This window comes from Pseudomonas sp. TMW22090 (assembly GCF_022496665.1).
GTDB lineage: Bacteria > Pseudomonadota > Gammaproteobacteria > Pseudomonadales > Pseudomonadaceae > Aquipseudomonas > Aquipseudomonas gregormendelii.
On record NZ_SCFH01000004.1, the window covers coordinates 110,531 to 224,013 of the forward strand.

Here is a 113,483-nt window from a genome sequence, read left to right on the forward strand (position 1 = left end):
CCCGGATTCGCGCTTCGTCGGGTTCGATTACCACGCCCCCTCCGTCAGCGTCGCCACCCAGCGCGCCGAGGAAGGTGGCGTGGCCGGGCGTGCGCGGTTCTTCCAGGGCACCGCCAAGAGTTATCCGGGCGATGATTATGACCTGGTCTGCTACTTCGACTGCCTGCATGACATGGGCGACCCGGTCGGCGCGGCGCGGCACGCGTACCAATCGCTGAAACCCGACGGCACGGTGCTGCTGGTGGAGCCTTTCGCCAACGATGACCTGGACGACAACGTGACCCCGGTGGGCCGCCTGTTCTATGCCGCATCCACTTTCATTTGCACCCCCAATTCGCTGTCCCAGGAAGTCGGCCTGGGGCTCGGCGCCCAGGCCGGCGAGGCTCGGTTGCGCAAGGTGTTCACGGAGGCGGGCTTCACGACATTCTGCCGAGCCACGCAGACGCCGTTCAACCTGATACTGGAGGCGCGTAAATAACACACCAGGTGGGGGGCAGCTTCTACACTGTGCAGATCCCTGGAGTGTTGAACATGCTAGATGGCCGAATCCGCGAACAACTCGATCAGCTCCGACACCTGATGGCCGAACAACCCTTCGTGGTGCTGACCGGAGCCGGTATCAGCACGCCCTCAGGCATCCCCGATTACCGGGACAACCAGGGCGTGCGCCGTGGTCGGCAGCCGATGATGTACCAGGAGTTCCTCTCGGCTGCCGAGTCCCGCCGCCGCTACTGGGCGCGGGCGATGCTGGGCTGGCCGCGCGTGCGCCTGGCCCAGCCAAACGTGGCGCACGAGGCGTTGGCCGGTTTGCAAAGCAGCCAGCGAATCAGCGCGCTGATCACTCAGAATGTCGACTCCCTGCACGATCACGCCGGCAGCCATGACGTTATCGAACTGCATGGCAGCTTGCAGCGGGTACTGTGCCTGGATTGCGGGGAGCGCAGCGAGCGCGACTCGATCCAGCACCAGATGGAACAGCACAATCCTTACCTGGCAGGTGTGGATGCAGTGCAGGCGCCGGATGGCGACACCCTGCTCGACCCTGCTTTCGAAGCGCGCTTCCAGGTGCCGCGTTGCCCCCATTGTGCGGGTGAGCGGATGAAACCGGACGTGGTGTTCTTTGGCGAGAACGTCGCACAGGGAACGGCCGCCAGGGCCATGGCGACAGTTGAGAAAGCCGCTGGATTACTGGTGGTGGGGTCTTCGTTGATGGCGTATTCGGCGTTTCGCTTGTGCCGGGCCGTGGTGGATCAGGGCAAACCGTTGATTGCGATCAATCTGGGCAAGACGCGGGCCGATGAGCTGCTAGACCTGAAGATCGAAGCGTCGTGCGAACAGCTGCTGCCGTTGCTGGCGCAACACCTGTCCACCTGATTTTCCAGGCGCCGGTGGGAGCGCGCTTGCTCGCGAAGGCGTCTGCGGATTCGCTATTGATGTGGCAGGGAGATTGCCATCGCGGGCAAGCCCCGCTCCCACAGGGTAGTGGTGGTGGACGCAGCATTTATGTACGGCGCAGACCACTGTGGGAGCCAGCCTGCTGGCGATGGCGTCTGCGGATTCGCAATTGATGTGGCAGGGAGATTGCCATCGCGGGCAAGCCCCGCTCCCACAGGGTAGTGGTGGTGGACGCAGCATTTATGTACGGCGCAGACCACTGTGGGAGCCAGCCTGCTGGCGATGGCGTCTGCGGATTCGCAATTGATGTGGCAGGGAGATTGCCATCGCGGGCAAGCCTTGCTCCCACAGGGTAGTGGTGGTGGACGCAGCATTTATGTACGGCGCAGACCACTGTGGGAGCCAGCCTGCTGGCGATGGCGTCTGCAGATTCGCAATTGATGTGGCAGGGAAATTGCCATCGCGGGCAAGCCCGCTCCCACAGTGTAATGGTGGTGGGCGCAGCATTCATGTACGGCGCAGACCACTGTGGGAGCCAGCCTGCTGGCGATGGCGTCTGCACATTCGACATTGATGTGGCAGGGAGATTGCCATCGCGGGCAAGCCCGCTCCCACAGTGGAATGGTGGTGGGCGCGGCATTTATGTACGACGCAGATCACTGTGGGAGCCGGGCTTGCCCGCGATGGCGTCTGCACATTCGATATTGATGTGGCAGGGAGATTGCCATCGCGGGCAAGCCCCGCTCCCACAGGGTAGTGGGGGTGGACGCAGCATTTATGTACGGCGCAGACCACTGTGGGAGCCGGGCTTGCCCGCGATGGCGTCTGCACATTCGACATTGATGTGGCAGGGGGAAGACAGTTGCTCCCACCCTGGACGCTCTTCAGCTCATGAGCATCGTTGACTCGCGTTTTCTTCTTTCAGCACATCAAACAACGCCTGCGCCGCCGCTGACAACTCCACCCCAGGCTTGGTCAACACCCCGATCGCCCGCTCGATCACCGGGTCATGCAGGGTCAGGCAATGCGCACCCAGTTCGCGCATCTGCCCGGCGCACAATGCCGGGACCGCGCTGACGCCCAGCCCGCTGGCAACCATACGCCCCACCGTTGCCAGCTGATGGCTTTCAAACTCCACCGGCAATTTCATTCCACGCGCCTGCAGATGCTCCTCGAGCATCACCCGTACCGTGGACGGGCGCTGCAGGGTGATGAACGGTTCCTGCAGCAGGGTCTCCCAGGTAATATCGTCAAGCCGGGCCAGCGGTGAATCCAGGGGCACCACCGCGACGAAGCGATCCATGTACAGCGGTGTGAAGGCCAGCGACGAGCTGGTGGTCGGCTCAAACGCCACACCCAGCTCGACCTGTCGATCCCGCACCATTTCCAGCACCTGCTCGTTGATCACGTCATTTACCGTGACATTGACCTTGGGGTAACGCGCACGAAATGTCTTGAGGATCGGTGGCAACAGGTTGCCGGCAAACGAGGGCATCGCGGCCAGCGTGACTCGCCCGCGCTGCAGGGTGAAGCGCTGGCGCAACTCATCTTCGGCGTTGTCCCAGTCGGCGATCAGGCGCCGCGCCAGGGGCACCAGTGCCTCACCTTCGGCCGTCAGTGCGACGTTGCGGGTGTTGCGCGAAAACAAGCGCCCGCCCAGGCCTTCTTCCAGCGCCTTGATGGTCAGGCTCAGCGCTGATTGCGACAAGTGCAGGCGCTCGCAGGCTACGGCGAAACTCAGACTCTGGGCGACGGCGAGGAAGGCGCGGATCTGTTTGACGGTCATGTCGCTTGGCTCCTGGAATCTCGAGACTTGAGCTGCAAGCTTGTGAGTGCATGGCCTGCGTGCAATGGCGCCCCCGGAATGGCTATCGCGAGCAAGCTTTACTCCCACAGTGCAGAGTGGCCTTGGCAAATGGAAACCTATTAGTGAGTTTTATCTATTAATACTTGCTAAAAATCAACTTAACAAATCAATCTTGCGGCGAGACACTTCAGTCATTCGGCTAGCCAGCCGCCCATAAAGAATAAAAGAGGTGCATATGGCAGGTTTCGACAAGCGTGTGAATTCCTACGAGGAAGCGCTGGCAGGTCTCGAAGACGGCATGACCGTCATCGCCGGCGGCTTCGGTCTGTGCGGGATTCCGGAAAACCTGATCGCCGAGATCAAGCGCAAAGGCACACGCGACCTCACTGTGGTGTCCAACAACTGTGGCGTCGACGGCTTTGGCCTGGGCGTGCTGCTGGAAGACCGGCAGATCAGCAAGGTAGTAGCCTCCTATGTCGGCGAGAACAAACTGTTCGAAGACCAACTGCTCAAAGGCGAAATCGAAGTCGTCCTGACGCCCCAGGGTACCCTCGCGGAAAAAATGCGCGCTGGCGGCGCTGGCATTCCAGCCTTTTTTACCGCCACCGGCGTCGGCACACCGGTCGCCGACGGCAAGGAAGTGCGCGAATTCCACGGTCGCCAGTACCTGATGGAAGAGTCCATCACCGGTGACTTCGCCATCGTCAAAGGCTGGAAAGCCGACCACTTCGGCAATGTGATCTATCGCCACACCGCGCAGAACTTCAACCCGCTGGCGGCCACTGCCGGCAAGATCACCGTGGTCGAAGTCGAAGAAATCGTCGAGCCCGGCGAGCTGGATCCGGCGCAGATCCATACCCCTGGCATCTACGTCGACCGGGTCATTTGCGGCACGTTCGAGAAGCGCATCGAACAGCGCACCGTGCGTAAGTGATCACCTGCCCCCGGCCCGAATTGAAGGAATAACAACAATGGCACTTTCCCGCGAACAAATGGCTCAACGCGTCGCCCGCGAAATGCAGGACGGCTTCTACGTGAACCTGGGCATCGGCATCCCGACCCTGGTCGCCAACTACATCCCCGAAGGCATGGAAGTCATGCTGCAGTCGGAAAACGGCCTGCTCGGCATGGGTCCGTTCCCGACCGAAGAAACCATCGATGCCGACATGATCAACGCCGGCAAGCAAACCGTGACCGCGCGCATCGGTGCGTCGATCTTTTCCTCGGCCGAGTCCTTCGCGATGATTCGCGGCGGGCATGTCGACCTGACCGTGCTGGGCGCCTTCGAAGTCGACGTGCAAGGCAACATCGCCTCGTGGATGATTCCCGGCAAGCTGGTCAAGGGCATGGGCGGCGCCATGGATCTGGTGGCCGGTGCAGACAACATCATCGTCATCATGACCCACGCCTCGAAGGACGGTGAGTCCAAGCTCCTGGCGAAATGCAGCCTGCCGTTGACCGGTGCCGGTTGCATCAAGCGCGTGCTGACCGACCTGGCTTATCTTGAAATCGAAAACGGTGCGTTCATTCTCAAGGAGCGCGCACCGGGTGTCAGCGTCGAGGAAATCGTCGCCAAGACCGCGGGTAAACTGATCGTGCCCGATCACGTTCCGGAAATGCAGTTCGCTGCGCAGTGAGGAATAATTCCATGCAAGACGTCGTAATTGTAGCCGCCACCCGTACCGCCATTGGCAGCTTCCAGGGTGCGTTGGCCAGTGTGTCCGCCGTGGACCTGGGCGCCGCAGTGATCCGTCAGTTGCTGGCGCAGACCGGGCTCGACCCGGCGCAAGTGGATGAAGTGATCATGGGCCAGGTGTTGACCGCCGGCGCCGGGCAGAACCCCGCGCGCCAGTCCGCCATCAAGGCCGGCCTGCCGTTCACCGTGCCAGCCATGACCCTGAACAAGGTCTGCGGTTCGGGCCTCAAGGCCTTGCACCTGGCCACCCAGGCGATTCGCTGCGGCGACGCCGAGGTGATGATCGCCGGCGGCCAGGAGAACATGAGCCTGTCCAACTACGTCATGCCCGGCGCCCGTACCGGCCTGCGCATGGGCCACGCGCAAATCGTCGACACCATGATCAGCGACGGCCTGTGGGACGCGTTCAACGACTACCACATGGGCATCACCGCCGAGAACCTGGTTGAGCAGTACAACCTGACCCGCGAGCAACAGGACGCCTTCGCCGCGGCCTCGCAACAGAAAGCCTCGGCCGCCATTGAAGGCGGACGTTTTGTCGATGAAATCACGCCGATCCTGATTCCCCAGCGCAAGGGTGAACCGCTGTCGTTCGCCACCGATGAGCAGCCGCGAGCCGACACCAGCGCCGCCACCCTGGGCAAACTGCGCCCGGCGTTCAAAAAAGACGGTTCGGTGACCGCCGGTAATGCTTCGTCGCTCAACGATGGCGCCGCGGCCGTAATGCTTATGAGCGCGGCAAAAGCCAAAGCCCTGGGGCTGCCCGTGCTGGCAAAAATTGCTGCCTATGCCAATGCGGGCGTTGATCCGGCGATCATGGGCATCGGCCCGGTCTCGGCCACTCGCCGCTGCCTGGACAAGGCCGGCTGGTCGATCGGTCAGCTGGACCTGATCGAAGCCAACGAAGCCTTCGCCGCGCAATCCCTGGCGGTGGCCAAGGACCTGGGCTGGGACATGAACAAGGTCAACGTCAATGGCGGCGCCATCGCCCTCGGCCACCCGATTGGCGCATCGGGATGCCGGGTGCTGGTGACTTTGCTGCATGAAATGATCAAGCGTGACGCCAAGAAAGGCCTCGCCACCTTGTGCATCGGTGGCGGCCAGGGCGTGGCGCTGGCCATCGAGCGGGCGTAAAGCGTTCAACAGGCGGCGCGGGGACCCACGAAGAACCGCGCAGCCTGGCAACACACCCGGTGTGACAGCTGTCGCACCGGGCTCCACGCATCAACGGTCCCCTGCTCCACATCAACAAAACGATCCCTGAGCTCTACACATCAATCAAACATCTCCCTGTAGGAGCTGCCGCAGGCTCGGGCCGCGATCGGACGATCTTTTGATCCTGTCTGTGCTGGGAGCGCTTGCAAGCAAGATCAAAAGATCGCAGCCTGCGGCAGCTCCTACGGGGATCTTGTCTGTGTTGGGAGCGCTTGCAAGCAAAATTGAAAAATCGTCCGATCGCGGCCCGAGCCTGCGGCAGCGCCTACCGGGATTTGGCTACTCCCATCAATTGCTCGCGCAACTGCGGATTGCGTGTTCGCGGGTCCAGCCAGATATCAAAAAACGCCCGGGCGAATGCCGGGTCGTTCACCTCGTGCTGCAAGCGCTGCCCGACGTAAAACCGCGCCCCCTGCCCCGGCAGATACACCCCGGTGATCCGCGTTCCGGCCTGCACATCGACAAATGCCTGTTGCATCTGCCCCTGCCATGCCTCCAGTTGCGCGGCACTCACCGACTCGCCTGACAGGCGCCTGATTTCATCCACGCTGGCCTGAACCAGGTCATCCCGGGAAATCTTGCGCTGGTAAATGAGTTCAAGGGCAAACGGCTGGTCGCTCGCCAAAGGCTTGGCTGCACTCCACAGGCGGGCGTTGTAGACATCAAAGCCAAACCACCGAAATTCGCCGGCACCGATGATCCGCGCCCCAGGCAACGACTCCTGCCAGTTGGCCAGCGCATGACCGGCCAACAAGGCCAGCAGCCACAAACTATGACGCAGAATGGATCGGGAGCGATTCATGATGGGCTCGATTCAGCGCAGAGGATGCCCAAAATTTATACGCCAAAACCCAAACTGTACAAGCTTTGAATGTTGTATACAAAAAACGCAAAGCTATACAACAATCCGTCTGGCGCATGCTAACGTGGCAGTCTCACACAGGATGGAGACGCGTGCGTGCTATTGCTCAAACTGCTGGTCATTCCCGGATTTCTGCTACTCATCTCCCTGGCGGGCAAACGCTGGGGCCCCAGCGTAGCCGGGTGGCTGTCAGGACTGCCAGTGGTGGTCGGGCCGATTCTGTTCTTCCTGGCCATCGAACAAGGCGAAGCATTTGCCGCCCGCTCGGCCACCGCCGCGTTATCGGCCATGTTCGCGATGATCGCCTTTTGCGTCACCTATGCCCAGGTCGCACAGCGCAGCAACTGGCCGACCGCGCTGAGTCTCTCGTTAGCCGTGTGGGCCATGTTGGCGGTGGTGTTATCGTCGATCCCCGCGTCCCTGGTGTTTTCCACAATCGCCGCTGCAAGCGCGTTGCTGGCGGCGCCTTATCTGTTTCCGTCGGTGCAGCCCGTGATCTCAGGCACCGCCCCCAAGTCTGACAGACTGCTATGGCGCATGGTCGCCGGTGCCCTGCTGACGCTGGCGGTCACCTTGTTGGCAAGTACCGTGGGCGAGCGCTGGAGCGGTCTGCTCGCGGTATTCCCGGTGCTCGGCAGCGTAATGGCGGTGTTCTCCCAGCAAACCCGTGGGCCGGCTTTCACGGCTGCGTTGCTGCGCGCCACGGCGACTGGCATGTATTCGTTTGCCGCCTTTTGCCTGGTCCTGGCCATGGCCTTGCCGACAATGGGCCTCAGCGCATTTGCCCTCGGCGTCGCAGTCTCGGTGGCCATGCTCGGTGTGACCCGGCGCCTGCTGGCAAAACCTGCGGTCAGCGTGCGCGCCCAGGCTTGCGACGAGTGACTGGCCGAGCACCGGTACTGGAGTGACTTGCACGCGGCATGGGATGATCGCGTCTGAACCGTTCGCGGCTGACGCGCGACAATCCCTGGAGATTCCGAATGTCATTGTTGAGCAACAAAGCCGTTGTCCTGTTGCTGGCCGTCGCTGCCAGCCTGGGGGCCCTGAATGCTCAGGCGGCCAAGGCCACCAGCAGTTCCGCATCGTCGCAGAAGGTGTCGATGCTGGGCGGCAAGTTCATCTTTACCCTGCCCAAAGGCTTCGTCGCCACGCCATTGCCGGCCAGCTCTTCGGGGGCCAGCGGGACCATGTACGCCAACGAAACCACCAAGACCGTGGTGATCGCCGCAGAAAACACCCTGCCCGAGGGTCTCAAGGTCAAGGACAATGACGGCGCCTTTCTCGACGGCACTGCGGCGGACTTTGACGCGGCGCAGCGCACGGCCCTTCCCGACTACAACAAGTTGAGCGAGAAAAGCCTGACCCTCAAAAGCACCGGCCTGGGTGTGCGCCAGGTCGACAGCACGGCCACCCAGGGGGGTGGGCAAACCCTCAACACCACGCTGATGGCGGCCTCTGGCAGCCACATGGCGGTGGTCCGGGTGATTTCCCGGCCCGGCGACATGGCGGCGCATGAAACCCTGATCAAGCGGATGCTCAGCGGTAAGTAAACCTAAGGGTTGAGGCTTTGTAGCCAGGCGTTCAAGTCCTGCATTTCGGCGGCGCTGATGCTGTGACCCACCCCAGGGTAGGCATGAAATTGGGGCTTGAGCGACAGGCTTTGCAGAAGGCTGTTGGCGTCTGTGCCATCGACGTAAGGCAAGCGTTTGTCTGCGGTGCCATGGCCGATGAAGATCGCCAGCTGCTGGCGTTTTTCATCGGGTTTGAGCTCGGTCTTGAGCTCGGTCTTGAGCACCGGCAGGATACGCCCGCTCAGCGCTGCGATGCCTCCCAGCGCCTGCGGATGACGCAGCGCCACCTCGTAGGACATGATCGCACCCTGGCTGAAGCCCACGAGGAACACCTTGTTCGGTGCGGTCCGATATTTGCTGGCGGCCTGGGTGATGAAGTCCAGCAAAACCTGGCTGCTGTTCTTCAGGTCATCGGTTTCGCCGTTGTAGGCACCCTGGCCTTTTTGGCGGAACCACTGGTACCTGCCTTCCTCCATCACCATCGGCGCGCGTACCGACAGGTAGTTGTACTGCTCGGGCAATTGATCCTTGATGCCGAACAGGTCCTCTTCGTTACTGCCATAGCCGTGGAGGAAAATCACCAGGGGCAGGTTGCGCGAATCGGCGTGGGTTTGCTCCAGGTATTTGAGCGGCAGATCGGCTTGCAGCGGGGTTTGCGCGTGGACGGCGGCGGACGCCAGGAGTGTCAGCAGAGCGAAAAACTTCAACATAAACCTTCCTTCACAGGTGCAGGATTGGATTGAAGCCTAACACTGTGAGGTATTCGATGTTGTTCAAGCCGCCCTCGCGAGCCCGCTCGCGAAGCGGACTTGCACCCACCGCAGAACCTGGCTATCAGTCGTTGATCAGCTTCCCGATCCGAATCGGCTCGCGCCCCGCCACCTTCGCCTGCCATGTTCCCGGCTGGGTGTACCGCCCGCGATCAATGGCGAACAATACGCCACTGGTCCCGGCACACACCGTGGTAGCCCGATCATTCAACGGGTCCACCACTTCGAACAAAGGATCGCCCTTTTCAACCCACTCGCCCGCTTCGCGCAAAAAACTCACCACGCCATGATGAGGCGCAAACAGATACTCGGTGCCCTCGAACGGCATGCCTTCACAGCATGTGTCCGGTGCTGCCGGCCATTGGCCCTTGATCACACCCTGCTCGCCGAGAAAGCCCAGTATCGCCTCGCAATTGGCCTGTGCCTGATCGACCCGGGTGTCGCCCATGCTCCCCAGTTCCAGGGTGGTGGCCAGGTTGGCAGGTGGAATAGCCGCTTCAGGGAACGCCCGTGCCAGGCGCAACCAGGGCGACGAACAGGACTCGTCGAACGAGCTGCCACCGGAATCTTCGCAGAGCAGCGCCACACCAGCCTGCAATCGAGCCGCGAGGGACTGCCACTGCGGCCAGTGTTGCGGCAAGGCATACAGGTGAATCGCCGCCTCGAAATCGCAATGCAGGTCGAGGGTAATGTCGGCATCGCAGGCATGGCGCAGCAGCAGGCGATGCATGGCTTCGAGTTGCGACATGGGGGCCGGCAAGCCGTCCAGCACCTGGACCATGGCCTGGCGAATCAGGGCGATATTGGCGCCGGCATCGGTGCCCAACCGCTCACCGATCAACTGCCCGACCGGTGCACTCAGTTCGACGAACGAACGGTTGAAGTTCTTGCCGCTGCCCAGTTCAAAGCGGCCCATATGACTGCCTTGCACATGCTGATCGAGGCCAATAGGGTTGGCCACCGGCACCAGTTCGATCACCCCTTGCAGCTGCCCCCGGGCCTCGAGTTCGCCCAGGCGCTTCTTCAATTCCCAGGCGGTACGCATGCCCGGCAATTCATCGGCATGCAGGCTGGCCTGGATGTACACCTTGCGCGTGCCCTCGCCGTAACGAAATACACTGAGGGTGCGTTCGGTGCCCAGGTGGCTCCAGGGCAGTGAATGGTCGATGCGTTGCATGTTGAAGCTCCGTGTCTCTGGATCTGCGCACGTGACAAAAAAAATGGCAACCGCGCTAACGGTTGCCACTTTTTTAAACGGTTTGATTAATGACCGTAAACGTCAAAATTGAAATACTTGTCCTGCACTTGCTTGTACTTGCCGTTGGCGCGAATCTCGGTGATGGCGGTGTTGAATTTTTCCGCCAGTTGCGTATCGCCCTTGCGCACTGCAATACCTGCGCCGCCGCCGAAATACTTGGCGTCTTCGTAGGTGGGGCCGACAAACGCGAAGCCCTTGCCTGCGTCGGTTTTCAGGAAACCGTCGTCCAGGTTGACCGAGTCGGCCAGCATCGCGTCGAGGCGACCGGACACCATGTCCAGGTTGGCTTCCTGCTGCGAACCGTAGCGCACCAGGATGATGCCGGCAGGCTGCAGCACTTCAGTGGCGAAGCGGTCATGTGTACTGGCGCGCAGCACACCGACTTTCTTGCCCTTGAGTTCGGTCAGCGGATCCTTGACCTCGCTGCCCTCCTTCATCACGAAGCGTGCCGGGGTGTGGTAGTACTTGATGGTGAAATCGACGTTCTTCTTGCGGTCGTCGGTGATGGTCATGGACGACAGGATGGCGTCGATTTTCTTGACCTTCAGCGCCGGGATCAGGCCATCGAACTCCTGCTCGACCCAGGTGCACTTGACCTTCATCTGCTCGCACAATGCGTCGCCGATATCCACGTCAAAACCGGTGAGTTTGCCGTCAGGGGTTTTCATGGAAAATGGCGGGTAGCCGGCTTCAATACCGATACGGATCGGCTTGGCGTCATCAGCCACGGCGCCGAGGGACAGCATCGACAGTGCCAGGGCACCGAACATCACTAGCTTCTTCATTCACAACTCCTGTGTGCGGAGGTTTTTATTGGCAGCGTTCGATTGGTCGCTTTCGGTTGGAAAAAACCGAAGTGGCCGGCAGTCTAGAGCGGCTACAAGCCGTTAAATTACGTCCAGGCGACAAATATTTACAAGAACACTGCAAGAATGATCAGCGTGATGATCCAGTGTGGAAGATCCGCGCCAACTGGCCAAATGGCCGGTGGCGCGGTGCACTTATCGGGTTGCTGGCGGGCTCAACATTCGCAGCCAATGCCCGGGGTGACGACGCGCGGCACGGCAACATTCAGGGCAAATCCCTCATCCAGCCATCCGGTCACCCCGCCGATCATCTCCTTGACCGGGTAATCCAGCGCGGCCAGCTTCACGGCAGCCTTGTTCGCGCCATTGCAATGCGGGCCGGCGCAATAGACCACAAACAGGCTGGTTTTGGGGTAGTGCGCCAGGCTTTGAGCCGTCAGCAATCGCCCCGGGATATTGATCGCCCCCGGCACATGACCGCGCTCGAACGCCCGAGGCCCGCGGACGTCGACCAGGATGAAATCCACTTCACCGGCCGCCTGGCTGCCGTAGACGTCGGAGCAATCGGTCTCGAAGGTCAGGCGATTGCTGAAATGCATGAGGGCGACGGCCGAGGGTGCAGCGGGGATTTCACGAACGAGGCTGGTCATGGGCAGTACTCCTGGGTGTTGAGGGGTGTGGGATGACTTTATCGACAGCTCGCTTCGGGCTACAGTGGCGCACAAGACACTTACCGGGAAGTTTCCGCCAAATGCATTCCGCCCCTGGATCGGTCGCGATCCTGGCCTACGATGGCCTGTGCACATTCGAGTTCGGCATTGCCGTGGAGATCTTCGGCCTTGCCCGGCCGGAGTTCGATTTCCCCTGGTACTCCCACTGCATTGTCGCCGTGGACCCGGGCCCGATGCGCGCCACGGGCGGTTTCCGGGTGCTGGCCGATGGCGGCATGGAACTGCTGCAAGAGGCCCGCACCATCATCATCCCTGGCTGGCGCGACCGCAGTGCCCCGGTACCCGAGGCGCTGTTGACGGCCCTGCGCCAGGCCCATGCACGGGGCGCACGGTTGTTGTCGATCTGCTCGGGGGTGTTCGTGCTGGCGGCCACCGGCTTGCTCAATGGCCACAGCGCCACCACCCATTGGCGCTACAGCAGCGAACTGGCTGAGCGCTTTCCCGAGATTCTGGTGGACCCGCAGGTGCTGTACGTCGATGCAGGCCAACTGATCACCTCGGCCGGGAGTGCGGCCGGTATCGATGCCTGCCTGCACCTGGTGGCCCGGGACTTCGGTACCCAGGTCGCCAACTCGGTGGCGCGGCGCCTGGTGATGTCGCCGCAACGCACCGGCGGCCAGGCGCAATTCATTCCGGCGCCGGTCAGTGTGGCGGCGCGCAGTGATCTTTCGCGAGTGATGCAATGGGCCCGCGAGCGCGTGCACCAGCCGCTGGAGGTGCGCGACCTGGCCAGTGAAGCGGCCATGAGCGAGCGCACCTTCCTGCGCCGCTTCACCGAAGCCACCGGCCTGTCGCCCAAGGCCTGGCTGCAACATGAACGGGTGGGTCGGGCGCGGGAGTTGCTGGAAGGCACCCGGGAGAATACCGAGCAGATTGCCGAGCGCTGCGGTTACCGCTCGGTAGAAAGCTTCAGGGTGGCGTTTCGCAGTGTCGTGGGGGTGCCGCCATCGGTGTATCGGGAGCGGTTTGGGCGTGGGCTTGCTCGCGAAGGGGCCGGCATGGACGGCGCCTGATTCAAGGCTTGCGCAACAGGTAGGTATCCATAATCCACCCATTGGCCAACCGAGCCGCCTTGCGCACCCGCTCGATTTCCTGCGCGACGTCCTCGAGCTTGCCGTGGATCAGCAGCTCATCCGGTGTCCCCAGATAAGCGCCCCAGTAAATCTCGGTCTGCGGATCTGCCACCTGGTGGTAGGCATCCTGGGCGTCGAGCATCACCACCAGGCTGTCGGCATCGCTCACCTGCCCCGCCGCCAGACGACGCCCGGTGGTGATTTCGATGGACTGGCCAATGCGATTGAGTGGCACCTTATGCCGGGCGCACAGGGCCTGGACGCTGGTGATCCCGGGGATGACTTCAAATTCGAACTCACAGCGGCCAGAATCGAGGATCGCCTGGAGGATCCTGATGGTGCTGTCGTACAACGCCGGATCGCCCCACACCAGGAAACCCGCGCACTCGTCGTCGGCCATCTGCTCATGGATCAGCCGCTCAAAGGTCGACTGCCTGGCCAGGTTCAGGTCTTCCACGCTGGCCCTGTAGTCCACCTCTCCCCGCTCCCGCTCGGGACTTGGGGCCTCGACGAAACGATAGGCCTTGTGGGTAATGTAGCGCTCGCAGATGTCGCGCCGCAGGTCGATGAGTTTGTCCTTGCTCTGACCCTTGTCCATGAGGAAAAACACATCGGCGCTATTCAGCGCCTTGACCGCCTGCAGGGTGATGTAGTCAGGGTTGCCGGCACCGATGCCAATCACCAGGAGTTTTTTCATGGCTGCGATTCCTCATGCCCATCGCCTGTTAAACGAAAACGCCAGCGCCCGTTGAACCGCAGCTCGACGATCGACAGCGGTTCAACATCAATCTGGTTAAACGCCGAGCTTTTCAGGGCCCAGGTCAACGCCGCACGAATCACGAATGGATGGGTGACCGCCACTATGTGCCCGGGTGTCGCCTCAAGCGCGGTCAGCCAGGCCGCCACCCGGCGAGTGAGCGCGGCGACCGATTCGCCGCCATGGGGCGCCGAATCAGCATCCTGGAGCCAGGCCTGCAGCGCCTGGGGTTCGGCCTCGTGCACGTCATCAATCTGCGCGCCGCACCACCGACCGAAGTCGCAGTCGCGCAGCGCCTCCACAGTCTCCACTTCACGGCCGAATAAACCAGCGGTTTGCCGGGCGCGCAACTCCGGGGCAGACAGGAGTCTTGACGACGTTTTGAATTGGCGACTGCGGGAACCCTGTGCCGATTGCCAATCCATTTCCAACGGCTCATTTGTAGGAAACCGCGCCAACTTTTGTGCGACGGTTCTCGCATGGCAGATCAAGGTCAAACGGGTCGCCCGCAATTGGGAATGCTCGCTGCAAAAAGTCAGGAAACGGTAACACGCCGCGGTTAGTCTGCAGGCGTTTTCTTGGGTGCAACACGGCAGTGTCTGACACACGGATTGGCAAGTGGCCTACACGAACTACGACCATGTCTGTAGGCCTTTACTGACAGGCCTCACGCCGTGTCCGAGGGAAGCAAAAAGCCCTGAAAAAATCACTAGACAGCCACGGCGCGTTGCATAAATACTGGATTCATCAACTGTGAATTAAACGAAAAAACATCCAGCAGGAGCCCGGATGCCCCCTCTGAATCTTTAGAATAATGATCTCCTTCACCCCGTGACCTTTGTGGCATAGCGCTGCCGGCCTGAGCGCGTTTAACGACTCGCCGCGACCCTGCCAGCGTCGTGAAAACTGAAAAACATGAAGAGTGGCGCCTGATAACGATCAGGTGAGCCGCCCCTGCAATGCGTGGAAACCGACAGTGATAGTCAGGCCGGGTGCTTGTCACCCGACCCTTTGATACAGGAGTGCATCCATGCTGGTCTTGCGTCCAGTCGAATTGAGCGATCTGCCCCAGCTGCAACGACTTGCCCGTGACAGCCTGCCGGGCGTCACGTCTTTGCCCGACGACACCGGACGCCTGCGCGAGCGGATTATCGGATCCTGCGATTCATTTGAAAAAGACGCCGCCGTGCAAGGACCGCAGAACTACTTCTTCGTGCTGGAAGACATCGATACCCAACGCCTGATGGGCTGTTCGGAAATTCTCGCCACGGCGGGTTTTGAAACGCCCTTCTACAGCCTGCGTCACCGGGATTACACCGCCGCCTCGCGGGAACTCAACGTCGAACATGCCGTACCCGCCTTGTCACTGTGTCACGACCTGAGCGGGCACACCTTGCTGCGCGGCTTTCATGTCGAGGCGACCCTGGTCGGGAGCCGGTTCAGCGAATTGCTGTCACGGGCTCGCCTGATGTTCATCGGCGCTCACCGCCATCGTTTTGCCGACTCGGTGATTACCGAGATAGTCGGGTTCAGCGATGATGAAGGCCATTCACCGTTCTGGGACGCGGTGGGTAAACACTTTTTCGACCTGCCCTACACCGAGGCCGAGCGCCTGTGTGGCCTGCAAAGCCGGACCTTCCTGGCGGAGCTCATGCCGCATTACCCGATCTATGTGCCGATGCTGCCCGAGGCTGCGCAGGCGTGCATCGGCCGCATCCATCCCGATGGCCAGGAAGCCTTCGATATTCTCGAACGCGAGGGCTTCAAGACCAATCATTATGTCGATCTGTTCGACGGTGGGCCGACCCTGCATGCGCCTCTTTGCGCCACCCGGTCGGTGGCCCGGGGATTCACTGCCAGCGTCAGACCGGTTGCCGCCATCGATGCGCGCGGCCGATATCTGGTCAGCAATGATTCGCTGAGGGACTTCCGCGCGATCGTTGCCGACCTGGACGTGCGTGCCGGGCAACCTGTGGCCTTGCCCCCGCAGCTGTGCGCCGCGTTGAATGTGCACGCCGGCAGCCTGATCCGCGTGGTCGCGCTGTGAACAGCCTTCGACGAATCGCCCCAGGACAGACTTCGGGAGCGGCGCAATGATCGTGCGCCCGGTCAGCGCCACCGACTTGCCTGCCCTGCTGGCGCTGGTCCGCCAGGCCGGTCCCGGGTTTACCAGCCTTGCGGCCAACGAAGATCGGCTGGCGCACCGGGTGCGCTGGGCCCGGCGCACCTTTGCCGAGCAGGTCGAACGCGCTGATGCCGATTACCTGTTCGTGCTCGAGGACGACGAGCAGCAAATCGTCGGCGTGAGCGCCTTGAAGGGCGCCGTAGGCCTGCGCGAGCCCTGGTACAACTATCGGGTCGCAATGACACACAGCTCGTCGCCAGACTTGGGGATCGAGCGTCAGATCCCGACACTGGTCATGAATAACGAGATGACCGGGCAATCGGAACTCTGCTCGCTGTTCCTGCATCCCGACCTGCGTTCGGGCAGCAACGGCAGGTTGCTGTCACTGGGACGCTTGTTGTTTGTGGCCGAGTTCACCCATCTGTTCGGCGACAGGCTGATTGCCGAACTGCGGGGGCATGCCGACCTCGATGGCTGCTCGCCCTTCTGGGACAGCCTGGGCCGGCACTTTTTCAGAAAGGATTTCCACCATGCCGACCAGTTGTCCGGCATGGGCAGCAAGTCCTTCATCGCCGAACTGATGCCCCGCCAGCCCCTCTACACCTGCCTGTTGACCGAGCAGGCCCGGGCGGTGATCGGCAAGGCCCACCCGAACACCGAACCGGCGCTGAGGATCCTCACCGCCGAAGGATTTACCCATCAGGGTTACATCGACATCTTTGACGCCGGGCCGGTCATCGAGGCCCCGGTGTCCGACATCCGCACGGTACGCGACAGCCAGGCGCTGACGCTGGCCATCGGCAGCCTGGACGAGCAGGCGCCGCTCTGGCTGATCCACAATCGCCGCCTGGAAAACTGCCGGATTACTGCGGCCCATGGGCAGCAGGTGGACGGCAGCCTGGTGGTCGATCGTCTCACTGCCAAGCGCCTGCAACTGCAACCCGGCGACTCGGTACGCGCCGTGCCACTGGTCGACCCGCTGCGAGAGGCGGCCGCCGCCTGATCGGCCCTGGCAAGGGCTTTGCCAGGGCATCCGGTAAATTCGTCATCATTCTTCCTGCGCTCGCGTGATAGCCTTTTGTTTCTTCGGCGTTGACACTTTTGCTCAAGCCCGTCCATTTCAATGGTGGAACTCATATGTCCAGGCTCTCTCATCAAGATTTACGGCGTAACTTCCGCGAGCTGTTCGCCTCCAATGCCTGCTACCACACCGCTTCGGTGTTCGACCCGATGTCGGCGCGCATTGCCGCAGACCTGGGTTTCGAAGTGGGCATTCTCGGCGGCTCGGTCGCATCGCTGCAGGTCCTGGGCGCCCCCGACTTTGCCTTGATCACCCTTAGCGAGTTCGCGGAACAGGCCACGCGCATTGGCCGCGTCGCCCAACTGCCGGTGATTGCCGACGCCGACCATGGCTATGGCAACGCGCTGAATGTGATGCGCACCATCGTTGAACTGGAGCGCGCGGGAATCTCCGCCCTGACCATTGAAGATACGCTGCTGCCGGCGCAATTCGGCCGCAAATCCACTGACCTGATCACGGTCGCCGAGGGCGTCGGCAAGATCCGCGCGGCGCTGGAAGCCCGGGTTGATTCGGAGATGGCGATTATTGCCAGGACCAACGCCGGCATTCTGCCTGTCCAGGAAATCATCAGCCGCACTCAGCAATATCAACGTGCCGGGGCGGACGGGATTTGCATGGTGGGTGTGCGTGATTTTGATCACCTTGAGCAGTTGGCCGAGCACCTGACTGTGCCGTTGATGCTGGTGACTTATGGCAACCCGCTGTTGCGTGATGACAAGCGCCTGGCCGAGTTGGGTGTGCGGGTGACGATTGATGGGCATGGGGCGTATTTTGCGGCGATCAAGGCGACCTATGACAGTCTGCGTGAGCAGCGGCAGATTTTCACTCAGGCATCGGATTTGAGTGCTACCGAGTTGACCCATACCTATACCCAGCCTGAGGAATATATTCGTTGGGCTGAGGAGTTCATGAGCGTCAAGGAGTGACCGAGGCGGGGTTTGCGGCCTCCGGTGCTGCGTAGGAGCCGTGTAGGAGCCGTGTAGGAGCTGTGTAGGAGCTGTCGAGTGCAACGAGGCTGCGATCTTTTGGCGCTATCCCTGACGGAGCAAAGCTTGCTCGCGATGCGGTTACAGCACCACGCATCCGAAGTCGCTATACCGAATCCAGCAATTCCCACTCAGACTGGCTGTCATTGCTGCAGATAACCCGATTGCGCCCCGTGGTCTTGGCTTCATACAGCGCCTGGTCCGCATCATTGAGCCACAAGGTGGCGTCCGTGTGAGCCGGGTTCAATGCTGCCAGGCCAATGCTCAGGCTGACCCTCAGCGCCGGGTCCTGTTCATGGCCCAATTTCGCAAAACGGTCGCGCAGTACATCCATGGCCGCCGCCGCGCTGCTCAGGGGCAGGTCCGGGAGGATCACGCAGAATTCGTCACCGCCGTAACGCCCGGCCAGGTCAGTTACCCGCAGGTTCTGCCGGAGCATTTTGCTCAGCTGGCGCAGGACGATGTCGCCGGCCACATGCCCATAAGTGTCGTTGATCGCCTTGAAGTGGTCGATGTCGATCAACGCGATCGCCCCGCCCTTGCCCTGCCGGCGGCACCGTTGAAACTCCAGTTCCAGCTGGTCTTTCCAGGCGCCATGGTTGAGCAGGCCGGTGAGGCTGTCGGTGCGACTCAACGCCAGCAGCTCACGTTTGTGCTGGCCAAGTGTGTGGGCCTGGCGGAAACAGATCCAGCCCAGCGCCAAGGGATAAAGGCATAGCAGGGGCAAGCAGGCGTACAACTGCAGTTGGCTGGTTTCAGGCACGAAGGCCGGGGCGAAGATCAGCAGGCCGACGCCCAGGCCCAGGATCTGCGCCCCGGTACCGGCCAGCAGGAAACGCAGCCCGCCAATTGCGACGTTGTTCATGGCCATCATGGAAATGGTCGCGGCGCTGGGCAGCGGATTGAAGTGCATGGCGGCGACCCAGAATCCGCCGAGAAAGGCATCCACCAGGAGGTTACGCTGTTCGGCGTGGTAAGGAATTTTCCTGCGTCGGGCCCATTGATAAGCCACGTGTGGCCAGACCAGGCCATTGAATAGCATCAGCGCCCAGACCCAATGCGGCGGATCGAGCGGGTACATGGCTGCGGCCACGCACAACAGGCCCAGGGCCAGGCCTAACGTTCGCGAGGTGTAGAGCCTGCGTGCCAGTGAAAGTCCTTTGACTCCCGATTTTTCCATGGGGCCTCTGTGCCACTGAACAGAACCTGCTGACACCTGGGTTGCGTGTGTGCTGAAGTCTAACAGGGCAACGTTAAATAGCCATCACCGGCTGGCGGCCTGAATATCCCGACATTGATGGCCGGCGTGGGCCGAATGTTTGGCTATACATGAAGGGGCTCGCCATCAAAAAAGGAAGTCCATGCAAACCTTTCAAGTGCTGATCATCGGCAGCGGATTCGGCGGCCAGTGCGCGGCGATCAATTTGCTCAAGGCCGGTATCGAAGATTTCCGCCTGCTGGAACGGCGGGATTTCTTTGGCGGGACCTGGTGCCAGAATACCTACCCCGGCGCTGCGGTGGACGTGCCCTCGCCGCTCTATTCCTTGTCCTTTGCGCCGTACCGCTGGACGCAGATGTTCGCCGAACAGGCCGAACTGCAACGCTACACCGAGTACGTGATCGAGCATTTCGGCTTGCGGGACAAGGTCGAACTGCAAACCAATGTCGAGCGCATCGAATGGGACGATGACAACCGGCGCTGGGTGGTGCACACCTCGCGGGGGATGTTCCAGGCGCAGTTCCTGATCAATGCCACCGGGCCGCTGAGCCAGCCGGTGGTGCCCCGCTTCGAAGGCCAGGAACGTTTCAAGGGCAAGACGTTTCACACCAACCAGTGGGACCACGCCTACGACTACCGCAACAAACGCGTGGCCATTGTCGGCAGCGGCGCCAGTGCGGCCCAGGTGATCCCGGCGATCGCGCCGCACGTTCAGCAGCTGCATGTGTTCCAGCGCACGCCACACTGGGTGCTGCCCCGGGCAGATCGCCGGTTTGGCCGGTTCCAGCGCTGGCTCCTGGGGCTCAAGCCGGCCTACAAACTGCTACGCTGGATGATCTACTGGCAATTTGAAACCCGGGTGATTGCGTTCAAGTACTCCCGGCCGGCGATCCGCCTGGTCCAGCAACAGGCGCTGGGTTTTCTCAAGCGCCAGGTGGCCGATCCCGAACTGCGGCGCAAGCTGACCCCGGATTACGCCATCGGCTGCAAACGGGTGATTGTTTCCAGCACCTTGTACCCGGCGCTCGGGCGCAGCAATGTGACACTGCACAGCCGCGAACAAGGGATTGCCCGTATTGACGAGAACGGCATCGTGACCAGCGATGGCCAGCACCTCGATCTGGACCTGATCGTCTGGTCCACCGGTTACGACGCCACCGACGGGGTGATTTCCTACCCGGTCTACGGAAAGAACGCGACGCGCCTGCAAGATGTCTGGGCCCAGTACCCCCGGGCCTACCTCGGCACCAGCCTGCCGGGCTTTCCCAACCTGTTTATCGTCACCGGGCCCAACACCGGAATTGGCCACACCTCGGCACTGTTCATCATCGAATCGCAGATGAACTACATTCTCGATTGTATCGGCACGTTAAAAAAACAGGGTTTACGCAGCATCGAGGTGCGCCCCGAGGCGGAACGTACCTACACTGAAATGATCCACAGAGAAATGGAGCGCACGGTATGGAAGTCTGGCGGTTGCCACAGCTGGTATCACAGCAAGAGCGGTCATGTAATCGCCATGTTTCCGGGGTTCAGTTTCAGCTATCACCGGCTCACCCGGGCACTGAAACCCGCCGATCACCTGCTCTCCTGATTCGTTAGATAGAAGGAAGACGCTGATGCTTTTATTGGTTGTCGCTATCGCTGTTTTCGTGGCCTGGAGCTGGTTGAGCTACCCCGCTATCGGTTACCTGCTGTATGACTTGAGCACCGCCATCGAAGCCAAGCTGTACCGGCTGCACAAGATCGTCGTGCCGATCCCCGAAATGACGGTCTCGACCTGGCAAGGTGGGCCATACGAGGCCACCAGCAGCGTACTGATGCTGCATGGCTACAGCGCCGACAAGAACCTGTGGCTGCGCTTCGCCCGGCATTTTGTCGGCCAGTACCGGGTGATCATCCCGGATATTGCCGGCCATGGAGAAACCGGGTTCAAGGCCGGCGGCGGCTACGACATCCCGCTCCAGGCCAAGCGCATGATCCAGCTGCTCGACGTCTGCGGCGTGGAAAAAGTGCATGTGATCGGCAACTCCATGGGAGGTTACATGGCTGCCTGGCTTGCCGCCCACTACCCGGACCGCATCGCGTCGGTTGCGCTGATCGACCCGGCCGGCGTCACTGCACCGGAGATCAGTGATCTGGAGCGGCAGCTGGGCAAGGGGCATAACCCGTTCCTGATTCATTCCCGGGAGGAATTCCGCCAGTTCTATGCCATGACCATGGCCAATCCGCCCTGGGTGCCGGGGGTGGTGCTGGATGCCTTCGCCCAACGCTATCAACAGTCTCGCGATGAGCTGGAGGAAATCTTCAGGGACTTTCGCGCCAGCCCGCCGATGGAGCCAAGACTGGCCGATATCAAGTGCCCGGCCCTGCTGGTGTGGGGGCGCAAGGACCGGCTGATCGATGTCAGCAGTGTGGCGGTCTGGAGCAAGGGCATTGCCGACCTGCGGGTGGAGATCGGCGAAGGCGTCGGGCATATGCCGATGGTCGAACAGCCCGCACACACGGCGCGACTGTATGGAGAATTTTTGGCATCCCAACGCTCGCACTTGCCCGTCTGACCCCTGTTTGCAGTCCGTGACAGAATGAAGTTCGGAAGATTCTTCGTTTGTCGGGGACGCTGAAGGCTGCGATCTTTTGCCCATCCTTCACGCCAGCGCCAGGAAAACCTTCCATGAGCCATCCGAGCTTCGTCAGCCCCGACCTGATCCGCCAACGCTTCTCCAAAGCGATGTCCGACATGTACCGCGAAGAGGTCCCGCTGTACGGCGCGCTGATGCAACTGGTGGAGCAAACCAACCGTCACGTGCTGCAAAGCGATCCACAAGTGGCCCGGCAACTGGACAGTACCGGCGAAATACAGCGCCTGGACCTGGAGCGCCATGGCGCAATTCGCGTCGGTACGGCTGATGAACTGGCCACTCTGGCCCGCCTGTTTGCGGTCATGGGCATGCAGCCCGTTGGCTACTACGACCTGACCCCGGCGGGGGTGCCGGTGCATTCGACCGCGTTTCGCGCGGTGCACGAAGCCGCATTGCAAGTCAGCCCGTTTCGGGTGTTCACCTCATTGCTACGCCTTGAGCTGATCGAAGATCAGGCACTGCGCACCTTCGCCCAGGCGGTACTGGATAATCGCAGGATCTTCACCCCGGCGGCGCTGCACCTTATCGAGTGCGCCGAACGCGAGGGCGGCCTCGGCGAAGCGCAGGCGCAACAGTTCGTCGAGCAGGCGCTGGAAACCTTCCGCTGGCACCACAGCGCCACCGTCACCGCCGAGCAGTATCAAAAACTCAGCGCGCAACATCGCCTGATCGCCGACGTGGTGGCGTTCAAGGGCCCCCACATCAACCACTTGACGCCGCGCACCCTGGACATCGATATCGTACAGGCACAAATGCCCGACCACGGCATCACCCCCAAGGCGGTGGTCGAAGGCCCACCCCGTCGCCAGTGTCCGATTTTGCTGCGCCAGACCAGTTTCAAGGCGCTGGATGAGCCGATCGCCTTTACTGATCAAGCCGACAGTCGCGGCAGCCATAGCGCCCGCTTTGGCGAAATCGAACAACGGGGCGCCGCGCTGACCCCCAAAGGTCGCGCACTGTATGACCGCCTGCTCAACGCGGCCCGGGATGAACTCGGCGAATTTCCCAACGAAAGCAACGCCGCACGCTACAACACGCTGATGGAGCGGCATTTCAGCGAGTTTCCTGACACGCTCGAGGGCATGCGCCAGCAAGAATTGGCGTATTTTCGCTACTTCGTGACGGACAAGGGCCGGGCTGCGGGAGCGCTGCAAACCATGGCGCTGGAGGACCTTTTACGCGATGGCTATCTGCGGGTGGAACCGCTGGTTTACGAGGATTTCCTGCCGGTCAGTGCGGCGGGGATTTTTCAGTCCAACCTTGGGGACGCTGCGCAAAGCCACTACGGTGAGCATTCGAACCGCCACGCCTTCGAGCAGGCCCTGGGACGCTCGACCATTGATGAACTGGCGCTGTACGCCGAAACGCAGCGCCGTTCAATCGAGCAGTGTTTCGCCTGACTTCAGGCCGTGCACCGTAGCTCTTTGGCGAAGGGTTAGCGCAGCTTCGCCAATAGTGCCTCGGCCACCGCCTCGGAAGACGCCGGGTTCTGCCCCGTCAGCAGCAACCCGTCAGTCACCACGTAACTGGCCCAGTCGTCGCCCTTGGAGTAGAGGCCACCGTTGGCCTTGAGCACGTCCTCAACCAGGAACGGTACGACATCGGTCAGTTGCACCGCCTCCTCCTCGGAGTTGGTAAAGCCCGTCACCCGCTTGCCCTTGACCAGCGGCTGGCCGTCCGCGCCCCTGACGTGACGCAACACACCCGGCGCATGGCAGACGGCCGCGACCGGTTTTCCAGCCTGGTAGAACGCTTCGATCAGTGCGATCGACACCTTGTCTTCGGCAAGGTCCCACAGCGGGCCGTGGCCGCCGGGGTAAAAAACCGCATCGTAGTCCTCGGCCCTGGCGCTGCTCAGCAACGCGGTTGAAGCCAAGGCGGATTGCGCCGCAGGATCCTTGCGAAAGCGCTCGGTGGCGGCGGTCTGCGCATCCGGCTCGTCGCTTTTGGGGTCCAGCGGCGGCTGACCGCCCTTCGGTGACACCAGGGTCAACTGGGCACCGGCATCCTTGAAGGCAAAATACGGTGCAGCGAATTCTTCCAGCCAGAAACCGGTTTTCTTGCCGGTGTCACCCAACTGGTCGTGGGACGTCAGAACCATCAGGATTTTCATGTTGTAGCCGCTCCGGGTCGATGTGCCTGTTTCATTGACCATCAGCCCGGTCGGTTCGTTTCAGTCCCAACGGTGCAATTTTCAATTGTGCAAACCAGGCAATCTACAAGTAGAGATGACACTCGGAATTTAACGACAAAAAAGAGCGACCCTGTGAACGCCGCATAACCTGGCAATGACTGATGAAGAGGGGTTCGCCCAGTGCAATGGCCTTGGCAATCCATGCACTGGTAAAGAGCCATGACACTGGGCGAACGAACTCTATTTTAATATAGGTTTGAAGATAAATCGCCGAAACCAACATGAAATTTATCGACATTATATTTAACAGGATGTCACTTTAAATATCATGCAACCCAATTCTCGAATTCACCGTCCGACCAATAAACTTACTGTCAGAACTGTGTGAAAGTTATGTTTGAATAATCATCAGGAATTGTCAGCCGTCTCCTGCGCCGTCGATTCCCCGCTGGCGGTGCCTTTGCCTTGTTCCTTGCGGCGATTGGGGTCGGTGGGCCGCAACGCATCATTGTCGCGCTCGACTTCCCCGGGTGGCCGGGGCTCGTCAGGGTGTTCCGTCTCGGTTAGCGGTTTCATTGCTGGCCTCCTCAGGCTCAGGATCGTCGACTGTCCCGGCCACGCTCACCGCAGTCATCAAAATGCGGCGTTCCCGGCAGGGGTTCGTACGGTAGAGAGTTGCAGGTGGGCTGGAGTTCCAAGCCGTTTGCGCGGCTAATACCCGGTCATTTCCAGGTAACCCTGGCCGCCATGGCTGCCGCTCAGGTGCACCGGTCCTTCCCAGTAGGGAATGCGCAAATCCATCCAGGCATTCGGGTTCAGCGCACGGAGGCGGATGTCGAGTTGCTTGCCCGGAATCCTGATCGACCAGCTGACGGGCATGGTGCGACCGGCCACCTTCGCGGTGCCCTCGGGCGCCAGGCTGATCTCGCTGGCGTGCAACGCCTGGGTGCGGCCCTGGGCATCGATCCAGGTACCGGTCAGGTAAGGCTCGCCGTCCTTTTGCCGCATGCGATAAAGCATTACCTGCTCACCACTGTCCAGGTGCAGGGAGAACCAGTCCCAGCCCGTCTGGTTGGCGGTCAGAGGCTGGCTGCTCCATTCGCGATCGAGCCACGCCGGGCCGCTGACCTGATAGCGGGTGCCATCGATCACCAGCTCGCCGCTGGCCTGGAAAAACGGCTGGCTGTAGTAGTACGACGCCTGGCCCTGTTCCGATTTCTGGCTAAAGCCCTGATTACCCTGCAATACCAACGGGCGTGTGGACGTCAGGCGCAGGTTGTAGCTGAAGTGCTTGTCCCGGGCGCTGAGTTGCAGGTCGGCCAGCGCATCGCGCCCCTGGCTGCTGAAGTGCCAGTCATCGATCCATGCATTGAACGGCGCCAGTGCGACGCCCGCCTGCGCCACCCCACCCCGGGCATAACGCTCGGCGGCGTGGTGCGCGGTGGCCGAGGTCACTGCCGCGTGCCCCAGCCAGATCACCTGGCTGGCCCAGCCCGCCGCTGTCGGCCCGGCCTGCAGGGCGCTGCGGAACAAGGTCCATTGCACGCCGAACTCGCGGCCCTGGGCGTCCTTGAGGTTGGCGGTCACGTACCACCATTCGATGCGAAAACCATCATGAGGGCCGTGATCAGCCGGAAAGCTGAACACCCGCCCTGGAACGACCGGGGTAAATGACGACGCCGTGCTGCCCAGACCGGCAAACCCTTTTTCGACCGGCGCCGGCTGATCACAGCCACTGAGCAGGATCAGCAGCAGTACTGCGAGCTTAATCCTCATGAGCAAAGGTCCTCAGCAGATCCGCCGGTTGCGTGCGATACAACGAGTACAGCGGCCAGGCCGACGCCAGCAGTGTCGCCAGCAGGGCCAACCCCATCAATTGCAACAGCTGCCACGCAAACACCCGCAGCGGCAGGCGCCAGCCGAACGCCTGGACATTGATCACGGCGTCCAGGCACCAGGCCAGGGCGATGCCCAGCGGCAATGCCAGGACCAACGTCAGCACCGCCAGCAGCCAGGTCTGCCCCAGGTTCAGCAACATCAATTGGCGCCGCGTCACGCCCAGCGCCCACAGCGGTGCCAGTTGCCCCAGACGACTCTGGCTCTGGGTCAGCAGGCTGATGAACAAAGCGACCCCCGCGACCGCCAGGGTCAGGCTGTTCAGCGCGGCGGTTGCGGCAAAGGTGCGCTCGAACACCTGTGAGGACCAGTCCTTGAGCCGCGCCTGATCGACGATCCGATTGTCATCCAGGGCGAAGCGCGCCTGCAGCGTGGTGAGGAAAGACGGAATCGAGGCCGGATCAATTCGCAGGTTGAATCGATTGGGCGTCAGCTGTGGCCAATGGCGCAGCAGGTGTCGCTCATTGACCAGTACGTGGCCTTTGGGATTGCCGTAGTCGGCATAGATGCCGATGATTTGCGGCGACCAGGTTCCACCGGGCGTGGTCATTGGCAGCGAATCCCCCAGCCGGACCTTCAACCGGCGGGCCAGCTGTTCGCTGAGCATCACGCTGTCGTCGCTCGCCAGGCGCTTCCATGGATCGTCACCCTGGGCCTCCAGCAGCGGCCAGTGCTGGCGATAGGTTGGGTGGTCGATCACGCCAAAGACGTCCGTGGGCCAACCCTGCAATTGCGTCGACACCTGCCAGTTGGGCAGCACCGCCTCGACCTGCGGCTGCTGTTTGAGCCAGGCGTACAACTCGACCGACTGCGCCGGGTTCTGTGGGTTGAGGTACAGCTCGGCGCTCAAGCGTTGTTCCAGCCAGTGACTGAAGGTCTCGCGAAAACCGCCGGTCATGCTCCCGGCGCCGATGTTTGCGGCCAGCGCCAGCAACAGCGCCATCAATGCCAGGCTCAACGCCGGCAACTGCTGGCGGCAATCAGCGACGAACCATTGGCCGAGCACCGAGCGACTGCGCTGCAGCACTGCGTTCAACACCAGATTGAGCACCACCGGGAGCGCCAGCGCGGCACCGAGCAACAACGCAGCCAGCAGCACAAAGCCGCTGGCCAGGCTATCGCCCAGGAACAATGCCAACAGCGCGATCACCGCTGCCAGCGCTGCGACCCAGCCCTGGCGGCGCAGCCAGCGCGAGTGGGCCTGGTGCCAGGCCTGGGGATCGGCCAGGGCCAGCAAGGGCAGGCGCGCCGCCCGCAACAGACTATTGGTTCCGGCCAGCAACGCCCCGAGCAGGCTCAAGCCGATGCCACTCAACCACCACCACGGGCTCAGGTTCAGTTGCCCGGCGACTTCGGCGCCATACAGGCCCCGCAAGCTGGCGGCGACATCCGGCAACAGCACACTCGCCAACAGATAGCCGCTGGTGACCCCGGCCACTCCGCCGACCAGCGCCAAAGCGCCCAGCTCGACGACCAGGCAAGCGATCAACATCCGCGCGCTGACGCCGCAGGCACGCAAGGTCCGCAGCAGACCACGGCGTTGCTCCAGGGCCAGGCCAATGGCCGCATGGACGATGAACAGGCCGACCACGAATGAAAGAAAACCCAAGGCATCGAGGTTCAGGTGAAAGCTTTCGGTCAGGCGCGCCAGATTGTTTTCTTCACCACTGCGCGTGAGTTGCAGCACAGCGCTGAACCCGTCCGGCAGCGGCGCGCTGAAATCCTTGGGCAACAGCAGGCGCGACACTTGACCGGGCTGGTCGAGAATCTGCTGGGCAAAGCCGATGTCCACCAGCAGTACGCCAGGCGCCATGTCGGCCTGGGCATGCAGTGGTGGCAAGATCTGGCCGTTGGCACTGACCGGCCGTTCGCCCTCATGCAGCCCCATGGCCCGCAACGTTTGCGGTGCGACCCAGGTGCTGCCCGGGGGCGTGAAAAACTCGACGATCTGCTCGATCGCCAGCGCCCGCCCGGCCACCGCAGAACCCGCCGGCAGCGACACCGGTTCAATGCCCATCAGTTGCAGTCGCTGTTGTTCCAGTCCCTTGAGCGTCACCCGTCCCTGCAGCACCGGCGAAACCGGCCAACCAGCACGCCGCAGGTCTACAAACAGTTGCTGGGAAAATGTTCCCCCGCCCGGGGCACTGAGACTGGCCTGGGGTTCGCCACCAATCAGCTCGCTGGCCCGGGCGTAACTGTCCCGCGCCTGGCTGTTCAAGGCCTGTACGCCCGTGAGCAGGCTGGTGGCGAGCCACAGCCCGGTCAGCACGCTGAAAAATTGCACCGGGTGCTGCCGCCAGTGGCTCAGCAGCGCGCGTAATGCCTGGTAGAAAACCCGCACCTCAGCGCCCGTCCGCGCCAGCCAGGCGACCACGGTGCAACACCACTTTGTCGGCGAGGCGCGCGGCGACCCGAGGGCTGTGGGTGACCATCAGCAAGGTCGTGGGGCTGTCGTCGAGCAGTTCCAGCAGCAGCTTCAATACTTCATCGCTGGTGCCCTCATCGAGACTGCCGGTGGGCTCATCGGCGAGCAGCAATTTGGGTCTGGACGCCAGCGCGCGCCCCAAAGCAACCCGTTGCTGTTGTCCTCCGGAAAGTTGTTCCGGGTAGCGGCGCAACAGATCTGCCAACCCCAGGCGCTGCACCAGGTGCGCTTGCCACTGCGGATCATGGCGCCCGGCCAGGCGCGCCTGGAACGCCAGGTTATCCTCCACGCGCAGGCTGCCGATCAGGTTGAACTGCTGGAACACCAGGCCGATTTCACTGCGGCGCCAGTTGGCCAGCTGTCGTTCGTTCATCTGCTCCAGCCGATACTCGCCGCTGGTGATGGTGCCTTGATCCACCTTGTCCAGCCCGGCGATCAGGTGCAGCAAAGTACTCTTGCCGCTGCCCGATTCGCCCATCAAGGCCAGGCTGCTGCCAGGTTTCAACATCAGGTCGACGCCTTGCAGCACCGGCAAGGGCCCTTGCGGCGTTGCGTAGCTTTTGAACACTGCGTGGACTTCAAGCATGGGTCGACCCGTTCGGTGAGCGTCGGCCAAGGATAGCGGCCTGGCAGGACTTTTGTCCGATCACGATTGCCCGGGTGCCGGGCACCTGCGGCGACTGACGGCGATTTGCGTCCAGCCAATTCCCAGCTACAAATGACATGTGGGTTTAACTGTCCAAAATCTTGACTGTGGTTGTCATGGGTCGGACTTGGCTGGATGGCGAAAGCTTTAGGGATGGTCAGGCGCATGGCTGAAGGCAAATACCGCTCGGACATCGATGGTCTGCGAGCTGTAGCGGTGATCGCGGTATTGCTGCACCACCTCAATACCAGCCTGCTGCCAGGCGGTTTTGTGGGCGTGGATATTTTCTTCGTGATCTCCGGTTTCCTGATCACCTCCCAGGTGTATTCCGAGGTCAGGCGCAACGCGTTCTCGCTCAAGGGCTTCTATCAGCGACGCATCAATCGTATCGTCCCGGCGCTGGCGACGGTGTTGCTGGCGACGGTGATCGTTGGCGCTTTTATCCTGTCCCCGGCCGACCTGATCCGGCTCAACGTCAGCGCCCTGCTCTCCCTGCTAGGCGTTTCCAACATCTATATCTGGATCAAGTACGGCAACTACTTCGCCGCCGATGCCGGCGAGGCACCTCTTCTGCATACCTGGTCGCTGGGCATCGAAGAGCAGTTCTACGTCATCTGGCCGCTGTTCATCGTGCTGGTTTATCGCCTGGCACCGCGTTACGTTCTGCCGATCCTGGGGATCGGCGTGGTGCTCGCAGTGGCCGTTTCCGAGTACGCGACGGGCGTCTTCGCCACGGCCGCCTACTACCTGCTGCCGACGCGTTTTTTCGAGCTGATGCTGGGCGGGGTGTTGGGCATCTATCTGCAGCAGCCCCGTGTCATGGGCAAGCTGACCACCCATGCCCTCGCGCTGGCGGGCTACCTGCTGATCGGTTTCGCGCTGTTTGCCTTGAACGCGAAATCGACCTTTCCCGGACTTAACGCCCTGATCCCTTGCCTGGGTGCAGCGCTGTTGATTCTCGCGGGCAGCGGCGACAGGCACTCGCGATTGCTGACCTGCCGGCCAATGGTGTTTATCGGGCTGATTTCCTATTCGCTGTATCTGTGGCACTGGCCACTGATTGCCTACCTCAATTATCTGGAAATCCCTGTCGACATACCCGTCGGTGCGCTGCTGATCGCGGTATCGATCGGGCTGTCGTGGCTGTCCTGGCGTTATGTCGAGGTACCCTTCCGGCGCGCCGGCGCGAGCTGGCATTTCTCCCGGGTGTTCGTTCGCCGATTTGCGCTCCCGGCCTTGGGACTGGCTGCCATTGCCGTGCTGAGCGTTGTTTTCAACGGTTTCCCGCAGCGTTTTGGTCCCCAGGTTTCAGCGCTGGAAGCGATGACACAGAGCAGGCCGAACGAAATTCGTCGCGGCTGTCATGTCACCAATGCGTTGTACAGCACCGGTCCTGATGACTCATGCCGCCTGGGCACGAAAAAAGCGGTGTTGGACGGCATCATGATCGGCGACTCGTTTGCCAATCACTTCACGGGAATGGTCGATCTGCTGGCCAGACCCGACAATCTATCGATCATGGATTACACCATGGACTCGTGCCCGCCGATCCCCGGCTACGACGCCGATATGTCGCCGGTGTACGCCGCCCACTGCGCGAAACGCAACGAGCGGGTGTTCAGCCTGATCGAGCAGAACAAATACCCTTATGTGGTGATGGCGGCGGTCTGGCCCAAGGAAGCCGATGCGGGGGATATCGTTGAGGCGAGCATTCGGCGGGTGGTGGAGAGCAGCGGCCAGGTCATCGTGATCCTGAGCAACCAGCACATCGAAAAGGCCGCCAGTTGCCCGATCAGGCGTTTGATGTTTGGCTCCGAGCGCGATTGTTCGGTAGCCCAGAGCGCGCTCGCACCGTATTGGGCGGACGTGCGGGCGAAATTTCCCCAGGTGCGCTTTATCGACCCCAATCAGGTGATATGCCCGGCGGGGGTTTGCAGCCCGATCATTCAGGGGCAGCTGTTGTATCTGGATGATTCGCACCTGAATGAGGGTGGTTCGCGATTAATCGGCCGCACGTTGCTGGAGCGCGGATATTCGCTGCTGCATGATCCAGTGCGCACTGCACGCACGGAGATGCTCAAAGGGTCGTCCGCAGTGATGAACTGAAGCGTTGCTCGCTACCAAACGCGCCTTGGCGTGAGGGTAGATGCTGTATCCGCGCTGTGATCGTTCGCGCGAATCACCTCGAATAATCGCAAGCTTTCTCCCCGAAGAGTTGCCGCCCGGCAATGCATTTTGCCAATAGTTTGTCGGCTATTTCTTGGCGCTGGCACATAGCCATTTTGCGCAAGAAATGTCGGACTTTTTTACAAAGCGTCAAAAAAATGTTGACTCAAATCTGACACACCTGAAGCGTATAAACCCTCCCCAGAATCGCCCAACGACCGTCTATCGTTTTCTTTGAACACCCCTCAAACCCCTCAAAACCGGGGCAAACGCAGCTGCGACAAGCACTTGATGGCATATCGCCCCCAACCTTGGGGTTTGTCTTGCCGATGCAACACGTCATTTTGCTGACACGGATTTCCACGGCTGGTCTATACCCATTTTGACAGTCTAATTCTGATCCTCTCCACCGTCTTACGAGGCACGCCAAAATGGACGTGAGCGTATTTGGTACGGGCTACGTTGGCCTGATACAAGCAGCGGCACTGGCCGATGTCGGACATCGCGTCCTGTGCGTCGACATTGATCCGAACAAGATCAAGCAGCTGCAACAAGCGGTACCGCCGATCAGTGAACCGGGACTCTCCGGCACGCTGGAAGAGAACATCAAGGCCGGTCGTTTGCTGTTCACCACCCAGGCCAGCGATGCAGTGGAACACGCCGAGCTCATCTTCATCGCCGTGGGCACGCCCGCCGATGAGGACGGTTCCGCCGACCTCAGCCACGTGCTCAACGTGGCCCGTCAGATCGCCAGTTTCATGGAGGCCGATCGCACGTTGATCATCAAGTCCACCGTACCGGTCGGCACGGCGGATCAGGTGGTCGCCGCGGCCAGCGAAGAATTGCGACGCCGGGAAAGGACAATGTTTAAGGTACGGGTGGTGTCCAACCCGGAGTTTCTCAAGGAGGGCAGCGCGTTGGCCGACTGCATGCGCCCGGACCGAATCATCGTCGGCACCGACGACGAGCAGGCCCGCGAGCAGCTGAGCGAGCTCTACGCCCCCTTCTGTCGTAACCATGAAAAAATCATGTTCATGGACAATCGCAGTGCCGAGCTGACCAAATACGCGGCCAATGCGATGCTCGCCACTCGCATCAGCTTCATGAACGAACTGGCCAATCTCACCGAACTGCTGGGCGCCGACATCGAAGCGGTGCGCAAGGGCATTGGCTCGGACCCGCGCATTGGTTATCACTTTATCTACCCGGGCTGCGGCTTCGGTGGCTCATGCTTTCCCAAGGACCTGCGCGCCCTGCTGCACACCGCCGAACACAACGGCATGCCATTGCGCCTGCTGCGCAGCGTGACCGACGTCAACGACAGCCAGCGTCACATCCTCTTCGGCAAACTCAAAGCGCGATTCCCCGAAGGCCTGGCCGGCAAGTCCATTGCGATCTGGGGCCTGGCGTTCAAACCCAATACCGACGACATGCGCGAAGCCCCCAGCCGCTATCTGATGGAAGCCTTGTGGGCCGAGGGCGCCAGCGTGCAGGCGTACGACCCGGAAGCCATGTCCGAATGCCGTCGCCTCTACGGCTATCGCAACGACCTGCACCTGTGCGCCACTCGCGATGACACCCTGGAAGACGCCGACGCCCTGGTGATCTGCACCGAGTGGAAGAATTTTCGCGTGGTCGACTTCGAGCTGCTGGCCAGCAAGTTGCGTTCGCGGGTGATCGTCGACGGGCGCAACCTCTATAACCCCGAGCACGTGGCGGCCGCCGGCCTGCACTACAGCGGCATCGGCTTGCGTCACATCGTGCCCGAGGCGCTGCGTCCATGAAGATTCTCGTGACCGGAGCCGCCGGCTTCATTGGTGCCCATTGTGTGTTGCGGCTACTGCGCGACGGGCATCAAGTGTGCGGGCTGGATAACTTCAACGACTACTACGAGCCGCAACTCAAACACGATCGAGTGTCCTGGGTGCAGGAGCAGGTCGGCCGTTTCCAGCTCGAAAGAGTCGACCTGGCCGATGCCGCGGCCATCGAGGCGCTGTTCGCCCGTGAACAACCCCAAGTGGTGATTCACCTGGCCGCCCAGGCCGGCGTGCGTTACTCACTGGAAAATCCGCGGGCCTACCTGGACAGCAACCTCAGTGGTTTCCTGAACATACTCGAAAGCTGCCGGCGCCACCCGGTTCAGCACCTGATCTACGCCTCGTCCAGTTCAGTGTATGGCGCCAACCAGCACACGCCCTACTCGGTCCGGGACGGCGTCAATCACCCGCTGTCGCTGTACGCCGCGACCAAGAAAGCCAACGAGCTGATGGCCCACAGTTACAGCCATCTGTTCGGCATCCCCTGCACCGGGCTGCGCTTTTTTACCGTGTACGGTCCATGGGGCCGCCCGGACATGTCGCCGATCCAGTTCGCCCGGGCGATTGCCCAAGGCCAGCCGTTGAAGCTGTTCAACTACGGCGAGCACCAGCGTGATTTCACCTACATCGACGACATCATCGAAAGCATCACCCGCCTGATTGAGCGGCCACCGCAGGCCAACCCTGAATGGGACCGGGAAACCCCGGACCCGGCCAGCAGCATGGCGCCGTGGCGAATTTTCAATATTGGCGGGCAACACCCGGTCGAGCTCAAGGCTTACCTGGCGCTGCTGGAAAAACACCTTGGACAAACAGCCGTGGTCGAGTTGCTGCCCCTGCAACCCGGCGATGTGCTCAATACCTGTGCCGATGCCAGCGACTTGGCCCAGGCCACCGGTTTCCAGCCACGGATCGCGCTGGATGAGGGACTTGGGCGCTTCGTTGCCTGGTTTCGCGACTACTACCCACTGCCTATCGCCCACGCGCCGTTCGCGGCTGAACTTCAGCGGAGGATGCCATGACTGGACATGAAAAAGGTGTACCCCTCAAACAATTGAGGCGGGACAAGCGGCTGGACCCCGAACACCGCATCCGCATGGATGCCGCCATCCACATGCAGGGCCGTGGCTGGATCACTGGTCGCGATGGTGGTCGCCCCTGGACGTTATCGCGCACCAACCGGGTACTGGCTTGCCTGGGGGCGTTGATCATCCTGGTGCTGATCTCGCCGTTGCTGCTGGGCCTGGCGCTGGTGATCAAGTTCAGCAGCCCGGGGCCGGTGATGTTCGTGCAAAAACGCACCGGCTACCGCGGTCGCACGTTCGGCATGTACAAGTTCCGCACCATGGTTGCCAACGCCGAGGAGCTCAAGGAATCCCTGCGTCACCTCAACAAACACGGCGCCGATGCGATCGATTTCAAGATCGACAAGGACCCCCGCATCACCAGCATCGGTGGCTTCCTGCGGCGCAGCAGCCTCGACGAATTGCCCAACCTGTTCAACGTGGTGGCCGGCGACATGCGCCTGGTGGGCCCTCGGCCCACCTCGTTCAATGCCTACCGCTACAAAGACAATCATCTTGCGCGCCTGAGCATTTACCCCGGCATGACCGGCCTGTGGCAGATCTCCGGGCGCAGCAATATCGACTTCGACCAGCGCGTTGAGTTGGACCTCAGCTATATCGCCGAGCAGAGCCTGCTGCTTGATCTGAAGATCCTGTTGAAAACCCCCTTCAAAGTATTCAGCGGCCACGGAGCGAGTTAAATGGACGGTTCAACTGCAAAAAGCCTGACAATCGCGAACCCGAGCGAGTCCAACCTGACTTCGACTGTGCTCGATCAAGATCTGCGGATCCTCTTCCTGACCGCCGCCAACCCCGGCGCGGGCACGACCACCAGCGCCCTGGTGCTGGCCAGTCAACTGGCCCAGATGAGCAGCGGCCAGGTGTTGCTGGTCGACGCCAGCCAGTCCACCAGCAACCTCACCCAACAGCTTGGGTTGACCAAGGAGCGCGGCTTTCGCGACCTGTTGTTCAACACCCAGAGCCCGCCCTTGCTGCAGGACTGTGTGGTGGACGTCTCCAGCCTGCCCTTCCACGTGCTGCCCAATGGGCGTTATGCCCGGGGCGACGAACACCTGACCCCTGAAACCCTGAGCCCGTTGCTCGACCAGTTGGGCAGCCGCTACCGCTTTGTCGTGATCGACGGCGACGCGGTGTACTCGGCCGCCGACACCCTGGTCATCAGCACCCAGGTGGACGGCGTGATCATGGTTGTGCGCGCCGAAGACACCCGCTGGGAAGTGGCCCAGGCCGCTGTCCAGCGACTGACCCAGGCCGGGGCAAAACTGGTGGGCAGTGTGTTTAATCGACGCAAGTACTACATGCCTAAATGGCTCTACAAAAACCTGTGAGCGAACGCCAAAGGATGACGACATGAACGCCAGAATGCTTGTCCTGCTGTTGCTGCCGCTTGCAGGTTGCTCCAGCACCTCCCAAGAAACCCAGTCGATGCCGGTGCAGATTCTTACCGCTGCACCGACCAATGCCCAGGCCACTGACGTGCCCCAGGTCGAGCAGACCCTGCGGCCCCAGGATGTCCTGGACGTGATCTTCCACGTCAGCACCAGTGGCTCTGACGCCTACCGCGTGCAATCGGGCGACATGGTTGCGCTGAATTTCACCGCGGCCAGCCAGCTCAACGGTAACCAGCTGGTACTGCCCGACGGCACCATCGAGCTTCCGGGGGCCAACACTTCGGTGAAAGTCGAAGGCCTGACCCGCGAACAGGCCCGCGTGGAAATCCAGCGTGCGTATGAGCGCAAGCAGCTGTTCCAGCCCAATCGCAACACACTGTCGCTCAATGTGGTCAGCCCGCTGACCAACGAGCAGAACCTCAAGTCGACACTCAACCACCCCAATACCGGCATGAGCCGCGAGATCATCGTCGGCACCGACGGCTACGCCAGCTTTCCGGAAATCGGCGCCGTACCGCTGCAGGGCATGACGGTCAACCAGCTGGAAACCTTCCTCAATAAACGCTACGCCACCCTGCCGGGCCGCATGACCGTGGACGTGCTGCTCAAGTCCACCGCCGGCAACGAGATCTACGTACTGGGCGAAGTCGGCCAGCCGGGCTCCTACCCGATTCGCCGTCCGGTGTCGGTGCTCGAAGCCCTGACCATGGCCCGCGGTTCCAACGTCAAGGCGCGCCTGGACTCGGTAATGATCATGCGGCGCAACGGCAACCAGGTGACTGCCCATCGTTATGACGTGGAGAAGGCCCTGTCCGGCGATGCCACGCAGATCGCCTACCTGCAGCCTGACGACATGCTGTACGTGCCCAAGACCAAACTGGCCAGCGCCGGCGAACTCGCCCGGCAACTGGCGGACGTGGTGCTGTTCCAGGGCGTGGGCATGAGCTTCAGCTACCGCGTCGACAACAAAGGCAGCGACAACTAACTCTCAGGTGACCGTCATGAATCCAAAAGAAAACTACCTGCACGAGTTCTTCAGGATCTTTTTCGCCAACAAGCAGTTGGTGAAACGAGTTTTCCTGATCTTTGCAGTGATCGCACTGATCTTGCCGCTGATGCTCAAGCAGAGCTTCGATATCACCGCCCAGGTGATCGTGCAGTCCAAAAAACTCTCCCAGGGAGATGCCACCACCTCTCTCAACCAGGAGAACGCTTCGTTCATTCCGCCATCGCTGGCAGACATGGAAACCGAGAGCAATATCCTGCGTTCGCCGGGACTGATTCGCGAAACGCTCAGCCAGATGCGCGAGAACAGCGAGTACACGCCGCCGGTGAGCCCGTTCACCAAACTGGTAGCGCAGCCATTCAAGGACTACGTCACCACACCCATTCGCGAACACCTGATCAATCCTGTGCGCAATGCACTGGGCCTGGAAACCGACCCGGTACGGGACACCGAACTGGATGCCCTGACGCAGCAAGCCATGAGCGACCTGAAGGTCGAGACCCTGCCCGGTTCCAACGTGATCTCGATCGTCTACAGCTTTCCCGACCCGGCCCAGGGCACCAAGTTCGTTGCCGCCCTGCTGCAGAACTACCTGGTCAGCCGTCAGGCTCTGCAATCGATCGACCTGCCGCAGAGCTTTTACGAAACCAAGAAAATGCAGTACCAGGTGCGTCTCGACGGCCTGGAAGGTAACCGCCTCGCCCTGCTTGAAGGCGTCGGCTCGGCGGATCCTCGGGAGGAAATCACTTTCCGCCTGAACGCCATCAACACCGAGGAGCAGGCACTCAACCTCTACCAGGATCGCCTGCTGCAAAGCAAACGCTGGCTCGACTACCTGAAAACCAGCCTGGCTGCGGCCAAGGACGCCAAACTCAACGACTACTCCTTCCCGTACACCTTTACCACCACCACCGACAACGTGGCGTTCGAGGATCGCGAGGTCAAGCAACTCGGCGAATTGCTGATCAGCCAGGTCAGCCGTTACATGAATGACCTGTCGGTGTTCCAGCCTGGCAGCGAACCCATGTTGCTGCAGCGCGAACAGATCACCCGGACTCGCGGGCAGTTCCTCAAAGTGGTGAACAACCGCATTCAGGAACGCACCGCCGACCTGGCCGTGATCGGCTCGGTGATCGACCAGAAAACCGCGCGCATTGCCCAGTTCAAGAACCGCATTCACCAGTTGCAGGAAACCCAGAGCAAGCTGCGCCAGATGGACACCGAGATCGAGGCATTGCACGCCGCGTTCTCCACCTACGCCCAGCGTTTTGCTGAAAGCAGCACCGCCCGCTCGCTGGACAACGACCTGTCCAACGCACGGATTCTCAGCCCACCGTTCGAGCCGACGGAAGCCGCATTTCCCAAACCGATGGTGATCATCCCATTGGGACTGCTCACCGGTTTGCTGCTGGCGATCGCCTTCGTTTACGTACGTGAGTTCTTCGATCACCGCTTCAAGCATCCAGCGCAAATCTCCCACGAACTGGGCTTGCCAGTGCTGCTGGTGATCAACGATCAGAACGTCGAGCCGATCAACCCGCACAAGAACTGGACCGTGCCGCGCTTCGCGCATTGGGTGCGCAATTGAACGCGCCGCTCAGCCAGACTGCACCTGCAAGCACCCTGCCGATCATTCATTTGCTCAGCAGCGGCGGCTTCTATGGGGCTGAGCGGATGTTGCTCGATCACTGCCTGGCAACACCCGGGCAGCACCAGGTGCTGTTTCTGGATGCGCCGCCAGAGCTGATCGCGCGGTTTCGCGAAGCCGGCGTCGACTGCCGCAGTTGCGCGGGGCCGGGCGCCTTGCTCAGGCACCTGCGCCGGCGCCGCAGCGAGCGGCCGCTGATCAACACCCATAACTTCAAGGGCCTGTTGTTCGGCTGGGTTGGCGCGACGCTGTTGCGCCTGCCGCTGGTGATTACTCAGCACGGCTTCACCCCGCGCAGTCGCAAGCAGAAGTTCTACACCTGGCTCAGCCTGCAATTGTGCCGCACGGCTTCGGTGGATCGCGTGGTCTGCGTCGCCGAAAGCATCGCCGTATTGCACCGTCAAGCCAGGGTCGAGGGGCAGAAGCTGCAGGTGATTCCCAACGGTTTGCCAGCCGCCACCGGGCAATTGCCCCCCAGTACCGACCGGCAGCGCTTTCTCGCCGGTTACGTTGGGCGGCTAAGCAGTGAAAAAGGCCCGGACCTGTTTCTGGATGCGCTGATACCGCTGTGTCAGCAGTACCCGCACCTGGACGCCGTGATGCTTGGCGACGGCCCGGAACGCGAGGAACTGCTGGCACGCATCGACGCAGCGGGCTTGCAGGAGCGCATCCGCTTGCCCGGTTACCAGACCGACATGGGCCAGTGGTGGCGACAACTTGATGCGCTGGTGATCAGCTCGCGCACCGAGGGCACGCCGATGATTCTGCTGGAGGCGATGCAGGCCGGGGTGCCGGTGGTAGCGTTCGCGGTCGGCGGGATTCCAGACGTACTGCAGGACCGACACAACGGCTTGCTGGCAACGCCGGCCGACAGCAGCGCCCTCGCCCGCCAGATCGGTACGTTGCTGGCCGAGCCGGCACTGACCGGCGAACTGATCGACAACGCAAAACGTACGCAACAGGATCGCTATGACCTCAAGGCCCTGGCCGAACGCTGGTCGCAGCTTTATATCCGTACTGCACGGGAGGCACGCGCGTGATTGTTCCGCTCTCGATCGTCAGTTTGCTCGCCCTGGTCTGCCTTGGTTTGCTGGCCAGCCCTTTTCCTTTCCTGGCGCCGGGGGTGGTCCTGGGCCTGGTCGGCGTCGCGGTCCTGTACCGCAAGCCGACCTGGGGCCTGTTGGGCATCGCCGCCATCCTGCCGTTCGAGGGCCTGTTCAAGGACAGCGCCTTTCCCGGTTCGAAAATCCTGGGTGCCTCGCTGGTGCTGATCCTGATGTTGCAACTGGCGATGCACCAGCTGCCGGCAGAACGCTTGCGCAGCAATATCTGGCGCTTTCTGCTCAGCTTCATGGCGCTGTACCTGCTGAGCCTGCTGAACAGCGACAACATGAGCGTATCGCTTGGGCATCTGCGTGACCTGAGTGTCGGCCTGGTGCTGTTTATCATCACCTTGCTGATTGGTCGCGAACTGAATCTGAACACCTTCGCCAAACTGGTCACCCTCAGCGTCGCGGTGACCTGCGCCATGACGCTGTTCTCCGTTAAATACCAGGACGCCGGGCGTGCTGCCGGCTTGTTGAAAGACCCGAACAATTTCGCCCTGATGATCGCCTTTGCCGTGCCCCTGGCGCTGTTTCTGGTCATGCGTAGCTCGAACATGCTGCACCGGCTGTTCTGGGGTGGGTGCACCCTCCTGCTGTTGGTCGGCATTACCAAGACCGAATCCCGCTCGGGCCTGGTGGTGCTGTTTATCAGCCTGTTGATCGGCGCCTGGCACTACCGGGCATTGCTGCCCCGCATCCGTCCGCGGCATCTGGGGTTTGCCATGCTGGGTCTGGCGATCGTGATTCCGCTTGCGCTGTACGCGATGCCGGCCAGCTACATCAAACGCATCGAGTCCTTGAGCATCCTGAGCTCCGGCGCCAGGAGCCAGGACGCGTCCCTGGGCCGCCGCGCGTCCTACATCGTGGTCGGCAGCGGGATGATTGCCGAGAACCCGTTGATCGGCACCGGTCCCGGTACCTTCCCGCTGCACTACGCAGCCACCGGTTATTCGAAGGCCTTCGCCTTCAACAGCAACCCCGAGGAACTGTACCGGCACGCGCACAACACCTACCTGGAGATTTTCAGTGAGCTGGGGATTCCTGCCGGGCTGATGTTTGTCGGCATGCTCGGCCTGGCCATGTACAACCTGACGCGGGCGCGTCGCGCCTGGAGGCTGCGCGGCAATAGCGAGCAGGTCGACATGCTGACGCACCTGAGCATGAGCTTTGTCTCGCTGACGCTGTTCCTGATGTTCCTCAGTGCGCCGAACCACAAGTACCTGTGGATCATGCTCGCGCTGACCAGCGTGCTGCGTATCAAAGCTGAAGAAAGCGCTCCCTTCGAGGCTCGGACATGAACAGCATCAGCATCGTCATCCCGATGTTCAACGAGGCGCGGCATATTGGGCGCACGCTGCTCGCTGCGCAGAAGGCCGCGCATGCCGCCGACCTGCAATGCGAGCTGATCGTGGTCGACAATGGCTCCACTGATCGGGGCCCGCAGATTGCCCGGCAGTTCGGCGCCCAGGTGCTGGTGATGCCTGGCCTGGCGATCGGCGCCTTGCGCAATCGCGGTGCCGCCATCGCCAGCGGTCACTGGCTGGCGTTTATCGACGCCGACATCGAGATGCCCGAGGACTGGCTGACCCGGCTGATCGAACTCGACGCCGCCGGCCAGGCCGATGTATTTGGCCTGGACCTGCACACCCCCGCCGAAGCGCCCTGGTACGCCACCGCCTGGCAGCGCCGTACGCTGCGCCCCAGCGCCCATACCGTGCAGACGGTGGACTGGCTGCCCAGTGCCAACCTGCTGATGCAGCGCAGCTGGTTCGACAAGGTCGGCGGTTTCGACGAAAACCTGCGCACCGGGGAAGACAAGGAGTTCACCCTGCGCCTGGGCAAGCACGGCGCGCGCCTGCTCACCGCCAACCAAAGCGTGGCCCTGCACTGGGGTTACGAAGGCAGCTGGCGGGAATGGATGGGCAAGGAAATATGGCGTCAGGGCAGTCATCTGCAATTGCTGCGCACCCACGGCATGAGCCTGCGACTGCTACGCTTTCCGTTGTTGTCGATCATGGCCTGGGTAGTGGATTTCCTCGCCATTTCAGCACTGCTCAACGGCTACCCGCATCACGCGCTGCTGATGGTTGTGCTGACACTGTTGCCGGCGCTGATGCTGAGCTTGCGCCAGAGTGCCAAGCACCGCAGCGTCGGCCTGACGGTGCAACTCTGGGGCTTGCACTGGGTGCGTCTGCACCTGGCCGGCGCCGCGTTCATTCTCAGCCTTTGCCAATGGAATGCCAGGAGGCCCGCCCGTGGCTGAATTCATTTTCTGGATGTGCCTGCTGCTGCCGGTGTACGCCTATCTGGGTTATCCCATGCTGCTGACGTTGCTCGCACCGCTGTACCCGGCGCGCCGTCCAGCGCCGGCGCCACCGATGAACGTGAGCATCGTGATTGCCGCCCACAACGAGGCGCGGCACATCGAGGAAAAACTGCGCACGCTGCTGGCCCAGGATTACCAGCCACGCTCGCTGCAAATCATCCTGGCCAGCGACGGCTCTACCGACGCCACCGTGGCCTGTGCGCACAAGGTTGTCGACCCGCGCATCACGGTGCTCGACCTGCCCCGCGGGGGTAAGGCCGCGACCCTCAACGCCGGGGTAGCACTGAGCAGCGGTGACATCCTGGTGTTTACCGACGCCGACAATCAATGGGCCACCGACACCCTCGGCCACCTGCTCGCGCCGCTGACAGACCCTGCGGTCGGCGCCTGCGCCGGGCACATGGTGATCCCGGTGACCGGCAAAGGCCTGAGCATCGGCGACAGCCTGTATCGACATTACGAAGGCTGGTTGCGCCGGGTGGAGAATCGCACCGGCTGCATGGTCTCCGCCGATGGCGCGCTACTGGCGTTGCGACGCGAGTTGTTCCAGACGGTGCCGGCTGAGGTCAACGATGATTTTTTTATCAGCACCTGCGCACCTGTGGCGTTCAAACGCATCGTTTACGTGCCCCAGGCCCAAGTGATCGACCAGGGTGTCGACGAGGCAGACAAACAATTCCGCCGGCGCCAGCGCGTGACCGTCGGCGGTCTGCAAAGCCTGGCCCAGCGCCGCGAACTGCTCAACCCGTTCAAGCACGGGCTGTACGCCATCGCGCTGATCAGCCACAAGCTGATCCGCCGCCTGGCCCCCATCCTGTTGCTGCCGTTGTTGCTGAGCAATTTCTGGCTGTGGCAGGAGCATGCTTTCTACCAGGTGTTCCTGGTCGCGCAACTGCTCGGATATGCGATCGCCATCGCCGGTCTTCTGGACTCGCAACACCGCCTGCCCAAACCCTTCCGCCTCGCCGCCTTCCTGCTGGTCACCCTTGCCGGGATGAGCATCGGGCTGTGGCAGTTCCTGCGCGGCCAACGCTATGCACGATGGAACCCCGAACAAAATCGCTGAGAGGATGGAACCATGGGGATTATGCAATTGTTCAAACAGACCAGCGGATGGCTGTACCTGAACTCGTCAGTGGGGCGCAATCAACTGCAAGGCGCCGGGGTGATCCTGATGCTGCATCGGGTGCTGCCCGATGACAACGCCGCCGACCTCCCCCATCGCAACGAACTGTGCATCGGAACCCAGGCGTTCGACCACTTTCTGGGCTGGCTGAGCAGGCACTTCGACTGCGTGCCGCTGATGGACATCCTGCAACCCACCCAAAGCCCGACGAAGCGGCCAAGAGTGAGCCTGACATTTGACGACGGCTGGCGCGACAACGCCCTGCATGCCTTCCCGGTATTGCTCAAGCATCAAGTGCCGGCGAGTATTTTTCTCTCCAGCGATTTCATCGGCAGCCGCCAGCGGTTCTGGTGGGAAAGCCTTGGCGAAACGCTCTGGGGCACTCATGGCGAGGAAGCGCGGATACACCTGATCGAATCCCTGCAACAGGCCGGCCGGCCACTGCCGGCGCTGCTGCACGATGCCAACGAGCAACGCCGCAGCCTGGCGCTGCTGCGCTTTCTGCAGAGCCTGAAAACCCTGCCGCCCCAGGCGCTCAGCCGCCTCACCGACGAGTGTCCGGCCGAATCCATGCCCCAGGCACTGGACTGGCAGCAGGTGCGTGAGATGGAAAATTCCGGGCTGGTGCGTTTCGGTCCGCACGGTGCCAGCCATGCGATCCTCACGGGGCTCGACGATCGTACCCTGGCGGAGGAAATCCGCCGTAGCCGCGATGCGCTGCACAACGGCTGCCAACGGCCGTTGCCAGTCTACTGCTACCCCAATGGTGACAACGATGCGCGGGTGCGGCGTCAGGTCGCCGACCATGATTTCCCGTTTGCCCTGGGCACCGCTACCGGGATTTACCGTGGCCACTCGGATCCGCTGGCACTGCCCAGGTTCGGCGTCAGCCAACGGGTGGCGCGCAATCCGCAGTTGTTGTCCTGGCGCATCTGCCGCGGAGCCCGCGCATGAGTCGCAACACGTACCTGAAAAACCTGGCCGTGAGCATGGGCACCAAGCTGGCGATGATCGCCGTGCGCCTGCTGCGCAACGTCTTGCTGGCGCGGATTCTGGGGCCAAGCGAGCGTGGTCTGTTTGCCCTGCTCAGTACCCTGCCCGAACTGATCAGCGCCGCCACCAGTGGCGGGCTCAATTCGGCCGTCGGCTTCCAGGCAGCGCAGCATCGGCCCATGGGTCTGTTGCTGAGTCAGGTATTGGTGTACGGCTGCTTGCTCGCCGGGTTGCTGACGGTGGTGGTAGTGGCGCTGACGCGGGAGTTTGGCAGCGAACTGGACATCACCCTGCAACTGGGTTTGCTCGCCTGGTTATTGTTGTTGGCGGTGCCGCTGACGGTACTCAAGAGTGGCCTGTTGACGCTGCACAACGCCTCGGGCAACGTGATGGCGTTCAACGTCTTGCGCCTGATCGAATCGGTGGCGCCGCTGCTGCTGTTTCTCGCCCTGTTCTGGATGTGGAAAAACGCGGCACTGGAAGCCGCGTTGATCAGTTGGTTGGCCGGGCTCAGCATGGTGGTGCTGACCGGCTGGATGTGGCTCAAGCGAGCCCAGCCGGTGATCTTGCAGTGGGATCGGGCCAGCCAGAAAGAACTGCTGCGCTACAGCGCCCGCAGCCATCCCGACCTGTTATTCCAGCAGGTGATCCTGCGCTCCGACTATCTGTTCATCGGCGCCATGTTGGGTACCACGGCCCTGGGCCATTACGCGATGGCCAGCGCGGCTGCCGAATTGCTGCTGATCGTTCCCGAAGCCGTGACCACTCCGCTGATGAAGAACCTGCTACAGCAGGAAAAGGGCATTGAGAAACTCACGCCCCTGGCATTGCGCCTCACCGCCACGGTGATGATCGGTGCGTGCCTGTCCATGGCGCTGATCGGTGAATGGCTGATCATTACCCTGTTCGGGGTTGCCTATCAACCGGCCTACCCGGCCCTCCTGGCACTGCTGCCGGGCCTGCTGGGCCTGTGTTACATGAGCATCCTGCGCCTGGACCTGCTGGGCAAGAACCGTCCCGGCGCGATTTCCCTGCTGATGGGTTTCAGCGCCCTGCTCAGCCTGCCGCTGAACCTCATACTGATCCCCGCCTATGGCATCGTCGGTGCGGCAGCGGCTTCTTCAATTGCCTACCTGGCGGTGACTGTGGCACTGCTGCTGCTGTACTGCCACTTGAGCCGGGTGCCTGTCTGGCAAACCCTGATCATCCTGCCCAGCGACGTGGCGCCCATGCTGCAAATGCTGCAACGGAAGTCAGCATGAAGTGGCTGTTACTGCTCACCAGTTTGTGTCTGAGCGTCGAAGCCGCCCCTATGCGCTGGGCGCAAATTCGCGACGGCAGCCTGTACCTGCAACCCGATAGCCCCGACACGCTGACCGTGCGCTGGACGCCGGCCTGGCAGGCACAAGCCAATGAAGAACAGCTGTACCTGATCGATGGCCAGGGCAAATTGCAGGCCGAACGCAAGATAGCCGCGAGTGAAACCAGTGGCAGACAAAGCTGGCCGCTGGCACCGAGCGCGGCCAGTTACCGCCTGGAAATTCCAGGCTACAGCTTCCGCCGGTACACGGTGGAGCACGACGAGCGCACGGTCGCGCTGTTTGCCCCGGCCAAGGTGCATTTCAGCGCCGAACCCGGGGACAACGAGGAGTTGTACTTCAAGGTCGCGGCCGGCGAGCACGCAGTACTGGCCGGCAAGTTCCACGGCGGCGTGGAGGCCTTGCAGGCGCAACGGCTGGATGACGGCAAGCAGCTGTCGCTGGCCCTCAAGCCCTACCCGGCGTATTGGCAGTTCGACAAGATCGAGTTGCCGGTGGCCGCCGCTGACCAGGTCTGGCGCCTGCGTTTGCGCGGCAGTGGCAAAGTGGCGTTCTGGCTCGATGGCACGGCCAACCTGTTTGCCCAGACCCCACAGCAACTCAAACCCGTGCGCGAAGACTTCGGCAAGACCCGCCTGAACCTGCACCCGGGAGTGATCGGCAAGACCCCGAACCTGGGCATCGCCATGCCCTACGCGTTGCCACCGCCATCGACTTTTGCCTTGTTCGATGCGCTCAAGGCCACGGCCGCGACCCATTACAGCCTGGTCGATATCATGGCGACCCGGCCGCATTACGAAGACAAATTCCGTCGCCTGTTCCAGGAGCGCTTCGGCATCACGCAGAACCTGACCCTGCTGGCCGGGCGGTACCGAGTGGCCGACCTGCGCCTCGATGCCAACAGCACCGCCGGGCTCGATGCCTGGCTGGCCGCCACTCGCGCCCTCGGCGGCAAAGGCACGCACTACATCGGCTTCGCCGACGAGCCAAACCTCAACTACCGCGACTACGCGAGCTATCAGGCGATCTTCACCAGCATGGCCCGCCAGGTACGCAGCGACCCGGCCAATGCCAAGGCCGGGGTGCGCATTGTGATGCCAGCGAGCTCGCGGTTCATCAACGGTCCGTTCATCGAAAACGCCGAAGACCGGCGTGGCATCGACTGGGCCCGGCGCCTGCTCGCCGAATCCGGGGACAGCATCGACGCGCTGGCCTGGCACGAATGGATGGTGCGCGACCTGCTGGCGACCCGGGTCTATCGCGACAGCGTGCGGCGCGCTGCCGAACTGGTCGGCCTCGATGCCCAAGGTCGCCCACGCAAGGCCTTGCTGCTGGACCAAACCAACATGTCCAGCGGGAGCAGCCTCAGCCCGTACGACCAGGAGACCCATTACGCTTCACTGTGGTGGGCCTCGGTAGCGATCAATTCATCCCAGGATGGCTTGCTCGACATGCTCGGCTGGTTCCAGGCCGCCGACGAATCTGACCATCGCAAAGGCATGCTGCGCATGCTCGACGAAGAGCACTACGAGCTCAAACCGGTGGGGTATGCCCAGCAGTTCATGCAGCAGCACTGGCTGCACGACGTGATGCGCCTGGAGAACGACGCCTTCGAAGTGGATGTGCTGGCCATGGCCAGCGACCATCAACGCAGTCTGTTCGGGGTCAACAAAGGCGCGCGCATCCAGCTGGTCAGCCTGGAGGGCACGGCCTGCCCGCTGAACAACGGCACATTGCATTACTTCGGCGCGGACAATCGCAGCCGCGAAGCACCTTTCAAATGCCAGGGCGGCCGCATCAGCTTCGAGCTGCCTGGGGAAACCTTGTTCGCCCTGCGCTGGAGCGCCTCATGAACGCCACGGACCGACCTGAACCTATGACAGCACGATTTGAATGGCGTACTTCGCTGTGTACACCCGACTTCCCCGCAGCGGCTTATGAAGCGTTGCGCCTGCGGGTCGCGGAGCACACTCCGTTCAACACGCTGGCCTGGATGTGCGCGTCGGAACAGGCCCTGGCCGTCGGATGCCAGGTGCATGTGCTGCTGGCCTGGCGAGGCGATGAGCTGCAGTTGTGCCTGCCCTTGGTGGCATCGGTGGAGCGTTTCGGCGGGTTGCCTTTCCGGGTGCTGCACCACCTGGGCTACCCCCTGGCCGATCGCCTGGCGCTGCTTGCCCGCCTGGACGCCGGGGACGTGCGCCAGGCATTGGCGCAGGTTCGCCGCAAACTGCCCCACGCCTTGCTGCAATTGAACGAGTTTTGCGCTGCCGCCGGCGAGGAAAGCGCCCTGACCCACTGGATGGCGCGCAGCTCTACCGGTGAACGGCGCCTGAGTTGTCGCGTGCCCGTGCACCAGATCAGCGAGGCCGACCACCAGGAAATTTCCGGCGACCCGCGCTACAAACTGCGCCGCGCACGCAAACGCATCGCTGCCTGTGGTGCACAAGTGCGGCGCATCACCCCGGATGCGTCGACCATGGGTCCGTTGCTGCAGGCCATCAGTGAAGTCGAGGCGGTAAGCTGGAAAGGTGACGAAGGGGTGGGGATTTTTGCCGATGAGCGCCACCGCCAATGGATGAATCAAGCCTTCACCGCCCTCGCCGCCCAGGGGCTGGTGCGGGTAGTAATCCTTGAGTTGGACGGGCGCTGCATCAGTTACCGCCTCGGGCTGCTCGAACAGGGTCGGCTGTACGATTACAACCTGGCATTCCTGCCGCAATACGCCGACCTGGGCAGCGGCCGCGTCTTGCTCGAAGAGTGGATTCGCTGGGGCCTGGACGACAACTGGCGCTGGATCGATGCCTCGCGCGTCAGCCTGGAAAATTCCAGTCATCAACTGCACGAGCGCATGACCGGGCAACTGGAGCACTGGCGCTGGAGCTTCTATTCCTGGCGACCCAGCGGTATCGCCCTGGGGCTGGCGTTGCGGGTATGGCAGGCGCTCAAGCCGCGGTTGCAACAATGGAAAGCGCGGCGTGCGGCCAAGGCCGTAAAACCGGCAGCGGGGCAACCAGTGGAAGCCGCCGTGGCCACGCCTGCCCCCGCTGCCAAGCAGGGCAAAACCAGGAACACCGCCATACTGGAGGGCAAACATGCCACGTCAAGTCATAGTCAACGCTGATGATTTCGGGCTCAGCCCAAACGAAAACGCCGTGATTTTCGGTGCATTCCAGGCGGGCGTGATCAGCTCCGCCACGGCCATGGCCAACATGCCGGCCTTCGAAGCCGCATGCGTCATGGCCCGGCATCCGCTGCTGACCGGGCGCATCGGCCTGCACTTCAACCTCACCTACGGCCAGCCGTTGAGCCTGGGCATTCTTTCGCGCCCACACTTCTGCGACAACGCCGGGGTATTCGACCTCAACCTGCCCCGCCATCGCCTCTGGCTCAGCCGCGAAGATCGCCAAGCGGTTCTGGAGGAGCTTGAAGCGCAATGGCAACGCTGCCTGGACAACGACGTGCGACCCAGCCATCTGGATTCCCATCAACACGTGCACAACATCTGGCCGATCGGCGAAATCGTCGCACGCTTCGCCGCCCGCCAGGGCGTGCCGGTGCGTCTGGCGCGCAACCTGGGGGAAAACCTCAACCTGCCCAAGCGCGTATTCAAGCGCTTGCTCAACGCCCGTCTCCAGCAATTGGCCGGCGCTACTGCCGATTATGTGTGCACGCCTGTGGACCTGCGTAACGCAGCCATGCCGACCGACGGAGTATTGGAAATCGTCGCCCACCCGAACCAGATCGGCGCGGATTTCGGCGACGCTTACCTGAATCCCGAGGAGTCGCTCACGCGGTTGCTGGAGCAGCGGATGCGAGGTGTGCCGCGGGTGTCCTATGGGGCGGTGACCAGCGTCGGGCTACCGGGCGGGGCGGTGGTCGTGAAACCGTAAGGCAGCGCATTTTGCAGGCGCTCGTTTGCCGGCGATGGCGATCTCAGGGGCGTCATTGCCGGCAAGCCAGGCTCCCACAGGCCAGGTAATTCTTATAGGCTTGGCAGATTCCCGGAATAAAAAGAGGAACCTCCCATGCTCGACACTTCCCTGCAAGACTGCGCCGCGCCAGAAGGCGTCTGCTATGGCTGTGGCGGCAAGAATCCCCATGGTTTGCATATCAAGAGCTTCTGGCACGAAGACGGCATCCATGTCATGGCCGAGCACCTGCCCGATGCCCGTTACTGCGGTTGGCCCGACCTGGTTTACGGCGGACTGATCGCCATGCTGGTGGACTGCCATTCGAACTGGACCGCCATGGCCTATCACTACCGCGCCGAAACCCGCACAGCCGATAGCCTGCCGCGCATCGACTGCGTCACCGGCAACCTGGGCATCAAATTCATCAAGCCGACGCCCATGGGTGTGCCGCTGACCCTGCGCGCCAAAGTCGAAGGTGACGTTGGCCGCAAGACCCGGGTGATCTGCGAGGTGTATGCCGATGGCGTGCTGACAGCGGTGGGCGATTCGGTGTTCGTGCGGGTCGATACCGGACAGCTGGCCGCCGCTGCGCATGGCCGCGAGGGTTGAGGCTTCGGTACTTTTTTTGCCGGCGGCGCGCCCACTCTGGTGCAAAATAGGCACTCGACCGATAAGCTCAGGCCCTGTCGCGAATGCAGTGCAACGAGAGTCATATGAATATCCAAGTTGAGAAGTGTGATGCCCCCCGGACCCAGCGTATTGGTTCACCCCAGCACATCATTCAAACAATGTCGGGGGTAACCGCATGATCGAGGTCACTGAGGTTTCCATTGCGCAGCTGCGGGCGGCGCTCGAGTCGGGCCAGACCACCGCCGTTGAACTGGTCCAGGCTTATCTCGCCAGGGTCGATGCCTACGACGGGCGCGACACGCCGACAGCGCTGAACGCAGTGGTGGTGCGCAACCCTGAAGCCCTCGCCGAAGCGCAGGCATCCGATGAGCGCCGCGCCAAGGGCCAGACCCTCGGCCCGCTCGATGGCATTCCCTACACCGCCAAGGACAGTTATCTGGTCAAGGGGCTGACGGCCGCCTCCGGCAGCCCGGCCTTCGTCGACCTGGTGGCTTACCGTGATGCGTTCACCATCGAGCGCCTGCGTGGTGCGGGTGCGATCTGCCTGGGCAAGACGAATATGCCGCCCATGGCCAATGGCGGTATGCAACGCGGGGTTTATGGCCGTGCGGAGAGCCCGTACAACGCCGATTACCTCACTGCGCCCTTTGCTTCCGGTTCGTCCAATGGCGCGGGTACGGCAACGGCGGCCAGTTTCGCCGCGTTCGGGCTGGCGGAAGAAACCTGGTCGAGTGGCCGTGGGCCGGCATCGAACAACGGTTTGTGTGCCTATACGCCTTCGCGCGGGGTGATTTCGGTGCGCGGCAACTGGCCCCTGACGCCGACCATGGACGTGGTCGTGCCCTTCGCCCGGACCATGGCGGATCTGCTCGAAGTGCTCGATGTGGTGGTCGCGGAAGATCCCGACACCCGCGGCGACCTGTGGCGCATGCAGCCCTGGGTACCGATTCCGAGCGTGGCCTCGGTGCGTCCGGCGAGCTACCCAGCGCTGGCCGCGAAGGCTGAGGCCCTGGCCGGGAAACGCCTGGGCGTACCGCGCATGTATATCAATGCCGACCCCGAGGCTGGCACGGCAGAAGCGCCGGGCATTGGCGGGCCGACAGGCCAGCGCATCATCACCCGGGATTCGGTGATCGGGCTTTGGCAACAGGCGCGTCAGGCGCTGGAAGCAGCGGGCGCGCAAGTGATCGAAGTGGATTTCCCGCTGGTGTCCAATTGCGAGGGTGATCGCCCCGGAGCACCGACGGTCTTCACTCGGGGCCTGGTGTCGAAGGCGTTTCTGCACCACGAACTCTGGGACCTGACGGCCTGGGCGTTCGATGATTTCCTGCAGGCCAACGGGGATCCAAAGCTCAACCGGCTGGTCGACGTCGACGGCCCGCTGATCTTTCCCCACGACCCAGGCACCCTGCCCAACCGCGAAGGCGACCTGGTTGCGGGCATGGACGAGTATGTGCGCATGGCCGAACGCGGCATCACGCCGTGGGACCAGATCCCCACGGTGCCTGACGGCCTGCGCGGACTGGAACAGACCCGGCGCATCGATCTCGAAGACTGGATGGATCGCCTGGGCCTGGACGCGGTGCTGTTTCCGACAGTTGCCGACGTGGCACCAGCGAATGCCGATGTCGATCCCCGTTCTGCGGACATCGCCTGGAGCAACGGCGTCTGGGTCGCCAATGGCAACCTCGCCATCCGCCACTTGGGCGTCCCTACGGTGACGGTCCCGATGGGCGTGATGCCGGACATTGGCATGCCGGTGGGCCTGACCTTTGCCGGTCGTGCCTATGACGATTCATCGTTGCTGCGCCTGGCCAGTGCGTTCGAGTCCACCGGGTCCAAGCGCCTGATCCCGCCGCGTACGCCTGCGTTGTAGGGAAAATGCCTGTGGGAATTGGGGCGACATGTTGGGGGCTGGTGTCCGCTTGGTTTTAAAAGATCGCAGCCTCGTTTCACTCGACAGCTCCTACGGGGTGGGGAGTGGGTTGGGGGGCTGGGTGGGGAGCGAGAATTGGGGCGGCGGGGAGTGCTCGGCGTTGCTCGAGCAGATTGACCATCAGGCATGCGTACAGCGTCACGGCGATAAACAATCCCATGCGTATGGCAAAGGCAGTGTAGACGTCCTTGCCCGCTGCGCTGTCCTGCACTGACTGGCCCAACAGGATGATCATCGTGATCAGGCTGTTGAGCCAGAACCCCGGGCTTAAACCCGTTGGGCTGAGCCGGTAGAGCTTGCGCGCCAGCACCAGGCCGAACAGCAGCATCCACAGGAAAAACATCCACAGGTGCACAAACAGGCTCAGTGCACACCACAACAGGATCGCCAGCAAACCGCCCAGCAGGGTCGAGCCGACCAGCTCCCGACCGACGTTGTGAGTGTGGCTGGTCGAGCTTTGCTGACCCAGGCTGACCGCCTTGAGAATGATCGGCAGGTAACTGGCCGGGTCGATCAATGCCAGCAGGAAGGTCGGCAGGACGATCAGGGTGGCTCGCAGCGCCACCCGTGCGGTCTCGGCAGGCGGCAAGCCTGGGGGATTGGGCGATGGCGGAGCATCCGCCGGTTCGGCAAACAGCCAGTGACTGCATGCCACGGCCAGCACTGCGAGCAGCAGGCCCTTGACCAGTGCCTCGATGACCGTCGCCGCCAGGCCGAAATCGGCCACCCCGGCTGACGAAATCATGGTCAGGCCGATGACCAGGAACGTGACGATAAGCGCATTGCCACCGCGCAGGCCGAAGCGCAATACCAGGAACAGACAGAGGCCAATCAACAACACGCCGCTGAGCGGGTAGTACCGCAGGACCGGAATCAACAACAGACCGATGCCGGTCGTCAGCAGCGCCGCCAGCGCCAGGACCAGTGCTGCCTTGAATGGCAGGGGCCGATTCAGCGTCGCCAGCAACAACACCGCCAGCACCGGCGCCACGAAAGGAATCGGCAAGCCCAGGCCGAAACTCGCCGCCAGGCACAGCGCAGTGCCCGTGGCCAGGCGCAACGCGCGCCGGGCCCTGATCGTGGTGTCAGTAGACATACGACAGCCAGCTCATGAAGCCCAAAAACAAGCGACCGAGTGGGTTCAGCGGATTGCCCTCGCGGGGAAAAGCCATGACTTCAGCCTGCCCGCCGGCGCGGATCCCGCGACTGTCGCGCAAGTGCTCCTTGGCTTCGGAGGAGAATTCGATAATCACCGGGAAGCGCTGCGCCGGGCGCAACCAGTCGCGGCTGTTCTGCACACTGGGCAGGGTTCCGGGCGCGGGCGCCTGACCGACGCTGACCCCGTAACCCACGCTGCGCACGCGCCCCTCGAACACCTCCCCCGGCAGCGCATCCAACACGATCGCCACCGGCGTATCGATTTGGACCAGGCCCAGATTATTCTCGGTCATGTCGGCACTGACCCACACATCGTGGATCGCAATCAGGGTCATCACCGGACCTCCGGCAGCGGCAAACTGGCCGGCATCGGTGCGCAGGTCCGTGATCAACCCGGAGGATCGCGCGCGCACCCGGGTATTGGCCAGATCCAGTTCGGCTTTTGATAACGCCGTGGCGGCACTGCGCAGGGTCGCGTTGTCCTCCTCGCTGCCGCCCTCCTGTTCCCGTGCCCGCTGGACTTCGGCGCGGGCTGCGGCGACCTGGCTCAGGGCCTGTTCGCGATTGGCCCGGGAGACTTCCAGCAAGCGCACCGAGATGGTCCCCGGATCGTCCCGATACAAGCCTTCAAGGCGCTGATTGTCCTGGCGCGCCTTGAGTTCGTTGGCCTGGGCCGCCCTCAGGTTGGCCTGCGCGGCAGCAATGCCGGCAGTGCCGGCACCGATCTGGCGCCGGGTCGACTCAAGATCGGCTCGCGCCCGATCCACGGCAATCTGGTACGGCTGGGGATCGACCTCGAACAGCACCTCGCCGGCCTTCACATCCTGATTGTTCCGCACGTTGACCCGAATCACCCGCCCTGCCACTTCCGCCGCCACCGGAATTACGAAGGCCCCTACCCGCGCCTGTTGCGTATACGGCGTGAAGCGATCCGCCAGCAGGTACCAGGCCAGGCTCAGGACAATCAACAGCAACACCCACTTGAGGCCCTTGCGGCTCGGATCTGGAGAGGGTGCAGGTGCTGGCGCCGGCGGTGTTTCAGACGAGGGCGGGACAGTGTCGCTCATGGTGTTTTGACCTCGTCGGGCTGGGGAAAGGCAGGCTGGGCAACTGCAGGCTCGTCCAGCAGATCGCCCCAGTCGGTGCGCGCTTGCATCTGCCGGCGAGTGGCGGGATCGAGCATTGGCTGGGCGCTGGACCAGCCGCCACCCAAGGCTTTGTACAGGGCAATGACATTGCTCACGGCATTGCTGCGGGCCACCAGGTAGTTGTCCTGTTGCTCCAGCAGCGCCCGCTGCGCATCCAGCACTCGCTGGAAGTCCGAGTAACCTTCGCGGTACTGCGCGCTGGCCAGCACCAGCGAGCGCTTGGCGGCCACTTCAGCCTCGCCCAGGATGCGCTCGCGCTCAAGGGATTTGATCAAGCCGCCAGCGGCATCATCGGCTTCCCGTGCCGCCTGGCGAACCTTGTCGCGATAGACTTCGATCAACTGTTGCAACCGCGCATCCTGCACTCGCACGTTGTTGCTGATCTGGCCATGGTCGAACAGATTCCAGCGCAGGCTCGGCCCCCCTATCAGGTCCAGGCTGCGCGGGGTGCCATCCAGTGAATCAGCGGACCAGACGATGCTGCCAAGCAAGGTCAACGAGGGATAAAAATCGCTTTCGGCCACGCCGATCAGCGCCGACTGCGCAGCGACATTGAGCTCGGCAGCTCGCACGTCGGGGCGACGCAGCAGCAGGCTGGCGGGCACATCCTGCAGCACCGCCCGATCCACCAGCGGAATCAGCCCGTCACTCGCCGCCAACTGCGGAACGCCGCCGGGTGGCTGGCCGATCAGTACGGCCAGGGCATTGCGGGTGCGTTGCAGCTGGTCCTCAAGACTGGGGATGGTGCTCAGGGTGCCCAGGTATTGAGTCCGGGCCTGCTGCAGATCCAGCTCAGCGTTCTGCCCGCTGTTGAACAGCTTCTCGGTGATCTCGAAATTACGCTGTTGCTGCCGGGCATTCTGCTTTGCCACCCGCAACCGCGCCTCGGTGGTGCGCAAGGCAAAATAGGTGTCCGCCACTTGCGCGTGCAGCAGCACCAGCACGTCTTCGTAGTTGGCACGCGCGGCGAAATAGCTGGCGTCGGCCGACTCGATGGCGCGGCTGAAGCGCCCCCAGAAATCCAGCTCCCAGCCCACATCGAAACCCACGCTGTGCTGCCAGAAGTGGCTGTCCTGCGGATTGCTGCCGCCGGATTGCCGGCGGTTGAAGTACAGGCTGTCGGCACTGGCTTGCTGCAGCTGCGGGTAACGCCCGCTTTCGGCAATCCCCAGCCGCGCCCGGGCTTCCATGACCCGCAGCCCGGCGACTTTCAGGTCTGCGTTACCCGCGTCCGCAGCGGCAATCAGGCGATCCAGCAACGGGTCGTTGAACACCTGCCACCACTCACGCAGGTCCGGACTCTGTTCGCGCCGGCTGGCCTGTTCCAGGGCCGGGCTGCGCCATTGCCGGCTCCATGCTTCGCCCGGCGCCTGGAAATCCGGCCCCAGACGCACACAGCCGCAAAGGCCGAGCACCCCAAGGATCAGCAGTTGGCGCGGGCGACTGAGCAGGGCTGCGCTAGAGGGCATGGATGTCTTCCGATGCGACGGTCAGTCAAGCATAGCCACAGAATAACGAGACCAACGCAGTTCCTCCGGGCAGCGTCCCGACGCTACTTCACCAGGCGCTTTTCCTTGGACGGCCGGTAGCCGAAGTAGGCGCTGTAGCACTTGCTGAAATGGCTTGGCGAGACGAACCCGCAGGCCACCAGAACTTCGACCTGAGACAACTCGGTGTGCTGCAGCAGCCGGCGCGCCTCGGTAATGCGCAGCTCCAGGTAATAGCGTTGCGGCGTGGTGCCCAGCTGTTCCTTGAACAGGCGTTCGAGTTGTCGCCGCGAACGACCGGCGTAGACCGCCAGTTGCTCCAGTTCCAGCGGCTCTTCAAGATTGGTGTCCATGAGCTTGACCACCTCGCGCAACGGCGCGCTGACGCAGATGTTCTCCGCCGGCTTGATTCGCCGGTAACGCGATTCCTCAAAGGCCAGGATGTCTTCGACACCCTCGACCAGGGCTTTATCGTAGAGACTCTTGATCCAGTCCAGGGCCATGTGAAAGGCGCCCGAAGGACTGGACGCCGTGAGCCGGTCGCGATCAATGACGTAGGGTTCACTACTGACCTGGGTCGCGCGGGAGATTTCCGCGAGCGCCGGGCGGTGTTCCGGATGAATGGCGCAGCGATAGCCCTCGAGCAGGCCCGCCTTGCCGAGGAACCAGGCGCCGTTCCACAAGCCGGCGAGCATCACGCCCTGCTCCGCTGCGGCCTTGAGCTGAGAGATAAACGCTTCGTTGGCCTTGAGTTCGGTTCGATAACCACCACACACCACCAGCAGATCCAGCCCCTTGATCGCTGAACCGTCGAGACGCGCATCCGGGCGAATGACCAGCCCCAGATCGCTGACTACTTCGCCTTCGCTCAAGCCGAAGGTGCGCGTGGTGAACACTCCTGGACGCAACAGATTGGCGGTCACGAGCGTATCCAGCACCTGCGTGAAGGCCGGCAGCGAAAAATGCTCAAGCAGCAGGAACCCGCAGCGCACCACTTGAGGTGTCGCGCTGGCGTTGTCATTCAGGTAACGAAGGTTCTTGCCCTTTAACCCTTCACTGAACTGGCGTCTTTCGATCAATGGTCGACCTGCTTTGCGACGAAAACCAATACGTTATGGGGCGCATGGAGAAAGCGCAATGGCGGCACCTGGAAAGATATTGAAGCCGCTGACCCTCGCTGCCCGGTGCTACGCTGTGAATGCCTGAAAGAAATAGCGCGCCCTTTTGCATCCGCTCGAGAATCCACCCATGAAGCCGATCCTGATAAGCGGTATCACCCTGGCAATGGTCGGCACGCTGACGTACTCACTGCTGCAGTGGCGCGATGTGCAAAACCACACCCAGGAATTACGCTGCGGGGAAGCCAGGGAGGCATTGAAAGGAGTCGAAGTGCGGGCTCGGGCGTTGGCGGCAGGTTTGACGGTGGATGCCTATGCCAAGGCCGAGGAAGAGGACGTGGCGAAACTCGTCGGAGCCCTGGATGCCGCCAGGAACGATGTCGAGATTGACTCGGTGATGGAATCCCACGCCACGGCGATCGGTGCCGAGGACGCCGCCATTGATGCCGAAGTCGACAGTCGGGGCAACCAGGCCTTCCTGGAGCAAACCTTGCGCAAGCAGCGAATACCGGTGGACGTCAAACAGGAACTGGAACGTGCCGCCAAGGCAGTCAGGCTGATCTGCAGCTGAGCGGCTGGAAAAGGGAGTCTCCAGAACCTTATAAAGTGCATTTTTTTTCCTGAAAATAAGCGCTTAACGCCGCCGGGAAATTGCTTTGAATTTTTTCTGACACCACCACTCCTTTGTCTATGAGCATAAGGAGGGTCCTCATGAACAGCACCGGTCTCTACATCATTGAATACCTGCTCCACGGGGAGCCGAGGTCGTTCATCATCCGTGCAAAAGTGATGAGCAATCGCGATGCCTGGCATTGGGCAAGTTGTGATGCCGGCATAGCGCCCATCCCCAAACCCGGAAGGCCGCCGCTCAAAGTGGTATCCAGGCCCCAGGCGGAAAAATACGGCGTTGTCGAAGTGCGCTGGCGCGAGTCGGCCAAGCTCGACTGGACCGAGGCGACGCCGTCCTGAATAACCGGGGGCCGGCGGTCAGCGGGTATGAAAAATCCCGAACTCGACCTGCACCCTTGCATCCAATGTGAAAGCCGATGGAGGTATGCGACATGAACGACAATGATGACCGCAGCAATGATGGCGAATCACCCGTGACATCCAACGCACCACCCAGGGACTCGTCCGGCAAGCCGGTGAATGTGGTGCAGAGGGATCTGGCGGACACGGACGACGATACCCGCGCAGTGGACGAAGTCATCACGCCCTCCTCCACCCGCACCAAGGAGCAGGACACCCAAGAGCTGCAGAAAAAGGTCGATGAGATAGAGCGCAAAGTGGCCGATGGAAACTGACCACAGGTGTCACACGGAATAGAGGGAGGCCTGACGCAGGCCTCCCTTTTTTCACACCTGCTGTCAGGAAGTACCCAACCCTGCGGACAAGTCCGCTGGAGCGCTGGAGGCAGTGCGTTGTTGCCCGTTCGGGACGCTACTGTTCATATCCGTCTGGGCCGCCGTTGGCGCATCGGCATGATCAGTGGTCTTGGTGACGGTATCGCGCACCGCTTCAAATCCTTCACGCGCCTGCTGCTTGACCTTGTCCGTCAGTCCCGCGCTGGTTTTGCCCAGGTAACGTTGCTCGGTAGCCGTCGAGGGGATCGCGGCGCCCAGTAACGCGCCCAGCGCGATGCCCGCCGCAGCGACCATCAACGGCTGTTCCCTGAGTAGATGTGTGAACTGATCCCCCATTGCCTGCGTACCGCGCGCGAGCCGATCACTGGCGTCGTGCATGGCGTGACTGACGTTGTCAGTGGCGGCCCCCAGGCTGTCGCCCAGGTGCGCGGCCTTGCCCTTGACGGACTGGTAGCCTTCCTTCATGGAATCTGCGGTGTGGTGCAAGCGGTCCCGCGCGCTGTCAATGCCGTCCGACACGCCATCGGCCCACTCTCCGACCCTGCTGTGCTCTGGACCACTGCGATAACCGACGTTCGGGCTTGGGGGGCGATTCTGGCTCATCATCAGCCACAGCAACCCCACCGAGGTCAGCACGGCGGGCACCGGATTGTTGCGCACGCTGGTACCCAGGTTGGAGAGGAACGCGGTGCCGTTGCCTTGCATCACGCCCCACGCCTGGTCAAACATCTGGCCCGGGGTGAACTTGCTCTCCAGTGCATCGACGATGTTGCCAATGCTGGCGCGCTGCGCGTCGATTTCACGCTCGATCGCTTCCGGGCTTTTTTCCGATTCCAGTTCGAATTCGCTTTTCATGAGACTTTCCTCCGCAGGGCTTCCTGGTCCTTGTTCAAGGCATCCAGGGTGCGATCAGGCTTGAAGTGGAATGGCTCGAATTGTTTTTTACCCGACTGCAGCATGGCGAATCCGATGATCATCACCACCACGCCCACTATAAGTGCCGCGAGCCAGGGCGCCATCACCATCGACAGGCCGTAGACCACCGACATCAACAGGATGATGAAGCCCGCCAGCAGCACAATTGCCCCGCCGGCCACCCCGGCAATGCCGGCCTTGAGCGTAATGAGACTGGCCTGCAGCTCGGCCTTGGCCAGGGCCAGTTCCTTGGTGAACAGGGCCGGAACCTCACGTGACAACTGGCGCAACAGGCCGACGACTGAAGCGTCGGTTTCAACCACGGGTACGGGGCGTGCGCCCGGCAGATCTGGGTTTTCTCTGTTCATCACAGTGCTCCCTTGAAGTCATTCGAACCTGGAGTTGTCGGGGTCGCAAAGTCGGTGGGATGGTCCTGCTCACCCGGCGCGGACGGGGTGATGCCGGTGTCTAGCCCGGTGTGCGCAGCGACCGATGTTTCGTACGGGCGCTGCGCACCAAAGCTGCCGGGCGCAGGCGCAGAGCTGCTGTTCTCTGAAGGCTTTTGCGCGCTGGCGGTATAGGCCGCAGCAGTACCAGCCTTGAGGAATCGCGACAGGCCGAATCCCAGCGCGACGCTGCCTGCCAGGAACAGGGCCGGATTGTTGCGCGCCAGATCGGCCGCATCGTGCAGCAACTGCTCGGCGCTTTTGCCACGCAGATTACCGGCCAGGCCGGTCATGGATTCGGCCATGTCGGCCAGGTAGTCGGACATGCCGAGGCTGTCCTTGTCTTCGATCTCCGAGACAAAGGACTTTGCCCCTTTGGCCAATGCCTCGATCTGATCGGCAGCGGTATCGCGGTACTGCCCGAACTGCGCATCCGCTTGTTGCCTCGCGTCACCGAGCGCCTCGGTGACGCCTTCCTTCAAATGTTGAAAATCGGCCTCCGGTCTTGCGGAGCCCTGATGATCGTTCTGACCTTCAGTCCTGCTGTCTGGAATATTCATGACGTCCCTCGCCTTTCGAAAAATGCGTTTTCGGGTGCGCCACGACAGTTTCGCAGCCGCCCTCAGTTCAGATGACGGAGCTGCATTAACAGGAGTTCAAACAGAATGATGAGCGACAAACGCGCCGACGGGTAACCCAACAAGTCGTCTGAAAGCCGCGTCAATAAAAAGAATTCAGGACGCTGACTGCGGTCTGCGTCTGACTGTTGCAAAGTCCGGACTTGGTTTTCTCAAATGCGCGCTGACGGTCGGCCAGCCTGGATTTCGACTGGCCCAAGGTCATAACGAGCAATCTTTGCTTGTGCAGAGGGTGGCAGTCGGGGGTCAGCTGCCATCGCGCAAAATCAGCGCATGTCCCCCGTCCCACTCGGCGAACAGGCTCTGCCCGCAATGCACGCCCAGCTGGTTATAGTCGGCATGGGTCTTTTGCACCTTCAGCTCCAGGCCGCCGCTGGCTTCGAGATACACGTTGACCATCGAGCCAATGAACTCCTCCCCGACGACAGTGCACGCCAGCCGATTTTGCCGCACCGGCCGGGTGGTCAGTTCGATATGCTCGGCGCTGACACAGACCGTGACCGCCTCCCCTGCACTCACCGATTTGCCCTCCGGCAGTCGCGCGACGAAACTACCCTGCGCTGATTCCAGCCGCACCAGACCGCTGTCGTCGAACCCTGCCACCGTGCCGGGGAAGATGTTCTTGCCGCCGACGAACTCGGCCACGAAGCGATTGTGCGGTTCAACAAATACCGCCTGGGGCGTGCCAATCTGCTCCACCCGGCCACGGCTCATGATCACCACGCGATCCGCCATCGCGAAGGCCTCGGACTGACTGTGGGTGACATAGACAAAGGTAATGCCCAAGTCCTTTTGCAGCCCGGTGAGTACCCCCTGCATGCGCACACTCAGGTGCGCATCGAGGGCACTCAATGGCTCGTCGAGCAGCAGGATCGGGGGTTCCGTGACCAGTGAGCGGGCCAGCGCCACACGCTGGCGCTGGCCCCCGGACAGCAGGCTGATGTCCCGATTGGCGAACTCCCCGAGGTCCAGACGCTCAAGCCAGTGCAATGCCTTTTTGCGCCGCTGCGCCTTGGCCATGCCGCGCATGCGCAGGCCGAACTCGACGTTTTCCAGTACATTCAAAAATGGGAACAACGCCAGGTTCTGCCACACCAGTGGCGTCTCCCGCTGCCAGGAATACAGGTCATTGATGCGCTCGCCGTTCAGGCGGATTTCGCCCTCGCTCGGTTTGTCGAGCCCGGCGAGCATGCGCAGTGTCGTGGTCTTGCCACACCCGCTGGAACCCATGATGGCGACAAATTCGCCTTTGTAGATCTCCAGGTTGAGCCGCTCGACAGCCTGGTAGCTGCCGAAATGCTTGACCACGTTGTCAAATACCACCAGCGGTTGAGTCATGGCGTAGTCCTTCGGGTTGGAGGGGTGTAGGGGCGCTCGTCGCGGTCAGGCGTTGCGCCGACGCATCAACAGCATTTGCGCGAAGATCACCAGGCTCATGGTGGTAATGAAGACAATCGTGCCGATAGCGTTGATGGTCGGGCTCACCTGGCCTTGCAAGGTATTGAGGATGCGCACCGGAACGGTCTCGTTCAGGCCCGAGACGAACCAGGCCACCGCGAACTCGTCGAAGGACACTGCCATGGTCACGAACAACGCGGCGAAGATGCTCGGCGCAGTGAATGGCAGGATCACGAAGCGCATGGCCTTCCACTGGTTGGCTCCCAGGTTCCACGCCGCCGCCTCGATATGGGGATCCATCTGCGCCAGCCGCATGCGGATGACTGCCATGGCGAACGGCGTGCACATCACGATATGGCTGATCATCACTGCGTAGATCGACCCTGACAGACCTACCCGGGAAAGGAACGCCAGCATCGCCAGGCCCATGATCACCACCGGAATGGTCGGCGGCAGCGTCGCGAGTGCCATGTAGATCGACTTGCCGAAAAACTGGTAACGAAAGTCGGTATAGGCCGCAGTGAAACCCAATAGAGTCGAAACCAGTGACACCACCACGCCCACCAGCAGACTGTTCCTGAACGCCTGCCAGACTGCCGGATCCGCAGCGATGACCTCGTACCAGTGCAGGCTGAAACCGCCCAGGGGCAAGGACGGAAAGCGGTCGATATTGAACGAGAACACAAAGCTGCCGGCAATGGGCGTGAAGATGAACATGAACACCAGCACGACAAAGCTGCGCAGCAGGAAGTTGATCAGGCGATGCTCGTTCATGGGCGTCTCCGATAAGCAAAGCGAACCGCAGCAAAGGCCGTGATCAGCAGCGTGATGATCATGACCGTCGCAATCACCGCTGCACGGGGCCATTGCTGACCGGACTTGGTGGTGTCGGTGATCAGGGTGCTGAGGGTCGGTGGTTGACCGCCGCCCAGGTACAGCGGGCTGACAAAATCACCGAAGGTCAGGATGAAACAGAACAGCGCCGCCACGACGATGCCAATCCGCGCCGAAGGTATGACCACCAGCAGCACGGTGCGCCAACGCCCGCTGCCGAGGTTGTGCGCGGCCTCGATCAACGAACGATCGATGTACATCAGGCTGAACAATTGCAGCAGCACCACCAGGGGCAGGCACAGGGTGAAGTAGCCGACATAGGTGCCGACGGTGGTGTTCAACATGGCCACCGAGCCGATGCCGAGCAGCCCCAGCGCCGCGTTGAGAATCCCGTTGTCGCTCAGGAACACCTGCCACGAATACGTGCGCACCAGATAGCTGGTGAAAAACGGCGTGATCAGCAGCAGTACCAGTAGCTGCCGGGCAGAATCGCGAAACTTGAAGGCAATGGTGTAGGCACACGGAAACGCCACCAGGCTGACCAGTACAGTGGCGCCCGCCGCCATGGCCAGGGTGTGCACATAGGCGTCCCAGAAGAACCCGCGGCTGAACATGTAGCTCCAGTTCAGCCACTCGAAGGTCGGCACCATCCGAAAGTTGCGCACCACCCAGAAACTGATCGCCACCAGGAAGGCCAGCGGAAACACGAAAAAAACCAGTTGCCAGATCAGGATCGGCAGCGAAAAACACAGCCCGAACCACGGCACGTGCACGGCCTTCCTGGTGGTGCGCTGGCGTATGGCGGGGCTGCTGTCGGACAGTACCGGCGGTGAAGTCTTCAACTTGTCTGAAATCATTGCCACCTTCTCCACGCGTCTTGTCAGGCACCCTTGTATTGCGACCAGAAGTCGTTCCAGTCTTCCAGGCTCTGCTGGACCGGCAGCTCGCGATACTTGATGCGGCCGTCGCGGATGTCATCCATGACGTTGCGTTGTCCCAGCACCATGCCCTGGCGCCTGGCTTCGGCGAGATCGGACTGGTTGAGCAGCTCCCAACCTTTTTTACTGGGAATAAGCGCGGGGTACGCGGCCATTTTTGCCGACTTGACCTGGCCCTGGGGTGAGGTGATGTACTGGATGAACTTCTTCGCCAGATCCGGACTGTGGGCTTTCCGGGCGATGCAGTAGGACTCCGTCCATTGCAGCCCGCCCTCCTTGGGCAACACGGTTTTTACCGGAGCGCCGGCGCGCTGCAGGACCCCGGTGATCCAGTCGCCAATGCCGCACATGGCATGCACCTGGCCGTTTTTCAGCGAAGAAAAGGTCCCGCCATAATCGAAGAAGCCGCCGATTTGCGGGCGCAGGCTCATGAGTTTCTGCTGCACGCTTTGCCAATGCGCGGCATCGATGTCATAAGGCCGCGCGTTGCCGTCAAGCAGGCTGATCTGCCCCAGGTTGGGCAGGTGCCAGTCGAAGTGCCCGACCTTGCCCTTGAGGCTATCGTCCCAGAACAGGTCGTAGCTTTGCACCTTGGCTTCGGGAACCAGTTGAGTGTTGTAGGCAATGCCCAGGAATCCGAAGCGGATCAGCACCGAATAAAGCTTGTCGCCCTGCCAGTGCCCTGGAAAATGCTGGAACTCGGGGTAGAAATCATCAAAGGGGTAATCCGCCGGATCGAGTTGCTCGATGTATTCGGCAGCGTTGAGTTGTTGCACGTATTCAGCATCGGACAGGATCAAGTCAAAGGTGCCGGGCGGCGATTGCGAGATCAGCCCCAGCATGTTGTCGCCGCCGGTGTAGTACTTGGCCCGGACCTTGACCCCGTACTGGCGCTCGAAATCGGCAACGATGTCCGGCTCGGCGTGCCCGGCCCACGCCAGGATGACCAGTTCTTTTTCCGCAGCGGCGAAGCTTCTCGCCGGTAGTAAGCCGCACAGCGCCGCGGTGCCTGCGAGGATGCCGGAAGTCTTGAGGAAGGTACGGCGTGAAAGGTCGATGCGCTTGTTCATGACATGTTTCCCCGGGTGTTGGAAGTGCCTCATCCGTGTCGCGGCCAAGCCCACGCATCCTTGGCTGGCTGGCAGCATTGCAGCAGATCGCCATCAGTGTTTTTTGTGCACGCCCGACCTGCAATTGATCAGACCCGACCTGTGGCCGCCACAAGGAGCTGCATGAGGCCGTAATGCCAACTACGGGTCGGATTTGGACAAATCTGCCACCTGCCAATCTGATCGAATCGTTTTACCCGCCACGGCCTGAAAATGACCTGTGGGTCAATTACTTAGATGGGTGTACAGATGAACAACAGCGTCGTCATTGGAGAACTCACCTGGCCGGAATACGCGGCAAAAGTCGCGACCGGCTGCCCGATCTTCCTGCCGGTGGGCGCTCTGGAGCAGCACGGACACCACATGTGCATGGAGGTCGATGTCCTGCTGCCCACCGCGATCTGCAAGGCGGTGGCGCATAACGTCAGTGGCCTGGTGTTGCCCGCACTGGCGTACGGCTACAAGTCCCAGCAGAAATCCGGCGGTGGCAATCACTTTCCTGGCACCACCAGCCTCGATGGCGCCACCCTCACCCACACCGTGCAGGACATCATTCGCGAGCTGGCACGCCACGGAGCGCGCAAGCTGGTGCTGATGAATGGGCATTTTGAAAACTCGATGTTCATCGTCGAGGGCATCGACCTGGCGCTGCGCGAACTGCGCTATGGCGGCATCACCGACTTCAAGGTGGTGGTGCTGTCCTACTGGGATTTCGTCAACGATCCGGCCGTCATAGCCAAGCTGTACCCCGAGGGCTTCCTCGGCTGGGATATCGAGCACGGCGGCGTCTTCGAAACTTCGCTGATGCTGGCCTTGCACCCGGACAAGGTCGATCTCGACCGGGCGGTGGATCATCCCCCCGCCACCTTCCCGCCCTACGACGTCTTCCCGATCATCCCAGAGCGCACGCCCGCGTGCGGCACGCTGTCTTCGCCTAAAGGTTCCAGCCGCGAGAAAGGCCAGTTGATCCTCGACGTCTGCGTGTCCGGTATCAGCGCTGCGGTACGCGAAGCCTTCGCTTGAATGACTTGAACAGCGCACGGACGTGCCCGACCAGGTAACACTGCGGTTAACGCTTCACCCTCTCAAATACAACAAAAAAAGGGTAAGTCTCATGTCCAGTTCCTCAACTCTGGCGCCAGGCCTCAAGCAGCGTCACGTCACCATGTTGTCCATCGCCGGAGCCATTGGCGCCGGCCTGTTCATCGGCTCGGGCCACGCCATCGCGTCGGCCGGACCTGCGGCGATCCTGGCGTATATATTTTCCGGCACCCTGGTGGTGCTGGTCATGCGCATGCTTGGCGAAATGGCTGTGGCCTCGCCCGACACCGGGTCGTTTTCCACCTACGCCGAACGCGCCATGGGCCGCAGTGCCGGCTTCACCATCGGCTGGCTCTATTGGTGGTTCTGGGTGCTGGTGATTCCCATCGAAGCCATCGCTGCCGCCGCCATCCTCCACGCCTGGTTCCCGTCCATCCAGACTTGGGAGTTCGCCATAGCGGTCACCGGGCTACTGACCCTGACCAACCTGTTCAGCGTGGCGCGCTACGGCGAGTTCGAATTCTGGTTTGCCATGCTTAAAGTCATCGCCGTGCTGGGGTTCATCGCCCTCGGTGCGCTGGCGCTGGCGGGTGGGCTGCCCGAGACCACCGTCAGTGGCGTGGCCCAGCTCAGCAAGGAGTTCGGCGGCTTCATGCCCAATGGCTGGACCGCCGTCATCGGCGCGATGCTCACTACGGTGTTCAGTTTCATGGGCACCGAGATTGTTACCATTGCCGCAGCCGAATCGCAGAACCCGTCGAAGCAGATCACCCGTGCGACCAACTCGGTCGTGTGGCGAATGGGGATTTTCTACATCGTCTCGGTGTTCCTGATCATCTCCATCGTTCCCTGGAATGACCCGATGCTGGTGACAGTGGGCTCGTATCAACGAGCGCTGGAGCTGATGAACATTCCCCACGCGAAGATGATCGTCGACATCGTGGTCCTGATTGCCGTCGCCAGCTGCCTGAACTCCGCCATCTATACCGCCTCGCGCATGGTCTACTCCCTGAGCAAACGGGGCGACGGCCCGCGCATCCTGCAGAAAACCTCAGGCTCCGGCGTACCCTACATCGCCGTGCTGGCCAGCACCGCAGTGGGCTTCCTGACCACGGCACTGAATTACTTTGCCCCCAACGAGGTGTTCGCTTTCCTGCTGGCCAGTTCCGGAGCCGTGGCCTTACTGGTGTACCTGGCGATTGCCGTGTCGCAGCTGATATTGCGCAGCAAGATGAACGCCTCGGGACACCCGATCGTCTTCAAGATGTGGTTCTACCCGTGGCTCAGCTACCTGGTGATTTTGTGCATTCTGAGCATCCTGACCGTCATGCTGATTCTGCCTCAGCACCGCATGGAAGTGCTGGCCACCGGTGCGCTGACCCTGTCCATCGTGTGCATGGGCGCTATTTTCAAGGCCAGGATACGTCCTGCGCCAGCTTCTCCTGAAACCCGCAACGCCTGAGGTTCAATAGCGTCAAGCTGCCCCCCGTTCACCTCTTTCCGGCCGCTTTCCCACCACGAAGCTGGCCGGTTTTTTTATTTGTACAAGCGCAGAACAAGAGGATGGCCCATGTCTGCCTACGAACAACGGCCAGTGAAAACCGTGGGTTTTCTGGTCATCCAGAACTTCACCACCATCGGCTTCGCCTCCGCCGTGGAAACCTTGCGCATGGCCAACATGGCCGCCCGCCAGCCGATGTACCGCACCCTGATCATCGCCGCCAGCCTGGAGCCGGTCACCGCCAGCAACGGCATGCGCATCCTGCCCGACTACTCGATCGAAGACGCACCGAAACTCGACATGTTGTTTGTGGTGGGCTCCAACCCGATCGTGTCCAACCACAGCAGCCGACCGTTGCTCGGCTGGCTGCGCAAACTGGCGCATCTGCAGGTGCCCCTGGGCGGTATCTGCACCGGCAGCCACTTGCTCGCCCGGGCTGACCTGCTCAAGGGTTACCGCTGCACGATCCACTGGGAGGACTACGAGGCGTTGAGCGAGCGCTTTCCCGGGATCGTCATTTCCAACCAGTTGTTCGAACTCGATCGCGACCGCTACACCTGCTCCGGCGGAGTGGCGGCCATGGACATGACGTTGCAGTTGATCGCCCGTGAACCTGGCGGGCGGGACATCGCCACACATGCTGCGGAACTGCTGTTGTGTGATCGCGCCCGAGGCGCTCAGGAACGCCAGCGCGTGCCGCTGCGGCAGAAGCTCGGCACCTCCCAGCCCAAGCTCAGCCAGATTGTGGCGATCATGGAAGCCAACATCGAGGAGCCGCTGGGGCTGGAAGAACTGGCGCGCTTGAACGAGGTGTCGGTGCGGCAACTGGAGCGACTGTTTCACAAACACCTCAAGCGCACACCCAGCCAGTACTACCTGGAGCTGCGCCTGTCCCGGGCCCGGCAGCTGCTGCTGCGTAGCGAGGCGCAGGTCCGCGATGTCGCCCTGGCGTGCGGCTTCGTTTCGCCGGCACATTTCTCCAAGTGCTACAGCCGCTATTTTGGTCTGTCGCCGATGGGGGAGCGCCGGCAGGTGGCGGTGCACTAGACGTCTTGTGTTGGCTGCACTGACGCCTTCTCACTCCAACCCATCCGCATGCACAAAGCACAATTTGTTGCCCTCCGGATCCCTGCAATAGGCGCCGAAATAATCCGGTGAGTAATGCGCGCGTATCCCGGGGGCCCCCTCATCCGTCGCGCCTGTGGCGATGGCCGCTGACCAGGCGGCCTGCACCTGCTCGCGCGAGCGGCAGGCAAAGCTGACCTGGGTGCCATTACCCCAGTTCGCCGGTAACCCGTTGTAGGGCAGCTGGATGAAGAACTGTGGCCAGCACTTTCCCGGATACTGCCAGCCCGAGCCCGGTGGGCCGCCATCGTTTTCGTCTGGCATGCGCTCCAGGCCCAGGGGTTGGAGGATCGTGTCGTAGAAGGTGGTCATGGCGGCGAGATCGCGGGCGCCTAGGATAATGTGGCTGAACATGGCTGGGCTCCTGGGGTGGAGTGGGCTGTTGCTGGATTGCTGGATTGATGAGATTAGCTCAAAGGCAAGATCAAGAGATCGCAGCCTCGTTGCACTCGACAGCTCCTACACAGCTCCTACACAGCTCCTACGCCGCTCCTGCGCAGCTCCTGCGGGAATTGGGCACGCGGGTTCCCCAAGGGCAGCCGGATCGACTACCATGCCGCCGCCGGTTTCCACATGGGATTAATAGGGAATCCGTGATGCTCGCGCAGCATTAAACGGAACTGCCCCCGCAACTGTAGGTGCTGAGCCTGCTCCACGACTGCCACTGGGATCGCTCCCGGGAAGGCCGGAGCCAGGTGATGACGCACCAGTCAGGAGACCTGCCGGCCAAGCAAATCACTAACCGGCGGGGTGTCCGGGAAGGACATCCTTGGCGCGCGGGTCATCTTGGTGACCAGCCGTGCACTGCATTTGCGGCAGCGTTCGATGATGTGTTTCCAGACCGTATTGCCCTGCTCCGTTTACGGTTCAACTGGAGATCGCCCCATGCTGCTGCCCCGCTTCGCCACCCTCTGCACGGGCCTGGGTCTGTGCGCCCTCGCCCAGGCGGCACCGACGCAATACCCCCTGACCGTGGAGAACTGCGGCAGCACGCTGACCTTCCAGCAGGCACCGAGCCGAGCAGTGACCATCGGCCAGGCCGGCACCGAAATGCTTTATGCCATGGGATTGAGCGACCGGCTGGTGGGCACCTCGCTGTGGTTCAACGACGTGCTGGGCCGCTACAAGACCGAGAACGACAAGGTGCCGCGCCTGGCTGACAACGAGCCGAGCTTCGAGGCGGTAATTGGCAAGCGGCCACAGCTGGTGGCAGTGGAACTGGAGTGGATGGTCGGCCCGCAAGGCGCCGTCGGCACTCGCGAACAATTCCATGAGTTGCAGATTCCCACTTACCTGATGCCTTCCGACTGCGAAGCCAAGGACAACCTGGTGGGCGCCGACGGCACGCGTCTCGAAGCGTTTCGCATCGACAGCCTGTACAAGAGCGTCAGCCAGCTGGCGGCAATCTTCGATGTGCAGGCGCGTGGCGAGAAGTTGAACGCCGAGCTCAAGGCCAGCCTGGCGAAGTCCATTGCCATGGTGCAAAACAAGGACCTCAAGCACACCAGCGCGCTGTTCTGGTTCTCCAGCGCCAGCCTGGATATCGACCCCTATGTCGCCGGCCACAAGGGCATTCCCGATTTCATGCTCAATACCCTGGGCGTGCGCAACGTAGTGCAGTCCGACGAAGAATGGCCAACGGTGGGCTGGGAAACCATTGCCAAGGCCAACCCGACATTCCTGGTGATTGCCCGTATGGATCGGCGCCGCTTCCCGGCTGACGACCATGAAAAGAAACTGGCCTTCCTGCGCAGTGACCCGGTCACGCGCAACATGGACGCGGTGAAAAACAATCGCATCATCATCCTCGACGCCATGGCGATGCAGGCCAGCCTGCGGATGTTCGATGGCCTGGAAACACTGGCCACCGCCATCAACGGCTACGACTTGCCGAAATGACCGGGACGCTGATTCGCACGCTGCTGGCCTTCGTCACACTGCTGCTGGCGGTGATCGCCGGCGTGGCCATTGGTGAAACGCCGATCGAGCCGGGCGTGGTGTTCCAGGTATTGGCCAACAAGTTGTGGTCCGCCGGTCATGTGCTCGACCCGATCGACGAAGGCATCGTCTGGAACTACCGCCTGACCCGGGCACTGGTGGCCGCGGCTTGTGGTGCAGGCCTGGCCACCTGTGGGGTGATCCTGCAATCACTGTTGCGCAATCCACTCGCCGATCCCTACCTGCTGGGTATCTCCGCCGGGGCTTCCACAGGGGCGGTGCTGGTGGCGTTGCTGGGGCTGGGCGCGGGGGCCATTTCGTTATCCGTCGGCGCTTTCGCCGGGGCTGTCGCAGCCTTCGTCCTGGTGATTTTGCTGGCGCGGGTCAGCGGGTCATCCAGCGGCACCGGGCAGATCATCCTGGCCGGCATTGCCGGCTCGCAATTGTTCAACGCGCTGACGGCGTTCCTGATCACCAAGTCCGCCAGTGCCGAGCAGGCTCGCGGCATCCTGTTCTGGCTGCTGGGCAATCTCAGTGGCGTGCGCTGGCCGTCGGTGTGGTTATCGGTGCCCGTGGCCCTGCTTGGCCTGGCGGTGTGCCTGTGGCACCGGCGGGCGCTGGACGCGTTCACGTTCGGGGTCGATTCCGCAGCCTCCCTTGGCATCCCGGTGCGCCGGGTCCAGTTCATATTGGTGGGCAGCGCGGCGCTGGTGACAGCGGTGATGGTATCGATCGTCGGCTCCATCGGTTTTGTGGGGCTGGTCATTCCCCATGCTGTGCGCCTGTTGCTGGGCACCCGTCACGCCCGCCTGCTGCCTGCCAGCGCACTGGGTGGCGCGCTGTTCCTGATCGCGGCTGACGTGTTATCGAGGACGTTGATCAAGGGCCAGGTAATTCCGGTCGGGGTCATCACCGCACTGGTGGGCGCACCGGTGTTTGCGTTGATCCTGGTCGGGCGGAGGAATGCCCGGTGAGCCGTGAAGAGTCGGTATTGAGCTGTGCCGGGCTGGGTTTCGATGTCCGCGAGGTGCAGTTGTTGCACGACATCGATCTGCACATTCAACGCGGGGAAACGTTGGGCATCGTCGGGCCCAATGGCTCTGGCAAGTCGACTTTGCTCAAGTTGCTCGCCGGGGTACGCGAGCCGTCCCGGGGCGGAGTGTTCCTGGGCGGCACACGCCTGGGCAAGCTGCCACGGCGAACGATTGCGCAAACCCTGGCCGTAGTTGAACAGCAGGCGAACACCGAGGATGCCATCAGTGTGCTCGACGCCGTTGCCCTGGGGCGAACCCCCTGGCTGTCAGCGTTGCGCCCATGGTCCCGGGAAGACGCACACATTGTCGAGCGGGCGTTGGTTGACGTCGATGCCGCGCACTTGAAAAATCGCACCTGGCGCAGCCTCTCCGGCGGTGAGCGCCAGCGCGTGCACATCGCTCGCGCCCTGGCCCAGCGGCCGCAAATCCTGCTGCTGGATGAGCCCACCAATCACCTGGACATCCAGCATCAGCTGTCGATTTTACAGGTGGTGCATGCCCTGCCCGTCACCACGGTGATCGCCCTGCACGATCTCAACCAGGCACTCACCTGTGACCGCCTGGCCGTGCTCGAGCGCGGTCGACTGGTGGCGCTGGGCGCCCCCGTGGAAGTGCTCACGCCCAAGCGCCTGCAAGACACGTTCGGCGTGCAGGCGCACTACCTGGTCGATCCGTTTGACGGGGCGCAGATCCTGCGTTTTCGCGGTGCGCCTGGTCTGTGAATCGCGCCAGTCAGGTTCCGCTCTTGACCTTGGTCCAGACCCGGGTACGGATGCGTTCGGTCTTGAGTGGCAGCGGTTTGCCGGGGAACAATGTGGCGAGGGTCGCGGCCGACGGATAGGCGCCCGGATTGTCCCGCAGAACCTGATCGACCAAGGGCGTCGCCGTTTTGTTGGCGTTGGGGTATCCCAGGTAGTTCGAACTCTTGGCAATCACTTCGGGACGCAGCATGTAGTTGATGAAACTCAACCCCTGGGGTGAGTGCGGGGCGTCCTTGAGCAGCACCAGGTTCTCCACCCACACCGACGAACCCTCTTTGGGAATGCGGTAAACCAGCTGACGCCCGTTGCCCGCCTTCGCCACCGCCACCTGAGCGTCATGCACCCCGCCCGACCAGGCCACGACCGCGCAAATATTGCCGTTCGCCAAGTCGGTGATGAACTTTGAAGAGTCGAAGTAGGTGATGTATGGGCGGATCTTCAGCAGCAGCGCCTCGGCCTTGCGATAGTCTTCCGGGTTCTGACTGTCGGCGGGCAGGCCCAGGTAGTGCAAGGCAATGGGGATGATCTCGCCGGGGGAATCCAGCATCGCCACCCCGCACTGGCTGAGTCTGGCAATGTTTTCTTCCTTGAAGATCATGTCCCAGGAGTCCACGGGGGCGTCGGCGCCCAACACCTTCTTGATCTGCTCTACGTCGTAGCCGATGCCGGTAGTGCCCCACATATACGGGACCGCGTATCGGTTGCCCGGGTCGTTGATCGCTACCTTGGCGAGAATGTCCGGGTCGAGGTTGGAACGGTTGCTCAACTGACTGGCGTCCAGTTCCTGGAGCACTCCGGCCTTGATCAGGTTCGGCAGTACGTCGGCGGTGACCACCACTACGTCGTAGCCGGTACGCCCTACCATCAGTTTGCTCTGCATGACCTCGGAGCTGTCGAAGGTATCCAGCACCATGGAAATGCCGCTGTCCTTCTGGAAGTCCTTGGGCGTTTCGGGGGCGATAAAGTCGTACCAGTTATAGAGATTCACGCTTGGGGCATCGGCCCAGCTCGTGCCAACACTGGAACCGCAGAGCACGACCAGGCCTGCGTGCAGCAATCGCTTGAATATCATGAGGTGCTCCTTGGCTGATCTGTTCTTGAAGACACATCAGCCGCTGTGATTATTTTTATCGTAGAGCTGCAAAAGCGCTGCTTTAGGGAATCAACCATTCGCGGCGACCGTCGGGGTGTTCGATCAACTCGCCCGGCAAGCCGAAGCGTTTTTCCGCGTGGTAGTCGTACAGCGCACGGGCCGGAGCGATCCGCGCCATGTCCAGTTCGACGACTTGTCGGCACTCCTGCGCTCCGGCTTCCAGCAAGCGCTGGCCGAAGGGGTCGACCACGGTGCTGCCGCCGGCGTAGGTTTCGCCATCACCCTCGCCCACGCGGTTGACCATCACCGCGAATACCTGGTTTTCCTGGGCCCTGGCGGCGACTGCGGTGCGGTGCACCTGAGCGTAGGGGTGCATGTTGCCGTCGCTGATCAGGATCAGTTGCGCGCCCAGTTCCGCCAGGGCCCGGGCGCTTTCCGGGAACTCGATGTCGTAGCAGATCAGCAATCCGACTCGCACGCCGCGCCATTGCACCGTGGCGTAGCGATCACCCGGCAGCACCAGGCCCGGCTCGGACACCCACAGGTGCGTCTTGCGATAACGCAGTGCGATGCCTTGCGGGGTAATGAACAACAAGGTGTTGTAGAACTGCTCGCCATCGCGTTCGATCAGCCCCACCACCACCGCGACGTCACGCTCCCGGGCCGCCTGGCAGATCGCCTGGACACTGGGCCCGGACAGCGGCTCGGCCAGTGCGGCAATATTGGCGCGATCGAGAAACCCGGTGATCTGCGACTCCGGGAAAATCACGATATCGGTACCTGGCGCACAGGCCGCAACGGCATCCAGGGTGCGCTGCAGGTTGTAGGCGACATCGCCATCGCGACCCGCCATCTGTATGAGTTCAAGCTTCATTGTCGGACCTTTGAGGTGAAATACGTCCCGGCCAGGAAACGAATAACTTTTGCCAGCGGCCAGGCAAGTATGCGTATCACCAAAAAAATTCCTATCACGCTGAGTGAGTAACCCCCAGGGGGTAGACGATGGGTTTGAAGCTGCAGGCTCGCTCCCACAGGGCCGGCGGGCATGGCACTTTTTTCTGATCGGCAAGGACACTGTGGGAGCAAGGCTTGCACGCGACTTTTATGATCTTGCCCGCCTACGAATAAGCCTCCACCATCCACTTCACCCGAGCCAACGCCTGCCCAAGCGTATCAATGTCCACCGACCCCAATGCCAGGCGAATCGCATGGGGGACATGCGCCGAAGTGGCAAACGGCTCGGCCGTCGAAACGGCAATACTCTCCTCCATCAACGCCTTTGTAATCTGGTCCGCCCGGGCATCTTCGCCCAGCGGCAACCACAGGAAATACGACGACGGATGCGTCACGCAGCGCAGCCCATCCAGCGCACGCAACGCAACGATCTGCCTGGCCTGGGCGTCGGCCCGCTTCTGGGCTTCCAGTTGCATCACCGTGCCATCGTCCAGCCAGGCACAGGCAATCGCAGTCATCACCCCCGGGGTGTTCCAGGTGGTGGACCGGATAGCGCGCTCGATGGCGGCCACCTTTTCCAGAGGCGCGGCGACAAAACCGATGCGCAGGCCGGTGGCGATGCTCTTGGATAAACCGGACACATAGACGGTCCGCTCCGGCGCCAACGTAAACAGCGGTGGCGGCGGGTTTTCGCAGAGGAACGCGTAGGCTGCATCCTCGATTATCAGCAGCCCGTGCTTGCGCGAAATTGCCACCAATTGCTCACGTTGCGCGGCAGGCATCACCCAGCCCAAGGGATTGTGCAACGTCGGCATGCTGTACACCGCCCGCACTCGCCGACTGCGGCAAAGTTTTTCCAGGGCCTCGAGATCCGGCCCGCCGGCGCCACCAGGAATCGGCGCGATTTCCAGGTGCAGCGCTTCGGCCAGCACCTTGAAGCCCGAATAGGTCAAGGCGTCTGCGGCGATCACGTCGCCCGGCTTGAGCAGCGCCATCATCGTCACCGCCAGGCCATGCTGGGCGCCGCTGACCATCAGCACTTGAGCGGCATCGACAGTCAGCCCGCGCGCGCCCAGGTGCCGCGCCACCGACGCACGCTCGTGCATGCGCCCCGCATGGGGTTGATAGCGCAACAGCGCCTCCAGGTCACCGCCGGCGGCCAACTGGCGCAATGCACTGCGCAGCATTTCGCCCTGCCCCGGCAGCGACGGATAGTTGAAGTTGAGATCAATCATGCCAGCGACGACTTCCTGCTGGTCGATGCCCAGGTAGGGCGGCAGCGAAGTCTCCCGGACAAAGGTGCCGCGCCCGGTTTCGCCACTCACCAGGCCCATGGCTTCGAGCTCGCCGTACACCCGACTCGCGGTCACCAGCGCCAGACCTTCACGGGTGGCCAGTTGGCGGTGAGTCGGCAAGCGGGTGCCCGGCAGCAGGCGACCGGCACGGATATCGGCGGCAAAGGTATCCACCAGGAATTTGTAACGCGAGCGCGGCATGGGCGATGTATCCATGACAATTTTTTGATTGTTATTGATTCTCGACCCTAGGATGGCTTTCTGCAAATTTGAGTGTGACGAAATGGAACGTGCATCAAGCCTGCAAAACCCTGCTCGGGAAAAGTCCGCGAGCGGCTGGCTCAACGGTTTTATCGGAGTGCTGATCTTCAGCGGCTCGCTGCCCGCCACCCGCCTGGCCGTGCTGGAGTTCGATCCGGTGTTCCTCACGGTGGCCCGCGCCAGCATTGCAGGGTTGCTGGCGCTGTGCATGCTGTGGCTGTTCAGGGAAAAGCGCCCGGCGCGGCATCAACTGGTGCCCCTGACCATCGTCGCATTGGGTGTTGTCCTGGGTTTCCCGCTGTTGACCGCCCTGGCTCTGCAATATGTGACATCCGCCCATTCGATCGTCTTCGTCGGCCTGCTGCCCCTCGCCACGGCGGTGTTTGGCGTACTGCGCGGCGGTGAACGTCCGCGACCGGTGTTCTGGTTGTTCTCGATTCTGGGCAGCCTGCTGGTAGTCGGCTTTGCTCTCTCCCAAGGCGTGACCGCCTCGCCCATCGGCGATTTATTGATGTTGGCGGCGATCCTCGCCTGCGGCCTCGGATATGCCGAAGGCGCAAAGCTGTCCAGGACCCTCGGTGGCTGGCAGGTAATCTGCTGGGCACTGGTGCTGTCGTTGCCGGTGATGGCGCCATTGGCCTGGTGGCTCGCGCCGCCGACCCTCTCGGGCATCACGCCCTCGGCGTGGGTGTGCCTGGGGTACGTGTCGATTTTCAGCATGCTGGTGGGTTTTGTGTTCTGGTATCGCGGACTGGCGCAGGGCGGTATCGCGGCGGTCGGCCAGTTGCAGTTGCTGCAGCCGTTTTTCGGCCTGGCTCTGGCAGCCACGCTGCTGCATGAGCAGGTCAGCCCGGGCATGCTGGGGGTGACGGTGGCGGTGATTTTATGTGTGGCCGGGGCGAAAAAGTTTTCCAGGTAAGATTCGGGCCAGGGCGATCCGTGATTTCATAGCACTTTGATTGGCAATTATTGAGGAAACATCGTGGTCACTTGTTATCTGAAGTACGTGCTTGATCCCTATCAGCTCGAAGCGTTCGAGTACTACGCGAAGCTGTGGATTCCACTGGTTGAAAAATTCGGCGGGCAGCATCACGGCTATTTTCTGCCTTCCGAGGGCGCCAACAATATCGCCATGGCGATGTTCACCTTTGCGAGCCTGGCGGAGTATGAGCGTTATCGCCAGGACTCGATGCAAGACCCGGAGTGCATTGCCGCCTTCAAGTACGCTGAGGAAACCAAGTGCATTCTCAGCTATGAGCGCAGTTTTTTCCGGCCGGTGTTTGGGGATTAACTCAGGTTTTCTGTAAAACCAACCCTGCTTCGACTGCCGAATCGATGATCAAGCTGGCAGGGACATTGATCCAGGTCGCCGCGTCAATGTCACCTGCCCCCGCCAGCCACTGCTCCACCATCTGATAACCAAGGGTGTAGCCCAGCCATCTTGGATGAACGCCGGTGCCGAAGAACCACGCGCTGCGGTCGTAGTAAGTGGCGTCGAGGGCCTGGCGATCGGTCGGAGTGCGCAGCAGATCCTCGCGGTTTACCGCGCTCTCCCAGAGTTCCGCTGTGCTGCCGAGCAGATGCCGGACGAACTGTCCGGCCAGGCCCTCGCTGACCAATGCCTCGCCGAGGGTCCAGCCGTAGCCGGGACCCGCCATGCGCAGGCAGTGATGAACCTCATGGATGATCTGCCGGTGCAGCGTGCCATTGCGCAGGCTCGCCAGGAAATTCGGGTTGGCCGGATCCAGGGTCATCGAGAACATGCTGCTGCGATAAGCGCGCCCGACGATGCCCATTTCCGGGATGGTTTCGCCGGGCAGTACCTGGATCAGAATATCCAGCCTTGGCGGCGGCAGCAGGCGCGAGAGGGTTTGGAAGGCGGCGGCGAATTCGCCAGCCAAATCCGCGCGAAACCCGGCCAGATCGCCCGAGGCTTCCAGCCAATGCAGCGTCCATGAGTCCATTCATCTATCCCTTCTATCGTTGTGGAGGCTAAGCTCAGCCAGCCAAGCGGCCAATCATATCCACCGGAAGCCACTCTGACCATGCGCCTGAGAACTGCAATTTTCGCCCTTCTGAACCTTGCCATGGTGGCCACGGCCAGCGCCGAGTCCCGGCCCGGGCACATGGTGTATTTGCGCACTATCGACCCGAGCATCGAGCAGGACATGCGCTACGCCAGCGCCCATAATTTCACCGGTCGCGCGCTTGAAGGGTATGGCGCCGCCGAGTGCCTGTTGTCCCTGGAGACCGCACAGGCCCTGGCCCGGGTGCAGTCATCCCTGCGGGCCGAAGGCTATGGCTTGAAGGTTTTCGACTGCTATCGTCCCAACCGCGCAGTGGCCGACATGGGCCGCTTTGCGACAGAGCCGGGCGACCCGCGCAAGACCGAGTTTTACCCTCGGGTAGATAAGCAGGACTTCTGGCGACTGGGTTATGTGGCGCGGGTTTCCGGCCACTCCAAAGGCTCAACCGTCGACCTGACCCTGACCGGACCGCAAGCGCTGCCAGCCGCCAAATGGACGCCGGCGGCTTCGCAGGCAGACTGCACCGCGCCCGTTGACCAGCGGTGGCATGATGGAGCTGTCGACATGGGCACCGGTTTCGATTGTTTCGACGAGCGCGCCCACACCGCCAGCGCCGCGATCAATGCCACGGCAAAAGCCAATCGCCTGCGGCTCACCAGCGCGATGGAAAAGGCGGGCTTTTCCGGCTATTCGAAGGAGTGGTGGCACTTCACCTACGCGGGCGAAGGCGCGAAAAAACAGGTGATGGATTTCCCGATCACCCCCCTGGGCGCTCGCGATCTGATCGACGCCAGCCAGCAGTTGATCGTGGTCACCAGCAAAAGCTGGGACGACATCCAGGGCAGCGCCCAGCGCTATGAACGCGATGGCAGCACCTTGCGCAAAGCCGGCGACGCCTTTGCGGTAGTAGTTGGCAAGCACGGGATGGCCTGGGGCAAGGGTTCGTTCGAACCCGGCCCAGGCCCGGTCAAACGTGAAGGCGACGGCAAGGCACCTGCCGGTGTATTCACCTTGGGCACGGCATTCGGTTTCGATCCAGCCGCGCCGACAAAGCTGCCTTACCTGACGCTGACGCCATCCACCGAATGCGTGGATGACAGCCAATCCACGCGCTACAACGAACTGGTCGACGGCGCCGCCATTGCCAAAGACTGGAACAGCTCCGAGCGCATGCGCAGCGAGGACGTGCTGTATCGCCAAGGCATCTTCATCGATCACAACACCCCGGCGACCCGCGGCGCAGGCTCGTGCATCTTCTTCCACATCTGGCGCAGCCCCACCTCGCCAACGGCGGGTTGCACGGCCATGGACACGGCGGACATCACCCGCTTGCTAGGCTGGCTGGACCCTCGTCAATTGCCACTGCTGGTGCAAATGCCCGAGGCGAAGTACGAGCAGGTTCGCGCGTCCTGGGGCCTGCCGGCACGCTGATTTCAGCGCTGCTGCAAATCGAGGCAGTAGGTGTAGTAGCCACTGTCGCGCACGTAGCCCAGCGACTCGTACAAGCGCTGGGCGTTGAAATTGTCGGTAGCGGTTTCCAGCACCATGCCTTTGCCGCCCGACAACACGGCAAAGGAGCGTGCCGTATTCATCAGCAAAGTCCCGACTCCGCGACCGCGGGCATTGGCCGTGGTGAACAGGTCCCCGAGCAGCCACGTACGGTGCGCGTCGATGGAGGAAAAGGTCGGGAACAGCTGGACAAATCCCAGCGCCTCGCCTGTGTCGTCCTGGGCAAGGAAAATCACCGACTCGTCCCGGGCGATACGCTCGGCGATAAAAGCGCGCGACTGCGCCAGGTTCGAAGGTTGGCGGTAGAAAACGCGATAGGCGTCAAACAACGGAGCGATGAGGTCGAGGTGACTGGCGTCGGCGCGCAAGGCGTGTAGGGACATGGAGGACTGTCTCCGTGGGGTGGGATTGCGGTATTGTTGGTAGGCAAGGATAGATCAAAAGATCGCAGCCTCGTTTTACTCGGCAGCTCCCACAGCTCCTACGGCTCCCCCTCTTGAAATGGACCTCAAATGAAAACTGACTGGCAACAGATCCGCGACATGATGAACACTGTCATCGACAGCTGCGAACAGCTGGAAGCAGCAGGCCTCAGAGAAGAACACCGCGCCGCGACCGTGCACGTCAACGGCGTCGATTGTTCAGTCCAGGAGTTTCTGATCAGTGCCTGGACCTTGCCGGAAAACATCCGCTACCAGATCATTCGCGAACGCCACGAAACCAGGGATGACCTCCCCTATGTGCCGGAGGCGGCGCGGATCCTGATCGCAATGGCGCAGGCCTGTGCGGAACTGGTGGGGGCCCGTGACAGTGCGCCGGCGAAGACTGCCATTGAAGGCATGAATCATTGGTACAAGGCTTATGCGGTGCCTCATATGACGGCTGCGATCAAAGGCGCAGGGTAACGATAAAGCGCATTCTGGATGACCCCGGCGCCCTCGGCAACTTCGCGAGCAAGCCCGCGAAGCTAAAAATCCCTGCCCGCCACAGATACCCTGCAGGAGCTGCCAAGTGAAACGAGGCTGCAATCTTTTGATCTGGCCTTTCAGGGTCAAAGATCGCAGCCTCGTTCCTCGGCAGCTCCTACGAAGCGCCCGGCAACTCAGAACGTCTTGCTGACGCTCGCGACCACCGTGGCGGTGCACAGATCACCATAGCCGTACCAGCTGGCGCATTCGCTTTGCGACAGGTCGGTGTCGATGTAGCTCAGGCCCCAGGTAACGTCGACGAACTCCCGCGTGAGCTTGGCTTCCCATTCGTAGTAAGCGTCGCGGTTGTCGCCGCTGCCAGACCAGTAGGCCGGGTCCTTGACGTCGCCGCGACCCACGCGCAGGTCCAGCCCCACGTCAGCCGGCAACTCGATCTTGTAGGCGAGGTAGGTGTAGAGCGTGTCCTGGTCTTCACCAAACACGTTGGGCGTGTCGTTGGAGTAGTAAACGCCGAGTTTCACCCCATAGACGTCGAGAATCCCGTACACCTCACTGAAGTTGAACTGCCCTTCCTTCGGGTAGCTGTACTTGAGATAACCCAGGTCCAGGCTGATGGCGTCGGTCGTCTGCCAGTAGTAACCGGCGTAGTACTCGAGCTCCTGGCGGGTCTTGAACGGGCCGCCGAAATCCACGTTGGAAGTCCAGGCGCCGACGTACAGGCCGCTGCTGTGCACCAGCGTGGCGCCGGCCTGGATTGCCGGATCACCCAATGTCTGGGAAATCCCGCGGGTGCGGTAGTCGCTGAGGGCGGCCAGGCTCATGTCCAGGCTGAAGTTGTCGTCAAGGACCATGGCCTGGGACATCAAGGGTGACAGAGCCAGGCTGACAAGGGTGAGCAATGCGCGCGGGTTCATACGAGTCTCTTGTTTTTATGAGTGGCAGGAATATCGGGCGTGCGGCTGCCGAGCCCCTCGCGGTGAGAGGGGCCAGGCGGTTTTTTCGGGAGTGGTGAAGGAGCGGTCAGGACGCCGGGGTGTAGACCTCTTTGCCGGCGAAGAAGGTTTTCAACACCTGGGTGTCGAACAATTCTTCGTCGCTGACCTTGAATACGTCGCGGTCGAGGATGATCAGGTCGGCCTGTTTGCCGGGTAGCAGCGAGCCGATCTGTTTCTCCAGGCGCAAGGCTTTGGCGGCGTTGATCGTGTAGGCATAAAACATGCTTTGGCGATCGATGCTTTCATTGGCATTCAACACGCCCAGCGGACCCTTTCGGGTACTGGCCTGGGCGATGGCATTCCACGGGTTGGGGCTGGATACCGGCCAGTCACTGCCGCCGGCGATCAGCGCCCCTGCGTTATGCAACGACCGCGCAGGATACTGGTAGCCGTAGGCAAACGCGCTGATGTAAGGCTTGACCAGCTCCACGGTATAGCTCTCACCCGTGGCCCACAGTAATTGCATGGAAGCGATCACCCCCAGTTGCTTGAAGCGCGTAAATTCCTTCGGGTTGACCAGTTGCAGGTGGCTGATGCTGTGCGGCATGGGGGTCGGGTTGAGCTTGCGCGCATACTCAAAGCCATTGAGCGACTCACGCACCGCGCGGTCTCCGACAGCATGCATGTGCACGATCCAGTCCCGCTGCTCTGCGGCCACCACCAACTCGCCGAAGTGGGCGGGATCAATCAGCAGTTGACCGTCTTTGCCACTGTTCTTGAACGGCACGATCACTGCAGCCGTCTGGCCAGGGAACTCCAGCACGCCATCGGCAAAGACCTTGAGGCCCGCAAATGTCAGGTTGGGCACGCCGGCGAATTTCTGCACGACCTTGTCCAGCACTGCCAGGTCGGCCGGTTTGCTCTTCGGATTGGTCAGCAGTAACGCCGCTACATGCGCCGTGAGTTCGCCTTGTTCCGCCAGCTCGCGGTACAGCGGCAGCACGCCGTAGCTCTGCTCGGTGGCATTGAAATCGAACAGCGAGTCACCGCTGCCGGCGTTCGCCGCAGCGTCCATCCAGGCGGTAACGCCGTATTGATTGTTTACCCTGACAGCTTCGCGCGCCGCCTGCAGCATGACCTGCGGGGTGGGTGGCGGAATCTGGCTGCGGACCTGGTCCCAGCGCGATTCGGCAAAGTAACCGGTGGGGGTGAAATCCTTCTCGTGTCCCACGTAACTGCGCTCGGATTCCGACAGGCTCTCCACGAGTGCGGCGTCGATCTTCAGCCGCTTGAGCATGGCGTTGTTGGCCCAGCCGGTATGCCCGTCGATCCCGCTGAGCACCAATGGCTGATCGGCCCAGCGGCCCTGATTGAAGCGCAGACCGAGCTGCCGGCTGTTCTCCCAATAGGCCGAACTCACCCCGGCGATGCTGATCACATCACCGGCCCGGGCGCGTCCGGCCCGGTCCTGCTCGATGATCCATTGCTCAAGCTCCGGCAACGGCTTGACCTCGTCCAGCAACGTGGCGCCCATGCTGTCGAAGGCCGCCACTACCGGGTGGCTGTGAGTATCGATCATGCCGGGCATCAACACCTTGCCCCCCAGGTCGATGCGCCGGGTGCGCTCATCGGCCAGGGCGTTGATCTGGGCATCAGTGCCCACCTGAAGAATCTTGCCGTCTTGCACGGCCACGGCCTGCACCAGGCCCTGACCTGGTTCGGCGGTGAATACTTTGCCGTTGAACAACACCAGGTCGGCGGCAGCCATCGCATGCAGCGAGGTCATAGCCAGCGCGGCGGCCAACAGGTTGGGAAGAAATCGTTGCATGGGAATGCTCTCTGGTTTTTTTTATTGAGCGGTCGGGGTGACCGAAGCCTGGGGCAACGCTTGCGGGTCAAGACCCACAAACGGCGCCTTGGCCCACACCACCTTGCCGCCGACGACAGTCAACAGCACTTCATTGCGGCCCAGTTCTGCTTCCGGCACCTGCATGAAGTTTCTCTTCAGGACGATCAGGTCGGCGAACTTGCCGACTTCAAGCGAGCCGGTGACGGCCTCCAGCTTCAGCTGTTGGGCGGCATTGAAGGTGATGGCCCGCAGCACTTCGCTGCGCGACAGCGCCGGGTCGCCATTGAGTTTGCCGGCATACTCGGGCCCATAGCTGTGGGGGTTCAGCGGATCGCCGGCGCGGGTCACGCCAATTTTCAGCGCGAGGAACTCGTCGAGCGGATCGACCGGCCAGTCGCTACCATAGGCAATGCGCCCACCGGCGTTGGCAATGCTGCCCGACGGTTCCATGCGGGCAAAACGTGCCGGCCCCAAATGTTCGTTGGTGCCGTCAATGGTGGACGGCGCCTGCTGGGCCCACTGGAAGGACATGGTTGCCGTCACATCGAGTGCCTTGAAGCGCGGGTAGTCGGCGGGGTCAACCGATTCTGCGTGGGCGATGGCAGGCCGAAAGTCGCTGCCAGGCAGCTGACGGCGCACGTATTCGACACTGTCGAGCGAGGCGCGCACTGCCCGTTCGCCGGTAGCATGCAGATGTGGATCAAGTCCGGCCTGGACAGCCCTGAGCAACAGCGGGTTGAGCGTCTGAGACGGGAAATACAACTCGCCAAGATTCTTGCCGGGCGTCCACTGGGGGGCCTTCTCGGTCCCGCTGTTTTCTAGATAGGGCGTCAGCATCGCGCCGGTGTCCGCAGGCGCATTGATGATCCCGTCCATGAACAATTTGACGTGACGCATGCTCACACCAGGAGCCGGTTGAGCCTCGCCCTGGTCATAGGTGGCGGCCAGAGCCTTCGCTTCGGCGATGGTCTTCGCCGGGTCCGCTGCGGCGGCGGCCGGGTCCAGTTTGATGGCCAGCAGCGCTCGGGAAGTCAGCTCGCCCGACTGCTGCAGTTGAGTAAATGCCTTGGCGCTTTCAGCACCCGACAAGGCATCGAAGAAACTGGTGATGCCTTGCTGGCGCATGGCGTCGAGTGCGGCGCGAGTCTGGATCAACTTCTGTGCATCGCTTGCCGGAGGCACTACGGCGGCCATCGATTCGGCGGCGCCGTCTTCGCAGATGCCAGTTGGATTGCCGGCGCTGTCACGGGCGTACTTGCCGTCGCCGGGATCAACAGTCTCCTTACCGATGCCGGCGATCGCCAGGCCGCGTGAGTTAACCAGCACGGTATGGAAATCGCTGGAGCGTACCTGGATGGGACGTTTGGTCCTGAGGGCGTCCAGCGTCGACTTGTCCGGGTCGCCATCGAGCCCGTCCATGCCCATGCGGTCCCAGCTACCGACTTCCAGCCAGACATCCGGCCCTTTGTCCGGCTCGGCATCCAGGCAGGCCTGAATCCGTTCCTGGAATACTTTGCGGGTCATGGTCTGGTATTTCAGGTCGCATAAGGTCATCGCCCGGCCACCGTCACCCGGGTGCATGTGCGCGTCGATGAAGCCGGGCATCAGCATGCGCCCGGCCAGGTCGACCTGCCGGGTCTGCGGACCGACAAAGGCGGCCACCCCGGCCTCGCTGCCGACGTAGACGATCTTGCCCGCCGTTACCGCAATCGCCTGCTGCACAGAATTCTGACCGTCGACGGTGTAGACATAACCGTTGCGCATGACCATATCGGCGGCGTTGGAGCCTTGGGTCTGACACCCCACCAGCGACATCAAGGAAAATGCCGTCGCCGTTGTCACTGCGATACCCAGCCTGGAGAATTTCACGTGTCCCACCTCTGTTTTTATAGTTTTTAAAGCGCCCGTTCAGACTGCCGTGCTCGCCCCGTAATGCAGGAGCTACCCTATAGGGCGCGGCGTTTGAATGGACCTCTACAAATGAGGAGGGTGAGGGAAATACTTGTGGATGCAGCACGTCTCAACAGAATCTGTTACCCGGATTTGGCCAGAGGGTTCGCAGAGGGGGAGCGCAGTGCCGACCCCAGTTCGACCTTGCTTTTCACCCCAAGCTGCACATAGCAGTTGCGCAGGTAGGTGCGCACGGTGGCCGGGCTCAACGCGAGGATTTTGGCGATTTCCTTGTAGGAATGGCCGGCGGCAAACAACATCGCTGCGGTGCGCTCCCGGGGTGCGAGCATCACCCCGCGTGACAAGGTTTCCAGGGAAAGGATCACATGCTCGCTGTTAGGCGAAAGTGTCAGGGCGCAGCGCCCCAGGCGCATCACGCACGGCGCTTTGGCTAACTGGACAATCACCTCGGGCGGCAGCGTCGAACCGTCCCACTGAGGCAATTCGCGCTGGATGGCCACACCCAGGGCAGCGCCTATATACAGCAGGCTGCCATCCATGCGGGCGACGCCGAAGTCGCTTGCTCCATTCCCCGTGTCAACGCGAATCATGTCCTGCACCTGGAACCGCCACAGCTGCAGCAGATGATCGCAAAAGGCGCTGAACAAACCGGCCGCGTCCTGTTCGAACGCGCACTCATGCTGGCCGCGATACAGGCACACGAAGAACATTAACCCGCTTTCGGGTAGCTCAAAGGTGATGCACATCGCATGGAACAGATCGTGGCGCCGGGCAAAGGCACTCACGCCTTCGTCCAGATCGTCATAACCGCTTTCGCGCACCACGGTACCGGACTTGCTTAAAGTGTCATGGGAAAAACTGTCCGCATCGGCGCCCTTGTGCCATTCGACGGCAAAGGATTCAGGCAGGTCGATTCGCCCGTGCATCCAGCTTTTCGGAGGAATATTGACGCCCGACACTGACATCTCCCCCCACCAGGCCGACGCAAAGGGCACCAGTGAGCGAAACGCCTGCAGGCCATCTTCGATGAATCGGGTTGAGCGATGATCCCGGGCCAGCCGACCCAGTTCCAGCACGCAAAGATTGAACGCCTTTAGCGTTGCCATCGATACCTTGGCGTCGACCTCGTCCCCCTCCTCCATTGGTTTTTATCCTGATCATTGCACAACGTTTTGATTTGACGATGCCATAGGCGTGGCGGTTGCGTCCAGTTCATGACGAGCTGACGCAGGCGACGGGTTTGCGCCCACGGCCTGAGCGTGCCTATCTTGCTGGCGATTTCGCGGAAGGGCATTACGATCAGGTCGCCGAGCGTGTGGTAACGCTCAGGACCCTGGCCGGCGATACCGAACTGCAGCGACTCAGGCTTGGACGTAGTGACATAGAGCGTGCCAAACATCCAGTCCCACAGGGACAGGTTGACGCCAAAATTCCTGTCGAAATGGCGCGGCGCATCGCTGTGATGAATCTGGTGCTGGGCCGGGCTGTTGAGCACATGCTCGATGGCTGGGCCGAACGATAACCACACGTGGCTGTGGCGCAGGTTCGCCGCCAGCCCGTTGAGGATGAACACCAGGTAGGTCACGCCGAACAGGGTGTAGCGGCTGACCTCGCCGCCACAGGCATACCAGAATACGCCGGCATAGGCGCCGACCATCACGCTGATGGAGAGCTTTTCCACCACCTTCTCCAGGAAATGCACGCGGCTGGCTGTCGCCGGCACCAATACCTGTGCCGAATGGTGGACCTTGTGGAACGCCCAGAGCCAGCGCGTATGAAAGGCGCGGTGGGTCCAGTAATGGGTGAAGTCTCGCGCCAGGAAAACACCCAGTCCGTACAGCAATGACAGGCCGAGGTGTTGCTGCACTTGCACGCGAGCCCCCCACAGGTTGGTGAAAAAACCAACGTAGTCGGCCGGGCGCAGGATGTGCGGGTCAACGATGCCGACGAGCGGCAGCACCAGGGCGACCTTGAGGATGGCGCGCACAAAGTAGTAGCGGTAATCCAGTAATGCAGAGGGGTGGAAATGGACCTTGCCGGCGCCGATGAATTGCCAGAACGATGAAGCGTCAGTCAAACCGCGACGCCTGCGGTAACGAAAAAGGCTGTAGGCGACCGAGTAGGACACGCCAAGGAACAACAGACCAAAGCGGCCATTGAGGTCAAAGATGCCAACGAACTGATGGGCGACCGGCTCGATCACCCACGCCATCAGGTAGCCAGAGAGAAGTGCGACAACTTCCACGACAGATTCGCCTCATGCCAGGGAAGGACGTGGGTTGGTGGAACAGGCGATAAGTGTAGCCGTGGTTCGGCGTTAAAGTTTGATTTCGTTGGCCGCTGTTATATCGATCCGGCCTACCGGGCCGGTCAGGTGGGCCAGGGTTTTGTTGTGTTCGGCAATGATGTCTTCGGCGGTGGTATTGCCGTTATCGACCGTGGAATGCGCGTCGCCGGCGAGTACCACGTCGTAGCCCAGGGCATGCGCCTGGCGGACGGTGGCGTTTACGCAATAGTCGGTTTGCAGGCCGCAGATGATCAGGCGGTCAACCTCACGCTCCAGCAGCAACGCTTCAAGTGGGGTCTGGTAGAAGGAGTCCCCGGTGGTCTTGCCTATTCGCAGGTCCTCGGGCGAAGTGTCCAGTCCCTTGGCGAGTTGCCAGCCCTCGGAGCCATGTTGCAGCAAGTCGCCCTTTTCGTGGTGCTGGATGAGCACGACCGGGATGCTGGCGGCCCTTGCCCTGGCGCTGAGCGTGTTAATGTTGGCAATCACCCGTTGAATATCGAAGCATTGGTACTGGCCGGTGCACAAGGCGTGCTGTACGTCGACGATCAGCAGTGCGGTGGTCATGATTGTCCTTCCTTGAGTGGGTGGTGCGGGGGAACAGAAAATAGATCTGTCCCCCTTTAAATACAACCTTCAATAGCCAAGTGACAGGCCGGTATTGCGCCGCGGGTCGTTGGCTCCGTAGAAGCGGTTCTTGCCAACCGGCTTGCCCTCAAGCGAAGGCGCGCCGACCAGAATCGCCGCGACGTGGTTGGCATCCTGGGGCCCGGCGAATTTGTGGCCCATGCTTTCGAGCATCTTCACCGTGTCGGGACTGGTGGTGAAGGTTTCCAGGTTGGTTTCTTCCGGCAGCCATTGCTGATGGAAACGCGGGGCATCCACCGCTTCCTGGATGTTCATCCCGTAGTCGATCACGTTGAGGATTGTCAGCAGTGTCGCGGTAATGATGCGGCTGCCCCCGGGAGTGCCGACGACCATCACCACCTTGCCGTCCTTGGTCACGATGGTCGGGCTCATCGACGACAGCGGCGCCTTGCCGGGAGCGATGACATTGGCCTCGCCCTGCACCAGGCCATACATGTTCGGTACGCCGATCTTCGAGGTGAAGTCGTCCATTTCGTCGTTGAGGATGACCCCGGTCTTGCTGGCCATGACGCCGGCGCCAAACCAGTCGTTGAGGGTGTAGGTCACCGACACCGCATTGCCCCATTTATCGACGATCGAGTAATGGGTGGTGTTGCTGCCTTCATGGGGCGCAACGCCGGGCTTGATCTCGCGCGACACGCCAGCCTTTTTCGGGTCGATGGCGGCGCGGATTTTGGTCGCGTAGTTCTTGTCCAGCAGGTGTTCGATGGGATTTTTCACGAAATCCGGATCGCCGAGGTAGCTGTTGCGGTCGACATAGGCGTGGCGCATGGCTTCGATCTGGTAGTGCATGCCCTGGGCCGAACGGTAACCCAGGTCTTTCATCGGGTAGCCGTCAAGGATATTCATGATCTCGCAGATCACCACGCCGCCGGAACTTGGCGGTGGCGCCGAGACCACGTGATAACCCCGGTAGTCGCACTCTACGGGTGCCAGTTCCCTGGTCTTGTATTTGTCGAGGTCGGCCTGGGTAATGATGCCCTTGTTGGCCTGGCTGGACGTGACAATAGCGTCGGCAACCCAGCCTTTGTAAAAACCGTCGGCGCCCTTCTCGGAAATTTCCCGCAGGGTTTTGCCCAGGTCCTTTTGCACCAGTTTCTGCCCGACCTGCATCGGCTCGCCGTTGCTCAGGAAGATCGAGCCGGAATCCTTCATGTCTTTTTTGAACACGTCCGTGGCGTATTCCAGCAGCTCGACATCGCCCTGCTGCAGCTCAAAACCGTCTTCAGCGAGCTTGATCGCCGGGGCGATCACTTCCTTGCGCGGCTTGGTGCCGTACTTCGACAAGGCCAACTCCATGCCCGACACGGTGCCCGGAATGCCAACTGCCAGGTGGCCTCGGGTACTGAGGTCCGGAACGACATTGCCTTCTTTATCCAGATACATGTCGGCAGTGGCGGCCAGCGGGGCTTTTTCACGGAAGTCGAGGAAGGTCTTGCGTCCGTCGGCCAGCTGGATGGTCATGAAACCACCACCGCCAAGGTTGCCCGCTGCGGGATAGACCACTGCCAGCGCATAGCCGACTGCGACGGCAGCATCGACGGCGTTGCCACCGTTCTTGAGCACATCGACACCCACATGGCTGGCCAGGTGTTGGGCGGTGACGACCATGCCGTTTTCGGCGGCGACCGGGGCCACTGAGGCCGCATAAGCAGACAGGCAACTGAGCGCCAGGGAGGTCGCTATCAGCGATTTGGCCAAAGGTTCGAACTTCATGATTCAGTCTCTTTTTGTTTTCAGTTTCGGGGGACAAACAGAGTGAACGCTTCAAGAGCAGTACGAAGTATGGTCGCGATTGCGTATTGCGCCTCCCCGGCGCTGCATTGTCCTTCACCGGTCGCAATCCCCGGCGCTCCCCCGGGGTTGCGTGCGAAATTCGAGGCGAAGAAGCCCTTCAGGACGCCTGAGCGAGCTGCTCGTCGAACTCCTTCAAGTACTGCCCTGCCAGCGTCTCTTTCTGCTTGTCGCTCAGCAATTTGCCGGCCATCTGGAAGAACTTCTGCTCCTCCTCTTTCAAGTGGTGATGGACCTTCTCGGACAATTTCTTCGCCGTGGCCAGCCAGGACGGGCTGGACATCTCGGTCTCGTCGAGGGTTTCCATCATCTCGTCCATCTCGTGGTGCTCGGAAATGGCGTGACGGCTGAGGTCAACGCCATTGTCGAACTCCATCAACGGGATGTAGAAATGCCGCTCCTCGGCGGTTTCGTGTGCCTGCAGCTCCGACTTCAGGCGCTGGTAGGCCTCGGCACGCTCCGGGGTATCGCCACTGGTCTGGATCAGCGCGTCGGCATAGGTACGTTGACGGTCATGGCTTTCGCGCAAGGCTTCAAAAATATTCACGGTGGTTCCTCATCGGCGGCGTTCTCGAATGACGCTGTTAAGGCTAGACATTTGCGCTTGCGCGACAGTTCCACGCCAGGGCTGGATCAAACCGCACGCGTCGCGGTACGCTGCTGCCGATTCACTCATGGCCATAAGGATTTAGCTGATGACGCTGCACATAGAAGTCACGCAAGACCCCACTGAAGAGCAGCACCAGGCGATTCTCCTGCCGTTGCGCGCCTACAACGCCTCGAAGACGGGAGTTACGAAAGCGCAGCCGATCGCCTTGCTGGTGCGCGACGAGCACGACCAGGTTCTCGGCGGTTTGTACGGCAAGGTGTTTTACCAGTGGTTGTATATCGAATTGCTGTCGGTGCCGGAAAATGCCCGGGGACAGGGATTGGGCTCACGGCTGATGCAAATGGCCGAGGATCACGCCCGGGAGAAGGAATGCCTGGGGATCTGGCTCGACACCTTCGAGTTCCAGGCCCCGGGGTTCTACCGCAAGATGGGTTATAGCGAGTTCGGGCATATCGCCGATTACCCGCCGGGGCACAAGCGCTTCTTTTTCCAGAAGCGCCTGACCATCGCCTGACCCTCCAGGCGATACACAACCACCGTGTGGGGGCGAGCAGGCTCACTCACAGGTTGAAATGTGTAATTTCGTTGAATCAGAGGCAGGTTGCCAACGCAGCCAAGCGGCGCTTGGCCACAAAATCGTCCTGCTGGGCGTAATAGTTCAGCACAGTCCCCGACGCATCCGTGGTCACGTCCACGAACGACTCCGCAGCACGGGTGTAGACGGTCGACCCACCCTTCTCGCCCGGTTGCAGGTAGGCGCCCGCATCGACGCCGAACACCGCCTCGTCCTGCCAGGAAAACTGCACGCACTGGGCGACGACTTTTTCCGGTTTGTCCGACTTCAGGGTCTGGTACGGGGTTTTGGTCCGAGCATCGTTCATCACCGAGCCGGCGCAGCCCGCCAGCAGGGTAGCGGCCAGGGCCAGCAGCAGAATTCGCATTGCGTTCACTCATCAGGAAAAAGCCGACTGTATCATCCAGACAGGGCGTTTCATTCTGCTTTACTTCATTTATACCGCGACACCGCGAGACGATTCGCGCACCCTGTCGCGCCATAAACGTCCGATTGCCCGATTTGCGGGCCATTTTCTGGAAAGGTCATGACACCCAACGCCGAATACTACAAACCTACCGCCGAATACGCCGACAAGCTGATCAGCCAGATTGGCCAGACCCCGTCCTGGATCGCCAAGCGCATCGGTGTGACCGATAAGCGCATCCGCTACATCCTTGAAGGCGAACGCACCGTCAAGGGCGAGACCACGCCAATCCAGATGACCTACCCTGAGCAATTTGCCCTGGAGTGTCTGGCGGCAGCGGCCAAGGCCAGCAAGAAGCAGACTTCGTAATCCCTTGCCAAGGAGCGACCATGGCAGCAACCGAACAGCAACATGATCAGGCACTGAAGAAGTTTCTCGACGAGCGCCCTGAACTGCGCGTAGAACTCGACACCCTCAACCCTCTGCTGGCCCAGGCCAAGGGCGAGACCGCCGCGCAGTACCGCGAAGAACGGCTGCACGAGGCCTTCGAAGCCGAGGCCGAGCGCCTGGGTCTGTTTGCCTGGGAGTTGACGCTGCAATTGACCGCCGCGACTGAAGCGGACTATCAGGCGCAGCGCCTGGAAGTTCACCGCGAAGTGGCCGAGATGGCGGGCATGGACTGGTTGGAGTATTGCGAGTTATATGGGTTGGCCCACTAACCCATCACACAAGGATGCCTGCGCCGATGTTGCCATCGTCCTCCAGTAACCGAGCCAGCGACGGCCATCTGCACGCCCGCAAATGGCGTGGTCGCATCGGCCTGTCGCTGGTCGCCAGCCTCTCGGTGCTCGCCGGCATGACCGATGCCATTGGCTTCATGGCCAGTGGCGATTTCGTCTCGTTCATGAGCGGCAACACCACCCGCCTCGCCGTGGCCATCAGTGACGGCGATCTGGGCCTGACCTTGCGCCTGGTGATCCTGGTCGCCACCTTCGTCGTCGGCAATGCCCTGGGAATTGTTGTCAGCCGTGTTGGCGGCCGCCGGGCGCTGCCGTTATTACTGTGCATCGCCATGCTGCTGTGCGGTGCGGCGGCCTGGCCATATGCAGATCAGCTGCCCGCCCTGCTCGCGGCGATCATCGCCATGGGCATGCTCAATGCGGCCGTGGAAGAGGTCAATGGCCTGCCGGTCGGGCTCACCTACGTGACTGGCGCCCTCTCGCGGTTTGGTCGTGGACTGGGCCGATGGATGCTGGGCGAACGGCGCAATGGCTGGCGAGTGCAGTTGATCCCGTGGACCGGGATGTTCGCCGGCGCGGTGCTGGGTGCCCTCCTGGAGCATCATCTGGGGCTCAAGGCGCTGTTTGTCAGCGGGCTGCTGGCGGGGGTAATCGGGGTGTTGTCGCTGAAGATTCCACGGCGTTGGCAGTTGGGGTATATGCCGCGGTAGATCCAAATATCGTGGTTGAGGCGCCGGCCGCTTTCGCGGGCAAGTCGAATCCTCGCACCGCCGCTCCCACAGCGTATTGGTGGTGAGCGCAGTATTTGTGGATGGCCGACACCTCTGTGGGAGCAAGGCTTGCCCGCGATGGCGTCTGCACACAGTGCCTCGGCCTCTACAGAAACCTACTTCGCCGCACAGCCGATAAAGCTTTATCATGCTCGCAGTTCCGCTGATCGAGTCCGTCATGAAGTTCGCCATCGCGCTGTTTTCCGCCGCCCAAGCGCCCTCCTCGCGCCGTGCCCTGTTGTTTGCCCAGGCCGCGCTGGCCGGGGGGCATGAGATTGTCCGGCTGTTTTTCTACCAGGACGGCGTCTATAACGCATCGACCAGTGTAGTGACTGCCCAGGATGAGCTGGACCTGCCCCGGCAATGGCGCGAACTCGTCGCCGACCATCAGCTCGACGGCGTGGTGTGCATCGCCGCCGCGCTGCGTCGCGGTGTGTTGAATGAGGAAGAAGCCAGTCGTTACCAGCGTTCGGTCGCGGTCGGTGCACCATGGGAGCTGTCCGGCCTCGGCCAGTTGCACGACGCGGTCCAGGACGCCGACCGCCTGATCTGTTTCGGAGGCGCGTAAAATGACCAAATCCTTGTTGATCATCAGCCGCCAGTCGCCCTGGTCCGGGCCGAGCGCACGGGAGGCGCTGGACATCGTGCTCGCCGGGGGCGCCTTCGACCTGCCCATCGGCCTGCTGTTTCTCGATGACGGAGTGTTCCAGCTCGCCACCGGACAGGACGCCAGGGCCCTGCAGCAGAAAGACCTCAGTGCCAATCTGCAAGCGCTGCCGATGTTCGGTGTAGAAGCGTTGTTCGTCTGTGCCGACAGTGCCGCCGCCCGGGGCCTGAGCAGTTTTGCGCTGGAAGAAGCCCAGGCGCTGGCCGCCCACGAAGTCACCGCACTTATTGACCGTTACGATCAGGTGATTACCCTCTGATGTCGACCTTGCACGTAGTGTCTCATTCCCCCTTCGGCGACGACCGCCTGACCAGTTGCCTGCGCATCATCGGAGCTGACGATGGGCTGCTGCTCTGTGGCGATGCGGTCCATGCCTTGCAACCGGGCACTGCCCCCTTCAACGCGCTGAGCACTCGCGCCCTGAAACTGTTCGTGCTGGCCGAAGACGTCCAGGCGCGGGCGGTGAACGTTCCGGACTGGGCCGCCAGCATCGACTACCCGGCCTTCGTTGAACTGTCTGTCCACTACGACAAGGTCAACAGCTGGTTATGAATGCGCTGACAGTCGGCGCCCGCGCCATCGAACTGGACAAGGACGGTTTCCTGGTTGAACTCAGCGACTGGTCCGCCGAAGTGGCCAGCGCCCTGGCCGCCGCCGAAGACATCGAGCTGGGCCCCGAACATTGGGAGATCCTCGACCTGTTGCGCAGTTTTTATGCCGAGTTCCAGTTGTCCCCGGCTACGCGACCGCTGATCAAGTACACCGCATTGAAGCTCGGCCCGGAAAAAGGCAACAGCCTGCACCTCAACCGACTGTTCAAAGGCACCCCTGCCAAACTCGCCGCGAAACTGGCGGGCCTGCCCAAACCGACGAATTGCTTATGACCGACTACCCAGCGCTGACCCTCGAAACCCCCGCCGAACACCCGTTCGCTCAGTTCGTGCGAATTCTCGGCAAGGGCAAGCGTGGTGCCCGCGACCTGACCCGGGACGAAGCTCGGGTCGCCATGGGCATGGTGCTCGACGATCAGGTCGAGGACACCCAGCTGGGCGCATTTCTGATGCTGTTGCGCCACAAGGAAGAAAGCGCCGAGGAAATGGCCGGTTTTACCGAAGCCTTGCGTGAGCGTTTGCAGGCGCCAGCGTTGAATGTTGACCTGGACTGGCCGACCTACGCCGGCAAAAAGCGCCACCTGCCGTGGTACCTGCTGGCGGCCAAGTGCCTGGCGCAAAACGGCGTGCGAATTTTCATGCATGGTGGCGGCGCGCACACGGCCGGCCGGCTGTACAGCGAGCAGTTGCTGCAACCATTGCAGATCCCGCTGTGCCGCACCTGGCAGCAGGTCGGTGCCGCGCTGGAGGATGGCGGCCTGGCGTTCATGCCGCTGGTGGACTGGGCGCCGCAACTTCAGCGCATGATCGACTTGCGCAACACCCTGGGCCTGCGTTCGCCGATCCATTCCCTGACCCGTATTCTCAACCCGCTGGGCGCGCGCTGCGGCCTGCAAAGTATTTTCCATCCCGGATACCAGGCGGTGCACCGCGATGCCAGCGGCCTGCTCGGCGACACCGCGATCGTGGTCAAGGGCGATGGTGGCGAAATCGAGATCAACCCGGACGCCGACAGCCACCTCTATGGCACTACCGGCGGTGTCAGCTGGGATGAGGAATGGCCACAGATGTCCAGCCAGCGGCACGTCAAACCGTCTGCACTGGACCCTGAACACTTGAAGGCTGTGTGGCGCGGCGACGTGGTCGACAGCTACCCGCAAATGGCCCTGATCTCGACCATGGCCCTGGCCTTGCGCGGCCTCGGCCAACCCCGGGAGCAGGCGTTCGAAACGGCCCGGCAGTACTGGGAAGCCCGGGACAGATCGATTTAACCGATAATAACCGCCCAACCTTTGCGCTTTTTGTTCGAACCTATCGGAATAGACTCCTCTCCAATGCTTATTGGTTGAGGAGTCTTGAACATGGGGTTGTTAGTTGAAGGTCGCTGGCATGACCAGTGGTACGAAAGCAGCAAAGACGGCGCATTCCAGCGCGAGCAGGCCCAGCGCCGCAACTGGGTGACCGCCGACGGCCAGCCCGGCCCCAGCGGTGTCGGTGGCTTTGCCGCCGAGGCCGGGCGCTATCATCTGTACGTTTCCCTTGCCTGTCCCTGGGCCCATCGCACGTTGATCCTGCGCAAACTCAAAGGCCTCGAAGGGCTCATCGACGTGTCGGTGGTCAGTTGGCTGATGCTGGAAAACGGCTGGACCTTCGACGAGAATCTCGGCTCCACCGGTGACAAGCTGGATCACTTTGATTTCATGCACCAGCGCTACACCGCCGATACCGCCAACTACACCGGTCGCGTCACGGTGCCGGTGCTCTGGGACAAGCAGCAGCGACGTATCGTCAGCAACGAATCGGCAGAAATTATTCGTATGTTCAACAGTGCGTTCGATGACCTGACCGGCAACGCCCTGGACTTTTACCCAGCGGCGCTGCGCAATGAGATCGATGGGCTGAACGAGCGAATTTATCCGGCAGTGAACAATGGCGTGTATCGCGCGGGCTTTGCCACGTCGCAGCAGGCCTACGAACAGGCATTCGACGAAGTGTTTGCGGAGCTGGACCGGCTGGAAGCGCTATTGGGTGCCAATCGCTACCTGGTGGGTGAGTACCTGACCGAAGCCGATGTTCGGCTGTTTACCACGTTGATTCGGTTTGATGCGGTTTATCATGGGCACTTCAAATGCAACCTGCGGCGGATCGCCGATTACCCGAACCTGTCGAACTGGTTGCGGGAAATGTATCAGTGGCCGGGGATTGCCGAGACAGTGGATTTCACCCACATCAAAAATCACTACTACGGCAGTCACAAGACCATCAACCCGACCGGGGTTGTGCCTAAGGGGCCGCAGCAGGATTTTACTGGCGGGCATGATCGAGCGCGGTTGAGTGGGAAAGGGGTCTGGCAGCAGCATTAAGATCAAAAGATCGCAGCCTTCGGCAGCGCCTACAGGGGATCGCATAATCCTGTAGGCGCTGCCGAAGGCTGCGATCTTTTTCACCCAGACTGCGCAATTGCAGATTCAGACCTGCGCCTGAGCCCCTTCAAACCACGCCAGTTTCTCGCGCAGTTGCACCACTTCCCCAACAATCACCAGGGTCGGGGCATGGACTTCATGCTCCGCCACCAGCCGTGGAAGATCGGCCAGGGTCCCGGTGAACACCCGTTGATTGACCGTGGTGCCTTGCTGGATCAACGCCGCCGGGGTATCTGCCGCACGGCCATGCCTGATCAGTTCTTCGCAGATGATCGGCAAGCCCACCAGCCCCATATAGAACACCAGCGTCTGCGCCGGCGCGACGAGGTCGGCCCAGGGCAGGTCGGTGGAGCCATCCTTGAGGTGACCGGTGACAAAGCGTACGGACTGCGCGTAATCGCGGTGCGTCAGCGGGATGCCAGCGTAAGCGGCGCAGCCACTGGCAGCAGTGATGCCGGGCACCACCTGGAACGGAATGCCATGGGCTGCCAGTTCCTCGATCTCCTCGCCGCCCCGGCCGAAGATGAACGGATCACCGCCCTTCAACCGCACCACGCGCTTGCCCTGTTTGGCCAGATCTACCAACTGCTGGTTGATCTGATCCTGGGGCACCGCATGATCGGCCCGGCGCTTGCCAACATAAATCCGCTCGGCATCGCGACGGCACAAGTCGAGAATCGCCGGCGCCACCAGGCGGTCATACAGCACCACGTCGGCTTGCTGCATCAGGCGCAGTGCACGAAACGTCAGCAGGTCCGGATCACCCGGGCCTGCGCCCACCAGATACACCTCGCCGGTCGCCACCGTGGCTTCACCGTCGATTTTAGCCTGCAGCAGGCGCTCGGCCTCGCTGCCCTGCCCGGCCAGTTGCCGATCGGCGATGGGCCCCTGGAACACATCCTCCCAGAACGCCCGTCGTTGCTGCACGTCCGGGAACAGCCCTTTGACCTGGCTGCGAAAACGCGCCGCCAGACCGGCCAACTGACCGTAAGTGGAGGGAATCCAGGTTTCCAGTTTGGCGCGGATCAAGCGCGCCAGCACCGGTGCATCACCGCCGCTGGAGACCGCGATGATCAACGGCGAACGGTCGACGATCGCCGGGAAGATCACGCTGCACAGCGACGGTGCATCCACCACGTTGACCGGCACACAGCGCCGATGGGCATCGGCGGAGACTTGTGCGTTCAACGGTTCGTCGTCGGTGGCGGCAATGATCAGCCCGCAACCGTGCAAATCCGACTCGACGTAACCGCGTAGCACGCACTCGCCCCCGCTGCCAGCCACCAGCTCACGCAACTGCGGTTCGATTTCAGGTGCAACCACTCGCAGTAGGGCACCGGCTTCGGCCAGCAGGCGGGATTTGCGCAAGGCAATCTCCCCCCCACCGACGACCAACACACGACTGCCGCGAAGGTTGTGAAACAGCGGCAGATAGTCCATTTAGCCGATGACCTCGAGGCCACCCATGTACGGCTTCAGCACCTGCGGTACGCGGATCGAACCGTCGGCCTGCTGGTAGTTTTCCAGCACGGCGACCAGGGTACGACCGACCGCGAGGCCAGAACCGTTGAGGGTGTGAACCAGCTCAGGCTTGCCGGTTTCCGGGTTGCGGAAACGCGCCTGCATGCGCCGGGCCTGGAAATCGCCACAGTTGGAGCACGACGAAATCTCGCGGTACTTGTCCTGGCTCGGAATCCACACTTCAAGGTCGTAGGTCTTGACCGCGCTGAAGCCCATGTCGCCCGTGCACAGCGCCAGGGTGCGGTAAGGCAGCTCCAGCAGTTGCAGGACTTTCTCGGCGTTGGCGGTCAGGCCTTCCAGGGCTTGCATCGAAGTCGATGGCTCGACGATCTGGACCATCTCGACCTTGTCGAACTGGTGCTGGCGGATCATGCCACGGGTGTCACGACCCGACGCGCCAGCTTCACTGCGGAAGCATGGCGTGTGGGCGACGAACTTGATGGGCAGCAGTTTAGAGTCGACGATTTCGCCGGCCACAATGTTGGTCAGCGACACTTCGGCCGTCGGGATCAGGTACAGATCGGCTTCGCCTTCACGAGCGATCTTGAACAGGTCTTCCTCGAACTTCGGCAACTGGCCGGTGCCTTGCAGCGCCGGCGCCTGGACCAGGTAAGGCGTGTACGCCTCTTCATAGCCATGTTCGCTGGTGTGCAGGTTGATCATGAATTGCGCCAGGGCACGGTGCAGACGAGCGATCGGCCCGCGCAACAGGGCAAAGCGTGCACCGGACAGCTTGGCGGCGGTTTCGAAATCCAGCCAGCCGAATTTTTCGCCCAGGGCCACGTGGTCCTGAACCGGGAAATCGAAAGCGGTCGGCGTACCCCAGCGGCGCACTTCGACGTTGTCGTCTTCATCCTTGCCGACCGGCACGGACTCGTGCGGCAGGTTCGGAATACCAAGCAGGATCGAGTCCAGCTCGGTCTGAATGGCGTCCAGCTCGACTTTGCCGGCGCCCAGTTCGTTGCCCATGCGCTCGACGTCCGCCATCAGCGGCGCGATGTCTTCGCCGCGTTGCTTGGCCTGACCAATGGACTTGGAACGCGCATTACGTTCAGCCTGCAGTGCTTCGGTGCGGGTCTGGACGGTCTTGCGCTGTTCTTCCAGCGCTTCGATGCGCGCAACATCCAGGGTGTAGCCACGGGATGCCAGGCGGTCCGCTACGTCCTGAAGGTTGCTACGTAACAGTTTGGAATCGAGCATGTCGGTCTCTCGTTATCAAAGTTTGGTCAGGGACAGGCCGGCCCAGGTGGCGAGCAGCCCGCCGAATACGCTGATGGCCGCATAGCCCAAGGCTAGCAGGACTTGCCCGCTTTCCAGCAGGCGCACCGTATCCAGTGAAAAAGAAGAAAAAGTCGTCAGCCCCCCAAGGAAGCCAACCATCAACCCGGCGCGCACCTCTATCGGCACTTCCGGGCGTATCAGAAACAGGCCGTACAACACGCCGATCAGCAGACAGCCCACGATATTAACGGCCAGCGTAGCGGTATAGAAGTGCCGCGGCCAATTTGCGTTGACCCAATTGCCGGTGGCGAAGCGTAACAGCGTGCCGGCGACGCCGCCGATCGAAACGGCGATAACCAGTGGAATCACTATTTTCTCCGCTGCCTGGGGCTCAGACGATCAAGTTGGGCAAGGTGGTTGAGCTTCTCGCCGATCTTCAACTCCAGGCCCCGAGGCACGGGTTGATAGAACGGTTGCGGCTCGAGTTCTTCAGGAAAATAATCTTCGCCGGCCGCGTAAGCGTCCGGCTCATCGTGGGCATAACGGTACTCGTCGCCATAGCCCAGCTGTTTCATCAGCTTGGTGGGTGCGTTGCGCAAGTGCAGCGGCACTTCGAGGGAGCCATGTTCGGTAGCACTGCGCATGGCGGCCTTGAAGCCCATGTACACCGCATTGCTCTTCGGCGCGCAGGCCAGGTAGGTGATGGCCTGCGCCACGGCCAGCTCGCCTTCCGGGCTGCCCAGGCGCTCCTGCACTTCCCACGCCGCCAGGCACAGGCTCAGGGCGCGGGGGTCGGCATTGCCAATATCTTCGCTGGCCATGCGCACCACGCGCCGGGCCAGGTAAAGGGGGTCGCAACCGCCGTCGATCATTCGCGCGAACCAGTACAGCGCCCCATCGGGATTGGAGCCGCGCACCGACTTATGCAGCGCGGATATCTGGTCGTAAAACGCCTCGCCACCCTTGTCGAAGCGCCGGCGGGTATCGCCGAGCAGGCTCTGCAGCAGGTCGACGCCGATTTCGCTGTGGTCTTCGGCGAGGTCCGAGGCGTTTTCCAGCAGATTGAGCAGGCGCCGGCCATCGCCATCGGCGGCGGTCAGCAGCATCTGGAAGCCTTCATCGCTGAGGGTCAGCTGCCGTTTGCCCAGGCCGCGCTCTTCGGTCAGGGCGCGCTGCACCAGCTTGCGCAGGGCCGCTTCGTCGAGACTTTTGAGCACGTAGACGCGGGCCCGGGAGAGCAAGGCGTTGTTGAGTTCGAACGAGGGGTTTTCGGTGGTCGCGCCGATGAAAATCAGGGTGCCGTCTTCAACGTAGGGCAGGAACGCATCCTGCTGGGACTTGTTGAAGCGGTGCACTTCATCGACGAACAGAATGGTGCGTTTGCCGTACTGCCCGGCCTGCTGCTTGGCGATTTCCACCGCCTGGCGGATTTCCTTCACCCCGGCCAGTACCGCCGAGACCGTTTCGAAATGAGCGTCCGAGACTTCAGCCAGGAGTCGCGCCAGGGTGGTCTTGCCCACACCCGGCGGGCCCCAGAAGATCATCGAATGCAGCGCACCCTGCTCGAGGGCTTCGCGCAGGGGCTTGCCGCGGGCCAGCAGGTGTTCCTGGCCGACGTACTCATCCAGATTGGCCGCACGCAGGCGGGCGGCCAGGGGTTGAGCTATCGGGGCGCTGCTGAACAGGTCCATCACTGCTTATGAAACCTCACTGGGTCCTGATGCCGATCACTCAATTATTTGAACGCTGCGGTCCCTGTGGGAGCGGGCTTGCCCGCGATGACGACATTACATTCAAGATCATGGTTTTCTGACCCGACGCCATCGCGGGCAAGCCCGCTCCCACAGGTACTGCGTCTTACTCTTGGATGACGTCCGCGCCCTTGGGGATGTCGAACTTGAACCTGGACGCCGGGATCGGCTCGTTGGCTTTCACCCCGGTGAACAGGATATTGGTGCGCTGGCCGACGCTGTCGATCAGTTGCATGTCATTGACCAGGCCATTACGGAACGACAGGCGCAGGCTGTCGAACAGGGTGTCCTTGGTTTTCGGCTTCAAGGTGAAGTCGATCACGCCACCGGCTTCCTTGGCGCTGATGTCGAAGCTCTGGCTGATCTTGGACACGTCACCGGACAGCAGCAGCGCCGGGGTCTGGGTCAGGCGCTGGTCGAGGTTCTTGATGGTGACCTGCTCCAGGTCCGGGTCCCACAGCGAGACCTTCTTGCCGTCGGACACCATCAGCTGTTCCTGCGGCGCATCGGTGTGCCAGTAGAACAAGCCAGGGCGTTGCAGCGACATCTGCCCTGCGGTTTCCTGCAACTGGGTGCCGCCGCCATCCAGGGTCAGCTGGGAGAAGCGTGCGCTCAGGGTCTGGGATTTTTCCAGGAGTTGGGTCAGGCGCGCCACGTCCTTGTCATCGGCGTGGGCCGAAAGCGTGGTCAAAGCCAGTACCGGCAGCAACAGCATGCGGATAAGACGCATGGGAGTCCTCTTGATATTCGTGGGAGTGCGGGCGGCGCGCGGGGCGCCGCCCTTGCAAAATCAGATCAGTCGCGAACCGGGCCAGGTGCCAGGACTTCGCGGGAACCGTTGGTGTTCATTGACGTCACGACCCCGGCCATTTCCATGGCTTCGATCATGCGCGCGGCGCGGTTGTAGCCGATCTTCAGCTTGCGCTGGACCGCAGAAATGGACGCGCGACGGCTTTCGAGCACGAATTGCACTGCTTCGTCGTACAGCGCATCGGTTTCGGCATCGTCATCACCGCCACCACCGCCGCTTTCAAAACCACTACCTGCCTCTTCGACACCGGCGAGGATCTCATCGTTGTATTCCGGTGCACCGCGCAGTTTCCAGGCTTCGACCACACGGTGAACCTCGTCATCGGATACGAACGCACCGTGGACCCGGATCGGCAGGCTGGTGCCGGGCGGCATGTACAACATGTCACCGTGGCCCAACAGTTGCTCGGCGCCACCCTGGTCGATGATGGTCCGCGAGTCGATCTTGCTCGACACCTGGAACGCCATGCGCGTCGGAATGTTGGCCTTGATCAGACCGGTGATGACATCAACCGAAGGCCGCTGGGTCGCGAGGATCAGGTGGATGCCCGCAGCACGGGCTTTCTGGGCGATACGGGCGATCAGCTCTTCAACCTTCTTGCCGACGATCATCATCATGTCGGCAAATTCGTCGACCACCACGACGATAGTCGGCAGCTTGGTCAACAGCGGCGCTTCATCGTGAATGCTTTCGCGCTTGTACAGCGGATCGGTCAACGGCTCGCCCGCGTCCTGGGCTTCCTTGACCTTGGCGTTGAAGCCCGACAGGTTACGCACGCCCATCTTCGCCATCAGCTTGTACCGACGCTCCATCTCCGCCACGCTCCAGCGCAGGGCGTTGGCGGCGTCTTTCATATCGGTCACCACCGGGCACAGCAGGTGCGGAATGCCTTCGTAGATCGACAATTCCAGCATCTTCGGGTCGATCATGATCAGCTTGGCGTCTTCCGGACCGGACTTGAACAGGATCGACAGGATCATCGCGTTCACGCCCACGGACTTACCCGAACCGGTGGTACCGGCCACCAGCAAGTGCGGCATTTTCGCCAGGTCGGTGATGACCGGCTTGCCACCGATGTCGTGGCCCAGGGCCAGGGTCACCGGCGACTTGAAGTTGTCGTATTCCGGGGTCGAGAGCACTTCGGAGAAGCGCACGATCTGGCGGTCCTCGTTCGGAATCTCGATACCCACAGTGGTCTTGCCCGGAATCACTTCCACGACCCGGACGCTGGTGACCGCCAGGGAGCGGGCAAGGTCCTTCGCCAGGTTGGAGATGCGGCTGACCTTGACGCCGGCCGCCGGCTGGATTTCGTAACGGGTAATGACCGGTCCCGGGTGAATGGAATCCACCGACACTTCAACGCCGAATTCCTTGAGCTTGATTTCCAGCAGGTGGCCAACCGCAGCCAGGGACTCGGGCGAATAATTGAGCTGTTTCTTTTCCGCCGGGTCGAGGATCGAGATGGGCGGCAAAGTACCTTCCACCGCGCTGTCGACGAACAACGGCGCCTGCTTCTCTTTTTCCACTCGCTTGCTGGGTGCAGCCGGCTTCGGTGGCGCAGGGGCGATTACCGGCGGTACCTGCTTCTCGCGGTCCGACATGTGCTTGCTCAAGGCCTGCTCGCGCTCGATCAGCCGTTCCTTGACCTTGGCCTGCTCGCGCTTGTCGGTAACGGTAGGCGCCACCACGTCGTGCACGCGGTCATCGACTTCACGCAATTGCGCGACCAGTTGCTTGCGCTCCACCCGAGCGGCCCACCAGCGATTGGCGGCGCCCTGGAACAGTTCGAACAGGTCGAGGGTGATCTTGCCGGTGACGTCCATCACCTTGAACCACGACAGGTCGGTGAACACCGTCAGGCCGAACAGGAACAAGGCGATGAACAGCAAGGTGCTGCCCTGGATATTCAGCGCATTGCGGGCCAGGTCGCCAAGGCTCTCGCCCAGCGCGCCACCCGCGCCCGCCGGCAGACCGGTGGCCGCGTGGAAGTGGATATGGGCCAGGGCCGCACCTGACAGCACCAGGAACACCAGGCCGATCAGGCGCCAGGAGAACAGCCAGCCGCTCCATTCCCACGGCTGGTGGCGTTGGCGGAAGATCTGGTAGGCCTTGACCGCCAGCAGCAGCGGAAAGATGTAGGCGAAGTAACCCAGCACCATGAACAGGATATCGGCGCTGTAGGAGCCGGCAGGACCGCCGAAATTCTGTACGTCGTCGATCTTGCTGTTGTGGCTCCAGCCCGGATCGTCCTTGCCATAGGTCAGCAAGGCCATCATCAGGAACAGGCACAAGGCACCGATGGCGATCAATGCACCTTCCTTGAGTCGGTAGTGCAATTGTTGCCGCCAGAGCGGAACGACGACTGTTTTTGGTGCTGCGGTGGATTTCTTCAAAACGCTACTTTTCCTGCGCCAGGGGCGCGTCCATCTGTTGAATGACTATAAAACTGCCCAATCCGGGCAGGCAAAAAAGTTGACAGGCGCAACCGGAACTACTTTTTACCACTGCATCGCGCATTTCATAAACACGGCGCAAACTCAAAAATGTGCAACAGCCCCGCATTGTACGGGTTTGTACGGCCGATGCCATGCTGGCAACTTCAGTTTCAAGCATAGCCAAGGGCGTGCGACCTGCGGTCCAATTTGAGCATGCATTGTCTTTCGTGACAAAGGCTTATGAGGGATTCATCTACGACCACATTCACAACGCCAAGTTGCAGCGCCGCGCCTCTGTTGCAGGAGCGGTTACACGACGGCACAACCGCAAAAAAATACATCGACGACATTTCCAGCGTTTGACGGCAAACTTGATCACGGGCCAACCGGCTCGATACCGCCCTCCCCTTCTGCAAGCCTGGATGCCATGCTGACCTGGTTACAACGCAACTCACTGACCTTTCCGCCGCTGGAACGAGCGATGCGCGATCCCAACGGCCTCCTGGCTGCGGGCGGCGACTTGTCGGCCGACCGCCTGATCCAGGCCTACCGCCATGGGTGCTTCCCGTGGTTCTCCGAAGGCCAGCCGATTCTCTGGTGGTCGCCCGATCCTCGCACGGTGCTGTTTCCCGACGAATTGCATGTCTCGCGCAGCCTGGGCAAATTGCTTCGGCAACAGCGCTATGAGGTGACCTTCGACCAGGATTTCGCTGCAGTCATCCAGGCTTGCGCGGCCCCGCGTGATTATGCCGACGGCACCTGGATCACCGCCGCGATGCAGGACGCCTACCTTGAACTGCACAAGCGTGGCTTCGCCCACTCGGTGGAGGTGTGGGACCAGGGCGAGCTGGTGGGCGGCCTCTATGGACTGGCGATGGGGCAGCTGTTTTTCGGCGAGTCGATGTTCAGCCGCGCCGACAATGCCTCCAAATTTGGCTTTGCCACACTGGTGCGACATCTGAAAGACTCGGGGTTCATACTGATCGACTGCCAGATGCCCACCGACCATTTGCACAGCCTCGGCGCCCGGGCGATTCCCCGTAGCGAATTCGCCCGCTACCTGGCCCTGCACCTGGATCAACCCAGCCGCGCCAGCTGGGTTTGCTGAGCGACTTTCGCGCGCTTGGCTTACACTTATTTAAAGTTTATCCCCGAGGGTTGATCATGACCGAGTTGGCGCGTTTGAAGTTCTATGCCACTCAACCCCACTCTTGCAGTTATCTGCCCGAAGAGCAGGCCACCACCCTGTTCCTCGACCCTAGCCAGCCCATGGATGTGCATGTCTACGCAGATCTGTCTGAAATGGGTTTTCGTCGCAGTGGTGATCACCTGTACCGGCCGCATTGCCAGAACTGCAATGCCTGCGTACCCGCGCGTATCCCCGTCGCGCAGTTCGCACCCAATCGCCAGCAGAAACGCATTTTCAGGCGCAACCTCGATCTGCAGGTGCGCCCGGCCAAACCACAGTTCAGCGAAGAATACTTCGACCTGTACCAGCGCTACATCGAACAGCGGCATGCCGATGGCGACATGTACCCGCCCAGCCGCGATCAGTTTTCCACCTTCCTGGTGCGCGACCTGCCATTTTCGCGCTTCTATGAATTCCGCCGCGACGGCCGGCTGCTGGCTGTGGCCGTGACGGACTTGCTGCCCAATGGCCTGTCGGCGGTCTATACCTTCTACGAACCCGCCGAAGAACGCCGCAGCCTGGGGCGGTACGCCATCCTGTGGCAAATCGCCGAGGCCCGGCGCCTGGGGCTGGATGCGGTGTACCTGGGCTACTGGATCAAGAACTGCAAAAAGATGAGTTACAAGACGCAATATCGGCCCATCGAACTGCTGATCAACCAGCGCTGGGTTCTTCTAAGTTAGAGCAATCCCTAAACCCCTTGGCGTAAACACCATTTTTCGGGCACAATGCACGCCGCTTTTGCCTGGCGCAGTTGCACCGGGCCATTCATTGGACACCGAGGGCTTTACTGCATGTCGAAAGAAGACAGCTTCGAAATGGAAGGCACTGTCGTCGACACCCTGCCCAACACCATGTTTCGTGTGGAGTTGGAAAATGGGCACGTCGTAACCGCGCATATTTCCGGCAAGATGCGCAAGAACTACATCCGTATTCTTACCGGTGACAAAGTGCGCGTCGAGCTGACGCCCTATGACTTGAGCAAAGGGCGCATTACTTACCGCGCTCGCTAATCAGGTCAATACAAGACGCCCGGCTTACACCGGGCGTTTTTGTTTGTCTGCAATTCGACGACCAAATTTTTTGGAGCCTGCACAGATCCCCTGTGGGAGCGAGCTTGCTCGCGATGGCGGTGGGTCAGCTTGCATCAATGTTGAATGTGCTGACGCCATCGCGAGCAAGCTCGCTCCCACAGGGGGACGGGGTACAAATGGCAGACAGCAAAAAGGCGCCTTTCGGCGCCTTTTGCTTTGTTGCGGTTAACGTCAGGCCATTTCTGCCGTGGTTTCGAACTCGAAGGTCAGCTCGCCGTCCTTCAAATCGATGTGAACCACACCACCATGGTCGGCCAGTTCGCCAAACAGGATCTCTTCCGCCAGCGGACGCTTGATCTTGTCCTGGATCAGGCGTGCCATTGGTCGAGCGCCCATTGCCGAGTCGTAGCCACCTGCCGCCAGCCAGCTGCGTGCGGCGTCGGTCACTTCCAGCTGCACGCGCTTGTCTTCCAACTGCGCCTGAAGCTCGGTAAGGAACTTGTCCACCACGCTCTTGATGACCTCATGACTGAGGCGACCAAACTGGATGATAGTGTCCAGGCGGTTGCGGAACTCTGGCGTGAAGCTCTTCTTGATCACTTCCATCGCATCGGAAGAGTGGTCCTGATGAGTGAAACCGATCGAAGCGCGCGCTGCGGTTTCGGCACCGGCGTTGGTCGTCATGATGACGATCACGTTACGGAAGTCCGCTTTGCGCCCGTTGTTATCGGTGAGCGTACCGTGGTCCATCACCTGCAACAGCAGGTTGAAGACTTCCGGATGCGCCTTCTCGATCTCATCGAGCAACAGCACGCAGTGTGGCTGCTTGGTGATGGCTTCGGTCAGCAGGCCGCCCTGATCGAACCCGACATAGCCTGGAGGTGCACCGATCAGACGCGATACGGTGTGGCGCTCCATGTACTCGGACATGTCGAAGCGAACCAGCTCGATACCCAGCGCCTTGGCCAGCTGACGCGCCGCTTCGGTTTTACCAACACCGGTCGGGCCTGCGAACAGGAACGAACCGACTGGCTTGTCAGGCGACTTGAGGCCGGCGCGGGACAGCTTGATCGCAGTCGACAGCGAGTCGATTGCAGCGTCCTGGCCAAACACCGTCAGCTTGAGGTCACGCTCAAGGTTACGCAGCAGCTCTTTGTCGGAGCTGGTGACGTGCTTTGGCGGAATCCGCGCGATCTTCGCCACGATGTCCTCGACCTGAGGCACTTCGATGCGTTTCACACGCTTCTCGACCGGCTGCAGGCGCTGGTAGGCACCCGCCTCGTCAATCACGTCGATGGCCTTGTCCGGCATGTGCCGGTCATTGATGTAGCGCGATGCCAGTTCGGCAGCCGCACGCAGGGCCTCATCGCTGTACTCGATACTGTGGTGCGCTTCGAAACGCCCCTTCAAGCCGCGCAGGATACCGATGGTGTCTTCCACCGAAGGCTCCGACACATCGACTTTCTGGAAGCGCCGGGCCAAGGCACGGTCCTTCTCGAAGATCCCGCGGAACTCCTGGAACGTGGTCGAACCGATGCAGCGGATATCACCGGAAGACAGCAGCGGTTTGAGCAGGTTCGAGGCATCCATGACGCCACCGGACGCGGCACCCGCACCAATGATGGTGTGGATTTCGTCGATGAACAGGATTGCCTGCGGACGCTTTTTCAACTCATTGAGCAACGCCTTGAAGCGCTTCTCGAAATCACCGCGATATTTGGTCCCGGCCAGCAGTGCGCCCAGATCGAGCGAATACACCACGCTGTTGGCCAGCAGATCAGGCACCTGGTTGTCGACAATACGCTTGGCCAGGCCTTCGGCAATCGCGGTTTTACCCACGCCTGCCTCGCCCACCAGCAGCGGATTGTTCTTGCGACGACGCGCCAGGATCTGCGCGACACGCTCGACTTCCATTTCGCGGCCTACCAGCGGGTCAATACGACCCTGGCGTGCCAGTTCGTTGAGGTTGCTGGCATAAGCATCCAGGGGATTGCCAGAAGAAGAAGACTCGCCGCCCTCGTCGTCCTGCATATCTTGCTCACCTTCAGAGTGATCGCCATGCCCGGGCACCTTGGAGATGCCGTGGGCGATGTAGTTGACGACATCGATGCGCGCAACGCTCTGCTGTTTCAGCAGGAACACTGCCTGACTCTCTTGCTCACTGAAGATGGCGACCAGCACGTTGGCACCGGTCACTTCGCGTTTGCCCGAGCTCTGTACGTGAAACACGGCGCGCTGCAGCACACGCTGGAAGCCCAGGGTTGGCTGGGTCTCACGATCCTCGTCATGCACGGGGATCAGTGGCGTGGTGGAGTCAATAAACTCCTGCAGGTCATGTTTGAGTTTGTCGAGGTTGGCGCCGCACGCACGCAATACGGTGGCGGCAGCCTCATTATCCAATAGGGCCAGCAGGAGGTGTTCGACGGTCATGAATTCATGACGTTTCGAACGAGCCTCCTTGAAGGCAAGATTGAGGGTGACTTCGAGCTCGCGGTTTAACATAGCTTCACCTCATACCCAAGTGGTCGGCGATTAACCGTCCTTCTCGATTTCACAGAGTAGCGGATGCTGGCTTTCCCTGGCGTACTGGTTGACCTGCATGGCCTTGGTCTCGGCGATGTCGCGGGTAAACACTCCACATACTGCCCGTCCTTCTGTATGGACGGCCAACATGACCTTGGTCGCCAGCTCCCGATTCAGGTTAAAAAACACCTCGAGCACTTCGACGACGAAATCCATCGGTGTGTAGTCATCATTGAACAAAACCACCTTGTACATCGGTGGCGCCTGTAAAGCAGGCTTTGCCTCCTGAACAGCAATGCCTGCGGAATCGTCGTCGTGGGTCCCCGGACTGTCTTGCTGGAGAACCGGATGATCCTGATTGAATGTTAGTCGAATCTGGCTGATTGCATGCATGGAAAGAAAGGTTCGTCAGTTGTGCGAATACAGTGGTGGGGGCGGCTATGGACGATTTCAACTGCGACTGCCCGGTCACCTTGACTATCGGCAAAACGGTGTTACAACCAATAGAGCCCACAGTGGGTAAAAAAGGTCCGCGGAGTCAATCTTATTTATGAGATTCGACTGCGGATTATCTGGATGATACTCCAGTGATGGAGTCAGTTGCAGAGGGATATGGGTATGTCAGGTGTCAAGGTCAGTGGCAAGGTGAAATGGTTCAACAACGCCAAGGGATACGGCTTCATCAATGAAGACGGCAAGAGCGAAGACCTGTTCGCCCACTATTCGGCCATCCAGATGGAGGGGTACAAGACCCTGAAGGCCGGCCAGGCTGTGGTGTTCGAGATTATCCAGGGCCCCAAGGGCCTGCACGCCGTGAGCATCGGCGCGCCTCAGGATATCGTGAAAGTCGTCGCAGCCAGCGAGCAACAAACCGTTATTGCATGATTTTTGCGCCCAACCTTCTGTTATAAAAAAACCGCCCAACTCAAGATTTGAGCAGGGCGGTTTTTCGTTACGAGTTGCTTCTTACATGTGCGAAATCAGCGCATCGCCGAACGCCGAGGACGACAACAGCGTGGCGCCGTCCATCAGACGCTCGAAGTCATAGGTCACGGTCTTGGCGGAAATCGCGCCATTGGTGCCCTTGATGATCAAGTCGGCCGCTTCGGTCCAGCCCATGTGGCGCAGCATCATCTCTGCAGAAAGGATCAGCGAACCCGGGTTGACCTGGTCCTTGCCGGCGTATTTCGGCGCAGTACCGTGGGTGGCTTCGAACATGGCAATGGTGTCGGACAGGTTGGCACCCGGCGCAATACCGATGCCGCCCACTTCGGCCGCCAGGGCGTCGGAGAGGTAGTCACCGTTCAGGTTCAGGGTCGCAATCACATCGTATTCGGCCGGGCGCAGCAGGATCTGCTGGAGCATGGCGTCGGCGATGGCATCCTTGACGATGACGTTCTTGCCGGTTTTCGGGTTCTTGAACTGCATCCATGGGCCGCCGTCGAGCAGGGTCGCGCCGAACTCTTCAGCCGCCACTTCGTAGGCCCATTCCTTGAAGGCACCTTCGGTGAACTTCATGATGTTGCCTTTGTGCACGATCGTCAGCGAGTCGCGATCGTTGTCGACCACGTACTGCAGCGCCTTGCGCGCCAGGCGCTTGGTACCCTGCAGCGAGACTGGCTTGATGCCGATACCGCAGTTTTCGTCGAAACGGATCTTGGTGACACCCATTTCCTCTTTCAGGAACTTGATGACCTTGGTCGCTTCCGGCGAACCGGCTTTCCACTCGATACCGGCGTAGATGTCCTCGGAGTTCTCGCGGAAGATCGTCATGTCGACGTCGCCTGGCTTCTTGACCGGGCTAGGCACGCCTTCGAACCAGCGCACCGGGCGCAGACACACATACAGGTCCAGCTGCTGGCGCAGGGCCACGTTCAGCGAACGGATGCCGCCGCCGACCGGCGTGGTCAGGGGGCCCTTGATGGAAACCACGTAATCCTTGACTGCGTCCAGGGTTTCCTGAGGTAGCCAGGTGTCCTGATCGTAAACCTGAGTCGCTTTCTCCCCGGCGTAGACTTCCATCCAGGAAATTTTGCGATCGCCGCCGTAAGCCTTCTTAACAGCAGCATCGACAACCTTGATCATGACCGGGCTGATATCAACGCCGATACCATCGCCTTCGATGAAGGGGATGATCGGGTTGTTAGGAACATTGAGAGAATGGTCCGCGTTGACGGTGATTTTGTCGCCGACTGCCGGAACCTGAATCTTCTTGTATCCCATGCTGAACTCCATTGTTTGGATTGAACATCTGGCTTGGTTCGAGCGTACCCCAGTTAATTCAGCACGCAAACCCCATGTTCCACCCATCTGCCGCAAAGCTGTGCGGCTGGGGTTCTACAAGCCTGAATGCAAAGGGAAAAGCGCCAAACTCAAGCACGGTGCAAGACTCTACGCCCCCCACTCCCCTGCGACCTTTAGACCAATGGACGACACACCTTGTGTATGAACCATCGGCAGATTGCCAGCTACCTATGTATAATGCCGCCCGCTGACCACAGAGTCACGACGGCCGACCCCTCTATTGCGAGAGCTTCGGCCCGAAAAAGCAGGACCGCTACAGCAGTCCACCCGCTTGCCGCTCGACTGATGCACCCAACATCACCGCGCACAAACCTCGACATTCGGCTCATGGACGACTTTGAACGAACGCGCTTACCCGGCGCCCCTCGAGTTTCTGCGCACGCTTTAGCAAAGAAGAGAGAGTTAATCCGAATATGCCCACCCGCTCGAAGATCATCTATACCTTCACCGACGAAGCTCCCGCCCTCGCCACCTATTCACTGTTGCCTATCGTAGAGGCTTTCACTGCCTCCGCTGATATCGCCGTGGAAACCCGCGATATCTCTCTTGCAGGGCGCATTCTGGCCAGCTTCCCCGAGCAATTGGGTGACAAAGCCGTAGCCGACCACCTCGCCGAACTGGGCGACCTGGCCGTTACGCCTGAAGCCAACATCATCAAGCTGCCGAACATCAGTGCTTCCGTTCCGCAACTGCAAGCCGCGATCAAAGAGCTGCAAGCCCAGGGCTTCGCACTGCCGGACTACCCGGAAACCGTGACCAGCGACGCCGACAAGCTCGCCAAGTCGCGTTACGACAAGATCAAGGGCAGCGCCGTGAACCCGGTTCTGCGCGAAGGCAACTCCGATCGTCGTGCACCGCTGTCAGTCAAGAACTACGCGCGCAAGCACCCGCACAAAATGGGCGCCTGGGCTGCGGACTCCAAGTCCCACGTAGCCCACATGAGCACCGGTGATTTCTACGGCAGCGAAAAAGCTGCCCTGATCGACGCCGCTGACGCCGTCAAAATCGAATTGATCGCTCAAGACGGCACCACCACCGTCCTGAAGGAAAAAACCACCGTACAAGCCGGTGAGATCCTCGATTGCGCGGTGATGAGCAAGAACGCCCTGCGCAGCTTCATTGCTGCCGAGATCGAAGACGCCAAAGCCAAAGGCGTGCTGCTGTCGGTTCACCTCAAAGCCACCATGATGAAGGTCTCCGACCCGATCATGTTCGGCCAGATCGTTGCCGAGTTCTATAAAGACGCACTGGCCAAGCACGCCGACGTGCTGGCACAGATCGGCTTCAACCTGAACAACGGCATCGGTGACCTGTACGCTCGCATAAAGGCTTTGCCTAGCGATCAGCAAGCTGCGATCGAAGCGGACATCCAGGCGGTCTACGCCGTTCGTCCGTCGCTGGCGATGGTCAACTCCGACAAAGGCATCACCAACCTGCACGTGCCGAGCGACGTCATCGTTGACGCCTCGATGCCGGCGATGATCCGTGACTCCGGCAAGATGTGGGGCACTGATGGCCAGTTGCACGACACCAAGGCAGTGATTCCGGATCGTTGCTACGCGACCATCTACCAGGCCGTCATCGAAGACTGCAAGGTAAACGGTGCCTTCGATCCGACCACCATGGGCAGCGTGCCAAACGTGGGCCTGATGGCTAAAAAAGCCGAAGAGTACGGCTCGCACGACAAGACTTTCCAGATCAAGACCAGCGGCGTGGTTCGCGTTACCGACAGCAAAGGCAGCCTGCTGCTGGAGCAAGCGGTTGAAGCCGGCGACATCTTCCGCATGTGCCAGACCAAAGACGCACCGATCCAGGACTGGGTCAAACTGGCCGTCAACCGTGCCCGCGCCAGCAGCACGCCAGCGATCTTCTGGCTGGACCCGATGCGCGCCCACGATGGCGTGGTGATCGAGAAAGTTCAGGCTTACCTGAAGGATCACGACACGTCCGGCCTGGACATCCAGATCATGGCGCCAGTCGACGCCATGAAGTTCACCCTGGAGCGTACCCGTGCAGGCAAGGACACCATCTCGGTGACCGGTAACGTACTGCGCGACTACCTGACCGACCTGTTCCCGATCATGGAACTGGGCACCAGCGCCAAGATGCTGTCGATCGTACCGCTGATGAATGGCGGCGGCCTGTTCGAAACCGGCGCTGGCGGTTCGGCACCGAAGCACGTTCAGCAGTTGCTGGAAGAGAACTTCCTGCGCTGGGATTCCCTGGGCGAGTTCCTGGCCCTGGCCGCTTCCCTGGAGCATTTGGGTGTTACTTACAACAACCCGAAAGCCCTGGTGCTGGCCAAGACCCTGGATCAGGCCACTGGCCAGTTCCTCGACAACAACAAGTCGCCATCGCGCAAAGTCGGCAACATCGACAACCGCGGCAGCCACTTCTACCTGGCGCTGTACTGGGCACAAGCCCTGGCGGCCCAGACTGAAGATGCGGCACTGCAGGCGCAATTCGGCCAGCTGGCCCAGACCCTGACCGAGAACGAGGCAACCATCGTTGCCGAGCTCAACGCCGTACAGGGCCAGCCAGTGGACATCGGTGGTTACTACCACGCTGATGCCGAGCTGATCAGCAAGGCCATGCGCCCGAGCAACACCTTCAACGCGGCGATTGCTGCGCTGGTGTAAGGTTGTAAGGCTGCAAAGAAGCCCCGGCCTTGTGCCGGGGTTTTTGCTTTTGAAGAAAACGCGAAGCCCTGTGGGAGCTGGCTTGCCAGCGATGGGGCCCTATCATTCAACATTGATGGTGCCTGACCCACCGCTATCGCTGGCAAGCCAGCTCCCACAGGGATCGGATTTCAATGTTCACCATTGAGGGCATTTTATGGACTGGAAACCCCACATCACCGTCGCCACTATCGTCGAAGACAACGGTCGTTTCCTGA

Annotated in this window: 110 protein-coding genes and 1 riboswitch (2 of these 111 running past the window's edge); of the genes, 61 read left to right on the forward strand and 49 right to left on the reverse strand. The window is 61.5% G+C overall.

The window, feature by feature from the left end; all coding sequences use genetic code 11:
• Window positions 1-478, forward strand: partial view of a class I SAM-dependent methyltransferase gene (locus EQV97_RS13015; RefSeq protein ID WP_240889034.1) — the 3' end only. 569 nt of this gene lie to the left of the window's left edge; 478 of the gene's 1,047 nt are visible here — the last part of the coding sequence; its start codon lies off the left edge, out of view; its stop codon occupies window positions 476-478.
• A gap of 53 nt (window positions 479-531) precedes the next feature.
• Window positions 532-1,374: an NAD-dependent protein deacetylase gene (locus EQV97_RS13020; protein WP_122839413.1), complete on the forward strand. Its 843-nt coding sequence runs from the start codon at window positions 532-534 to the stop codon at window positions 1,372-1,374.
• A gap of 910 nt (window positions 1,375-2,284) precedes the next feature.
• Here EQV97_RS13020 and EQV97_RS13025 read toward each other — a convergent pair.
• Entirely contained in the window at window positions 2,285-3,181 is an 897-nt protein-coding gene (locus EQV97_RS13025; RefSeq protein WP_122839162.1) for a LysR family transcriptional regulator, read from the reverse strand.
• 256 nt (window positions 3,182-3,437) lie between these two features.
• Here EQV97_RS13025 and EQV97_RS13030 point away from each other — a divergent pair, with 256 nt between their 5' ends.
• The 3 genes from EQV97_RS13030 to EQV97_RS13040 are packed head-to-tail and all read left to right on the forward strand — an operon-like array spanning window position 3,438 to window position 6,032.
• Window positions 3,438-4,136, forward strand: coding sequence for a CoA transferase subunit A (locus tag EQV97_RS13030; protein ID WP_122839163.1), 699 nt, complete (start codon window positions 3,438-3,440; stop codon window positions 4,134-4,136).
• Between the two features lie 37 nt (window positions 4,137-4,173).
• The gene (locus EQV97_RS13035) at window positions 4,174-4,839 is read left to right on the forward strand and encodes a CoA transferase subunit B (RefSeq protein WP_045060542.1); all 666 of its coding nucleotides are present in this window, start codon (window positions 4,174-4,176) and stop codon (window positions 4,837-4,839) included.
• Between the two features lie 11 nt (window positions 4,840-4,850).
• On the forward strand, window positions 4,851-6,032 hold the full coding sequence (locus tag EQV97_RS13040; RefSeq protein WP_240889035.1) for an acetyl-CoA C-acetyltransferase: 1,182 nt from the start codon (window positions 4,851-4,853) through the stop codon (window positions 6,030-6,032).
• A gap of 346 nt (window positions 6,033-6,378) precedes the next feature.
• Here the strand turns inward: EQV97_RS13040 and EQV97_RS13045 are convergent, their stop codons facing one another.
• The gene (locus EQV97_RS13045; RefSeq protein WP_122839165.1) at window positions 6,379-6,915 is read right to left on the reverse strand and encodes a chalcone isomerase family protein; all 537 of its coding nucleotides are present in this window, start codon (window positions 6,913-6,915) and stop codon (window positions 6,379-6,381) included.
• Window positions 6,916-7,071: 156 nt separating this feature from the next.
• Between EQV97_RS13045 and EQV97_RS13050 the strand changes: the two genes are divergently transcribed.
• A complete protein-coding gene (locus EQV97_RS13050) occupies window positions 7,072-7,857 on the forward strand; it encodes a hypothetical protein (protein ID WP_240889036.1) in 786 nt (261 codons plus the stop codon).
• Between the two features lie 98 nt (window positions 7,858-7,955).
• Complete coding sequence (locus EQV97_RS13055; protein ID WP_122839167.1) at window positions 7,956-8,525, forward strand: hypothetical protein; 570 nt, start codon at window positions 7,956-7,958, stop codon at window positions 8,523-8,525.
• A gap of 2 nt (window positions 8,526-8,527) precedes the next feature.
• Here the strand turns inward: EQV97_RS13055 and EQV97_RS13060 are convergent, their stop codons facing one another.
• From EQV97_RS13060 to EQV97_RS13075, 4 genes are all read right to left on the reverse strand, one after another.
• Window positions 8,528-9,256 carry a dienelactone hydrolase family protein gene (locus tag EQV97_RS13060; RefSeq protein ID WP_201148961.1) on the reverse strand — a complete coding sequence of 243 codons (729 nt, stop codon included), beginning with the start codon at window positions 9,254-9,256 and terminating at the stop codon, window positions 8,528-8,530.
• A gap of 124 nt (window positions 9,257-9,380) precedes the next feature.
• On the reverse strand, window positions 9,381-10,493 hold the full coding sequence (locus EQV97_RS13065; protein WP_122839169.1) for a succinylglutamate desuccinylase/aspartoacylase family protein: 1,113 nt from the start codon (window positions 10,491-10,493) through the stop codon (window positions 9,381-9,383).
• A gap of 86 nt (window positions 10,494-10,579) precedes the next feature.
• A complete protein-coding gene (locus EQV97_RS13070; RefSeq protein ID WP_240889037.1) occupies window positions 10,580-11,359 on the reverse strand; it encodes an ABC transporter substrate-binding protein in 780 nt (259 codons plus the stop codon).
• A 236-nt stretch (window positions 11,360-11,595) separates the two neighbouring features.
• A complete protein-coding gene (locus EQV97_RS13075; RefSeq protein WP_122839170.1) occupies window positions 11,596-12,030 on the reverse strand; it encodes a rhodanese-like domain-containing protein in 435 nt (144 codons plus the stop codon).
• Between the two features lie 101 nt (window positions 12,031-12,131).
• Between EQV97_RS13075 and ftrA the strand changes: the two genes are divergently transcribed.
• Window positions 12,132-13,124, forward strand: coding sequence for a transcriptional regulator FtrA (gene ftrA, locus EQV97_RS13080; protein ID WP_122839171.1), 993 nt, complete (start codon window positions 12,132-12,134; stop codon window positions 13,122-13,124).
• Window position 13,125: 1 nt separating this feature from the next.
• Here ftrA and cobF read toward each other — a convergent pair whose 3' ends face one another.
• Both cobF and EQV97_RS13090 read right to left on the reverse strand, forming a co-directional pair.
• Window positions 13,126-13,881 carry a precorrin-6A synthase (deacetylating) gene (gene cobF / locus EQV97_RS13085; protein ID WP_045059725.1) on the reverse strand — a complete coding sequence of 252 codons (756 nt, stop codon included), beginning with the start codon at window positions 13,879-13,881 and terminating at the stop codon, window positions 13,126-13,128.
• On the reverse strand, window positions 13,878-14,453 hold the full coding sequence (locus tag EQV97_RS13090) for a histidine phosphatase family protein (RefSeq protein WP_122839172.1): 576 nt from the start codon (window positions 14,451-14,453) through the stop codon (window positions 13,878-13,880). The genes cobF and EQV97_RS13090 overlap by 4 nt, the downstream gene beginning before the upstream one ends.
• A gap of 518 nt (window positions 14,454-14,971) precedes the next feature.
• Here EQV97_RS13090 and EQV97_RS13095 point away from each other — a divergent pair.
• The 3 genes from EQV97_RS13095 (at window position 14,972) to EQV97_RS13105 (ending at window position 18,073) form a co-directional block, all read left to right on the forward strand.
• Window positions 14,972-15,988 carry an arginine N-succinyltransferase gene (locus EQV97_RS13095; RefSeq protein WP_240889038.1) on the forward strand — a complete coding sequence of 339 codons (1,017 nt, stop codon included), beginning with the start codon at window positions 14,972-14,974 and terminating at the stop codon, window positions 15,986-15,988.
• Between the two features lie 46 nt (window positions 15,989-16,034).
• The gene (gene astA, locus EQV97_RS13100) at window positions 16,035-17,069 is read left to right on the forward strand and encodes an arginine N-succinyltransferase (protein WP_122839174.1); all 1,035 of its coding nucleotides are present in this window, start codon (window positions 16,035-16,037) and stop codon (window positions 17,067-17,069) included.
• 134 nt (window positions 17,070-17,203) lie between these two features.
• Complete coding sequence (locus EQV97_RS13105; protein ID WP_122839176.1) at window positions 17,204-18,073, forward strand: oxaloacetate decarboxylase; 870 nt, start codon at window positions 17,204-17,206, stop codon at window positions 18,071-18,073.
• A gap of 166 nt (window positions 18,074-18,239) precedes the next feature.
• Here EQV97_RS13105 and EQV97_RS13110 read toward each other — a convergent pair whose 3' ends face one another.
• Window positions 18,240-19,313 carry a diguanylate cyclase gene (locus tag EQV97_RS13110; RefSeq protein ID WP_122839177.1) on the reverse strand — a complete coding sequence of 358 codons (1,074 nt, stop codon included), beginning with the start codon at window positions 19,311-19,313 and terminating at the stop codon, window positions 18,240-18,242.
• Window positions 19,314-19,494: 181 nt separating this feature from the next.
• Here EQV97_RS13110 and EQV97_RS13115 point away from each other — a divergent pair, with 181 nt between their 5' ends.
• From EQV97_RS13115 to EQV97_RS13125, 3 genes are all read left to right on the forward strand, one after another.
• Window positions 19,495-20,946, forward strand: coding sequence for an NAD(P)/FAD-dependent oxidoreductase (locus EQV97_RS13115; RefSeq protein WP_122839178.1), 1,452 nt, complete (start codon window positions 19,495-19,497; stop codon window positions 20,944-20,946).
• 25 nt (window positions 20,947-20,971) lie between these two features.
• Window positions 20,972-21,913, forward strand: a complete 942-nt coding sequence (locus tag EQV97_RS13120) for an alpha/beta fold hydrolase (RefSeq protein ID WP_045059717.1) — start codon at window positions 20,972-20,974, stop codon at window positions 21,911-21,913.
• Window positions 21,914-22,026: 113 nt separating this feature from the next.
• Entirely contained in the window at window positions 22,027-23,394 is a 1,368-nt protein-coding gene (locus tag EQV97_RS13125; protein ID WP_240889039.1) for a VOC family protein, read from the forward strand.
• Window positions 23,395-23,429: 35 nt separating this feature from the next.
• Here EQV97_RS13125 and EQV97_RS13130 read toward each other — a convergent pair whose 3' ends face one another.
• The 5 genes from EQV97_RS13130 to EQV97_RS13150 form a co-directional block, all read right to left on the reverse strand.
• Window positions 23,430-24,107, reverse strand: a complete 678-nt coding sequence (locus EQV97_RS13130; protein ID WP_240889040.1) for a type 1 glutamine amidotransferase domain-containing protein — start codon at window positions 24,105-24,107, stop codon at window positions 23,430-23,432.
• 429 nt (window positions 24,108-24,536) lie between these two features.
• Window positions 24,537-24,704, reverse strand: a complete 168-nt coding sequence (locus EQV97_RS13135; RefSeq protein WP_240889041.1) for a hypothetical protein — start codon at window positions 24,702-24,704, stop codon at window positions 24,537-24,539.
• 135 nt (window positions 24,705-24,839) lie between these two features.
• Window positions 24,840-25,904: a lipocalin-like domain-containing protein gene (locus EQV97_RS13140; protein WP_240889042.1), complete on the reverse strand. Its 1,065-nt coding sequence runs from the start codon at window positions 25,902-25,904 to the stop codon at window positions 24,840-24,842.
• A complete protein-coding gene (locus EQV97_RS13145) occupies window positions 25,894-28,365 on the reverse strand; it encodes an FtsX-like permease family protein (protein WP_240889182.1) in 2,472 nt (823 codons plus the stop codon). The genes EQV97_RS13140 and EQV97_RS13145 overlap by 11 nt, the downstream gene beginning before the upstream one ends.
• Window position 28,366: 1 nt before the next feature.
• Window positions 28,367-29,035 (reverse strand): ABC transporter ATP-binding protein, encoded by a 669-nt coding sequence (locus tag EQV97_RS13150; RefSeq protein WP_122839182.1) that lies wholly within the window; start codon window positions 29,033-29,035, stop codon window positions 28,367-28,369.
• Between the two features lie 225 nt (window positions 29,036-29,260).
• Between EQV97_RS13150 and EQV97_RS13155 the strand changes: the two genes are divergently transcribed.
• The 18 genes from EQV97_RS13155 (at window position 29,261) to EQV97_RS13240 (ending at window position 51,495) form a co-directional block, all read left to right on the forward strand.
• Window positions 29,261-31,201, forward strand: a complete 1,941-nt coding sequence (locus tag EQV97_RS13155) for an acyltransferase family protein (RefSeq protein ID WP_122839183.1) — start codon at window positions 29,261-29,263, stop codon at window positions 31,199-31,201.
• 491 nt (window positions 31,202-31,692) lie between these two features.
• A complete protein-coding gene (locus tag EQV97_RS13160) occupies window positions 31,693-33,045 on the forward strand; it encodes a UDP-glucose/GDP-mannose dehydrogenase family protein (RefSeq protein ID WP_045061557.1) in 1,353 nt (450 codons plus the stop codon).
• Window positions 33,042-34,100: an NAD-dependent epimerase gene (locus EQV97_RS13165; protein ID WP_122839184.1), complete on the forward strand. Its 1,059-nt coding sequence runs from the start codon at window positions 33,042-33,044 to the stop codon at window positions 34,098-34,100. The genes EQV97_RS13160 and EQV97_RS13165 overlap by 4 nt, the downstream gene beginning before the upstream one ends.
• A complete protein-coding gene (locus tag EQV97_RS13170; RefSeq protein WP_045061559.1) occupies window positions 34,097-34,843 on the forward strand; it encodes a sugar transferase in 747 nt (248 codons plus the stop codon). Before EQV97_RS13165 ends, EQV97_RS13170 begins: the two co-directional genes overlap by 4 nt.
• On the forward strand, window positions 34,844-35,491 hold the full coding sequence (locus EQV97_RS13175; protein ID WP_045061560.1) for a CpsD/CapB family tyrosine-protein kinase: 648 nt from the start codon (window positions 34,844-34,846) through the stop codon (window positions 35,489-35,491).
• 22 nt (window positions 35,492-35,513) lie between these two features.
• Entirely contained in the window at window positions 35,514-36,539 is a 1,026-nt protein-coding gene (locus EQV97_RS13180; protein ID WP_045061561.1) for a polysaccharide biosynthesis/export family protein, read from the forward strand.
• Between the two features lie 16 nt (window positions 36,540-36,555).
• Window positions 36,556-38,148: a Wzz/FepE/Etk N-terminal domain-containing protein gene (locus EQV97_RS13185; protein ID WP_122839185.1), complete on the forward strand. Its 1,593-nt coding sequence runs from the start codon at window positions 36,556-36,558 to the stop codon at window positions 38,146-38,148.
• Window positions 38,145-39,248 carry a glycosyltransferase family 4 protein gene (locus EQV97_RS13190; RefSeq protein WP_240889043.1) on the forward strand — a complete coding sequence of 368 codons (1,104 nt, stop codon included), beginning with the start codon at window positions 38,145-38,147 and terminating at the stop codon, window positions 39,246-39,248. Before EQV97_RS13185 ends, EQV97_RS13190 begins: the two co-directional genes overlap by 4 nt.
• Complete coding sequence (locus EQV97_RS13195) at window positions 39,245-40,612, forward strand: O-antigen ligase family protein (protein WP_225568573.1); 1,368 nt, start codon at window positions 39,245-39,247, stop codon at window positions 40,610-40,612. Before EQV97_RS13190 ends, EQV97_RS13195 begins: the two co-directional genes overlap by 4 nt.
• Window positions 40,609-41,577, forward strand: a complete 969-nt coding sequence (locus tag EQV97_RS13200; RefSeq protein ID WP_240889044.1) for a glycosyltransferase — start codon at window positions 40,609-40,611, stop codon at window positions 41,575-41,577. The genes EQV97_RS13195 and EQV97_RS13200 overlap by 4 nt, the downstream gene beginning before the upstream one ends.
• On the forward strand, window positions 41,570-42,706 hold the full coding sequence (locus EQV97_RS13205; protein ID WP_122839188.1) for a glycosyltransferase: 1,137 nt from the start codon (window positions 41,570-41,572) through the stop codon (window positions 42,704-42,706). The genes EQV97_RS13200 and EQV97_RS13205 overlap by 8 nt, the downstream gene beginning before the upstream one ends.
• A 12-nt stretch (window positions 42,707-42,718) precedes the next feature.
• Window positions 42,719-43,720, forward strand: a complete 1,002-nt coding sequence (locus EQV97_RS13210) for a polysaccharide deacetylase family protein (protein WP_240889045.1) — start codon at window positions 42,719-42,721, stop codon at window positions 43,718-43,720.
• On the forward strand, window positions 43,717-45,021 hold the full coding sequence (locus EQV97_RS13215; protein WP_122839190.1) for an oligosaccharide flippase family protein: 1,305 nt from the start codon (window positions 43,717-43,719) through the stop codon (window positions 45,019-45,021). Before EQV97_RS13210 ends, EQV97_RS13215 begins: the two co-directional genes overlap by 4 nt.
• Window positions 45,018-46,931: a hypothetical protein gene (locus EQV97_RS13220; protein ID WP_240889046.1), complete on the forward strand. Its 1,914-nt coding sequence runs from the start codon at window positions 45,018-45,020 to the stop codon at window positions 46,929-46,931. Before EQV97_RS13215 ends, EQV97_RS13220 begins: the two co-directional genes overlap by 4 nt.
• 23 nt (window positions 46,932-46,954) lie before the next feature.
• Window positions 46,955-48,199, forward strand: a complete 1,245-nt coding sequence (locus EQV97_RS13225; RefSeq protein ID WP_240889183.1) for a GNAT family N-acetyltransferase — start codon at window positions 46,955-46,957, stop codon at window positions 48,197-48,199.
• Window positions 48,171-48,968 carry a ChbG/HpnK family deacetylase gene (locus tag EQV97_RS13230; protein WP_122839402.1) on the forward strand — a complete coding sequence of 266 codons (798 nt, stop codon included), beginning with the start codon at window positions 48,171-48,173 and terminating at the stop codon, window positions 48,966-48,968. Before EQV97_RS13225 ends, EQV97_RS13230 begins: the two co-directional genes overlap by 29 nt.
• 135 nt (window positions 48,969-49,103) lie before the next feature.
• Window positions 49,104-49,598 (forward strand): PaaI family thioesterase, encoded by a 495-nt coding sequence (locus EQV97_RS13235; protein ID WP_122839192.1) that lies wholly within the window; start codon window positions 49,104-49,106, stop codon window positions 49,596-49,598.
• Window positions 49,599-49,794: 196 nt separating this feature from the next.
• Window positions 49,795-51,495 carry an amidase gene (locus EQV97_RS13240; RefSeq protein WP_240889047.1) on the forward strand — a complete coding sequence of 567 codons (1,701 nt, stop codon included), beginning with the start codon at window positions 49,795-49,797 and terminating at the stop codon, window positions 51,493-51,495.
• Window positions 51,496-51,571: 76 nt separating this feature from the next.
• Here the strand turns inward: EQV97_RS13240 and EQV97_RS13245 are convergent, their stop codons facing one another.
• From EQV97_RS13245 to EQV97_RS13260, 4 genes are all read right to left on the reverse strand, one after another.
• Window positions 51,572-52,651, reverse strand: a complete 1,080-nt coding sequence (locus tag EQV97_RS13245) for a DUF2955 domain-containing protein (protein ID WP_240889048.1) — start codon at window positions 52,649-52,651, stop codon at window positions 51,572-51,574.
• Window positions 52,641-53,780 carry an HlyD family secretion protein gene (locus EQV97_RS13250; RefSeq protein WP_240889049.1) on the reverse strand — a complete coding sequence of 380 codons (1,140 nt, stop codon included), beginning with the start codon at window positions 53,778-53,780 and terminating at the stop codon, window positions 52,641-52,643. The genes EQV97_RS13245 and EQV97_RS13250 overlap by 11 nt, the downstream gene beginning before the upstream one ends.
• Window positions 53,777-55,330, reverse strand: a complete 1,554-nt coding sequence (locus tag EQV97_RS13255; protein ID WP_240889050.1) for a TolC family protein — start codon at window positions 55,328-55,330, stop codon at window positions 53,777-53,779. Before EQV97_RS13255 ends, EQV97_RS13250 begins: the two co-directional genes overlap by 4 nt.
• A gap of 83 nt (window positions 55,331-55,413) precedes the next feature.
• Window positions 55,414-56,427, reverse strand: coding sequence for a GlxA family transcriptional regulator (locus EQV97_RS13260; protein WP_122839196.1), 1,014 nt, complete (start codon window positions 56,425-56,427; stop codon window positions 55,414-55,416).
• A gap of 169 nt (window positions 56,428-56,596) precedes the next feature.
• Here EQV97_RS13260 and EQV97_RS13265 point away from each other — a divergent pair, with 169 nt between their 5' ends.
• From EQV97_RS13265 to EQV97_RS13275, 3 genes are all read left to right on the forward strand, one after another.
• Window positions 56,597-57,037, forward strand: a complete 441-nt coding sequence (locus EQV97_RS13265) for a hypothetical protein (protein WP_122839197.1) — start codon at window positions 56,597-56,599, stop codon at window positions 57,035-57,037.
• 140 nt (window positions 57,038-57,177) lie between these two features.
• Window positions 57,178-57,435 (forward strand): DUF6555 family protein, encoded by a 258-nt coding sequence (locus EQV97_RS13270; protein ID WP_045062182.1) that lies wholly within the window; start codon window positions 57,178-57,180, stop codon window positions 57,433-57,435.
• A 92-nt stretch (window positions 57,436-57,527) separates the two neighbouring features.
• Window positions 57,528-57,770, forward strand: a complete 243-nt coding sequence (locus tag EQV97_RS13275; RefSeq protein WP_201147360.1) for a hypothetical protein — start codon at window positions 57,528-57,530, stop codon at window positions 57,768-57,770.
• A gap of 63 nt (window positions 57,771-57,833) precedes the next feature.
• Here the strand turns inward: EQV97_RS13275 and EQV97_RS13280 are convergent, their stop codons facing one another.
• The 7 genes from EQV97_RS13280 to EQV97_RS13310 form a co-directional block, all read right to left on the reverse strand.
• Window positions 57,834-58,685, reverse strand: coding sequence for a DUF3618 domain-containing protein (locus EQV97_RS13280; RefSeq protein WP_122839199.1), 852 nt, complete (start codon window positions 58,683-58,685; stop codon window positions 57,834-57,836).
• Window positions 58,682-59,113 (reverse strand): phage holin family protein, encoded by a 432-nt coding sequence (locus EQV97_RS13285; protein WP_240889051.1) that lies wholly within the window; start codon window positions 59,111-59,113, stop codon window positions 58,682-58,684. Before EQV97_RS13285 ends, EQV97_RS13280 begins: the two co-directional genes overlap by 4 nt.
• The gene (locus tag EQV97_RS13290; protein WP_225568584.1) at window positions 59,113-59,751 is read right to left on the reverse strand and encodes a hypothetical protein; all 639 of its coding nucleotides are present in this window, start codon (window positions 59,749-59,751) and stop codon (window positions 59,113-59,115) included. The genes EQV97_RS13285 and EQV97_RS13290 overlap by 1 nt, the downstream gene beginning before the upstream one ends.
• A gap of 324 nt (window positions 59,752-60,075) precedes the next feature.
• Window positions 60,076-61,167, reverse strand: a complete 1,092-nt coding sequence (locus tag EQV97_RS13295) for an ABC transporter ATP-binding protein (protein ID WP_225568585.1) — start codon at window positions 61,165-61,167, stop codon at window positions 60,076-60,078.
• 45 nt (window positions 61,168-61,212) lie between these two features.
• Window positions 61,213-62,001 (reverse strand): ABC transporter permease, encoded by a 789-nt coding sequence (locus EQV97_RS13300; protein WP_122839203.1) that lies wholly within the window; start codon window positions 61,999-62,001, stop codon window positions 61,213-61,215.
• Window positions 61,998-62,918 (reverse strand): ABC transporter permease, encoded by a 921-nt coding sequence (locus EQV97_RS13305; RefSeq protein WP_045062196.1) that lies wholly within the window; start codon window positions 62,916-62,918, stop codon window positions 61,998-62,000. The genes EQV97_RS13300 and EQV97_RS13305 overlap by 4 nt, the downstream gene beginning before the upstream one ends.
• A 23-nt stretch (window positions 62,919-62,941) precedes the next feature.
• Window positions 62,942-64,069 carry an extracellular solute-binding protein gene (locus EQV97_RS13310; RefSeq protein WP_240889052.1) on the reverse strand — a complete coding sequence of 376 codons (1,128 nt, stop codon included), beginning with the start codon at window positions 64,067-64,069 and terminating at the stop codon, window positions 62,942-62,944.
• Window positions 64,070-64,357: 288 nt separating this feature from the next.
• On the opposite strand from EQV97_RS13310, the gene EQV97_RS13315 reads away from it, so the two are divergent.
• The 3 genes from EQV97_RS13315 to EQV97_RS13325 all read left to right on the forward strand — a co-directional run bounded on the left by EQV97_RS13315 (window position 64,358) and on the right by EQV97_RS13325 (window position 67,697).
• Complete coding sequence (locus tag EQV97_RS13315) at window positions 64,358-65,131, forward strand: creatininase (RefSeq protein ID WP_122839205.1); 774 nt, start codon at window positions 64,358-64,360, stop codon at window positions 65,129-65,131.
• A gap of 91 nt (window positions 65,132-65,222) precedes the next feature.
• On the forward strand, window positions 65,223-66,611 hold the full coding sequence (gene gabP, locus EQV97_RS13320) for a GABA permease (protein WP_122839206.1): 1,389 nt from the start codon (window positions 65,223-65,225) through the stop codon (window positions 66,609-66,611).
• A gap of 108 nt (window positions 66,612-66,719) precedes the next feature.
• Complete coding sequence (locus tag EQV97_RS13325) at window positions 66,720-67,697, forward strand: GlxA family transcriptional regulator (protein WP_122839207.1); 978 nt, start codon at window positions 66,720-66,722, stop codon at window positions 67,695-67,697.
• A 30-nt stretch (window positions 67,698-67,727) separates the two neighbouring features.
• Here the strand turns inward: EQV97_RS13325 and EQV97_RS13330 are convergent, their stop codons facing one another.
• Window positions 67,728-68,129, reverse strand: a complete 402-nt coding sequence (locus EQV97_RS13330; RefSeq protein WP_240889053.1) for a VOC family protein — start codon at window positions 68,127-68,129, stop codon at window positions 67,728-67,730.
• Between the two features lie 192 nt (window positions 68,130-68,321).
• Window positions 68,322-68,517: riboswitch (cobalamin riboswitch) on the forward strand.
• 143 nt (window positions 68,518-68,660) lie between these two features.
• On the opposite strand from EQV97_RS13330, the gene EQV97_RS13335 reads away from it, so the two are divergent.
• The 3 genes from EQV97_RS13335 to EQV97_RS13345 are packed head-to-tail and all read left to right on the forward strand — an operon-like array spanning window position 68,661 to window position 71,469.
• Entirely contained in the window at window positions 68,661-69,674 is a 1,014-nt protein-coding gene (locus EQV97_RS13335; protein WP_201147355.1) for an ABC transporter substrate-binding protein, read from the forward strand.
• Window positions 69,671-70,687 carry an iron ABC transporter permease gene (locus tag EQV97_RS13340; RefSeq protein ID WP_122839209.1) on the forward strand — a complete coding sequence of 339 codons (1,017 nt, stop codon included), beginning with the start codon at window positions 69,671-69,673 and terminating at the stop codon, window positions 70,685-70,687. The genes EQV97_RS13335 and EQV97_RS13340 overlap by 4 nt, the downstream gene beginning before the upstream one ends.
• Window positions 70,684-71,469, forward strand: a complete 786-nt coding sequence (locus EQV97_RS13345; protein ID WP_240889054.1) for an ABC transporter ATP-binding protein — start codon at window positions 70,684-70,686, stop codon at window positions 71,467-71,469. Before EQV97_RS13340 ends, EQV97_RS13345 begins: the two co-directional genes overlap by 4 nt.
• A gap of 10 nt (window positions 71,470-71,479) precedes the next feature.
• Here EQV97_RS13345 and EQV97_RS13350 read toward each other — a convergent pair whose 3' ends face one another.
• The 3 genes from EQV97_RS13350 to EQV97_RS13360 all read right to left on the reverse strand — a co-directional run bounded on the left by EQV97_RS13350 (window position 71,480) and on the right by EQV97_RS13360 (window position 75,051).
• A complete protein-coding gene (locus EQV97_RS13350) occupies window positions 71,480-72,580 on the reverse strand; it encodes a polyamine ABC transporter substrate-binding protein (protein WP_240889055.1) in 1,101 nt (366 codons plus the stop codon).
• Between the two features lie 82 nt (window positions 72,581-72,662).
• The gene (locus EQV97_RS13355) at window positions 72,663-73,475 is read right to left on the reverse strand and encodes a carbon-nitrogen hydrolase family protein (RefSeq protein WP_240889056.1); all 813 of its coding nucleotides are present in this window, start codon (window positions 73,473-73,475) and stop codon (window positions 72,663-72,665) included.
• 244 nt (window positions 73,476-73,719) lie between these two features.
• Complete coding sequence (locus EQV97_RS13360) at window positions 73,720-75,051, reverse strand: PLP-dependent aminotransferase family protein (protein WP_240889057.1); 1,332 nt, start codon at window positions 75,049-75,051, stop codon at window positions 73,720-73,722.
• A gap of 82 nt (window positions 75,052-75,133) precedes the next feature.
• On the opposite strand from EQV97_RS13360, the gene EQV97_RS13365 reads away from it, so the two are divergent.
• Together EQV97_RS13365 and EQV97_RS13370 are read left to right on the forward strand one after the other, a co-directional pair.
• Window positions 75,134-76,030, forward strand: coding sequence for a DMT family transporter (locus EQV97_RS13365; RefSeq protein ID WP_122839214.1), 897 nt, complete (start codon window positions 75,134-75,136; stop codon window positions 76,028-76,030).
• A gap of 63 nt (window positions 76,031-76,093) precedes the next feature.
• Window positions 76,094-76,402 (forward strand): NIPSNAP family protein, encoded by a 309-nt coding sequence (locus EQV97_RS13370; RefSeq protein ID WP_122839215.1) that lies wholly within the window; start codon window positions 76,094-76,096, stop codon window positions 76,400-76,402.
• 1 nt (window position 76,403) lies between these two features.
• On the opposite strand, the gene EQV97_RS13375 is transcribed toward EQV97_RS13370, so the two are convergent.
• Window positions 76,404-77,075, reverse strand: a complete 672-nt coding sequence (locus tag EQV97_RS13375) for a DUF2268 domain-containing putative Zn-dependent protease (RefSeq protein WP_240889058.1) — start codon at window positions 77,073-77,075, stop codon at window positions 76,404-76,406.
• Window positions 77,076-77,156: 81 nt separating this feature from the next.
• Here EQV97_RS13375 and EQV97_RS13380 point away from each other — a divergent pair, with 81 nt between their 5' ends.
• Entirely contained in the window at window positions 77,157-78,569 is a 1,413-nt protein-coding gene (locus EQV97_RS13380; protein ID WP_240889059.1) for a M15 family metallopeptidase, read from the forward strand.
• 2 nt (window positions 78,570-78,571) lie between these two features.
• On the opposite strand, the gene EQV97_RS13385 is transcribed toward EQV97_RS13380, so the two are convergent.
• Entirely contained in the window at window positions 78,572-79,030 is a 459-nt protein-coding gene (locus EQV97_RS13385) for a GNAT family N-acetyltransferase (RefSeq protein WP_240889060.1), read from the reverse strand.
• Window positions 79,031-79,159: 129 nt separating this feature from the next.
• On the opposite strand from EQV97_RS13385, the gene EQV97_RS13390 reads away from it, so the two are divergent.
• Window positions 79,160-79,552: a hypothetical protein gene (locus EQV97_RS13390; protein WP_122839219.1), complete on the forward strand. Its 393-nt coding sequence runs from the start codon at window positions 79,160-79,162 to the stop codon at window positions 79,550-79,552.
• Between the two features lie 197 nt (window positions 79,553-79,749).
• Here the strand turns inward: EQV97_RS13390 and EQV97_RS13395 are convergent, their stop codons facing one another.
• The 8 genes from EQV97_RS13395 to EQV97_RS13430 form a co-directional block, all read right to left on the reverse strand.
• A complete protein-coding gene (locus tag EQV97_RS13395; protein WP_122839220.1) occupies window positions 79,750-80,490 on the reverse strand; it encodes a TorF family putative porin in 741 nt (246 codons plus the stop codon).
• Between the two features lie 106 nt (window positions 80,491-80,596).
• Window positions 80,597-82,339 (reverse strand): amidohydrolase, encoded by a 1,743-nt coding sequence (locus tag EQV97_RS13400; RefSeq protein ID WP_240889061.1) that lies wholly within the window; start codon window positions 82,337-82,339, stop codon window positions 80,597-80,599.
• 21 nt (window positions 82,340-82,360) lie between these two features.
• Window positions 82,361-84,229 carry an amidohydrolase gene (locus EQV97_RS13405; protein WP_240889062.1) on the reverse strand — a complete coding sequence of 623 codons (1,869 nt, stop codon included), beginning with the start codon at window positions 84,227-84,229 and terminating at the stop codon, window positions 82,361-82,363.
• Between the two features lie 164 nt (window positions 84,230-84,393).
• The gene (locus EQV97_RS13410) at window positions 84,394-85,413 is read right to left on the reverse strand and encodes a helix-turn-helix transcriptional regulator (protein WP_240889063.1); all 1,020 of its coding nucleotides are present in this window, start codon (window positions 85,411-85,413) and stop codon (window positions 84,394-84,396) included.
• Window positions 85,365-86,516, reverse strand: coding sequence for a sterol desaturase family protein (locus tag EQV97_RS13415; protein WP_240889064.1), 1,152 nt, complete (start codon window positions 86,514-86,516; stop codon window positions 85,365-85,367). Before EQV97_RS13415 ends, EQV97_RS13410 begins: the two co-directional genes overlap by 49 nt.
• Before the next feature lie 72 nt (window positions 86,517-86,588).
• Window positions 86,589-87,122: a cysteine hydrolase family protein gene (locus tag EQV97_RS13420; RefSeq protein ID WP_240889065.1), complete on the reverse strand. Its 534-nt coding sequence runs from the start codon at window positions 87,120-87,122 to the stop codon at window positions 86,589-86,591.
• Window positions 87,123-87,191: 69 nt separating this feature from the next.
• Window positions 87,192-88,919: a gamma-glutamyltransferase gene (gene ggt, locus EQV97_RS13425; RefSeq protein ID WP_240889066.1), complete on the reverse strand. Its 1,728-nt coding sequence runs from the start codon at window positions 88,917-88,919 to the stop codon at window positions 87,192-87,194.
• A 178-nt stretch (window positions 88,920-89,097) separates the two neighbouring features.
• Window positions 89,098-89,544: a hemerythrin domain-containing protein gene (locus EQV97_RS13430; protein WP_240889067.1), complete on the reverse strand. Its 447-nt coding sequence runs from the start codon at window positions 89,542-89,544 to the stop codon at window positions 89,098-89,100.
• Between the two features lie 148 nt (window positions 89,545-89,692).
• Here EQV97_RS13430 and EQV97_RS13435 point away from each other — a divergent pair, with 148 nt between their 5' ends.
• Complete coding sequence (locus EQV97_RS13435; RefSeq protein ID WP_225568595.1) at window positions 89,693-90,121, forward strand: GNAT family N-acetyltransferase; 429 nt, start codon at window positions 89,693-89,695, stop codon at window positions 90,119-90,121.
• Between the two features lie 76 nt (window positions 90,122-90,197).
• On the opposite strand, the gene EQV97_RS13440 is transcribed toward EQV97_RS13435, so the two are convergent.
• Complete coding sequence (locus EQV97_RS13440; RefSeq protein ID WP_240889068.1) at window positions 90,198-90,548, reverse strand: hypothetical protein; 351 nt, start codon at window positions 90,546-90,548, stop codon at window positions 90,198-90,200.
• Between the two features lie 159 nt (window positions 90,549-90,707).
• Here EQV97_RS13440 and EQV97_RS13445 point away from each other — a divergent pair, with 159 nt between their 5' ends.
• From EQV97_RS13445 to EQV97_RS13485, 9 genes are all read left to right on the forward strand, one after another.
• Entirely contained in the window at window positions 90,708-90,956 is a 249-nt protein-coding gene (locus EQV97_RS13445; protein ID WP_045062247.1) for a hypothetical protein, read from the forward strand.
• Window positions 90,957-90,976: 20 nt separating this feature from the next.
• A complete protein-coding gene (locus tag EQV97_RS13450) occupies window positions 90,977-91,306 on the forward strand; it encodes a DUF6388 family protein (RefSeq protein WP_225568597.1) in 330 nt (109 codons plus the stop codon).
• 26 nt (window positions 91,307-91,332) lie between these two features.
• Window positions 91,333-92,037, forward strand: coding sequence for a YoaK family protein (locus EQV97_RS13455; RefSeq protein WP_122839230.1), 705 nt, complete (start codon window positions 91,333-91,335; stop codon window positions 92,035-92,037).
• Between the two features lie 238 nt (window positions 92,038-92,275).
• The gene (gene tusD / locus EQV97_RS13460; RefSeq protein ID WP_240889069.1) at window positions 92,276-92,665 is read left to right on the forward strand and encodes a sulfurtransferase complex subunit TusD; all 390 of its coding nucleotides are present in this window, start codon (window positions 92,276-92,278) and stop codon (window positions 92,663-92,665) included.
• Between the two features lies 1 nt (window position 92,666).
• A complete protein-coding gene (tusC, locus tag EQV97_RS13465; protein WP_240889070.1) occupies window positions 92,667-93,023 on the forward strand; it encodes a sulfurtransferase complex subunit TusC in 357 nt (118 codons plus the stop codon).
• On the forward strand, window positions 93,023-93,316 hold the full coding sequence (tusB, locus tag EQV97_RS13470; RefSeq protein WP_122839232.1) for a sulfurtransferase complex subunit TusB: 294 nt from the start codon (window positions 93,023-93,025) through the stop codon (window positions 93,314-93,316). The genes tusC and tusB overlap by 1 nt, the downstream gene beginning before the upstream one ends.
• A complete protein-coding gene (locus EQV97_RS13475) occupies window positions 93,313-93,648 on the forward strand; it encodes a TusE/DsrC/DsvC family sulfur relay protein (protein ID WP_122839233.1) in 336 nt (111 codons plus the stop codon). The genes tusB and EQV97_RS13475 overlap by 4 nt, the downstream gene beginning before the upstream one ends.
• On the forward strand, window positions 93,645-94,646 hold the full coding sequence (locus EQV97_RS13480) for a glycosyl transferase family protein (protein ID WP_240889071.1): 1,002 nt from the start codon (window positions 93,645-93,647) through the stop codon (window positions 94,644-94,646). The genes EQV97_RS13475 and EQV97_RS13480 overlap by 4 nt, the downstream gene beginning before the upstream one ends.
• A gap of 90 nt (window positions 94,647-94,736) precedes the next feature.
• On the forward strand, window positions 94,737-95,738 hold the full coding sequence (locus tag EQV97_RS13485; RefSeq protein WP_240889072.1) for a glutathione S-transferase family protein: 1,002 nt from the start codon (window positions 94,737-94,739) through the stop codon (window positions 95,736-95,738).
• Between the two features lie 105 nt (window positions 95,739-95,843).
• Here EQV97_RS13485 and cysG read toward each other — a convergent pair whose 3' ends face one another.
• From cysG to EQV97_RS13515, 6 genes are all read right to left on the reverse strand, one after another.
• Window positions 95,844-97,238 (reverse strand): siroheme synthase CysG, encoded by a 1,395-nt coding sequence (cysG, locus tag EQV97_RS13490; RefSeq protein ID WP_240889073.1) that lies wholly within the window; start codon window positions 97,236-97,238, stop codon window positions 95,844-95,846.
• The gene (gene serS / locus EQV97_RS13495; RefSeq protein ID WP_045062266.1) at window positions 97,239-98,519 is read right to left on the reverse strand and encodes a serine--tRNA ligase; all 1,281 of its coding nucleotides are present in this window, start codon (window positions 98,517-98,519) and stop codon (window positions 97,239-97,241) included.
• 15 nt (window positions 98,520-98,534) lie between these two features.
• Window positions 98,535-98,909, reverse strand: a complete 375-nt coding sequence (gene crcB / locus EQV97_RS13500) for a fluoride efflux transporter CrcB (protein ID WP_045062268.1) — start codon at window positions 98,907-98,909, stop codon at window positions 98,535-98,537.
• Window positions 98,909-100,231, reverse strand: a complete 1,323-nt coding sequence (locus EQV97_RS13505) for a replication-associated recombination protein A (RefSeq protein WP_240889074.1) — start codon at window positions 100,229-100,231, stop codon at window positions 98,909-98,911. Before EQV97_RS13505 ends, crcB begins: the two co-directional genes overlap by 1 nt.
• A 166-nt stretch (window positions 100,232-100,397) precedes the next feature.
• Window positions 100,398-101,021: an outer membrane lipoprotein chaperone LolA gene (lolA, locus tag EQV97_RS13510; protein ID WP_045062272.1), complete on the reverse strand. Its 624-nt coding sequence runs from the start codon at window positions 101,019-101,021 to the stop codon at window positions 100,398-100,400.
• A gap of 65 nt (window positions 101,022-101,086) precedes the next feature.
• Window positions 101,087-103,495 carry a DNA translocase FtsK gene (locus EQV97_RS13515; protein WP_122839239.1) on the reverse strand — a complete coding sequence of 803 codons (2,409 nt, stop codon included), beginning with the start codon at window positions 103,493-103,495 and terminating at the stop codon, window positions 101,087-101,089.
• A 469-nt stretch (window positions 103,496-103,964) separates the two neighbouring features.
• Between EQV97_RS13515 and aat the strand changes: the two genes are divergently transcribed.
• The 3 genes from aat (at window position 103,965) to infA (ending at window position 105,739) form a co-directional block, all read left to right on the forward strand.
• Window positions 103,965-104,645: a leucyl/phenylalanyl-tRNA--protein transferase gene (aat, locus tag EQV97_RS13520; RefSeq protein ID WP_122839240.1), complete on the forward strand. Its 681-nt coding sequence runs from the start codon at window positions 103,965-103,967 to the stop codon at window positions 104,643-104,645.
• 56 nt (window positions 104,646-104,701) lie between these two features.
• Window positions 104,702-105,409: an arginyltransferase gene (locus tag EQV97_RS13525; RefSeq protein WP_122839241.1), complete on the forward strand. Its 708-nt coding sequence runs from the start codon at window positions 104,702-104,704 to the stop codon at window positions 105,407-105,409.
• A gap of 111 nt (window positions 105,410-105,520) precedes the next feature.
• The gene (infA, locus tag EQV97_RS13530; RefSeq protein ID WP_002553999.1) at window positions 105,521-105,739 is read left to right on the forward strand and encodes a translation initiation factor IF-1; all 219 of its coding nucleotides are present in this window, start codon (window positions 105,521-105,523) and stop codon (window positions 105,737-105,739) included.
• A gap of 252 nt (window positions 105,740-105,991) precedes the next feature.
• Here infA and clpA read toward each other — a convergent pair whose 3' ends face one another.
• Together clpA and clpS are read right to left on the reverse strand one after the other, a co-directional pair.
• Window positions 105,992-108,262, reverse strand: coding sequence for an ATP-dependent Clp protease ATP-binding subunit ClpA (clpA, locus tag EQV97_RS13535; RefSeq protein ID WP_045062279.1), 2,271 nt, complete (start codon window positions 108,260-108,262; stop codon window positions 105,992-105,994).
• A 30-nt stretch (window positions 108,263-108,292) separates the two neighbouring features.
• Window positions 108,293-108,676, reverse strand: coding sequence for an ATP-dependent Clp protease adapter ClpS (gene clpS / locus EQV97_RS13540; protein ID WP_045062280.1), 384 nt, complete (start codon window positions 108,674-108,676; stop codon window positions 108,293-108,295).
• A gap of 225 nt (window positions 108,677-108,901) precedes the next feature.
• Here clpS and cspD point away from each other — a divergent pair, with 225 nt between their 5' ends.
• A complete protein-coding gene (gene cspD / locus EQV97_RS13545; RefSeq protein ID WP_240889075.1) occupies window positions 108,902-109,168 on the forward strand; it encodes a cold shock domain-containing protein CspD in 267 nt (88 codons plus the stop codon).
• An 81-nt stretch (window positions 109,169-109,249) separates the two neighbouring features.
• On the opposite strand, the gene icd is transcribed toward cspD, so the two are convergent.
• Window positions 109,250-110,506 (reverse strand): NADP-dependent isocitrate dehydrogenase, encoded by a 1,257-nt coding sequence (gene icd / locus EQV97_RS13550; RefSeq protein WP_045062282.1) that lies wholly within the window; start codon window positions 110,504-110,506, stop codon window positions 109,250-109,252.
• 494 nt (window positions 110,507-111,000) lie between these two features.
• On the opposite strand from icd, the gene EQV97_RS13555 reads away from it, so the two are divergent.
• Window positions 111,001-113,226, forward strand: coding sequence for an NADP-dependent isocitrate dehydrogenase (locus EQV97_RS13555; protein WP_240889076.1), 2,226 nt, complete (start codon window positions 111,001-111,003; stop codon window positions 113,224-113,226).
• 196 nt (window positions 113,227-113,422) lie between these two features.
• Window positions 113,423-113,483, forward strand: partial view of an NUDIX hydrolase gene (locus EQV97_RS13560; protein ID WP_122839244.1) — the 5' end (the start) only. 386 nt of this gene lie beyond the right edge of the window; 61 of the gene's 447 nt are visible here — the first part of the coding sequence; it begins with the start codon at window positions 113,423-113,425; its stop codon lies off the right edge, out of view.

Bases quoted from the DNA above. Each gene is read 5' to 3' on its own strand.
- EQV97_RS13120 (WP_045059717.1), top strand. From the start codon at position 20,972: ATGCTTTTATTGGTTGTCGCTATCGCTGTTTTCGTGGCCTGGAGCTGG.
- infA (WP_002553999.1), top strand. From the start codon at position 105,521: ATGTCGAAAGAAGACAGCTTCGAAATGGAAGGCACTGTCGTCGACACC.
- EQV97_RS13060 (WP_201148961.1), bottom strand. From the start codon at position 9,256: ATGTTGAAGTTTTTCGCTCTGCTGACACTCCTGGCGTCCGCCGCCGTC.
- tusC (WP_240889070.1), top strand. From the start codon at position 92,667: ATGACCAAATCCTTGTTGATCATCAGCCGCCAGTCGCCCTGGTCCGGG.
- EQV97_RS13140 (WP_240889042.1), bottom strand. From the start codon at position 25,904: ATGAGGATTAAGCTCGCAGTACTGCTGCTGATCCTGCTCAGTGGCTGT.
- EQV97_RS13065 (WP_122839169.1), bottom strand. From the start codon at position 10,493: ATGCAACGCATCGACCATTCACTGCCCTGGAGCCACCTGGGCACCGAA.
- ggt (WP_240889066.1), bottom strand. From the start codon at position 88,919: ATGAAGTTCGAACCTTTGGCCAAATCGCTGATAGCGACCTCCCTGGCG.
- ftrA (WP_122839171.1), top strand. From the start codon at position 12,132: ATGCATTCCGCCCCTGGATCGGTCGCGATCCTGGCCTACGATGGCCTG.
- EQV97_RS13250 (WP_240889049.1), bottom strand. From the start codon at position 53,780: ATGAGCGACACTGTCCCGCCCTCGTCTGAAACACCGCCGGCGCCAGCA.
- EQV97_RS13230 (WP_122839402.1), top strand. From the start codon at position 48,171: ATGCCACGTCAAGTCATAGTCAACGCTGATGATTTCGGGCTCAGCCCA.
- EQV97_RS13315 (WP_122839205.1), top strand. From the start codon at position 64,358: ATGAACAACAGCGTCGTCATTGGAGAACTCACCTGGCCGGAATACGCG.
- EQV97_RS13340 (WP_122839209.1), top strand. From the start codon at position 69,671: ATGACCGGGACGCTGATTCGCACGCTGCTGGCCTTCGTCACACTGCTG.
- gabP (WP_122839206.1), top strand. From the start codon at position 65,223: ATGTCCAGTTCCTCAACTCTGGCGCCAGGCCTCAAGCAGCGTCACGTC.
- EQV97_RS13380 (WP_240889059.1), top strand. From the start codon at position 77,157: ATGCGCCTGAGAACTGCAATTTTCGCCCTTCTGAACCTTGCCATGGTG.
- EQV97_RS13445 (WP_045062247.1), top strand. From the start codon at position 90,708: ATGACACCCAACGCCGAATACTACAAACCTACCGCCGAATACGCCGAC.
- EQV97_RS13275 (WP_201147360.1), top strand. From the start codon at position 57,528: ATGAACGACAATGATGACCGCAGCAATGATGGCGAATCACCCGTGACA.
- EQV97_RS13030 (WP_122839163.1), top strand. From the start codon at position 3,438: ATGGCAGGTTTCGACAAGCGTGTGAATTCCTACGAGGAAGCGCTGGCA.
- EQV97_RS13035 (WP_045060542.1), top strand. From the start codon at position 4,174: ATGGCACTTTCCCGCGAACAAATGGCTCAACGCGTCGCCCGCGAAATG.
- EQV97_RS13220 (WP_240889046.1), top strand. From the start codon at position 45,018: ATGAAGTGGCTGTTACTGCTCACCAGTTTGTGTCTGAGCGTCGAAGCC.
- EQV97_RS13290 (WP_225568584.1), bottom strand. From the start codon at position 59,751: ATGAATATTCCAGACAGCAGGACTGAAGGTCAGAACGATCATCAGGGC.
- EQV97_RS13355 (WP_240889056.1), bottom strand. From the start codon at position 73,475: ATGAAGCTTGAACTCATACAGATGGCGGGTCGCGATGGCGATGTCGCC.
- EQV97_RS13360 (WP_240889057.1), bottom strand. From the start codon at position 75,051: ATGCCGCGCTCGCGTTACAAATTCCTGGTGGATACCTTTGCCGCCGAT.
- EQV97_RS13555 (WP_240889076.1), top strand. From the start codon at position 111,001: ATGCCCACCCGCTCGAAGATCATCTATACCTTCACCGACGAAGCTCCC.
- EQV97_RS13485 (WP_240889072.1), top strand. From the start codon at position 94,737: ATGGGGTTGTTAGTTGAAGGTCGCTGGCATGACCAGTGGTACGAAAGC.
- EQV97_RS13365 (WP_122839214.1), top strand. From the start codon at position 75,134: ATGGAACGTGCATCAAGCCTGCAAAACCCTGCTCGGGAAAAGTCCGCG.
- cysG (WP_240889073.1), bottom strand. From the start codon at position 97,238: ATGGACTATCTGCCGCTGTTTCACAACCTTCGCGGCAGTCGTGTGTTG.
- EQV97_RS13150 (WP_122839182.1), bottom strand. From the start codon at position 29,035: ATGCTTGAAGTCCACGCAGTGTTCAAAAGCTACGCAACGCCGCAAGGG.
- EQV97_RS13505 (WP_240889074.1), bottom strand. From the start codon at position 100,231: ATGGACCTGTTCAGCAGCGCCCCGATAGCTCAACCCCTGGCCGCCCGC.
- EQV97_RS13160 (WP_045061557.1), top strand. From the start codon at position 31,693: ATGGACGTGAGCGTATTTGGTACGGGCTACGTTGGCCTGATACAAGCA.
- EQV97_RS13165 (WP_122839184.1), top strand. From the start codon at position 33,042: ATGAAGATTCTCGTGACCGGAGCCGCCGGCTTCATTGGTGCCCATTGT.
- cspD (WP_240889075.1), top strand. From the start codon at position 108,902: ATGTCAGGTGTCAAGGTCAGTGGCAAGGTGAAATGGTTCAACAACGCC.
- EQV97_RS13475 (WP_122839233.1), top strand. From the start codon at position 93,313: ATGAATGCGCTGACAGTCGGCGCCCGCGCCATCGAACTGGACAAGGAC.
- EQV97_RS13225 (WP_240889183.1), top strand. From the start codon at position 46,955: ATGACAGCACGATTTGAATGGCGTACTTCGCTGTGTACACCCGACTTC.
- EQV97_RS13200 (WP_240889044.1), top strand. From the start codon at position 40,609: ATGAACAGCATCAGCATCGTCATCCCGATGTTCAACGAGGCGCGGCAT.
- EQV97_RS13070 (WP_240889037.1), bottom strand. From the start codon at position 11,359: ATGAAGAAGCTAGTGATGTTCGGTGCCCTGGCACTGTCGATGCTGTCC.
- EQV97_RS13420 (WP_240889065.1), bottom strand. From the start codon at position 87,122: ATGACCACCGCACTGCTGATCGTCGACGTACAGCACGCCTTGTGCACC.
- EQV97_RS13305 (WP_045062196.1), bottom strand. From the start codon at position 62,918: ATGATTTCAGACAAGTTGAAGACTTCACCGCCGGTACTGTCCGACAGC.
- cobF (WP_045059725.1), bottom strand. From the start codon at position 13,881: ATGAAAAAACTCCTGGTGATTGGCATCGGTGCCGGCAACCCTGACTAC.
- lolA (WP_045062272.1), bottom strand. From the start codon at position 101,021: ATGCGTCTTATCCGCATGCTGTTGCTGCCGGTACTGGCTTTGACCACG.
- EQV97_RS13055 (WP_122839167.1), top strand. From the start codon at position 7,956: ATGTCATTGTTGAGCAACAAAGCCGTTGTCCTGTTGCTGGCCGTCGCT.
- EQV97_RS13295 (WP_225568585.1), bottom strand. From the start codon at position 61,167: ATGACTCAACCGCTGGTGGTATTTGACAACGTGGTCAAGCATTTCGGC.
- EQV97_RS13400 (WP_240889061.1), bottom strand. From the start codon at position 82,339: ATGCAACGATTTCTTCCCAACCTGTTGGCCGCCGCGCTGGCTATGACC.
- EQV97_RS13395 (WP_122839220.1), bottom strand. From the start codon at position 80,490: ATGAACCCGCGCGCATTGCTCACCCTTGTCAGCCTGGCTCTGTCACCC.
- EQV97_RS13455 (WP_122839230.1), top strand. From the start codon at position 91,333: ATGTTGCCATCGTCCTCCAGTAACCGAGCCAGCGACGGCCATCTGCAC.
- EQV97_RS13390 (WP_122839219.1), top strand. From the start codon at position 79,160: ATGAAAACTGACTGGCAACAGATCCGCGACATGATGAACACTGTCATC.
- EQV97_RS13330 (WP_240889053.1), bottom strand. From the start codon at position 68,129: ATGTTCAGCCACATTATCCTAGGCGCCCGCGATCTCGCCGCCATGACC.
- EQV97_RS13215 (WP_122839190.1), top strand. From the start codon at position 43,717: ATGAGTCGCAACACGTACCTGAAAAACCTGGCCGTGAGCATGGGCACC.
- EQV97_RS13040 (WP_240889035.1), top strand. From the start codon at position 4,851: ATGCAAGACGTCGTAATTGTAGCCGCCACCCGTACCGCCATTGGCAGC.
- EQV97_RS13255 (WP_240889050.1), bottom strand. From the start codon at position 55,330: ATGCCCTCTAGCGCAGCCCTGCTCAGTCGCCCGCGCCAACTGCTGATC.
- EQV97_RS13270 (WP_045062182.1), top strand. From the start codon at position 57,178: ATGAACAGCACCGGTCTCTACATCATTGAATACCTGCTCCACGGGGAG.
- EQV97_RS13125 (WP_240889039.1), top strand. From the start codon at position 22,027: ATGAGCCATCCGAGCTTCGTCAGCCCCGACCTGATCCGCCAACGCTTC.
- EQV97_RS13185 (WP_122839185.1), top strand. From the start codon at position 36,556: ATGAATCCAAAAGAAAACTACCTGCACGAGTTCTTCAGGATCTTTTTC.
- clpA (WP_045062279.1), bottom strand. From the start codon at position 108,262: ATGTTAAACCGCGAGCTCGAAGTCACCCTCAATCTTGCCTTCAAGGAG.
- EQV97_RS13045 (WP_122839165.1), bottom strand. From the start codon at position 6,915: ATGAATCGCTCCCGATCCATTCTGCGTCATAGTTTGTGGCTGCTGGCC.
- EQV97_RS13310 (WP_240889052.1), bottom strand. From the start codon at position 64,069: ATGAACAAGCGCATCGACCTTTCACGCCGTACCTTCCTCAAGACTTCC.
- EQV97_RS13115 (WP_122839178.1), top strand. From the start codon at position 19,495: ATGCAAACCTTTCAAGTGCTGATCATCGGCAGCGGATTCGGCGGCCAG.
- EQV97_RS13480 (WP_240889071.1), top strand. From the start codon at position 93,645: ATGACCGACTACCCAGCGCTGACCCTCGAAACCCCCGCCGAACACCCG.
- EQV97_RS13170 (WP_045061559.1), top strand. From the start codon at position 34,097: ATGACTGGACATGAAAAAGGTGTACCCCTCAAACAATTGAGGCGGGAC.
- EQV97_RS13265 (WP_122839197.1), top strand. From the start codon at position 56,597: ATGAAGCCGATCCTGATAAGCGGTATCACCCTGGCAATGGTCGGCACG.
- EQV97_RS13020 (WP_122839413.1), top strand. From the start codon at position 532: ATGCTAGATGGCCGAATCCGCGAACAACTCGATCAGCTCCGACACCTG.
- serS (WP_045062266.1), bottom strand. From the start codon at position 98,519: ATGCTCGATTCCAAACTGTTACGTAGCAACCTTCAGGACGTAGCGGAC.
- EQV97_RS13525 (WP_122839241.1), top strand. From the start codon at position 104,702: ATGACCGAGTTGGCGCGTTTGAAGTTCTATGCCACTCAACCCCACTCT.
- EQV97_RS13335 (WP_201147355.1), top strand. From the start codon at position 68,661: ATGCTGCTGCCCCGCTTCGCCACCCTCTGCACGGGCCTGGGTCTGTGC.
- EQV97_RS13285 (WP_240889051.1), bottom strand. From the start codon at position 59,113: ATGAACAGAGAAAACCCAGATCTGCCGGGCGCACGCCCCGTACCCGTG.
- EQV97_RS13075 (WP_122839170.1), bottom strand. From the start codon at position 12,030: ATGACCAGCCTCGTTCGTGAAATCCCCGCTGCACCCTCGGCCGTCGCC.
- EQV97_RS13210 (WP_240889045.1), top strand. From the start codon at position 42,719: ATGGGGATTATGCAATTGTTCAAACAGACCAGCGGATGGCTGTACCTG.
- clpS (WP_045062280.1), bottom strand. From the start codon at position 108,676: ATGCATGCAATCAGCCAGATTCGACTAACATTCAATCAGGATCATCCG.
- EQV97_RS13155 (WP_122839183.1), top strand. From the start codon at position 29,261: ATGGCTGAAGGCAAATACCGCTCGGACATCGATGGTCTGCGAGCTGTA.
- icd (WP_045062282.1), bottom strand. From the start codon at position 110,506: ATGGGATACAAGAAGATTCAGGTTCCGGCAGTCGGCGACAAAATCACC.
- EQV97_RS13385 (WP_240889060.1), bottom strand. From the start codon at position 79,030: ATGTCCCTACACGCCTTGCGCGCCGACGCCAGTCACCTCGACCTCATC.
- EQV97_RS13180 (WP_045061561.1), top strand. From the start codon at position 35,514: ATGAACGCCAGAATGCTTGTCCTGCTGTTGCTGCCGCTTGCAGGTTGC.
- EQV97_RS13280 (WP_122839199.1), bottom strand. From the start codon at position 58,685: ATGAAAAGCGAATTCGAACTGGAATCGGAAAAAAGCCCGGAAGCGATC.
- EQV97_RS13095 (WP_240889038.1), top strand. From the start codon at position 14,972: ATGCTGGTCTTGCGTCCAGTCGAATTGAGCGATCTGCCCCAGCTGCAA.
- EQV97_RS13435 (WP_225568595.1), top strand. From the start codon at position 89,693: ATGACGCTGCACATAGAAGTCACGCAAGACCCCACTGAAGAGCAGCAC.
- EQV97_RS13245 (WP_240889048.1), bottom strand. From the start codon at position 52,651: ATGTCTACTGACACCACGATCAGGGCCCGGCGCGCGTTGCGCCTGGCC.
- EQV97_RS13375 (WP_240889058.1), bottom strand. From the start codon at position 77,075: ATGGACTCATGGACGCTGCATTGGCTGGAAGCCTCGGGCGATCTGGCC.
- EQV97_RS13135 (WP_240889041.1), bottom strand. From the start codon at position 24,704: ATGAAACCGCTAACCGAGACGGAACACCCTGACGAGCCCCGGCCACCC.
- EQV97_RS13025 (WP_122839162.1), bottom strand. From the start codon at position 3,181: ATGACCGTCAAACAGATCCGCGCCTTCCTCGCCGTCGCCCAGAGTCTG.
- EQV97_RS13350 (WP_240889055.1), bottom strand. From the start codon at position 72,580: ATGATATTCAAGCGATTGCTGCACGCAGGCCTGGTCGTGCTCTGCGGT.
- EQV97_RS13450 (WP_225568597.1), top strand. From the start codon at position 90,977: ATGGCAGCAACCGAACAGCAACATGATCAGGCACTGAAGAAGTTTCTC.
- EQV97_RS13300 (WP_122839203.1), bottom strand. From the start codon at position 62,001: ATGAACGAGCATCGCCTGATCAACTTCCTGCTGCGCAGCTTTGTCGTG.
- EQV97_RS13110 (WP_122839177.1), bottom strand. From the start codon at position 19,313: ATGGAAAAATCGGGAGTCAAAGGACTTTCACTGGCACGCAGGCTCTAC.
- EQV97_RS13235 (WP_122839192.1), top strand. From the start codon at position 49,104: ATGCTCGACACTTCCCTGCAAGACTGCGCCGCGCCAGAAGGCGTCTGC.
- EQV97_RS13175 (WP_045061560.1), top strand. From the start codon at position 34,844: ATGGACGGTTCAACTGCAAAAAGCCTGACAATCGCGAACCCGAGCGAG.
- tusB (WP_122839232.1), top strand. From the start codon at position 93,023: ATGTCGACCTTGCACGTAGTGTCTCATTCCCCCTTCGGCGACGACCGC.
- tusD (WP_240889069.1), top strand. From the start codon at position 92,276: ATGAAGTTCGCCATCGCGCTGTTTTCCGCCGCCCAAGCGCCCTCCTCG.
- aat (WP_122839240.1), top strand. From the start codon at position 103,965: ATGCTGACCTGGTTACAACGCAACTCACTGACCTTTCCGCCGCTGGAA.
- astA (WP_122839174.1), top strand. From the start codon at position 16,035: ATGATCGTGCGCCCGGTCAGCGCCACCGACTTGCCTGCCCTGCTGGCG.
- EQV97_RS13240 (WP_240889047.1), top strand. From the start codon at position 49,795: ATGATCGAGGTCACTGAGGTTTCCATTGCGCAGCTGCGGGCGGCGCTC.
- EQV97_RS13105 (WP_122839176.1), top strand. From the start codon at position 17,204: ATGTCCAGGCTCTCTCATCAAGATTTACGGCGTAACTTCCGCGAGCTG.
- EQV97_RS13440 (WP_240889068.1), bottom strand. From the start codon at position 90,548: ATGCGAATTCTGCTGCTGGCCCTGGCCGCTACCCTGCTGGCGGGCTGC.
- EQV97_RS13325 (WP_122839207.1), top strand. From the start codon at position 66,720: ATGTCTGCCTACGAACAACGGCCAGTGAAAACCGTGGGTTTTCTGGTC.
- EQV97_RS13410 (WP_240889063.1), bottom strand. From the start codon at position 85,413: ATGGAGGAGGGGGACGAGGTCGACGCCAAGGTATCGATGGCAACGCTA.
- EQV97_RS13130 (WP_240889040.1), bottom strand. From the start codon at position 24,107: ATGAAAATCCTGATGGTTCTGACGTCCCACGACCAGTTGGGTGACACC.